The following is a 93,496-nucleotide window of genomic DNA, read 5'->3' as shown; positions in this document are numbered from 1 at the left end:
GCAGCGACTTGGCGCCCTGCTCCCCCATCACCCAGCCCCCGCCGCCCCGGCAGGCCCCTACACCAGCCCAGGCCCCCGCACCGGAATCGACGTGAACGTAGGCGCCGGCGCCGGATCCTGGAAGAAGTCGTTCCCCTTGTCGTCAACGACCACGAACGCCGGGAAGTCCTCGACCTCGATCTTCCACACCGCCTCCATCCCGAGCTCCTCGTACTCGACGACCTCGACCTTCTTGATGCAGTCCTGCGCGAGCCGCGCCGCGGGCCCGCCGATGGAACCGAGGTAGAAGCCGCCGTGGGTGCCACAGGCATCCGTGACCTGCTTGCTCCGGTTCCCCTTGGCGAGCATCACCTTGGACCCCCCCGCCGCCTGGAACTGCTCGACGTAGGAGTCCATGCGGCCGGCCGTGGTCGGCCCGAAGGAGCCGGACGCGTACCCCTCGGGCGTCTTCGCGGGCCCCGCGTAGTACACCGGGTGGTCCTTGAGGTACTGCGGCATCTCCTCACCCGCGTCCAGCCGCTCCTTGATCTTGGCGTGCGCGATGTCACGCGCCACGACCAGCGGCCCGGAGAGCGAGAGCCGGGTCTTGACCGGGTACTTGGTCAGCTCGGCGAGGATCGTGTCCATCGGCTGGTTGAGGTCGATCCGCACCACGTCGTCGTCGCCCGAGGAGAGGTGCTCGTCGGTGGTGTCGGGCAGGAACCGCGCCGGGTCGGTCTCCAGCTGCTCCAGGAAGACCCCCTCGGCGGTGATCTTCGCGACGGCCTGCCGGTCGGCCGAGCAGGAGACGGCGATGGCGACGGGGCAGGACGCGCCGTGCCGCGGCAGCCGCACGACCCGCACGTCGTGGCAGAAGTACTTGCCGCCGAACTGCGCGCCGATGCCGATCCTCTGCGTCAGCTCGAAGACCTTCTCCTCCAGTTCCTTGTCCCGGAACCCGTGGCCGAGCGGCGAGCCCTCGGCGGGGATCTCGTCGAGGTAGTGCGCGGAGGCGTACTTCGCTGTCTTCAGCGCGTACTCGGCGGAGGTGCCGCCGACGACGATCGCCAGGTGGTACGGCGGGCAGGCGGCCGTACCGAGCGAACGGATCTTCTCCTCCAGGAACTTCATCATGGAGGCCTCGTTCAGGACGGCCTTGGTCTCCTGGTAGAGGAACGACTTGTTGGCGGAGCCGCCGCCCTTGGCCATGAAGAGGAACTTGTAGGCGCCGCCGTCGGTGGCGTACAGCTCGATCTGCGCGGGCAGGTTGGAGCCGGTGTTCTTCTCCTCCCACATGGTGAGCGGAGCCATCTGCGAGTAGCGCAGGTTGAGGTTGAGGTACGCGTCGTAGATGCCCTGCGACAGGGCCGCCTCGTCGCCGCCCTCGGTGAGGACGTTCTGGCCGCGCTTGCCCATCACGATCGCCGTGCCGGTGTCCTGGCACATCGGCAGGACGCCCGCCGCCGCGATGTTCGCGTTCTTCAGCAGGTCCAGCGCGACGAACTTGTCGTTGCCGGACGCCTCCGGGTCGTCGATGATCCGGCGCAGCTGCGCCAGGTGCGCGGGGCGCAGGTAGTGCTGGATGTCGTGGACGGCCTCGGCGGCGAGCTTGCGCAGCGCCTCCGGCTCGACCTTGAGGAACGTGCGCCCGTCGGCCTCGAAGGTGGAGACACCCTCGGAGGTCACCAGCCGGTAGGGGGTGGTGTCCTCTCCCATGGGGAGCAGATCGGTGTACGCGAACTCAGGCATCGGTGCCATTCCTCACTCGACTGATGGCGACTGTCCTCCATTGGGCAGCGTCCACCAGCGTAGAACCTGCCGTCGGCGGCGGGCTTGTGAGGTAAGGCTCAGTTCGGACGGGGAAGGGCTATCGCGATCTATCGTGTTTGGGTACGCTGCTCTCGTGGACCTTGAGAAGCAGACCGCGCCCGCCGCCGACATGCGCGCCTCCGACGCCGACCGCGACCGGATCGCCGACATCCTGCGTGACGCGCTGGCCGAGGGCCGCCTCACGCCCGACGAGCACGGCGAGCGGGTCGAGGGCGTGCTGAACGCCAAGACGGTGGGCGAGCTGGAGGTCTTCATCAAGGACCTGCCCGCGGCGCACGGCCCCCGCACCGGGCCCGCGCACGCCTCCGTCCCGAACCGTCCCTCCGACGTCCTCGCCGACCCCGACGACCACGCCGTGGCGATCTTCAGCAGCGCCGTCCGCAGAGGCCGCCGGCGCGCCGGGCGCCGGATCCACGCGTACGCGGTCTTCGGCAGTGTCGAGATCGACCTCAGCGAGGCGATCTTCGAGTACCAGCAGGTCGTCATCAAGGCGTTCGCGGTCTTCGGCAGCGTCGAGGTGCGCGTCCCGGAGAACGTGTCGCTGCGCGGCGCCGGCGGCGGTGTCCTCGGCAGCTTCGAGGTGGACTCGCTGGACGCCGAGGACCCGGCGGCGCCGGTGGTCTACGTCGACGGGTGGGCCGTGCTGGGCAGCGTCGAGGGCAGGGCCCGGCGCGGCAAGCTGGTGGCGGACATCCTCGACCGGGTCCACAGCAAGGTCGACCGGAGTCTGCGCAAGCACCTGGGCCGCTGACGGTCGGCGGACACGGACCCGCGGCGCGGGCGCCCGTCCCGCCCCGGCGGCGCCCGGAGTGCGGGGGAGCGTGGGGGAGTCCGGCGGAGTCCAGCGGTTCGGAACCGACTGCATAGGCACGCGTACAGCGGGTAGACCTTGCGCATCGTCTCTCGCTCGCGAAGCCGTCGTCAGGAGTAGACCGTGCTGCAACCGCCGCATTCGTCCCTGCAGGTAGCCGCCGTTCCGGCCCAGCGGGTGCCAGTGCGAGACAGGGACCAAGAAGCCCCGTGGCACACCGAGGCGGTGTGCCGACGCGACGAGGCCGGCCTGTTCTTCGCCCCTTCCAAGGAGCCCACAGCGGCGCGGCTCTCCCGCGAGGAGGCGGCCAAGCGGGTCTGCGCGCGCTGTCCCGTCATGGTCGAGTGCCGGGAGCACGCCCTCCTCCAGCCCGAGCCGTACGGTGTCTGGGGCGGCCTGACGGCCGCCGAGCGCCGAGTCGTCCTGGCCCGCAGGCGGCGCCGGGACGTGGAGCTGAAGAAGGCGGCCGGGGCCGGCCGCATCGCGCAGGCCGGCTGACCCGCAGGACAGGGAAAAGGGCGCCCCCACCGCACCGGGGGCGCCCCACTCCTCTGCCGCGCCGCACCGCGGCCCCCGTGGCGGGGCGCTACTTGGCCCGGTCGAAGTCGATCGCGCTGTAGGCCCGAAGCTTGCTCAGCCGGTGCTCGGAGTCGATCCGCCGGACCGTACCCGACTTGGAGCGCATCACGATGGACTCGGTGAGTGCCGTCTCCGAGCGGTAGCGCACCCCGCGCAGCAGCTCGCCGTCGGTGATGCCGGTCGCGACGAAGAACACGTTCTCGCCGGTGACCAGGTCCTCGGTGGTCAGCACCCGGTCCAGGTCGTGCCCGGCGTCGACGGCCCTGGCCCGCTCCTCGTCGTCCTTCGGCCACAGCTTGCCCTGGATCGTGCCGCCGAGGCACTTCACGGCGCAGGCCGAGATGATCCCCTCCGGCGTGCCGCCGATGCCGAGCAGCAGGTCGACGCCGGTGCCCTCGCGCAGCGCGTAGATCGACCCGGCGACATCGCCGTCGGAGATCAGCTTGATGCGCGCGCCGGCGTCCCGGATCTCCTTGATGATGCCCTCGTGGCGGGGCCGGTCGAGGATGACGACGGTGACGTCCTCGGGCGTGACGCGCTTGGCCTTCGCGACGCGGCGGATGTTCACCGACACCGGCGCGTTGATGTCGACGAAGTCGGCCGCCTCGGGGCCGGTGACCAGCTTGTCCATGTAGAAGACGGCCGACGGGTCGAACATCGCCCCGCGCTCGGTGGCCGCGAGGACCGCGATCGCGTTGGGCATGCCCTTGGCGGTCAGCGTGGTGCCGTCGATCGGGTCGACCGCGATGTCCACCTCGGGGCCGGTGCCGTCGCCGACCCGCTCCCCGTTGAAGAGCATCGGCGCCTCGTCCTTCTCGCCCTCGCCGATGACGACGATGCCGTTCATCGACACGGTGGAGACGAGGGTCCGCATCGCGCGCACGGCGGCACCGTCGGCGCCGTTCTTGTCGCCGCGCCCGACCCAGCGGCCCGCGGCCATCGCGGCCGCCTCGGTGACCCGGACGAGCTCCAGGGCGAGGTTGCGGTCGGGAGCCTCGGAGGGGACATCGAGTTCGGACGGCAGTTGATGATTTTCGGTCATCGGAGCGCACCTTTCTGATACGACGACGGCCGGATGAGGGTGATGGCCCCGACTCTATCGCCAGGTCGACAAAATGAGCAGGGGGCCCCACGGATGAGCGGACCAGGGCACCTGCGACGATAGGGCGCGTGGCAGGTACGAACGCTAAGAAGCAGTCGGTCCGGAACATGGTCCTCTCCCTCGCGGTGACCATCCTCGCGGCGGGGGTCGTCTACCTCTTCATCCCGCACGACGACTCCGCTCCCGACGTCCCCCGGGTCGACTACCGGGTCGAGCTGCTCACGGCACGCCGCGCGGCCTCGTACCCCGTGGCCGCCCCCGAGGGGCTCGCCCAGGAGTGGAAGGCGACCTCGGTGCGGTTCCGGGGCGACCAGGCCGACCTGTGGCACCTCGGCTACCACGCTCCCGACGGGGAGTACGTCCAGGTGCAGCAGTCCGCTCAGGAGAAGACCAAGGTCTTCATCGACGAGGCCACCCAGGGCGCCAAGGAGACCAGGGCGACCCAGCGGATCGGCGACGAGACCTGGACCCGCTACACCGGCGGCCGCTACGACGCCCTGGTGCTCAAGGAGGACGGCGCCACGACCGTCGTCGCGGGCACGGGCTCGTTCGGGCAGCTCGCGCAGATGGCGGGCGCGCTCAGGACGCAGTGACGCGCGTTCGCGCGCACGCGGACATGACGAAGGCCCCCGGCTCGATCGCCGGGGGCCTTCGTCGTGCCCGGTGCTCAGACGGTGGTGATGACCTCGTCGTACGACAGGCGCGGGGAGCGCGGGAACCAGGCGTCGTCGCCCGGCTTGCCGATGTTGACGACCATCAGCGGGGTGTGGTCGTCGTCGAGGAACTCCTTGCGCAGGCCCTCGAAGTCCAGACCGGTCATCGGGCCGGCGGCCAGGCCGGCGGCGCGGACGCCGATGATGAAGTACGCGGCCTGGAGGGCGGCGTTCATCGCGGCGGAGCCCTCGCGGACCGGGCGCTCGCTGAAGAAGGCGTCCTTGGCCTGCGGGAAGTGCGGCAGCAGCTGCGGCAGCTCCTCGTGGAACTCGTTGTCCGCGGAGAGGATCGCGACCAGCGGGGCGGTGGCGGTCTTTGCCTGGTTGCCCTCGGCCATGTGCCGCACCAGGCGCTCGCGGGCCTCGGGGGAGCGGACCAGGGTGACGCGCAGCGGCGACTGGTTGAACGCGGTCGGGCCGAACTTGACCAGCTCGTAGATCGCCTGCACCTGCTCCTCGGTCACCGGCTCGTCGGTGAAGGTGTTCGCGGTGCGGGCCTCGCGGAACAGCAGGTCCTGGGCGGCGGGGTCAAGAACGAGAGACATACGTGAACCTTCTCGGGTGGAGCGTCGGATCCGGGGTGCCGGATCGGCTGACACCTTGACCATAGGCGATTGAAGTTCAATGTTCAACAAAAATCGGAGCATGGTGATCCCCTTCACAGGGTGAACCATGACCACCGTGCCGGACGCCGCTCACGCCCCCAGGGCGGGGAGGGCTACTCCCCGCCCTCCCCGCCCTGTGCGGACTCCTCCTCGGCCAGCGCCGCGTCCAGCCGGGCCCGCGCGCCGTCCAGCCAGCGCCGGCACACCTTCGCCAGCTCCTCCCCGCGCTCCCACAGCGCGAGGGACTCCTCCAGCGTCGTACCGCCGGCCTCCAGCCGCCGTACGACCTCGATCAGCTCGTCCCGCGCCTGCTCGTAGCCGAGCGACTCTTCCACCTTGCCGGTCATGACCTCACCCTAAGCATCGACTCTGACAGCGAACTCGCCCTCGGCGACCCGTGCCCGCAGCACCTCGTCACCGCTCACCTCGTCCGGATCGCGCACCACATGCCCGTCGGCCCGCTGGAGCACGGCGTAACCGCGCTTCAGGGTCGCCGCCGGGGACAGCGCCACCACGCGCGCGTGCGTGTGCGTCAGCTCCGAGTCGGCGCGGTCCAGGAGATGGCCGAGGGTGCGGCGGCCCCGCTCCAGCAGGGCGGCGACCTGATCGGCACGCTCGTCGATCATCCGGTGCGGATCCTGTATCGACGGCCGGGACAGGGCGTGCGCGAGCCCGCGCTCCTCCCGCTCGACGACGGCCCCGACACACCGCCGGGCCCGGTCGCGCAGCATCCGCACCCGCTCGTACTCCTCGCCCACGTCCGGCACGACCTTCTTGGCGGCGTCGGTGGGCGTGGAGGCGCGCAGGTCGGCGACATGGTCCAGCAGCGGGTTGTCCGGCTCGTGCCCGATCGCCGAGACCACCGGCGTACGGCACGCGGCGACCGTCCGCACCAGCTGCTCGTCGGAGAACGGCAGCAGGTCCTCCACGCTGCCGCCGCCGCGCGCCACGATGATCACGTCGACGTCGTCCATCGCGTCGAGCTCCTTCACCGCCTGCACCACCTGCGGCACGGCGTGCACGCCCTGCACGGGCACGTTGCGCACCTCGAAGCGGACGGCGGGCCAGCGGTGCCGGGCGTTCTCCAGCACGTCCCGCTCGGCGGCGGAGGCCCGGCCGCACACCAGCCCGACGAGCTGCGGCAGGAACGGCAGCGGCTTCTTGCGCTCCGCCGCGAACAGCCCCTCCGCGGCCAGCGCCTTCTTCAGCTGCTCCAGCCGCGCCAGCAGCTCGCCGACGCCCACCGGCTTGATCTCGGCGGCCCGCAGCGACAGCTGCCCGCGCGGCGCGTACCACTCCGGCTTCGCCAGCACGACGACCCGCGCGCCCTCGCCCACCACGTCCGAGACGGCGTCGAACACCTGCCGGTAGCAGGTCACGCTCACGGAGATGTCGTACGAGGGGTCCCGCAGCGTCAGGAACACCACCCCGGCGCCCGGCCGCCGCGAGAGCTGGGTGATCTGCCCCTCGACCCACACCGCCCCGAGCCGGTCGATCCACCCACCGATGAGCCGCGACACCTCACCGACGGGCAGCGGCGATTCCGCGGACGTGTTGAGCGCCATGCCGGTGAGCGTATCCGCAGCCACCGACATCGAACCGCGCCCCGGCCCGCGCCCTTCGCCCGCCGAACGCGGCCTTACGATGGGACGCATGACTGCTTCGCCTGGCCGCCGTGTCCTGCTCGCCGCCCCCCGGGGCTACTGCGCGGGCGTGGACCGCGCCGTGATCGCCGTCGAGAAAGCCCTCGAGCAGTACGGGGCTCCGATCTACGTCCGGCACGAGATCGTGCACAACAAGTACGTCGTGCAGACCCTGGAGAAGAAGGGCGCCATCTTCGTCGAACAGACCGAAGAGGTCCCGCCCGGCAACATCGTCATGTTCTCGGCACACGGCGTGGCCCCCGTCGTCCACGACGAGGCCGCGCGCGGACAGCTCGCCACCATCGACGCCACCTGCCCGCTCGTCACCAAGGTCCACAAGGAAGCCGTCCGCTTCGCCGACGAGGACTACGACATCCTGCTGATCGGCCACGAGGGCCACGAGGAGGTCATCGGCACCTCCGGCGAGGCCCCCGACCACATCCAGCTGGTCGACGGCCCCGAGGACGTCGCCAAGGTCGAGGTCCGCGACCCCTCCAAGGTCGTCTGGCTCTCCCAGACCACCCTCTCCGTCGACGAGACGATGGAGACCGTCGACGCCCTCCAGGCGAAGTTCCCGCAGCTCATCTCGCCGCCGAGCGACGACATCTGCTACGCCACGCAGAACCGCCAGCTCGCCGTGAAGCAGATGGGCGCCGAGGCCGAGCTGGTCATCGTGGTCGGCTCGCGCAACTCCTCCAACTCCAAGCGCCTGGTCGAGGTCGCCAAGCTGGCCGGCTCCCGCGAGGCGTACCTGGTCGACTTCGCCAGCGAGATCGACGAGGCCTGGCTGGAGGGCGTGACCACGGTCGGCGTCACCTCCGGCGCCTCCGTCCCCGAGGTCCTCGTCGAGGAGGTCCTCCAGTGGCTCACCGAGCGCGGCTACGGCGACGTCGAGCTGGTGAAGGCCGCCGAGGAGTCCATCGTCTTCTCGCTGCCCAAGGAGCTGCGCCGCGATCTGCGCGAGGAGGCCGCGGCCCTGATCGCGGAGCGTACGGGCGCCTCCCGGGAGTGACGGTGAGTCCACCGTCGTAACGTAGGGCCATGCAGATCTTCGGTGTGGACATCGGCGGCTCCGGCATCAAGGGCGCCCCTGTGGACCTGGACAGGGGCGACCTCGCCCAGGAGCGTCACAAGGTGCTGACCCCGCACCCGGCGACGCCCGACGCGGTGGCCGACGGCGTCAAGGAGGTCGTCGAGCACTTCGGCTGGACGGGTCCGGTCGGCCTGACCTTCCCCGGCGTGGTGACCGGCGGATCGACGATCCGTACGGCGGCCAACGTCGACAAGAGCTGGATCGACACCGACGCCCGGGCGCTGTTCGGCGAGCGCCTGGGCGGCCTGCCGGTCACCGTCGTCAACGACGCGGACGCGGCGGGCGTCGCCGAGGTCGCCTTCGGCGCCGGACGCGACCGCCCCGGCACGGTCATCCTGCTGACCTTCGGCACCGGCATCGGCAGCGCCCTCTTCGTCGACGGCGTCCTGGTCCCCAACACCGAGCTGGGCCACCTCGAGCTGCACGGCCACGACGCCGAGAAGCGGGCCTCCAGCAAGGCCCGCGAGGACGGCGAGCTGACGTGGGAGCACTGGGCGCACCGGGTGCAGAAGTACCTCGCCCACGTGGAGATGCTGTTCTCGCCGGAGCTGTTCGTCATCGGCGGCGGCGTCAGCCGCAAGGCCCACAAGTTCCTGCACTACATCGAGGGCGTCAAGGCGGAGATCGTCCCCGCGCAGCTCCAGAACAACGCGGGCATCGTCGGGGCGGCGATGCGCGCGGCGAAGTCCTAGGCTCCTCCGCTCAGGAGGCGGGGCGGCGTCGCGAGGCGACCCGGTGGGCCATCAGCCGCATCCGGCGCGCGGTGACCAGGACACCCGCGATCAGCGTTCCGCCGTACAGCCAGCCGGCCTCCGTGGCGAGGGCGGTGAACAGGCCCATCAGCCGGTCCCCGGTGCCGCCGCCCCCGCTGTCGGCGACCGGCACCAGCCCGACCGCGAAGGCGATCGGCACGATGATGACCGCGGTGACCAGGTCCGCCCTGCGCACCCACACCGCGGTCAGCGCGCACACCGGCAGGAACAGCACGCCGTACACCGTGAGCGAGGCCCCGAACAGCAGTGCGGTCAGGGAGCCGAGCGTCAGCATCAGGACCGTGCAGAACAACCCGACGCCGAGTCCGGTGAGACGGGGGTTGGGCAGCCGGCCGAGGGCGTGCGGCACCGGAGGCCCGGGCCGGCGGGCCGCGGCCGGCGCGGTGGCGGGTCTGCGCGGTGCGCCCTCGCGCGGAGGCTGGGGGCCGCGGGGCCGCACCGTCCGGGGCGGGGCGCCGTCCGTGCCCCGTCCGGCCGTCGCGCCGCCTGAGCGGGCCGCCTGCGGAGGCAGGGGCGAGCCGCCGCGTCGCGGTCGGTCCTGGGCTGGTCGCGTCCTGTGTTGCTCCACTGGACCAACTTAGGTCTGTTTATGTGCCGAATCGCCCTTCAGACACGCCGAGGGGACGACCTTGGCCAAGCGTTCGATACGCAGCCGGTGCCGGGCGGGTCACGCCGTAGACTGGTGGATCGGCCCCCTCAGCCCCCAGTCCTCTCCTCTCACGTACGGGAAACAACGTGTCGCTCACGATCGGAATCGTCGGTCTGCCCAACGTCGGCAAGTCGACCCTGTTCAACGCCCTGACCAAGAACGACGTGCTGGCGGCCAACTACCCGTTCGCCACGATCGAGCCGAACGTCGGGGTCGTCGGCGTCCCCGACGCGCGTCTGACGAAACTGGCCGAGATCTTCTCCTCCCAGCGGGTGCTCCCGGCGACCGTCGACTTCGTCGACATCGCGGGCATCGTGCGCGGCGCGAGCGAGGGCGAGGGCCTGGGCAACAAGTTCCTCGCGAACATCCGCGAGTCGGACGCGATCTGCCAGGTCATCCGCGCCTTCAAGGACGAGAACGTCGTCCACGTCGACGGCAAGGTCTCGCCCAAGGACGACATCGAGACGATCAACACCGAGCTGATCCTCGCCGACCTCCAGACCATCGAGAAGGTCCTGCCGCGCCTCCAGAAGGAGTCGCGCATCAAGAAGGACATCGCGCCGAAGGTGAAGGCCGTCGAGGAGGCCAAGGAGATCCTGGAGAAGGGCGACACCCTGTTCTCCGCGGGCATCGTCCAGGGCTCCGGCAACGAGGAGCTCCTGCACGACCTGCACCTGCTCACCACCAAGCCGTTCCTGTACGTCTTCAACGTCGACGAGGACGAGCTGGTCGACGACGACTTCAAGGCCGAGCAGCGCGCCCTGGTCGCCCCCGCCGAGGCGATCTTCCTCAACGCCAAGCTGGAGCAGGACCTCGCCGAGCTGGACGAGGAGGACGCCATGGAGCTCCTGGAGTCGGTCGGCGCCGAGGAGCCCGGCCTCGCCACCCTCGCCCGTGTCGGCTTCAACACCCTGGGCCTGCAGACCTACCTCACGGCCGGCCCCAAGGAATCCCGCGCCTGGACCATCAAGAAGGGCGCCACGGCCCCCGAGGCCGCCGGAGTCATCCACACCGACTTCCAGAAGGGCTTCATCAAGGCGGAGGTCATCTCCTTCTCCGACCTGGTGGAGACCGGCTCGGTCGCCGAGGCCCGCGCGAAGGGCAAGGCCCGCATGGAGGGCAAGGAGTACGTCATGCAGGACGGGGATGTGGTGGAGTTCCGCTTCAACGTGTGACCGGGTGACGTCGGAAAGGGCCGGGCTCTTGTGAGCCCGGCCCCTTCGTTCATCGTGCTGGATCCGTGCTGGATGCTCCGACCTGGCGTCAGCGGCGTTCAGGTGTCGTGGACCGTGGAGCGATGCCCGACCTGCACCGCACACACCACGAGTTCGCCGTTGTCGATCGTGTGGAGTACGCGATGGTTGCCCACCCGTAGGCGCCGACGGTCGGGTTGGGACATGAGGGCGGTGGTGTTGAAGCCCAGTGGATCGGTCTCCAGTTCGGTCAGCTTGGCCAGGATGCGGAGAGCCGTGTCGCGCGGGATTTCGCGGAGTTCGGCTTGAGCCTCGGGCCGGAAGACGGTGCGGTACTCACTCACTGCGCGCCAGCGTCTCCCTCATGATGTCCTCGATCGGGACGCCGGGCGCCGGGTTGGCCATGCGCTCGTCGATGATCCGGTTGATCTCGCGCTCTTCCCACTCCTGGTATTTGCGCAGCACATCGATGGAGACCACGGCGGCGACCTGCTTGCCGCGCCGGGTGATGACGGTGGGCACCTCGTCCCGCTCGGCTCGCTCCACGACCTCGGCCAGATGTGCCCGGACATCGCGGATGGACTCTATGGGCATGGGCTGCGTTATGCGCCCAAAGGTACCGAGTGTCTCATGTGTACACAATGGGAGGGCTGGGCGGGACTTCGGTGCGGTGGGCTAGTCCGAGGCCACCGCCGCTGCTCCTTCGTCCGTTTCCTTCTTCTCGTTCTCGATCTCCGCCGTGCGGCGGTCGATGGCCGGGGACAGGGCCAGGACGCCCAGGGGGGCCAGGACGCCGGCCACCGCGCAGAACCACCACACGTACTCGGGGCCCGCGTGGGCGTAGACGGCCGTGCCCGCGGTCAGGGCGACGAAGCGGGACGAGCCCCACAGCCACTGGAAGGCTCCCTGGTAGCGGCCCCGTGCGTGTTCCGGGGCGATGCTCTGGACCGTCGCCGAGTGGATGCCGCCGATGGCCGCCTCGCCGAGTGACCAGACCGCGACGGTGACGCCGTAGCTCCACATGCTGTCGGCGAAGCCGGTGAGGGCGACGCCGACCGCTATGAGGCCGGCCGCGAAGGTGTAGACGAGGAGCGGGCGGGCCTTGGCGAGGACGGTCGTGGCGAGCGGCTGGAGGACGACGACCAGGACCGCGTTGAGCGTGGCCATCACGCCGAGGACCTTCGGGGAGAGACCGTCGTCGCGGATCGCGAGCGGCAGGCCCGCCTCGGTCAGCGAGTAGATGGCGAGGGTGACGCCGAACAGCGGCAGCAGCGCCCGCATCAGAGGGTCGCGCAGCACCACGCCGTAGCCGCCGCCCTGGCCGGCCGGGGCCGGAGCGGACCGCTTGCCCGCCGGGAGCAGGCACACCGCGATGACGGCGAAGGCGAGGGAACTGCACGCGTCGACCAGGAAGAGCAGCCAGTACCCGTTCTCCGCGAGGAAGCCGCCGAGGATGCCGGCGCCCGCGCTGCCGATGTTGACGGCCCAGTAGACCAGCGAGAACGCGTTGCGGCGGCGTTCCGCGTCGACGGACTCGGCGAGGAGCGCGTTGGCGGACGGGCTGACCATCGTGCCGCAGACGCTGAGCACGGCCGCCGCCAGCGCGAGCGTCACCAGGTTCGGCGCGGCGTAGAGCAGACCGTGCGCCACGGCCGTGCCCAGCAGCCCGGTCACCATGGTCGAGCGGCGGCCCCAGCTGTCCGCGAGCACCCCGCTGAGCAGCGGCCCGACGAGCGTGCCGATGCCCAGACAGCCCAGCACGTAGGTGACTTGGGACGTACTGACGTCCCGTGAGCCCAGGTAATAAACTAGGAACGGCACCACCATGAAGCCCAGGCGGTTCACGATCACGCCGCCGAAGATGACCCAGGCGGTGCGGGGCAGACCCTTGTACGAGGAGAACATGGCCGCATGATGTGCGGTCCGGGTGGGCCCGACAAATGATTCAGTGGTGACTGAATGGTGGAGGGGATCCGCACTGGCGGAGATGGAGTTCTCGGCCAGCGACCTGGCGCGGATGAGGTTCGCGATCTCCCCCATGTGGGAGGTCGTGACGAGCTACCGCCTGCTGCGCTCCGCGCGCCCCGCGGCGGTCCACGTCCCCTGGGCCGAGCAGGTGCTCCCCCGGCTCGCCGCGGCCGAACTGGACCGCGGCTGGCTCGCGGCGCTGATCCCGCCGACCGGTTACCTCCCGGACTTCCTCAACCCCGCCCCAGCAGGCCACGCCCCTTCGCTGGGTGAGGAGTTGGACGCCGTACGGGGGGCCTCCGCGGATGTGGTGCGCCGGGATCTGGGCCATCTGGAGCGGCATGTGGGCGGGCCCTCCGCGCGGCGGCGGTCCCTGGAGTCCGATCCCGAGGAACGGCTGGCCGAACTCGCGGCGGAGATCGAGCGGTACTGGGAGCTGGCGCTCGCGCCGTACTGGCAGCGGATGCGCACGGTCCTGGACGCCGATGTCTTCCACCGGGCCCGGCAGGTCGCCGAGCACGGCGCGGAAGCACTCTTCAACGGGCTCCACGAAAAGGTCAGTTGGGACGACAACACGCTGCGCCTGGTGCGCCGGCCGGAGACCCTGAACCGGGCCACCAAGGGGGCGGGGCTGCTGCTCATCCCGTCGGTGTTCGCCGGACCGGGACTGCTGACCGTGGTCCGGGACGCCGAACCGCTCCAACTCGCCTACCCCGCACGGGGGGTGGGCGTGCTGTGGGAGCGGTCGGCGCCCTCGCGGTCCGACGCGGTCGCCGCCGTCCTCGGCCGCTCCCGCACCCTGCTGCTGACCGAGCTTCAGGCGCCCGCCTCCACGACCGAACTGGCCCGCCGCACCGGCATCTCACCCGCCGGGGTCTCCCAGTTCCTCACCGCGATGCGCGACGCGGGCCTGGTCAGCGCGCACCGGGTCGGCCGCTCGGTGCTGTACGCGCGGACCTCGGTCGCCGACGAACTGCTGGGTACGCGCCCGGGTTGAGCGGGCGTGGGCGCTTCCGCGTCCGTATGCGCCCGGGCCGACTCGGGCGTGCCCGGCTACTCCGGGCGGTACGGGCCCGGGCCGGCCGGGGCCGGAGGTGGGGCGGTACGCGCCCGGGCCGCCCCTGCCGCGACCGGTGCTCCCAGGTCGGCACGCGGGCTCACCCGTGCCGGGACCGGTGCGCCCAGGGTCGGCCCGCGCCCGGGCCGGCCGGCACCGGGAGCGAAGCCGTACCCGTCCGGGCGACCGGCCCTGGTACCGGCCCGGCGCTCCCGGATCACCCCGGGCGTACCACCACCTTGCCCGACACCTCGCCCCGTTCCACGCGGCTGAAGCCGTCCGGGACCAGGCGGTCCAGGGGGATCACGTCGTCGAGTGCCGTCGTGGCGATCTCCGGGTGTGCGTGGAGCAGGGCCAGTGCCTCGGGGAGGTCCTGGTCGCAGATGTGGACCTTGGAGGTGTCGAGGGTGATCTCCTCCAGGACCAGCCGTGTCAGGTCCAGCGGCGAGGGGTCGCGGTGGAGGCCGACCAGACGGACGTGCCCGCCCCGGCACACCGCGTCCATCGCCGTCGCCAGACCGGCCCTGGCGCCCGACGCCTCGATCACCACGTCCGCGCCGTGCCCGTCCGTGGCGGCCCGGATCGCGGCGGCGGCGTCCTGCCGCGAGGCGTCCACGAGCAGCCCGGCGCCGGCCCGCCGGCCCGTCTCCAGCCGGCCCGCCGTGATGTCGACGCCGATCGTCTCCACCCCCCGCGCCGCGCAGGCGGCCACCGCGAGCGCCCCGATGCTGCCCAGGCCGATCACCACGACCGTACGGCCCGGCTCGGGGTCGATGCCGCGTACCGCCCGCAGCGCCACCGCGAGCGGCTGCGCCATGATCGCGACGTCCGGGTCCAGGCCGCCCGTCGAACGGCTGATCCGTGCCGGGACGTTGACCCGCTCGGCGAGACCGCCGTCGACGTGCAGACCGAGCGTGAAGTAGCGGGCGCAGACGTTGGTCCGCCCCCGCACGCACCAGCGGCACTCCCCGCAGGAGACCCCGGAACCGGGGACGACCAGGTCCCCCGTCCGGAAGGCGTCGACACCGGGGCCGGTCGCGACCACCTCGCCGACCATCTCGTGCCCGATGACCAGCGGCCCCCGGTGGCCGCTGGCGAAGTGCGGCGCGGCCAGCGGGATGAGGTGCGGACCGGAGGCGAACTCCTCCACGTCCGTACCGCAGATGCCCGCCCGCACCACGGCTAGCTGGATCTCCCCGGGCCCGGGGGCCGGCGGGTCGGGCCACTCCTGGACCCGGATGTCGCGCCGGCCGTGGAATACGGCTGCTCTCATGACGGTGGTCTCCCTGGGACGGCGCGGCGGACGCGCCGCGCTGCGATGGGCGGGCGGGCGGTCGGGGTCTCGGGTCAGGCCGAGGAGGCCGGTGCCTCGTGCAGGAGCGCCCCGACGTGGGCGCCGTTGGCGACGTTCACCACCACGTCGCCGGCGGCGGACGGGATGGCCCGCACACTGCCGCCGATGAAGCCGTTGACGCCCGTGATGATCCCCCACACCGGACGGAACCGGTCCACCCCGCCGCCCGGGACGGGCACGGTCTCCTGTGCGGGCCGCACCCGGCGCTGCAGTACGTGCGGGCTCTCCAGCGCGGCCAGCACATGGGCCCGCCACGCCTCGGCGGTGAGGTCCTCCGCCCAGCCGAGGACGACGCCCTTGCCGCCGGAGAGGGAGGTCGGCTTGAGGACCAGGTCCTCCGCGTGCGTGAGGGCGTACTCGACGAGGTCGACGCGGTCGCCGTTCTCCAGCGTGACCTCCTCGCGGCGCACCCGGCGGGTCCAGGGCAGGATCCGGTCGAGGCTCTCCAGCACCTCGGGCGCGAACAGGTGGCGGTTGCCCTCCTCCGAGAGCAGCGACAGCGCCGCCTTGCTGGCGTAGGCGGAGGTGTCCAGCGGCGTGAAGATCTTGACCTCGCCGCGGCGGGCGGCGTCGAAGACCGGGCCGGTCAGGGCGGGGGCGTCGGGGGTGATCACGTCCCGGATGAGGAAGGTGCGCACGATGATGTCGACCGGCCGGTCCGCCAGCCACACCCTGCCGTCGCGCACATCGAGCTGACCGAGGTGGCAGGGGGTGGCGTCGAGGCCCAACTCGTTCCAGCGCTCGCACAGTTGCGTCATGTAGGGCAGCTCGTCGGAGAATGCCGTGGGCCATTCGGTGAGCGCGACGACCGGGTGGTCCCCGGCCGAGAACCCGGTCTCGGTGAGGATGTTGTGGACCTGCTCGCGCAGGGAGTCGACGAAGGTGAGCCCGTGCCGCTCGGCGAACTCGGCGAGGACCGGGACCTCCAGCAGTTCGCGGCAGACGTCGACGTTGTCCACACCGCCGATCGCGCTGCCGATGTTGAGTTCGAGGAGCTTGAAGCCGGTCCCGTCGCAGACCAGGTCGGCCCGGCTCTGCCGCGTCATCCGCTCGCCGCGGTTCTGCAGCACCGCCTCGACCTGCGGCTCGCTCAGTCCGACGGCGCGTGCGAAGGCGCCGAAGTCACCGCCGAACAGCTTCTCGGGGAGGCTGTCCAGCGCGGACAGCAGATGGTCGAGGTCGCCGGCGAGCCGGGCGAGCTCCTCGCCGCCGAGGAAGACCGGGCGGGCGAGCCACAGGCCCATCCCGTTCGGCTTGTCACTGTTGAGGATCTTGTTCTGCGGCAGGCCGCCGAGCAGCTCCTCACTCGACAGCCCCGCGGACTCCAGCTCCGCCAGGTATGCCTCGGTCAGGGTGACGCGGTCCATGTCTACTCTCCAGATCGTGGTGCGGGGGCGGGTGGCCCGCCGTCGTCGTGGCCCTGTGTCGGGCGCGGGGTCGGGGTCAGGCGGAGGCGGTGGGGGCCGGCTTGGCGGGCGCCGGCGCGGGGACGAAGGTGACCGCCTCGGCCGGCAGGCGCCGCTCCAGACGGACCATCAGCAGCGAGCCGAGCGCCGCCGTGGCCGCCACCAGCAGCCAGGGCAGCCGCCCGTCGACGGTGAGCAGCGCGGTGAACACCGTCGGGCCCAGGGCGTACGCCAGCGACCAGGACAGCTGGTAGGTGGCGAGGTAGCGGCCGCGCAGCTCCGGGGGCGCGGCGAACTGCGACAGCGCGCCGGAGGACGGGCTGTAGAGCATCTCGCCGACGGTCATCACCAGCACCGCGCCCAGCAGCCCGGCCAGGATCAGCGGCACGCTCTGCGGGCGTACGGTGCCGAGCGCGGCCTGCGCGAGGAAGGCGACGGCGAAGAGCGCGGCGCCGGCCGCCGCGGCCCGGGTCCGGGTGGTGAACCGGCGCCGGGCGAGGGCGGCGACGGGGACGCCGAGGGTCGCGCACACCACGGTGTTGAGGAGGAAGGCGCTGCCCAGGAGCCCTTCCGGCAGGTCCAGCCAGCCCGTCGCGTACAGCGGGAGCAGCGCGGTCAGCGCCGAGAAGCCCAGGGCGACGAGGAGGTTGGCGCAGACGAGGGTGAGGAAGGGCCGGTCCTTGGCGACGACCCGGTACCCGCCCCCACGGGCCCGCGGCGGCGCCGGCGCCCGGGGCGGCGCGGCCGGGGTGCGGGAGGCGAGGAAGCCCGCGGCGAGGAAGCTCGCGCCGTTGACCCAGGCGGTGACGGTGTAGCCGAAGTCGCCGGCGGTGGCGATGACCACCGAGGCGATCAGGGTGCCGGCTCCGAGGCCCGCGTTGCTCAGACTGCGGCTGAGCGCCTGGAGCCGGTCGCGGTCGGTGCCCTCGGCGAGTTCGGCGAGCCGGGCGTCCTGGGCGGGGCGGAAGGCACGGGTGCCCACCGAGGTGAGCAGTGCCACCACGACGAACAGCGGGAGCGTGTCGGCGAGCGGGAAGCAGGCGAAGCTGACGCCGCGCACCACGTACAGGGAGATCTGGGTGACCCGGGCGCCGAACCGGTCCACGACGATGCCCACCAGGGGGACGGCGGCGATGCCGACGAGCCCGGTGACGGTGAGGACCAGGCCGATCAACGGCAGCGGCAGGCCCGTCACATGGGCGAAGAACACCAGGCTGAACGGCACGTACATACCGGAGCCGACCGCGTCCACGGCGATTCCGGAGACCAGGGCACGTTCGCCCGGGAACCGGGGGCGGAGGAAGGACATACATCTCCCAAGAGCGAGCCGGGGCGCCGCCGGCTCGGTGAATAGGTGCGGGTCAGGCGGGCGGGACGGTGATGGCGGCCGGTGGGGTGGTGGCGGCCGTCGGCGGGGCGGTGGTGGCCGTCGACGGGACAGCCGTGCCGCCCGCCGGGACAGCAGCCGCGCCGCCCGCCGGGAAGGTCGTCGCCGCCGCCAGGAACGCGTCGTTGTCGGCCGGCAGGCCGAGGGTGACGCGGACACCGGCACCCGCCACGGCCCGTACCGAGACACCCGCGCCCGCGCAGTGCGCGCCGAACGCGGCGGCGCCCCCGCCCAGCGGCAGCCACAGGAAGTTGGCCTCGCTCGCCGTCACGGGGTGCCCGTGCGCGGTGAGCGCGGCGGCCACGCGAGCGCGTTCCGCCGTGATGACGTCCGTCCTCCTTCTCACCTCGTCCCCCGAGCGCAGGGCCGCGATCGCCGCCGCCTGGGCGACACCGCCCGCGCTGTAGGGCAGGTACGCCCTGCGCAGGACGCCGATGACCTCGCGGTGGCCGGCCGCGTAGCCGATGCGCAGTCCGGCGAGCCCGTACGCCTTGGAGAAGGTGCGCAGGACGACGAGCCGCGGCCGGCCGGCGAGCAGGGTCAGGCCGTCGGGGACGTCGGGGTCGCGGACGTACTCGTGGTACGCCTCGTCCAGGACGACCAGGCAGCCGGGCGGCACCCGGTCCAGGAACTCCTCCAGCTCGGCGCGCCCGACGACCGTACCGGTCGGGTTGTTGGGGTTGCAGACGAAAACCAGCCGGGTGCGGTCGGTGATCCGCTCCGCCATCGCCGCGAGGTCGTGCCGGCCCTCGCGCAGCGGCACCTCGACGGAGGTGGCCCCGGCGAGCCGGGTCAGCAGGCGGTACGCCTCGAAGGACGGCCACGCGTAGAGGATCTCGGTGCCCGGTTCGGCGACCGCGGTGAGCAGTTGCTGGGTGACGCCGACGGAACCGCAGCCGAGCGCGATGCCCTCCGGGTCGAGCCCGAACCGTTCGGCCAGCTCGGCGACGAGCGCCCGGCCGCCGTTGTCCGGGTAGCGGTTGACGCCCTGGACCGCCTCCCGCACCGCCTCGGTCACCGCGGGCAGCGGCCCGAACGGCGTCTCGTTGGCGGCGAGGGCGTAGGAGCGGCCGTCGGGGGAGCGGGCCGGCTCCTCGGGCCGGTAGCCGGTGAGCCCGTCAAGTGCCGTGCGGAACCCGGGGGGTTGGTGCGTCGTGGTCATGCGGGAGGTGTCCTCTCCAGGGTTCTCGGGCAATCGGGCGGTCAGACGGGGCGCAGGGCGTCGCGCAGCGCGGTCGCGGGGTCGGTGGCGGCGGGTACGTCGACCGCGCAGCCCTTGGCGAGGGCGCGGCGGGCCTGCACCAGGTCACGGGGGCGGTCCACCGCGAGCAGCGCGCACAGCCGGTCGCCGGCCAGCCACAGCACGGTCCAGGCCGGGTCCTCCGGCGAGCCGCGCAGCACCACCCGGTCGGCGTCCCGGTGGTCGCCCGCGTACTGCACGGTGCGGCCGAACTGGTCCGACCAGAAGTACGGGACCGGGTCGTGCCGGACGTCCTCGCCGAGCAGGGCGGCGGCGGCCTGCTCGCTCGCCTTCAGCGCGGTGTCCCAGTGCTCGACCACCAGGTGCCGCCGGTAGCGCGGCGACCACCACTCCGCGCAGTCGCCGAGCGCCACCACCTCGGGGCGCGCGGTCCGCAGGGACGCGTCGACGACGACGCCGCGCGCGATCTCCAGTCCGCAGCCGTCGAGCCAGCCGACGGCGGGGCGGGCGCCGACGCCCACGACCACCACGTCGGCGGCGAGGAACTCCCCGTCCGCCAGGCGCAGTCCACCGGTGTCGACCGAGGCGACGGCCGTCCCGCAGCGCAGGGTGACGCCGGCCGCCGCGTACCAGGGGGCGGTGAGGGCGCCGATCCCGGCGCCGACCGCGGCGGCGAGCGGGGCGGGGCCGGCCTCCACCACGGTGACCCGGCACCCCCGGGCGGCCGCGACGGTGGCCACCTCGGCGCCGATCCACCCGGCGCCGACCAGCGCCAGACGGGCGTCCGGGCGCAGCAGCGGGCGCAGCGCGCGTACGTCGTCCAGGGTGCGGACCAGGTGCTGCCGCCCCGTGCCGGGCAGCCGGACGGGTTCCGCGCCGGTGGCGAGGACCAGCCCGTCGAAGGCGAGGGAGCCCGAGGTGGTCTTCAGGACGCCGCCCGGCAGGCGCTCGTGCAGGTCGAGGGTCTCGGCGCGCTCGCCCAGGCGCAGGTCGACGCCGAGCGCCGTCCAGTCGGTGGGGAAGGCGGTGTCCTCCTCCGTACCGGCCAGCACCGCCTTGGTGAGCGGCGGGCGGTCGTACGGCGGATGGGGTTCGGCGGCGACGAGGGTGAGCGTGCCTCGGTGGCCGCGGGCGCGCAGGGCGGCGGCGGTGTGCGCGCCGGCCAGCCCGCCGCCGACGACGACGATGTTCTCCAGGGTCACGGTGACTGTTCTCCGTGGGTCGGTTGCAGGGGCCCGGCGCCGTCCCGTGGTGGGCGGCGCCGGGCCCTGAGCGGTCAGCCGAGGCCGAGGGCGGCGTGCATCGGACGGAGCTTGGCGCAGGTCTCGGCGTACTCGGCCTCGGGGTCGGAGCCGGCCACGAGCCCGCATCCGGCGTACAGCGCGGCCGAGGCGCCCTGGACCAGCGCGGACCGGATGGCCACCGCGAACTGTCCGTCGCCCGCGCCGTCGGTGAAGCCGACGCCGCCGGCGTACCAGCCGCGGTCGAAGCCCTCGTGGCGGGCGAGCCACTGAAGGGCCTCGGCCCGGGGGTGGCCGCCGAGCGCGGGGGTCGGGTGGAGGCGGGCCGCGAGGTCGAGGACTCCCTCCGCCGAGCCCTCGGGCAGCCTGCCCCGCACCGGGGTGGACAGATGCTGGACGTTGGCCAGTTTCAGCACCCGCGGTTCGGCGTCGGCCGTGACCCGGACGCAGGACTCGGCGAGCGCGTCGCTCAGCATCCGCACCACGACCTCGTGCTCGTGCCGGAGCTTCGCGCTGCCGGACAGTTCGCCCTCCAGTGCCCTGTCCTCCTCGGGGGTGGCCCCGCGGGGTGTGGTGCCGGCCAGGCCGAGCGCCTCGACCTCCCGGTCCTCGACCCGGACCAGGTACTCGGGGGTCGCGCCGAGGAACGTCGTGGCGCCGTGGCCGAGCGCGAACACGGTCGTGCCGGTGTACGTCTCCAGCAGCCGGCGGACCGCGGCGGGCACGTCGAACTCCCGGTCGGCGGTGACGTCCAGGCGCCGGGCGAGCACCACCTTCTCGAAGTCGCCCGCCCGCATCCGGTCGGTGGCGCTGCGCACGAGGGCCTTCCACTCCTCGGCGGCGGGCGTCTCGACGCTGGCGAGCGGGCGGAGCGCCGGGCGCGGTCCGCCGCTGTCCCGGGCGGCGAGGCAGCGCTCGGCCCGTAACGTCAGTGTCTTCGCCAGGAGTTCGGGATCGTCACTGCCGTCCACCAGGGCGTTGAGCCGCAGTTCCGCCGTGGCGGCCGGGCCCGTGGAGCCGTCCGGGGCCGACAGACGCAGCTGCATCAGGGGCACCCACAGCAGGGCCTCGGGCAGGGCGCCGGGGCCCGCGTCGGTGGGGCCGGCGAAGGCGAAACCGCCGACGGCGAGGGGCCCCTGCCCGGGGCCGCCGCCGGTGACCGTCTCGCGCACCAGCGCCGTCCAGGCCGAGCGGATCGCGGGGAGCCGGCCCGCCCCGGTGCCGCGCAGGTCGTGGGCGCTGCCGAAGGCGAGGACGGTCGTGCCGTCCCACCCCGACCGCCAGTAGAGCGACCGTCCGGTGCGGGTGCGGGCTCCCGCCCAGATCGCGAGCGGATCGGCCGGCTCGCAGGGCCGGGCCCAGCTCACCAGCGCGTGGCGGCCGGTGGCGCGGGCCCGCTCGACGCCGGCGCGGCAGACGTCCACCAGGTCGGTGTGCTCGGCCGTGGTGAGGGTGAACTCGGCGGGTGCCGCCGCGGTGTCGACGGTCATGCCTAGTACACCCCCTCGATGACGGTCCGGCCGCTGTCACCGGCGTGCACCTGGATGTCGGCGAGCCCGTCCTGCGGGTAGCGCTCGGTCGGCGCCACCCGGACGAGCGAGTCCCGCTCCAGCGTCCAGGGGACCAGCAGGTCGCGGGAGAGGAGGCTGATGCGGGCCTGCCCGCGCTCCCCGTGCGCCACTTCCTCGGTCGGCCGCTCGGGGTGGACGACCTTCACCCTGCTGTACGGGTGGAAGGGGACGAAGACGCACGGGTGGGCGTCGCCGCTCTCCCGGGGCCGCTGCGGGGCGATGCCCATCATGGTGTTGCCGTACAGCCCGACCACGGCCGCGTCGGGGAACAGTTCCTCCTCGAAGGCGCGCAGGGTCTCCGGGCTGACGCTGGTGCCGGCCCAGACGATGCCCCGCACCTTGCGCTGCACGAGGTCGAGGAGGGCGTCGTCGGCGCAGAGCGCCTCCAGCACCGGCGGGGTGGCGAAGAGCACCGAGACGGGCTGGGTGGCGAGGATGTCGCCGGCCTGCGCGAGGATGTGCCTGACGTAGCGTCCGGCCTCCTCGCCCCGGCCCTCGCGGACGCAGTTCTTGACCCAGCGCGGGTCGAAGTCGATGTAGTGGCAGAAGGTCGCGCGCAGTTGGGCGAGGAGTCCGACGGACCGGCCGACGATGTGCGGCCCGGTGGGGCCGATGTGCAGCCAGTGGCCCGCGCCGTGGCCCGGGACGCCGTGGTCGGCGAGGACCTCGCTGACCCAGTGGACGCCGTTGCGGCGGGAGCGGGACTCCACGATGCGCTTGGGCGATCCGGTCGTGCCGCCGCTGTCGAAGACCTGGAAGTCCCAGGGTTCGGCGGCGGTGCCGGCCGGTACGAGGTCGTCGACGGGGACGGCGCGCCACTCCTCGCTCACGTCGGGGAAGCGGTCGAGGTCGTCCCAGGTGCGGATGTCGGTGAGCGGGTCGAAGCCGAGGTCGCCGGCGCGCTTGAGCCAGAACGGGGATCCCGTCTCGGGCGAGAAGTGCCAGCGCATCGCGGCGGGCACGAACTCCTCCGGGGCGAGGTCCGCGGTGAACGGGTCGTGGGTGGGGCGAGACATGCTGGGGTCTCCAGTCGGGTGTCAGGCCGAGGCGAGGGAACCGGCGGGGTGGGCGGTCGGTGCGAGCCTGCGTCCCACGGCTTCCAGGAGCGGGCCCAACTGGTCCATCACGGTGGCGAACTGGGCTCCGTCGAGGGCCTGGGCGCCGTCGCAGAGCGCGGCCCGGGCGTCGTTGTGGACGTCGATGATGAGTCCGTCGGCCCCGGCGGCGGCCGCGGCCAGCGACATCGGGCCGACCAGGTGCGGCTTGCCCGTGCTGTGGCTCGGGTCGACGATCACCGGGAGGTGGGTGAGGCGCTTGGCCTCGGCGACCGCGCCGAGGTCCAGGGTGAACCGGGTGCTGCGGTCGTAGCTGCGGATACCGCGTTCGCACAGGACGACGTCGTCGTTGCCCATGTGCAGCAGGTACTCGGCGGCCAGCAGCCACTCCTCGACGGTGGCCGACATGCCCCGCTTGAGCAGGACCGGCCGGCCCGCCGCGCCGACCTCGCGCAGCAGCTCGAAGTTCTGCATGTTGCGCGCGCCGATCTGGAGCATGTCGCTCTCCTCGGCGACGCACTCGACGTCCTTCGGCGTGACGACCTCGGTGACCACCGGCAGTCCGGTGCGTCGTCGCTGCTCGGCGAGGAGCGCGAGCCCGGCGAGGCCGAGCCCCTGGAAGCTGTACGGGGAGGTGCGGGGCTTAAAGGCACCGCCGCGCAGCATGATCGCGCCCGCCGCCTGCACCAGGTCGACGATTCCGGTCATCTGTTCGGGGCTTTCCACCGCGCAGGGGCCGGCGATGACCACGAAGTCGTTTCCGCCGAAAACTGCTTGAACGTTTTGCCCGACCCTGACGCGGGTGTTCTCCTCGCGGAAGACGCGGCTGGTGAGCCGCTGGGACCCGGGCACCCGCAGCACCCCGGCGACATCCGGAAGATCACTGAGCTCGCTCGCCAGCTCCGGGGTGCCGGCGCTCTCCGAGACGAGTACCGCGGCCTTGTCGAGAACCGTTAAGAAGGCGTCGATTCCGTTTCTCGAAAGGGTATCGGCGACTATGTCGGCACTTTCTCGGGGTGCCGTCGAATCCATTATCACGATCACGGAATTGACCTTCCATGAGCTAATTGCAGGTTTCCCTTATTGAGCCGTCGGCGACAGTAGCCGAGCCGGTTGCCGCCCCGCAAGCAGGAATCCGACACGGAGCGAAGTGGAAGGATCAGGCAATCGAGACATGTAGCTCATCGAGGTATGAATGGGTATCCCTGCGCGTATACCGGCGTGAAGGTGTAAAGAGGGTGTCTCCTGGCAGACCAACCGCCCAAGTGGGGCGTATAGGTACAAAATTTTGCTGGAGTAGTAAAGGAAACGTAATAAGGTCGAGGAGATAGGTAAAAGCTAAACCAATATCGCACCTCAATGCGGGGGCCACGTTGCCGGAATTAAAGAATCCCCATTCCGTTGAACGTTCAGTCAATTTATCGCTCTGGAGTTTTCTGTCGGGCGTGCTACCTTCTCTCCGGTCCCGTCGTCCCGGCGGGATTAATTTCGCTCAGGTGACGGAGTGCGGTGTGGAGCTGATCGACATTAGTCAGGGCTGGTCCGAGGGCATGCCCTCGTACGACGCCGCGTGGTATCCGAAATTCCACATTCGGCGCGCCATGACGCCGGAGTCCGACCCCTCCGGGATCGGTAGGACCTTCTCGAATCTGGACATATTCCCGCACAACGGGACGCATGTGGAGTCGGGTTACCACTTCTTCGAGGACCGGGAGAAGATCGACGAGGTGCCGCTGAGCACCTTCGTCGGCCGCGCCGTCGTCGCCGACCTCTCCCACAAGCGCGATCTGGACCCGGTCACGGGCGAGGACCTGGAGAAGGCGGTGCGCGACGTGTGGCAGGAGGGGGACCGGCTGCTGATCCGCACCGACCACCCCGACCGCTACCTCGGCCGCGACGACTACTGGGACAAGCCGCCGTACCTCACCGTCTCGGCGGCCGAGTGGATGGCCGAGAACGGCACCGTGCTGGTCGGCATGGACTGCATCACCGAGCGGCCCGACGACCGCAGCGGCCAGGTGCACCGCGCCCTGCTCTCCGCCGGCATCCCGATCCTGGAGAACATCCAGAACCTCGGGCGCGTCACCAACCCCGTCGTCCAGCTGATGGCGCTGCCGATCAAGGTCGCCGACGTGGAGGCCGCGCCGGCCCGCGCCGTGGTCTTCGACGGCTGGCCGTTCTGACCCGACCGTAACTGCGGTGTCTGCCGGTCGTGTCGGTGCCGCCGTATCCGCGGCGCCCGTCGATCGCGCCGGTGCCGCTGCACCTGCGGCGCTTGCCGGTCGTGCTGGTTCCGCCGTATCCGCGGCGCCTGCCGGTCGTGTCGGTGTCGCTGTACCTGCGGCGCCCGTCGATCGCACCGGTTCCGCCGTATCCGCGGCGCCCGTCGATCGCGCCGCACTCTCCGCGTCCGCCGGTCCCGGCCCGACCGGGGCCGGCCGACGCGACACCGGACCGAGCCCGGCCTCAAGGAAGTTGATCGCGTGCTGTTACCCGTTCCCGCTCTGCGCGCCGGGGAGGAACGCACCTCCCGCGACACCCGCGTCCTGCGTGCTGTCACCGGCGAACCCCTGGCGACCGTGCACGAGGTCCCGCCCCTCGTGGCCCGGCTGACGGTCAAGACCATGCGGCGCTCACCCGAACCCGGGCCCGCCGAAACCCTCGCCGTCCTCGCCGAGGCCGGCCGGCTCTTCGCCAAGGCGACCCTCGGCGGCCAGAGCCCCGAGGAGTACTGCCGGCTCCAGGCGCTCGCCTCCGGCGTGCCCGTCACGGTGGCCCGCGGTGTGCTGGAACGCGTGGCCCGCGACGGGGAGTCGCTCGGCGAGGCGGTCCGGCGGCAGATACCGGCCGGCGCCGGAGCCACGGCACGCTGGGTACGCCGCGGCAGCGTCCTGTCGGTCGTCGCGCCGAGCAACCACCCCGGCACCCACGGCGCCTGGCTCCAGGCGCTCGCCATGGGCTACCGCGTCGCCGTACGCCCCGGCGGCCGTGACCCCTTCACCCCGCTGCGCCTGGTCCGCGCGCTGCTCGCGGCCGGCCTCCACCCCGACCGGATCGGCCTGCTCCCCGGCGGACACGCCACCGCCGACGCCCTCACCGAGGCGGGCGACCTCGCCCTCGTCTACGGCGGCGAGGACACCGTCGCCCGGCTGCGCGGCAACGACCGGGTGCTGGTGCGCGGGCCCGGACGGAGCAAGATCCTCGTCGACACCGAGGTCGACGACGCCGTCCTCGACCACCTCGTCGCCGAGATCGCGGGGGACGGGGGAGTGCGCTGCACCAACACGACCGCCGTCCTGACCACGGGCGACCACCGGCTGCTGGCCGAACGGCTCGCCGCCCGCCTGGCCGCGCTCCCCGCCCACCCGGTCACCGACTCCCGCGCGGTGCTGCCGGTGCGGCCCCGTTCCGAGGCCGAGGCGCTGCGCGCGGTCGCCGCCTCCGCCGCCGGTACGGCTCCCGACCTCGTCGCGGCGCACCTGCCGGACGGGCCGCTGACGCCCGTCGGCGGGGAGGCCGTCGCCCTGCACCCCGCCGTGTTCGCCCTCGACCGCCCCGACCACCCGGCGCTCGCGACCGAACTCCCCTTCCCCTGCGCGTGGGTGGCGCCCTGGCGCAGGTCCGACGGCATGGCACCGCTGGACGACTCGCTCGCCCTCGGCCTGCTCACCGAGGACGCCTCGCTCGTCGAGGAGGCACTCGCGCTGCCCGGGGTGCGGACCGTCGTCGAGGGCCCGGTCGACCGGTGGTGGCAGGACCCGTACCTGCCGCACGACGGCTACCTCGGCCAGTTCCTCAACGAGGCCCGCGGCCATGCGCGCGGGTGAGTGCCGAGCGCCTGCGGCCGGGTGGGTGCCGGGCGCCCGCTGCCGGGTGGGTGTCGAGCCTCCGTCCCTGAGCCGGCGCCGAGCCCCTGCTCAGGGGTGGGCCGCAGCGCCCGCTGTGAGCGAGGGCCCAGCGCCTGCCCTGAACCGGCGCCGGGCCTGCTCGTCAGCCCACGCCGGGCCTGCTCGTGAACCGGCGCCGGACCCGCTCGTAGGCGGACGCCGACCGCCCCGCCCCTTCCACCGTTCCACGCCATGACGTACCGAGGTGTCTGACATGTCTGCTGCCTGCCCCGACCTCCCCCTCGTCGTCCTCCCCGCGAACAACCTGGTCCGCGCGCTGTCCCGGCCGGCCGCGCCCGTCGAGGCGGCCCTGGACGAAGCGGTGACCGCCCTGGAGGGCCTGCACGGCGAACTGCTCAACCCGCGGGGCGCCCGCCCGGCGGAGATCCGCGCGGCCCTGGAGGGCGCCGTCACGGCCACGGACCGGCTCGCCGAGCTCGCCCAGGTGGCGCCGATGGACGCCGAGGCGCTCACCCCGATCGTCCCGAACCACGACTACTTCGGGGTCCGCACCGCCCCCGTGGACGACGCCCGCCTCGTCTCCGAGGTCACCGTCGTCCTCGCCCGCGCCCTGGCCGACCTGCGGATCGCGCGTCTGACGCTGAACCAGCAGGCCGCGGAGGTCCTCGCGGTGATCCAGGTGCTGCGCGGCCTCGCCCCGAGGGACGCGGAACGCGACCCCGCCTCCCCCTCGGCCCCCGCCGGCCCGGCGCCCGCCGTGCCCGCCGAGGACGAGCTGACGCGCTGGGTCATCACCCACCACTTCTACTTCGTGCTCAACCTCGCCGCCGCCGACGCGGTGACCCGCGCCCTCGCCCACAACAAGGAGGGCGAGACCGACGGCGCCCGGGACGCGCTGCGCGAGGCGGCCGTGTACGTCCGCGCCTTCACCGCCGCGATGATGCACTCCGGCGACATGTCCGCGCCCTGCTACGACGCCGAGGTCCGGCCCACCATGAGCCCGCCCGCCGTCCCCGCCGCGCTCACCGGACGCACCCAGCCGGAACACAAGGCGTTCCGCAAGGCCATGCGCACCCTGGCCAGGACCTGGACCGACTCCTTCGACAAGCTCGCCGCCAACGCCCCCGAGGTGGCGCTGGCCCGCGACGCGCTCCTCGAAGCCGACCTCCAGGACATCGAGCAGCACATCACCATCACCGCCACCCTGGTCGGCGACGACAGCTCGATCATCGCGGCCGACGACGCGGCGGGCAGCGCCATCGCCATGCTGCGCACCATGCGCCACTCCCGCGCGGGCGAGTACCGCCCGCTGATGCGCTTCGGCGACAACGTGACACTGCTCGACCGCTGACCGGCCCGGCACAAGCCGGCCTCCCCCACGGGGAACAGTCCCACGAGGACCGGACCCCACGAAGAACAGATCGGAGAGGTACGACAGATGGCTCCGCGTATTGGCCTGCTGGGCGGGCGCCCGAGCGTGCTGAGGTCCGCGGCCGAACTGGGCTGCGAGATCGTCCAGTTCGCCAAGGCCGGCATGTACGACCCGAAGGTCTCCGCCCGCTGGTGCGCCGAGGTGGTCGAGGTGGACCTGGGTGACCGGGAGGCGCTCCTGGCGGCCGGGCGCGCGCTGCACGCCCGGCTGCCCGTGGCACGGTTCTTCTCCCCGGCGGAACTCGGACTGGTCGCCGCGGCCACGCTCAACGAGGAGTTCGGGCTCGGCGGCAACTCCCTGCGCACGGTCACCCTGCTCAAGGACAAGGCCGCGATGCGCGCCCGGCTCGCCGAGGTGGGCCTCTCCCCGGTGCGGTTCCGGGTCGTGCGCGACGCGGCCGAACTGGCCGCGTTCCTCGACGAGATCGGCGGGCCCGGCATCGTCAAGCCCCTCGACTTCGGCGGCAGCCGCGACGTGCACAAGGTCGACGGCCCTCACCAGGCCGCCGGGACCTGGTCGTTGGTCGAGGCCGCCGGGCGCGCGCAGATGCTGGCGGAGGAGTTCCTCACCGGCCGCGAGGTGAGCGTGGAGGGCTTCTCCGCCGACGGCGCGCACACCGTCGTCGCCGTCACCGACAAACTCCTCGGCTCCGGCTTCGTGGAGACCGGTCACTCCGTCCCCGCGACCGTCGACGAGCCCACCCGCCAGGAGATCGCGGAGCTGACCGGACGGCTGCTGGACGCGGTCGGCCTGGTCGAGGGCCCCTCCCACACCGAGATCATGATCACGCCGGGCGGGCTGCGGATCATCGAGTCCCACAACCGGGCCGGCGGCGACAACATCCCCGAACTGGTCCGCCTCGCCTACGGAGTGGACCTGGTCCGGGCCGCGGTCGCGGTCCCCCTCGGACTCGAACCCTGGAAGGGCGAGGTGCCCGCCCCGCTCGGCGGCGCGGCCATCCGGTTCCTGTCCGCGGAGCCGGGCGTGGTGACCGAGGTCGACCTGCCCGCAGACGGCCTCGACGGCGTCACCCTCGGTGTGACGGCGCGGCCCGGCACGGTGATACCGCGGGTCACCTGGTCCGCCGAGCGGCTGTGCGGCGACGTGATCGCGGTGGGCCGGGACGCCGCCGAGGCCGTGGACCGCGCCGAGGCCGCGGCCGCCCGGGTGCGGATCCGGACCCGCCCCGCCGACTGAGACCCGCGTCCCGAGCCAAACCACCCGTGAGGAACCCATGAATGCTGCGAGCGCCCCGGTGGTCGTCATCGTCGACGCCTACGCCAGTGCACGCTGTCTCGCGCCGCTCTTCCGCCGCCGCGGCCACACCTGCGTGCACCTGCAGAGCACCCCGGACATCCCCGCGAACTACGCACGCGGCTACCGCCCCGAGGACTTCGACGCACACCTCGTCCACCGGGGTGACCTCGACGAGACGCTGCGGGAACTGACCGCGCACCGGCCCGTCGCCCTCGTCGCCGGCGTCGAACGCGCGGTGCTGCTCGCCGACGCCCTCGGCGAACGGCTCGGCCTGCCGTCGAACGGCACCGCGCTCAGCCCGGCCCGCCGCGACAAGTACCGCATGATCGAGACGGTCCGGGCGGCCGGCCTGCCCGCGGTCGAGCAGCTCCACACCGCCGACCGGGACGAACTGCTGCGCTGGTACGAGAAGGTGGACGGCGGGCGGGTCGTGCTGAAACCCGTCAGCAGCGCGGGCAGCGACGGCGTCTTCTACTGCTCCGGCGCCGAGGAGGTCGAGGCGGCCTTCCAGGCACTGCACGGCACCACGAGCGTGCTCGGCCAGTCGAACGACGCCGTCCTCGCGCAGGAGTACCTCGTCGGCCACGAGTACATCGTCAACACGGTCAGCCGGGACGGCGTCCACCGCGTCTGCGACATCTGGCGGATGCACACCCTCAGCGCCAACGGCGTCGCCGAACTGGCGGCCGGAGCCGAGCTGCTGACCCGGCGCGGACCGGAACAGGACAGCCTGGTCGAGCACACCTTCCGGGTGCTCGACGCCCTCGGCATCGCGCACGGGCCCGCGCACACCGAACTGAAACTCACCCCGAACGGCCCGCGGCTGGTCGAGACGGGCGCGCGGGTCTGCGGGGCCGACGTCCACGTACCGGTGACGGCCGCGCTCGGCACCAGCCAGCTCGACCTCACCGTCGACGCCTGCACCGACCCGGACGCCTTCCGCGCCGCGGCCGGCGAGGACTACCGGGTCGGCCGCCACGCCCGCATCGTCAACATGGTGGCCCCCCGCGGCGGCACCCTGAAGTCCTACCCCCGGCTCGCCGAACTGCGCGCCCTGGACAGCTTCCACGACGTACTGTTCCGCACCCACCCGGGCGACACCGTGCACCCGTCCACCGACGACTGGACCTTCCCGATGCGGGTCTACCTCCTGCACGAGATCGCCGCCACCGTCGCCCGCGACGCCCTGACCACCCGCTACCTCGACGGCGAAGGCTTCTACGAACTGGCCTGAGCCCGGGGCCCGGCCGGACCGCCCCCCTGGTGGTGCCCCAGCACGTGCAGCGCGCTGTGCGCCGCCGCCACGACCGTGCGGGTCTGATGACGGACCTGCGCGGCGACGGGGACCCGGCGCAGGTTCAGGGACCGCTCGAAATCCGTGCACCAGGTGGTGAAGAGCCCGTCGAGTTCGCGGTGGAGCGCCGGGGCGGAGCGGTCGTCCGACTCCTCCAGCAGTCGCAACAGCAGACCGGCGGCGCGCAGGGGCTGGCGGCGGGCCACCACGTCGAGGGCGCAGATCTGGGCCCTCGACAGCCGGTGCGGGTCGGTGGTGGGCTCCGCGGCCTGCCGGGCCAGGGGTTCCCAGGACTCGGCGACCAGGTCGTAGAGGTCCTCGGCCATCCACTCCAGCACCCGCCGCGGAGGGCTCTCCTCGGCCGGGGGCAGGAAACCGCGCGCCCTGTCGAGTACGGCGGTCACCTGTCGTCCTCCGTCGCGCACCAGGGCGGACAGGCCGTGCAGGGCGTTCGCGGCGTCCGGGTGCGGGGACGGGTCGTCGGCCAGGTCCGTCGCCCACATGGGCACTTCGATGATCGCGGTGGCGCCGCCGTACCGCACCGGCGCACACCAGGTGGACCGTTCGATGTCCTCCGAACCGGCCGCCAGACGGGCGGTGCTGTCCGCCGGGGGCAGGACGTGGATCGCGGGGCTGGGGTTGTCCCAGTACAGGGCGTCGTACGTGCCGTGCTGGAGCGGGATGCCCAGCTCGGCGGCTGATTCCCCGAAGGGAGTGGCCAGTCCGGGGAGGTCGCGGGTCAGCTGGATCCAGCTGCCGCCCGCGTCGACGCTGTGCAGCGAGCACTGGAGGAAGGGCCGCAGCTCGTCGATGACCCGCAACAGCGCCTGGCTCTCGGGGAGTCGACGCGAGACGATCGGCGCCCACTCCGGTTGCTCCGCCGCCACCGGGCGGAACGCCGCGCGGTAGTAGTCGGCCAAGGTCGGGGCGGCCGTGCCGGAGGTCGTCCGGGCGACGCCCTCGCTCAGCGCGGCGCCGTCCGGGTCGAGGCAGAGCAGGATGTCCCAGGTGGCGAACGCGGGGTCCGTCGCGTGGGAGGGGCCGTCGCCGCGGGCGACCAGTTCGGCCACCGCGAGCACCGTCGCGCCGCCGACCGGCTCGTCGGGGTGCGGCCGGCCGACCAGGAGGACATGGCGCGGCCCGTGTCCCACGGACAGCATCAGCAGCGGACGGCCCGCCCGGGACGTCCCGACCCGGCGCAGGCGGCCGGTCCCGGGGAACCGGTCCACCAGCCGCCGCGCCGACTCGGTCACCTCCGCGACCGTGGGGTAACGGTCCATCGGCCGTGTCCGGTCAGGAGCCGCCGTTGCCGCCGGAGTCCCCGGTGGTCTCCTTCTTGTCCAGCGGACGGATCTCGATCTTGTTCGGCATACCGTGTCCCTTCGGCGGGGGTGGGCGTGCGGTGATCGGTTGCGCTCTTGCCAGCGTTCGCTCTACGGGACACCGTTGTCAACGTGCTTTGTCGCTGGGTGGTTGGGACTGACGAGAACGGCTCGAAGGCGACGGTGCGGGTGATGCGGAGACCTCGGATCGGTGGCCATGGCCGACCTGACGGAGGCCGGGTACGTCGAGGACGCCGGCGCCGCACCGCCCGAGGAGCTGACCGAGCGGGAACGCGAGCGGTACGGCAGGAGCACGACCCTGCCGCGCCGGATGGATCTGCGGCCCGGAAAGAGTGCCTGGGAGCCCCGGCTGCGCCTGCGCCGACCCCGGGTCCTGCTGGTCGGTGTCGGCGGCACCGGCGGAGCCGCCGCGCGTGACCTCGTCGCCTCCGGGGTGGGGCGGCTGCACTGCGTCGACCCGGACGTCGTCGAACTGCCCAACCTCAACCGGCGTACCTTCCGCCGCGAACAGGACTTCGGCACCCCGAAGACCGATGCCGCGCCGGCCGCGCTGCGCGCCCTGAACTCCGACACGACCGTGACCGGGGAGCGCCGCGAGGTCCGTGGGCCCGGGGACCTGCTGGACCTCCTGACCGGCAGCGGAACCGTCGGTAATGGAGCGACCGGTACCGAACGACCGGCACGGGAGCACCCGGTGGCGGCCCCGCCCACGAGCTACTGCTGCTCGCCGCCGATCGGCCCGGCTCGATCCGCCGCCGGGCCGACCAGGTCTGTCTCGTCTTCGGCACCTCGTGGGCCCGGCGGGCAACGCCGACTCTGTCGCCGTTCTGGTCGTACCGGGCGGGATCAACGTGCTGTGGCTGGTCACCTGGCTGCGCAACCGCCGCTCACTGCGGTCCGGGAAGTGAGGCGCCGCGCCGGGACGCGCGGCCCGGGAGCGGCGGCCGGCGCGGGCCGTGACGGGCCGGGGCGACGGCCGGTCACTCCGCCGTCGCCTCCGCCGCCGTCGTCACCTCCGTCAGGTCCGCGAGCAGCTCGGAGGCGGTCACCGGGTCGAGGCCTGCGAAGCTGAGGCGGCCGCGGTCGCCGCTGCGCCAGTAGTCGTCCGGGGTGGTGTTCAGCGAGACGGCCTGGAAGGTCTGGTCGCCGAGCATGTCCACGGCGCCGACGGTGATCCCCGGGTCGAGGTCGACGACCAGATGGCGGCCCTCGTCGATACGCCGGTGGAACCAGCGCTCCACGCCCGCGTCCTGGGGCTTGCCGCGCTCCCAGCCGCGTCTGGTCAGACCGAGCAGCCTGCCGACCGGCACGACGGCGCCCTCGAACCGGGCCAGCCGGTGGCCGGCCGCCTCCTCGGCGGTCAGGGCGTGCACGGCCCGGCCCAGTTGCGGGAAGGGCTGCACGATCCCCTCGCCGGCGAACAGCTCGGACCACGCCTCCAACTCGCCGCCCAGGTCCAGCGGATGGGCGAGCCCGACGCCCGCCCCCTCCGGCAGCGCCAGCACCTCGCCCCCGACGTCGGCGAACGTACGGTCCGCCACCACCCGGAAGGCCGTCACCGTGCCGTCGCTCTCGCGCAGCCACACCAGCCGCCGCACCAGATGCCACAGCAGCGGATGCGCGACGAACAGCTCGCGGAACTCGGCGGCCGTCCAGGACCGCCGTGTCACCATCGCCGCCTCCAGCCGGCGCACCTGGTCCCCGGCGACGGCCCGGACGTCCTTCTTCAGCGCCGCGAACCGCTTGCGTTCCGCGGGGGCCAGCTCCGGGTCGTCCTTGGCCGCCGGGGGCGGCAGCGCCTTGCGCGGCCTGCCGTCGGCGTCCTGGACGAAGGGCCGCAGCTTTTCGTCGAACCCGACCCGGAACCGCCGGGTGCCGTAGTCGATGACGGTGCCGCCGTCCGCGTCCAGACCGCAGTCCGGGACGAGCCGGTCGCCCAGCTGCTCCGCGGTCAGCCCGAGCCCCTCGGCGACCTCGGCGATCTTCTCCTGGGCGCGCAGCTTCAGGGCCTTGAACGGCACCCGCTGGGCGAGGGTGTGCAGATGCAGCAGCGCCACGTCCGTACCGATCGACGCGAGCACGGCCAGCCCCTCCACCGCCCGGTGGTGGGCGCCCTCGCCGGGCCAGGCGCGCAGCACGGGAGTCAGTTGCCGCACGGTGTCGTCGTCGCCGAACCAGCCGAGCGCGTGCAGCGCCCAGCTCTCCTTCGGGGGCATGCCGGCGAGCAGCCACAGCTCGAACAGGCCCCAGGAGAACGCGGCCAGCGACTCGGCCGTGCAGGCCTCCGTCAGTACGTCGAGCCCGGGGTAGACGTCGCCCGGCTTGGACAGCGCGAGGACCGTCAGCGCGTGGTGCACCGCCTCGGCGGGCAGCGCCCCGCCCTCCTTGAGGACGAGCTGCGGCAGCAGCGCGGGCTCGGCCCAGGCGCCGACCGCCGGCAGCCGCGCCGGGAGGGCGCTCACCAGGGGATCGGCGGCCAGCGCCGCCGCGACGAGGTCCGCGGCCTGCGGACCTGACCCGGCGGCGGCCGCCCGTACCGCCTCGGCGCCGTGCGCCTCCGCGAGCAGCCGCAGCGCCCGCTCGGCACCCCGCCGGGCGTGCCCGGCCCTGCCCACCGCGTGCGGGACGAGATACGGGACGGTGGCCGTACCGTGCCGCCTCAGCCAGGCGCGGCCCGCCGCGTCCGCGGACTTCAGCCGGGCCAGCCAGTCGGCGACCAGACCGGCCAGTTCGACACTGAGGAACGGCATGACCAGCACGTTCAGGGTGGCGGGCTGCCGGGCGGCGCCGCTCAGCAGCAGCGGCAGCGCGTCCACCCCGAACCGGGCGGCGACCGGCTTCAGTGACGCCTCGCCGTCCCAGTAGTCCTCGGGGGCGCAGTGGGCGAGCAGCGGGCGGACCACGTCCTCGGGCGCGGTGACGAACAGCAGCGCCTCCCGGACGTCCGACAGCCGGCCGCCGCTCCGGAGGTGCGCGATCTCCTCCCGCCACTCGTGCCCGCCCCGCCAGGACGCGTACCAGGAGGTGACCGCGGACCAGGACTCCCGCTCCCCGGGCAGCCAGACGACCCGCGGTTCCGGCACGGCCGGCGGCTCGGCGGCGACCCGCGCCCGGACCGCCTCGCGCGGCCGCGTCCACGGCGGGCTGACCAGCAGCTCCGGCAGGGCGTCCGCCGGAGCCTCGGCCACCCGGTCCCGGAGGGCGAGCCGCGGCGCCACGAACTCGGCCACCTGAGCGGGCAGTTCGGGCAGGACCGCCGCCGTCAGCTCCGGGTGTGCCGCGATGTGCCCGACCAGCAGCCGCTCCACCGTCGAGGTGCTCCCCACCGAACCGGCCGCAGCCGCACCACCCGCCGACGCCCCGCCCGCCGCCGCACCACCTGCCGACGCACCGCCCGCCGCCGCGCCCATCAGCCGCAGCGCCCGCACCGGCCACCGCCGGGCCGCCTCCATCAGGGACGGCCGTACGTTCTTGTCGTCGGCGCGCTCCAGCAGGACCCGGAAGGCGTCGTCGGTCGGCAGCTCCACCAGGGCGCCGGCGAACGTGCGTACCCGGTCGGAGTCGTGGGCGGCCTCGATACCCCGCCGGAGCACGGGCGCGATGTCCGGGCCGACCCCCTCGGCGAGGGTGGCGACCAGGGACATCGACCAGTCGGCGTAGGCCAGCTCGAAGTCGGTGCCGAAGGGCACCAGTTGGGCGGGGGAGTGCAGCGAGCACAGCAGCATCGCCCGCAGGGTCGGGTCGAGCCGGTCCGCCTCCGCGCAGGTCTCGGCGACCCAGTCGCGCTCACCGGGGACGAGGTAGGAGACGACGACCCGACGGCGGGTGCTGGTGCGGCACTTCGACAGCATGGCGACGGTCCGGCGGTAGGTGTCCTCGTCGGCCACGGCGAGCAGGGCCCGCATCCGGTCGGCGAACGGCCGGGTCCAGTGGGCGTCCGTCGGAGCCGTAGCGGGGCGGAAGCCGATCCGGGCGTTCTCCCGCCGCGCGCCGTACTGCGTCCAGTGCGCCTCGACGTCGAAGTACTCCAGCACCGCCCGGGCGGCGAACACCGGGCCGTGCGCGCGGACCCAGGCGTCCACGAAGACGGCCTCGGGGAGCTGGTAGTGCAGGGTCATGGGGGTCAGGGCCGCCGCGCCGAGCGGGCTCGGACTTCCCTTCAGCTGGGCGCGGATCGCGTCCACGATCTCCGGTTCGCTCCGCGGCGCGGCGAGCATCTCCTCGATCCACTCCCGCTCCTCCCCGAGCCGCCCGGCGAGCAGGTCCCCGGCCTCGGCGTGCGGTTCGGGGACGGTCCGGCGCACGCCACCGCGCCGCGGCTGGACCAGACGCCGCCAGGCGACGGGCAGCACGAAGCCGTCCTCGTCGGGCCGGTCGACCCCCGCCCCGCCCGGCGCCCGGTCGGCCCCCGTGGCCGCCACCTCGTGATCACCGCCCGGTTCGTTGCGCACGGTGACCGCCGCCCCCGCGGCTTCCCCCTCCCCGCGCTCCGACGAACCGTCACCGGCGGACTCCCAGCGCTGCACAGGCACTCCCCTCCGCCCGGCCCCCCGGCCGGTGATCACTCGATCCACGTGGCTGCCACCGTAGCCGCCGCCACTGACAGTGACCGTCCGAAGGCCGCGGAGGCGGCGTTGTCAGTGGCCGCTGCCATGATCCGCACAGGCTCCGAGAGGCACGCCCGATGAACCTCGCCGCCCGGCTGATGAACGCGCTGACCGACCCCGACTCCACCTTCGACGACCCGTCGCCCGACGTCTCGATGATCGACGACGCGGAACTCGGGCTCCTGTGCGCCGAGTTGGAGGCGGTGACCCGGTGGACGGGCGCGGCGGCCCGGGCCCGCGCCGTCATCGAACGGGCGACCGAGTCACGGCAGCCGCGCTACACGCCCGAGGCGTGCCGCCGCATGTTCGAAGCGCTCCTCGTACGGACCGGGTCGGGCACCGCCGCCGACCTCACCCTGGGCCTGACCGCCGTCGAGCAGTGCACGGGCCCCCTGCCCGACCTGGCCGAACCCGTCCGCGCCCTGGTCGGGTCGCGGCTCGCGGAGGACAAGGTGCGCCAGCCGTACGCGCTGCTCGCCCTCGCCCGGCTCGGCGGCGAGGAGACACTGCGCGCCGCCGAGGACCGTCTCGCCCGGGACGCGGGCCCCGTCGTCGCGGACGAGACGGCGGTGGTCGCGGCCCTGCCCCTGGCGGAACAGATGCCGCTCGCCGCCATCGACCGCGACTCCGCGTTCGGCACCCCGCCGCCCCCGGACGCCTGGCGCAGATCGGCCGGCAACTCCGCCTACGTCGCCTTCGCCCGGCGCGCCCTGGAAGCCGCGGCGGCCCGCACCGACGCCATCCGGTCGGGCGAGATCCCCTACCGCGCGGACAAGGCGTTCACCGACCGGGAGGTCCTCGCCGTCGGGCAGGCCGCCCGCGTGGCCCTGCTGCGCGACGAGCCCTGGCTCCCCGAGCTGTTCGACCGGCTGCTCCCCGGCGTCGCCCTCGCCCCCACCGAGGCCAGGACGCTCCCCTCGCAGGCGATGCTCTACGAACTGATGCGCGCCGCCCAGGACTTCCCCACCCCCGAGCTGATCACCACGGTCCGCACCGTGCGCGGCAGGGTCCGGCACGCGGGCGTGCCCAAGCAGCTGGACAAGATGCTCAAGAAGGCGGAGGCGGCCCTCGCCGAGCGCACCGACGTGGCACTCCGGCTGCCCCGGCTGGACTTCGCCGACGACGGCGTCCTGCGCAGGCCCGCCGGCGAGTACACCGCGGTCGTCACGGTCACCGAGAGCGCCACTCTGACCTGGGAGAAGGACGGCCGCCCGCTGCGCGGGACCCCGGCGCCGGTCCGCCGCGACCGTCCCGCGCTGCTGAAGGAGATGCGCGAGCTGGTCAAACGGGTGGACGCGCAGCTCCTCACGCTCGCCCGCGCGCTGGAGGGCTCGTTCACCGTGGACTCCGCGCACCCGTACGGCTGGTGGCGGCGCGAGCTGGCCGGGCACCCGCTGGCCCGGGCCGTGGTGGCCCGGCTGTTCTGGGAGATCGAGGTGGCTCCCGGCGACTGGCGCGCCGTACTGCCCGCGACGGCGGACGCACTGCCCGACGCGCCCGACGACGCGGCCGTACGGCTCTGGCACCCCCTGCGGTCCGACGCCGACACCGTGCGCGGCCGGCGGGACCTGGTGACCGAGGCGGGACTGCGGCAGCCGTTCAAGCAGGCGTTCCGGGAGACCTACCGGCCGACCCCGGCCGAGGAGGAGACCCGCGTCCACTCCAACCGGTTCGCGGCGCACATCGTCCACTACCGGCGCCTGTTCGCGCTGTTCCGCGCGCGTGGCTGGTCCAGCCGCCGGCTCGGACCGTGGGACGACGGGGACGGCGACGCGGCCGACCGGGTGCTGGCGGCGGGGGAGTGGCGGATCCGCTTCCACCACCACTGGTCCGACCGGTCGGGCGAGGACGAACTCGCGGTGACCGACCAGGTGCGGTTCGACCGCCGCACGGACGACGCCGACCGGGCGTACGGCGGCCGTGCGAACACCGGCCGGGCGTACGGCGGCCGGGCCGGGGACGGCTGGCGCGAGGTGCCGCTCGCCGAGGTGCCCGAGCTGGTGTTCAGCGAGGCGATGCGGGACGTGGACCTGTTCGTCGGCGTCACCTCCATCGCCACCGACCCCGACTGGGCCGACGGCGGCCGTGAGCGCGCCTACTGGGAGCGGGCCTCCTTCGGCGAGCTGACCCCGACCGCCGAGGCGCGCCGCGAGGTCCTGGAGCGGATCGTGCCCCGCCTGGGGATCGCCGACCGCTGCTCGCTGGACGGCCGTTTCCTGGTGGTCCGCGGCGACCTGCGCACGTACCGCATCCATCTCGGCTCGGCCAACGTCCTGATGGACCCGGACGGCGCCTACCTGTGCATCGTCCCGGCCGCCCGCGGGAGCCGGGGCGGAGGCCGCGGGGCGTTCCTTCCCTTCGAGGACGAGCGGCTCTCCCTGATCCTCAGCAAGGCGCTCCTGCTCGCCGCCGACACGGAGATCGCCGACGAGACCATCAGCCGCCAGATAGGCCGCGGTTGACGCCGCCTCGCACCCGGCGCTCCCCGCCCCCGCCGAGCGGCAGCCGAGTGGCGCGCCGGAAGTGATGACGCGTCATGTCGGCTGTATGGCACGTGTGTTACGTCCGTGCAGGACCCTTGTGGAATTCCTGTGGAAGCCTCAATCTTTCGGCGGGTGCACAGAGTCCGCACAGCACAGTTGACATGATCACGCCCATTCTGGGCGGGCTCGGGCATGCCCGCACCACCCCCCACCAGCGCACCACCGATTGAGGAGGATCCCTCAGATGGCAGTGACGCGTTCCACCCGGCGAAGACTGGCCGCGATCGGCCTGACCGCCTCCGCGGTACTCACCGCGGGCCTCGTCTCCGCTCTCCCCGCCGGCGCCTCCCCGACCGCCGGAGAGGGTCGTGTCCAGTACGCCGGCGCGGCGAACGCCGTGGCCGAGAGCTACATCGTGACCCTCAAGCCGGAGGCGGCCCGCGCCGGTTCCGCCGAGGGCCGGGCACTCGCCCAGAAGTACGGGGCCGACATCGAGCGCACGTACAAGAAGGCGCTCAACGGCTACGCGGTCGAGGCCTCCGCGGCCGAGGCGAAGAGGTTCGCCGCCGACCCGGCCGTCGCCTCGGTCGTGCAGAACCGCACCTTCAGCATCACCGGCACGCAGCCCAGCCCGCCCTCCTGGGGCCTGGACCGCATCGACCAGCGCGCCCTCCCGCTCAACAGCTCCTACACCTACCCCGACTCGGCGGGGCAGGGCGTGACCGCGTACGTCATCGACACCGGCGTGCGCATCACCCACAGCGACTTCGGCGGCCGCGCCTCCTACGGCTACGACGCCGTCGACAACGACAACACCGCCCAGGACGGCCACGGACACGGCACGCACGTCGCCGGAACCGTCGCCGGCAGCGCGTACGGCGTCGCCAAGCAGGCCCGGATCGTCGGTGTGCGGGTGCTGAACAACTCGGGTTCCGGGACCACCGCGCAGGTCGTCGCCGGTATCGACTGGGTCGCCCGGAACGCGGTCAAGCCGGCCGTCGCCAACATGTCCCTCGGCGGCGGCGCCGACACCGCGATCGACACCGCGGTCCGCAACGCCATAGCCTCCGGCGTCACCTTCGCCGTCGCGGCGGGCAACGAGTCCACCAACGCCTCCACCAGGTCCCCCGCCCGGGTCACGGAGGCGATCACCGTCGGCGCCACCACCTCGACGGACGCCAGGGCCAGCTACTCCAACTACGGCACCGTCCTGGACCTGTTCGCGCCGGGCTCGTCCATCACCTCGGCGTGGAACACCAGCGACTCCGCCACCAACACCATCTCCGGCACCTCGATGGCGACCCCGCACGTGGCCGGCGCGGCGGCGCTCTACCTGGCCGCCAACCCGACGGCCACCCCCGCGCAGGTCTCCACGGCGCTGACGACCGCGGCCACCCCCAACGTCGTCACCGGCCCCGGCACGGGCTCGCCCAACCTGCTGCTCCACGTCGGCGGCGGCACCACCACCCCGCCCGGACCGCGCTTCGAGAACACCGGCGACTACACGATCAGCGACAACGCCACCGTCGAGTCCCCGGTGACCGTCTCCGGCGTGAGCGGCAACGCCCCCTCGGCGCTCGCGGTGCAGGTCAACATCGTCCACACCTACATCGGTGACCTCCAGGTCCAGCTGATCGCCCCCGACGGCTCGGCGTACACGCTCAAGGCGTACGGCACCGGCGGCAGCTCGGACAACATCAACACCACGTACTCGGTGAACGCCTCCTCCGAGGCCGCCAACGGGACGTGGAAGCTCAGGGTCAGCGACAACGCGAACCTGGACACCGGACGGATCGACGCCTGGGCGCTGCAGTTCTGACGCCCTGACGCCGGCCTCCCACGGTCAGCCGTACGCGTACTCGCCCTCGTCGAGGGGTCTGGGTCAGCCACCCAGCCCGCGGCGGGGGCGAGCCGCGTTTCCGGCAGAGCGGAAACCGCGTTCCGTCCCCGGCCGCGCCCCGCATACCATGCGTGCGTTCCTTCGTACGTCAGTTCCCGTGCGCGGGTTCCCGTAGGTCAGTTCCCGCCGCCCGAACCAGGAGCACGGTAGTCGTGTCCATACCCCCGCCCCCCGGGCCCCACCAGCCGCACGGGCCCCAGGAGCCCCCGGGGCCGTACGGACCGTACCCGACGGGCCCCGCCCCGGTGCCGGGCCCGTACGCGCCCTACCCGTACCACCCCTTCGGCCCGTACGGCGTGCCCGCGCCGGTGAACGGCCTCGCCATCGCCGCGCTGGTCCTCGGCATCCTCTGCTTCCTGCCGGCCGTGGGCCTGGTCCTCGGGCTGGTCGCGCTGGCCCAGATCCGCAGGCGGGGCGAGCGCGGCAGGGGGATGGCGATCGCCGGGGCGGTGGTGTCCGGCGTCGGGCTCGTCCTGTGGACGGTGGTGCTGTCCACCGGCGTCGTCTCGGACGTCGCGGACGCCTTCGAGGAGGCGGCGAGGGGCGAGGGCACCGCCTACGCGCTCGCCAAGGGCGACTGCTTCGACTCCCCGGCCGACTCCCTGGAGGGCGTCACCTACGACGTGACGGAGGTGCCCTGCGCCGGGCGCCACGACGGCGAGGTCTTCGCCGTGGTCGAGCTGCCCGGCGGACGCTTCCCCGGCGACGACTCGGTGACCCGGACCGCCGAGGACAAGTGCTACGTCCTGGAGACCGAGTACGCCATGGACTACTGGGCCGTCCCCGAGGACGTGGGCGTCTACTACCTCGTGCCGTCCCGCGACAGCTGGGCCTTCGGCGACCGCGAGATCACCTGCCTGTACGGCAGCCTCGACGACAAGGGCACCCTCACCGGCTCCCTGCGCAGCGACCGCACCACCCTCGACGACGACCAGGTCGCCCTGCTGGAGGCGCTCAACGCCGTCGACGACGTGCTCTTCGAGGAGCCGGAGGACTATCCCGAGGACGACCTGCCCGTCAACACGGACTGGGCCAAGGACGTCGAGGCCGTGCTCGCCGAGCAGATCGAGGCGCTGGAGGGGCGCGACTGGCAGGGCGGGTCCGGCAAGGCCGTCACCGCCCTGGCCGAGGACATGGAGGACGCCCGCTCGCACTGGGCGAAGGCCGCCGCCACGGACGACGTGGACACCTTCTACGAGCACTACGACGCCGGCTACGACTACGTCGACGGCTCCACGACGGTCACCGCCCGCAAGGCTCTGGGCCTCGCCACCACGGTGCCGTCCTACGAAGGGGAGTACGAGGAGGGCGGGGAACTCGATGTGTGATCGCCGCGAGAACGGGGAGAAAGTGCCTGCGTAGGGCCCGCCGCAACCACAAGTCATCACATCGAGTGATTCTCTGGCCTTTGCTTGCATGGCACAACCCACGGTTGCCACGCTGTTGCTGTCTGTACAACCTGATGGGAGCGGCCAGTGACATTCGGTGAGCAGCCGGCGTACCTGCGCGTCGCGGGTGATCTCCGCAAGAAGATCGTCGACGGTTCACTGCCACCGCACACCCGGCTCCCCTCACAGGCCCGGATCCGCGAGGAGTACGGCGTCTCGGACACCGTCGCCCTGGAGGCGCGCAAGGTGCTGATGGCCGAGGGGCTCGTCGAGGGCCGCTCGGGATCGGGCACCTATGTGCGCGAGCGCCCGGTGCCGCGCCGCATCGCCCGCTCAGGGTTCCGCCCGACCGGCGGGGCCACGCCCTTCCGGCAGGAGCAGACCGACGGCGAGTCGCGCGGCACCTGGGAGTCCAGCAGCTCGCAGACGGAGGCGGTGGTGTCGGTCGCCGAGCGGCTCGGCATCAAGCCCGGCGACCGGGTCATGTGCACCAGATACCTCTTCCGCGAGGCCGGCGAGGCGATGATGCTCTCCACCTCCTGGGAGCCCCTCTCCGTCACCGGCCGCACCCCCGTGATGCTGCCCGAGGAGGGCCCGCTCGGCGGCATGGGCGTCGTCGAGCGCATGCGCGCCATCGACCTCGTCGTGGACAACGTCACCGAGGAGGTCGGCGCCCGCCCCGGCCTCGCCGAGGAGCTCCACGCCCTGGGCGGTGTGCCCGGCCATGTCGTCCTCGTCATCCAGCGCACCTACTACGCCTCCGGGCGCCCCGTGGAGACCGCCGACGTGGTCGTCCCGGCCGACCGCTACCGGGTCTCCTACCACCTCCCCGTGAAGTAGCGCACAACTCCGGGCCGGTTGCCCCCGGCGCCGACTCAACCGGAGTCCCGCCGACCGGGGTTGGAATCTGGTCGTTCTCGCAGGTCGTCCCCGATGCGTCCGGCACGCCGCTGACCGGACGCATCGGCCTGCCCGGACGGCGCGTTCGCTGCCGTGCGCCCCCTGTGCCCTGGCCGGTTGCGTACCTCTTTGTGAAAAGCCGTATTCGCTGCGTAAAGGTTGGGCGTAGGCTCGGGCATATGCGGATTGCGGTTTCCTTATCGGACGGGGCACGGCACAGGCCGCGAGCGACGCGAGACGGGGGTCCCCCCGGCCGAAGGCTGGGGGCGGGACTCGGGCGGCCTCGGGCGGGAAGGAGCGATGGGGCGTGATGAACGACGGCACGATCACTCTTCCCTGGCTCGTCATACGACAGGACGACAACGGCAATCGCTACCGCGTGGGCCGGTACGCGACCCGGGCGGAGGCCCAGAAGATCGCCGACAGCCTCGACTCCCGCGGGCACAAGCAGCTCTACTGGGTCGAGCGGATCGTCCAGGGCGGCACCGAGACCGCCAACTGAGCCGCCCCGGGCTTCCCGTAGGCTCCGGCGCATGAGCGAACCGATCGTGGTGGTGGGGGCCGCCCTGCTCGACGGCGGCCGCCTCCTCGCCGCGCGCCGCAGCGCGCCCCCCGAACTGGCCGGCCGCTGGGAGCTGCCCGGCGGCAAGGTCGAACCGGGCGAGACCCCCGAGGCGGCCCTGGTCCGCGAACTGCGCGAGGAACTCGGCGTGGAGACCGAGGCCGTCGAGCGCGTCCCGGGGGAGTGGCCGCTGCGCTCCCCGTACGCCCTGCGCGTCTGGACCGCCCGCCTCCTTCCGGACTCCCCGGCCCCCGAGCCGCTCCAGGACCACGACGAGCTGCGCTGGCTGACCCCGGACCGGCTGTGGGACGTGCCCTGGCTGGAGCAGGACGTTCCGGCGGTCCGCGAGGTGGCGGCCCGCCTGAAGTGACACCCGCCCGAAAGCGGGCCCGCCCCGGGTGAGGGCGCGCGGAGCGTCACGCCGTGTGCGCCGTTCACGCCACTGTGCGCCCGCCCGGCGATACAGGCCCCTGAATATCGGGTATGTGCCCATTAACCCCACGAAACCGGACATCGGTGGGTCTGCTGCCGGGAAGTGATCGGTGTGTTCGACACCGAAGGCGACTGTGTCGAGTGGACCTTCTCCGCCGAACCCGGTGCCGTCCGTGCCGCCCGGACCGCCGTCCGCGGCCGGCTGCGCGACTGGGAGCTGGACGCTCTCGCCGACATCGCGGCACTCCTGGTCAGTGAACTCGTCACCAACGCCCTGCGGCACGCCACCGGCCCCATCGGCGTCCGGCTGGTCCGCCCGGCCCGGCCCGGCGACGTACTGCTGGTGGAGGTGTCCGACCCGCTCCCGGACCTGCCGCGCGAACGCGTCGCCCGGCCCGAGGACGAGAGCGGCCGCGGACTGCAACTGGTGGCCCACTCCTCGCGCCGTTGGGGTACCCGTCCCGGAGAGGCCGGCAAGACCGTCTGGTTCGAGCTCGCCGTGCCCTGAGAACCGCCCGCCCGCGCTGTACGTCCGCGGTGACCCTGTCGAGCGGCTGGTTCAGGCCACTGGCAGTTGTCGAAGAGCGTGATTCGACAGCGTGTCGGCTGGTTAGAAGACTGGAAGTGTTTCCACGGTCCGGTCCAGAAACGATCGGGAACGTGCTGTGATCGTGAACACCGTGTTGTGCGGCGCCGTAGTGCTGGATACTGCGGGCAGCCGCCTTTCGGTGACCGGTGCCGGACGCGGTGAGCTGGAGGGGACGGTTCGCGTGAGCGAGATACCAGCGAAGGCCACGGAGTCCGAGGACCCGTCGGACGGCGCGAGGGCGGAGTCCGCGGCGGCCACCGCGGCCGATGCGACGCGCGCCCACGGCGACCGCGGGGTGCCGCTCGCCGACGCCATGTGGCAGAGCAGTCCGCCCGGCTCCATGTACGACTACATCCGCGTCGCGTCCTTCTCCATCGGCCCCGACGGCCTCGTGGACCAGTGGAGCCTCCGTGCCGAGCAGCTCTTCGGCATCCCGGCCGACCGCGCCGTCGGCATGGACCCCATCGCGGCGTTCATCGACCCCGACCGGCGCGAACAGGGCCACCGCAAGATGGCCGAGATCCTCGACGGCCGGGAGTGGACCGGCGTCGTCCCCTTCCGCAAGCCGGAACCCGGTGCCGATCCCGGAGCCCTGGGGGAGGAGGCCCTCGCCGAGGTCTACGTCATGCCGACGCGGACCGAGGAGGGCGAGAAGGCCGCCGTCTGCATCGTCGTCGACGTGCGCACCCTGCGCCGGATCGAGACCGACCTCGCCGCCTCGCAGGCCATTTTCGGTCAATCTCCGTTCGGGTTCCTGCTGATCGACAGCGATCTGCGGGTCCGCCGCGCCAACCAGCGGTTCGCCTCGCTGTTCGGCGGCAGCCCCGACGACCACCGTGGCAAGGGCGTCCACGACTACCTGCCCAGGCCGGAGGCGGAGCGGGTGACGGCCACCCTGCGCCGGGTCCTGGAGACCGGCGAGTCCATCACCGACATGCACGTCACCGGTTTCCTGCCCGACTCCGACGAGCGCCGGCACTGGTCGATCAACCTCTACCGGGTGCACAGCGGCTCCGGCCGCCCCATCGGCATCGCCTGGCTCGGAACCGACATCACCGCCCGCCGGGCCGCCGCCCGCGAGGCGGCCGCCGCACGGCGCAACCTCGCCCTGCTCAACGAGGCGGGCGCCCGGATAGGCAACTCCCTCGACCTGGAGACCACCGCCCGCGAACTGCTCGACGTCGTCGTCCCCGGCTTCTGCGACCTCGCCACCGTCGACCTCTACCAGGGCCTGCTGGCCGGCGACGAGACCCCGCCCGGGCTCGCCGACGGCAGCGCGGAACTGCGCCGGGTCGCCTACGCCAGCGCGGTCTCCGACGCCCCCTTCCTCGGCGGCGCCGCGTCCGTCGGGGTCGGCGCGGTCCACCACTACCCCTTCAACTCCCCCTGCGCGGACGCCCTGCGCACCGCGCGGCCGCGCTTCGTGCCCGCCGAGGAGGGCGGTCTCGTCCAGTCCACACTGGCCGTGCCGATGGTCGCCCACGACACGGTCGTGGGACTCGCGCAGTTCTCGCGCACCAAGGGCAGCGAGCCCTTCGGGGACCGCGACCGCGACCTCGCCGTCGAGCTGGCCGCCCGCGCGGCCGTCTGTATCGACAACGCCCGGTTGTACCGGCGCGAGCACGAACGGGCGTTGATACTCCAGCGCTCCCTGCTGCCCCCCGGCGACCCGGTCGCCTCCGGCCTGGACATCGCCTGCCGCTACCTGCCCGGCAACGCCTCCCCGGACCGGCCGAGCGAGGTCGGCGGGGACTGGTTCGACGTCATCGAACTGCCCGGTCACCGCACCGCGTTGGTGGTCGGCGACGTGATGGGACGCGGCCTGCGGGCCGCCGTGGCGATGGGCGAACTCCGTTCGGCCGTACGCACCCTGGCCCTGCTCGACCTCGAACCGGCGGAAGTGCTCAGCGCGCTGGACGAGATCGCCCGCGGCCTCGGCGCCCCGGGCGGCGTCCAGCAGGCGACCCGGGCGGCCCGCCGCCCGCGCGAGGCCGACCTGTCCGAGGTCTACCTGGCCACCTGCGTGTACGCGGTCTACGACTCGGTGACCCGCCGCTGCACCTTCGCCAACGCCGGCCATCTGCCGCCCGTCCTGGTCGAACCCGGCGAGGACGCGCTGATGCTCGACGTGCCGCCCGGGATGCCGCTCGGCGTCGGCGGCGAACCCTTCGAGGAGGTGGAGGTCGAACTCCCCGAGGGCGCCCTGCTCGCGCTCTACACGGATGGACTGGTCGAAAGCCGCGACCACCCCCTGGACGAGGGCCTCCAGGCGTTCGTCGGGGCGCTGACCGATCCCGGCCGCCCGCTGGAGGACGTCTGCGACCACGTCCTCAACACCCTCGACACCCACCACGGCGAGGACGACATCGCGCTGCTCATGGCCCGCGTCCAGGGCCTGCCCGCCGGGTCCGTCGGCGACTGGACGCTGCCGCGCGAGCCGCGCAGTGTGGGCCGCGCCCGCGAGCACGCCCGCCGCCGGCTCCTCGACTGGGACCTGGAGCCCCTGGTCGACACCACCGAACTCCTGGTCAGCGAGCTGGTCACCAACGCCCTGCGGTACGGCGAGGGAGACATCCGCCTCCGCCTGCTGCTCGACCGCACCCTGGTCTGCGAGGTCTGGGACGCGGGCCTCGTACAGCCCCGCCGCCGCCGGGCGCGGGACACCGACGAGGGCGGCCGGGGCCTGCAACTCGTCGGCCTGCTCAGCGCGGCCTGGGGCTCACGCCGTACACCGCGCGGCAAGACGGTCTGGTTCGAGCTGCCCCTCCCGGACGGCGAGACCGGCCTCACCGACCCGGCGGAAGCCCTCCTGAGCCTCTTCTGACCGAAGGACCCGCCCGAGCTCCGACCGAAGGACCCGCCCGACCGAAGGACCCGCCCGAGCGGCAGGCCCGCCACCGCCCGGGCCGACGCGGCCCGCCCGCGCCGCCCGCCCGTGCCACCCGGCCCCCGGTCACTGCCGGCGGGCCCAGGTGCGGGGGCCGCCGTAGGAGGCGACCCCGGCGGGCTCGGCGGCCCCCGCGGGCTCGGCGGGCGTACGGGTGTCCTGGGCCGCCAGTTCCCGGGCCCGGCGGGCCAGCGCGTCGGCGGTGAGCAGATCGGTCAGGCCGGGCCCGGCGGCCAGCAGGCGCCGCGCCTCGGCGAGCCGGGTGCGGGGCGCAGCCCCCACCGTGCCCCGGTGCGTGGCGATGTGATCGTCCGCGGCGGCCACGGACGCATGGGCCACGAGGGAAGCGGCGGTAGTCAGCACCCCGGCCCGGCCGTCCGCGACCGGTGCGACACCGCGCACGATCCGCCGCAGCGCCTCCAGCGGGTCGTACGGCCCCCCGCTCACCTCCTCGCGCACCCCGGCCAGGGCCTCGTCGGCATGCCCGATCCGGGCGTCCGGCGCCTTCCCCGGGCCGCCGGCCGCCCGCGCCCCGGCGATCTCCGCCTCGGCGCCGGTCAGGGCCGCCGCCACCAGCGCGTCCGCCGCCGCCAGCTCCCCGGCCAGCCGCTCGACGGCACCGACGAACACCGCGGCCCGGGCGACGGCCCCCTCGGCGGTGCGCAACTGCCGTACCGCCTCCGCGGTCTCGCCGCGGTCGGCCGCCTGCCGGGCCTCGTTGAGCCGGGACGTGGTGAACATCAGCCGGTCCATGGCCTGTTCGGGATACCCGGCCACCCCCGCGGTGCTCGCCGGCCCGTACCGCCCGGTCAGCTCCACCAGCAGGGCGTCCGCGCCCGCCGTGCGCGCGGCGAGGTCCCGGAACCGGCCCTCGGCGACCGCGACGGCCCGCGTCAGGTCCGCTTCGAGGCCGCGCAGTTGGTCGAACCCCGCCGCCTCCGCGTCCAGCCGCCGGCCCGCCTCCTCGCACCGCCCGACGATCCCGGCCAGCGCGTGCCGCCGTCCCGCCTCGTCCTGCGGCAGCCCGTCGTCGTACCGCTGCCGCATCCGGAAGGCGGAGGCCAGCTCGGACCGCGCCTCCCGCAGGGCCCGCGCGGCGGGGGCCGCGGCCCCCGGTCCGGACAGCTCCTCGGCGAAGGACAGCTCCTCGCCGCTGGTGCGCACCCAGTCGTCCGCGGCGACGAGCAGGCCGCGGGCCCGTCCGTCGAGATCGGTCCCGGCGGGCCCGGCCGCCGGCCCGGCCGGGCCGCCCGGCGTGGTGCGGGTGCGGGCCCTGCGGCTGCGGCGCAGGTACACGTACCCGGCGACGGTGACCGCGGCCACCGCCACGACCAGCGGAAGCACCAGGTCCGCGGCGTCCGACCCGGCCGGCTCCTCCTGGGCGGCGGCACTGGCCACGGGCCGGTCGGGCGCGACCGCGACCGGGGCGTCCGTCCCGGACGTCATTCCCGGCAGCACCAGCCACACGACGGCGATCACCACACCCACCACGGCCTGCGCCGCCAGCACGGATATGTGCCCGGCGGCCCGCCGGGGCCGACCCCGGATCAAGGATGACGTCACATTTCGGAGCGTATGAGCAGGAAACCGAGGGCGCGACCGGGGTCGCGCCGTCGGAGGGGCGTCCGGGCCGTGGAGCAGGCCGGCCCGGGCGAGGCGGACGCGCCCGGCCGGGCGCGGTGGACGGCCCATGGCCCAGACGTCATGTGGGCTTCAACTCCGCGCACCCTCACGTTTGTTGTGGGTGGGCTGTGCGCGACCTACGGTCCCGGGATGCGAACGTCCAAGACCCGCAAGGCCGCCCGGCGCGCCCTGAGCCCGATCGTGTCGCTGATCGACCAGCGCATCGAGCGCGAGGTCCGCCGGCATGTGGAGATCGCCTCGAAGGACTCGCTCCAGAAGGAGCTGAGAACGCTGCGCAACCGCCAGCGCCCCCTGGAGCTGTTCTTCGACGGCACCGGCCGCGGCGCGTCCCGGCTGCCCTCGGCGCCCCACCTCGACCGCACGATCTCGGAGCTGGTCGAGGTGACCGGCGCCGACCGCGAGGACGCCGAGCGCACCGTGGCACAGGCGTTCCGGCTGCTCATCGCGCTGGAGGCGCTCGGCGTGGGCCGGATCGCCGGCGGCACGATGAGCATCGTCGGCAAGCTCTCCGCCGTCCCCCTGCTCGATCCGCCCGGGGAGGAGATCCTGGAGATCGGCACCCTGTACGGGATGTTCGGCGCCGCCCTCATCCGGATGATGCAGCGCGCCGGACGCGAGCCGAACCTGACCATCGTCGACCCGCTCGCCGGGACCCAGCTCCAGCCCGGCGCCACCATGGGCGGCGACGCCACCGGCACCCCCGTCGACCTCGCGGCCGTACGCGTCAACCTGAGCCTCGCCGGAGCGGCCGGCGAGGCCACCCGCATCCAGCAGGGCTTCTCCGAGGACCCCGAGGTACGGGCCCTGGTCGCCGACCGCGCCTACGCGGTGGTCGTCGTGGACGGCGACCACTCCGCCGCCGGAGTCGCCGCCGACCTGGAGTGGGCGGAGCGGATCGTGGCGCCGGGCGGGATCGTCGTCCTCGACGACTTCGGGCACCCCAAGTGGCCCGGGATCAAGGAGGCCTTCGAGAAGCACATGACCACCCGGACCCGGTTCGGGTTCCTGGGTCAGGTCGCCCACTCGGGCTACCTGCGAGCCGCCCCGGCCTGAGCCGGGCCTCAGCCCCGGCCTGAGCCGGGCCTCAGCCCCGGCCCGACCCGCCCCGCCTCCTCACCCCGACCCCGACCGCCTGCGGATCTTCGACCCCAGCCACACCAGCGGGTCGTACTTGCGGTCCACGGCCCGCTCCTTCAGCGGGATCAGCGCGTTGTCCGTGATCTTGATGCCCTCGGGGCAGACCTCCGTACAGCACTTGGTGATGTTGCAGTAGCCGAGACCGTGTTCGTCCTGGGCCGTGCCCTTGCGGTCCAGGCCGGACTCGGCGGCCGCGTCCAGCGGATGCATGTCCAGCTCCGCCACCCGCATCAGGAACCGCGGACCGGCGAAGGCCCGCTTGTTCTCCTCGTGGTCGCGGACCACGTGGCAGGTGTCCTGGCACAGGAAGCACTCGATGCACTTGCGGAACTCCTGCGAGCGGTCCACGTCCTCCTGCATCATCCGGTACTCGCCCGGGGCCAGCCCCTCGGGCGGCACGAAGGCCGGGACCTCGCGCGCCTTGGTGTAGTTGAAGCCGACGTCGGTCACCAGGTCCCGGATGACGGGGAAGGCCCGCAGCGGGGTGATCGTGATGGTCTCCTCGCGGTCGAACACCGACATCCGCGTCATGCACATCAGCCGCGGCCTGCCGTTGATCTCCGCCGAGCACGAACCGCACTTGCCCGCCTTGCAGTTCCAGCGGACGGCCAGATCGGGGGCCTGGGTGGCCTGGAGCCGGTGGACGATGTCGAGGACGACCTCCCCGTCGTTCACCTCGACCGCGAAGTCCTCCAGACCGCCGCCCCCGACATCACCCCGCCACACCTTGAAGCGGGCCTCGTAGCTGCTCACTCGTACAGCTCCTCTTCGGCGAGGTACTTCACCAGCTCCTCCTTGTCGAACAGGGCGAGCAGGTCGGGGCGGATGGGGTCGGTGTGCTCCCGGGTCAGGTCGATCCGGTCGCGTTCCGGGTCGGCCGCCGCCGAGACGGCGGTGTGATCGGCCAGCCGGCACAGCAGATTGACGTTGCGCCAGGAGCGTTCCATCGTCGGGCGGTCCTCCCGGGTGTGGCCGCCGCGCGACTCGGTGCGCTCCAGGGCGGCCCGCGCCACGCACTCGCTGACCAGCAGCATGTTGCGCAGGTCCAGCGAGAGGTGCCAGCCGGGGTTGAACTGCCGGTGCCCCTCCACCCCGGCCCGGCCGGCCCGTACCCGCAGCTCGGCCAGCTTCTCCAGGGCGTGCTCCATCTCGCCCTCCCGGCGGATGATGCCGACCAGGTCGTTCATGGTCTGCTGGAGCTCCTGGTGCAGGGTGTACGGGTTCTCCGGCGCGGTCCCGTCGGTGCTCTGGGCGGAGAAGGGGCGCAGCGCCTCGGCGGCCGCGGTGTCGACCTCGGCGTCGTCCACCGCGGGGCGTTCGAAGGCGAGGGCCGCCGTGTACTCGGCCGCGTGCCAGCCCGCCCGGCGTCCGAACACCAGCAGGTCGGAGAGGGAGTTGCCGCCGAGCCGGTTGGAGCCGTGCATGCCGCCGGCGACCTCCCCGGCCGCGAACAGCCCCGGCACCCCGCGGGCCGCGGCGGTGTCGGAGTCGACGGCGATCCCGCCCATCACGTAGTGACAGGTCGGCCCGACCTCCATCGCCTCCGCGGTGATGTCGACGTCCGCCAGCTCCTTGAACTGGTGGTACATCGACGGCAGCCGGCGTTTGATCACCTCGGCGGGCATCCGGGTCGAGACGTCCAGGAAGACCCCGCCGTGCGGGGAGCCGCGGCCCGCCTTCACCTCGGAGTTGATGGCGCGGGCCACCTCGTCGCGGGGGAGCAGCTCGGGCGGACGCCGGTTGTTGTCCGGGTCCTCGTACCAGCGGTCGCCCTCCTCCTCGGACTCGGCGTACTTCTCCTTGAAGACGTCCGGGACGTAGTCGAACATGAACCGCTTGCCCTCGGAGTTCCTGAGCACCCCGCCGTCGCCGCGCACCGACTCGGTGACGAGGATGCCCTTCACCGAGGGCGGCCAGACCATGCCCGTCGGGTGGAACTGCACGAACTCCATGTTGAGCAGGGGAGCGCCCGCGAGCAGCGCCAGCGCGTGGCCGTCGCCGGTGTACTCCCAGGAGTTCGACGTCACCTTGAAGGACTTGCCGATGCCCCCGGTGGCGATCACCACGGCCGGCGCCTCCAGGACGAAGAAGCGCCCCGTCTCCCGGTCGTAGGCGAAGGCGCCCGAGACGCGGGGGCCGTCCTTGAGGACCCGGGTGACGGTGCACTCCTGAAAGACCTTGAGCCGGGACTCGTGGTCGCCGGTCTCCTTGAAGTCCTGCTGCTGGAGGGCGACGATCTTCTGCTGGAGGGTGCGGATCAGTTCGAGGCCGGTGCGGTCGCCGACATGGGCGAGCCGCGGGTACTCGTGGCCGCCGAAGTTGCGCTGGGAGATCCGCCCGTCCTTCGTGCGGTCGAACAGGGCGCCCCAGGTCTCCAGTTCCCACACCCGCTGCGGGGCCTCCTGCGCGTGCAGTTCGGCCATCCGCCACTGGTTGAGGAACTTGCCGCCGCGCATGGTGTCGCGGAAGTGCACCTGCCAGCTGTCGTGTTCGTTGGCGTTGGCCATCGCGGCCGCGATCCCGCCCTCGGCCATCACCGTGTGCGCCTTGCCGAACAGCGACTTGCAGATCACCGCCGTACGGGCGCCGCGTTCGCGTGCCTCGACGGCGGCGCGCAGGCCCGCGCCGCCCGCGCCGATCACGACGACGTCCCACTCCTGCCGGTCCACCACGGACATCAGAACAACCTCGGATCGTCGAAGGCACCGGACGCGACGAGATACACGTAGAAGTCGGCGAGCGCGACGCTCACCAACGACGACCAGGCGAGCAGCATGTGACGGGCGTTGAGCTTCCCCACCCACTGCCACATCCGGTAGCGGACGGGGTGCTTGGAGAAGTGCTTGAGCTTGCCGCCGACGATGTGCCGGCAGGAGTGGCAGGAGATCGTGTACGCCCAGATCAGCACGATGTTGACGAGGAACACCAGGGTGCCCAGGCCCATGTGGCCCCACTCGTAGTGCTCGTCGCGGAAGGTCAGGACGGTGTCGTACGTCAGGATCCCGGCGACCGGGATCGCGGCGTAGAAGAAGTACCGGTGGATGTTCTGCAGGATCAGCGGGAAGCGGGTCTCGCCGGTGTACTTCGCGTGCGGCTCGGCCACCGCGCAGGCGGGCGGGGAGGCCCAGAAGCCGCGGTAGTAGGCCTTGCGGTAGTAGTAGCAGGTCAGCCGGAAGCCGAGCGGGAAGATCAGGATCAGGATGGCGGGCGACAGGCCCCACCAGCTCCCGAAGATCTCCCAGTTGGGGCCGCCCTTCATCGGCTCGCAGTTCTCCGCCAGACAGGGGGAGTAGAACGGCGAGACGTAGGGCGCCGCGTAGTAGTCGGCGTTGGAGAAGGCGCGCCACGTCGAGTAGACGATGAACGCGAACAGACCGGCCGCGGTGGCGGCGGGCGCCAGCCACCAGCGGTCGGTCCGCAGATGAGGGGCGGCGATCGCGGCGCGCGAGCGGGTGTGCACGCCGCGGGGCGGATGGGAGTCCGTGTCAGGGGGTTCCGTACCAGTGGCCAAGGTGTGACTCCGGTCGGTTCGGATTCAGGGGGCTCGCCGGTCCCTGGCGCCCAGACCCTCGTCGTCCGTGTCGATCCACAGAGAGTCGTCGTAGGGGGTGTCGGGGATGGTGACGAGGTCGGGGGGCTGGGGTGCCACCGAGGGCGCGGAGGCCGCGGCACGCAGCAGTGCCACGCTCTCGCGCAGGTGATCGCAGTCGGTGCGGACGCGGCGGATGTCCAGACCGCCACTGCCCATCTGCTGTTCCAGACGGCTCACCGACCGGTTCAGGTCGTCGAGACACCGCTGGACTGACATCAGGTCGTCGTACACGGACATGACGTGACCTCACTTCCGTCGGCCGTACGGCCGTGGGCGGCAACGCTCATGCGCCTGCGAGTGTTGCGCGTCACACCAGTCGCTGTGAAGGGATGTGCACCGATTGGCCGAGGCGCGTGGGTGCGTTCCGTCGTGCGTTGCGCCGCCCGAGTGGGCTTCAGGGTGTGCCACGCCGTGTCGCGGCCCGTTGCCGAACCCTTTCCTCTTCAGTGGCCGCATAGATGTGATCAGCTCCATATACCACCAAAAGTGATCGTAACCCCCGCGGCTCCCGGAGGTAAGCAGATGTCCCACGACGGTCCAGGACCCCGCGCGGTGATGCGCTCGGTCGCCTTTCTGACCGCGGGCGCGCTCGCGGTGCCCGCGCTGGCCGGCTGCGCCGCCGAGGACCCGGCGGGCAAGCCCCTCGCGGGTCAGGACATCGCTCCCGCCGCCCGTTCCCTGGTCGCCGACGGCGGCACCCTGCGCTGGGCCGTGGACGCGGTCCCGGACACCCTGAACACCTTCCAGGCGGACGCCGACGCCACCTCCGCCCGGGTCGCCCAGGCCGTCCTGCCGTCGATGTACCGCCTCGACGGGTCCGGCCGGCCGGAGATCAACGCCGACTTCCTGGAGTCGGCGAAGGTCGTCGAGACCGAGCCCCGCCAGGTCGTGCTGTACAAGCTGAACCAGCAGGCGGTCTGGAGCGACGGCCGCGAGATCGGCGCCGCCGACTTCGCCGCCCAGTGGCGGGCCCTGTCGGGCAAGGACTCCGCGTACTGGACGGCGCGCAACGCCGGGTACGAGCGGATCGAGCGGATCGAACGCGGGGCCAACGACCTGGAGGTCAAGGTCACCTTCGCCCGGACTTACGCCGACTGGCGCTCGCTGTTCTCGCCGCTGTACCCCAAGGACGTGATGGGGACCCCGGACTCGTTCAACGACTCCGCCCGCCGCAAGCTCAAGGTCACCGCCGGCCCCTTCGCCGTACGCAAGGTCGACCGCAAGGTCGACCGCAAGGACGACGAGATCGTCCTCACCCGCAACCCGCGCTGGTGGGGCAGCCCCGCCAAGCTGGACAAGATCGTGCTGCGCGCCGTGGAACGCGACCGGCGGGTCGAGGAACTGGCCGCCGGGAACCTGGACCTCGCCGAGGTCGACCCGCAGGCGGTGAGCCGGATCAGGTTCGCCGCCCGGGGCAGCGCCTCGCCCACGGCGGACGCGGACTCCAAGCGGCGTGCCGCGGTCACCGAGGAGAACTCCGGGCGGGCGGCGCTGAAGGGCTTCGAGGTCCGTCGCTCGCTGGAGCCCGCCTACACCCAGCTCGCCCTCAACGGCGCCGACGGCCCCCTCGCCGACGAGCGGGTCCGCCGGGCGGTGGCGCGGGCGCTGGACCGCAAGGAGCTGGCCAGGGTCGTCCTCAAGCCCCTCGGACTGCCCGTCGAACCCGTCGGCAGCCATCTCGCGCTCTCCGGCCAGGCCGCCTACGCCGACGGCAGCGGCGCCCTGGGCGGCCAGGACACCGCGGAGGCGCAGGCCCTGCTCTCGGACGCCGGCTGGGTCCGCGGCGGCAAGGTGAAGGAACAGGGCGAGAAGGCCGCGGGGGCGGAGGACGAGGACACGAAGAAGGGGGACAAGGCCGGGAAGAAGGGCGCCGAGGGCTCCGAGAACTCCAAGGGGACCGAGGACTCCAAGGACTCCGGCGCGGACGACGACGGGACGTACATCGTCGGCGAGGACGGCAAGGCCCCCGCGGAGGCGGACCGGGAGAAGAAGGCGCACGAGCTGCGGCAGGGCGGCGTGCCGGGCGCCTACGCCCCGAAGGGCACCGCCGCTCCGGCCGGCGCCGCGGCCGGGTCGCTGGCCAAGGACGGCAAGCCGCTGACCCTGCGCTTCGTGGTCCCCTCGGGCCCGGGCTCGAACTCCCTGCGGACGGTCGCCGAGCGGATCCGGCGCATGCTGGACCGGGTCGGCATCCGCACCGAGCTGGCCAAGGTCTCCGACGAGAGCTACTTCAAGGACCACGTCGCCTCCGGCGAGTACGACCTGGCGCTCTACTCCTGGCCGGCCTCCGCCTTCCCCGCCACCGACGCCCGCCCGATCTACGCCAAGCCGGTGCCGGCGGCCGACGGATCCCTGAACGTCGAGCAGAACTACACCCGCGTGGGCACGGACCAGGTGGACCAGCTCTTCGACCAGGCCGTCTCCACGCTGAACGAGAGCGAGACCAAGAAGCTGATGCGCAAGGCGGACGCGCGCATCTGGGCCGCGGCCGGCTCCATCCCCCTCTACCAGCGGCCCCAGCTGACGGCCGCCCGCAAGAGCCTGGCCAACGCGGGCGCCTTCGGCTTCCGGACCCCGGTCTACGAGGACATGGGCTTCCTGAAGAAGGGTGCGCGTCCCGCCGCGGGGTCGTCGAAGAAGTAAAAGCCCAGGTCAGGCGCTGTTCCTCGGGCTGTGTCCGGTCGGCCGGACACAGCCCGGCGCGCTGCCGCACGAGAGGCCCCGTACCATGGGGTGAGGCCGTGGCGCGTCAAGCCCGGCAGGGCCCGCGTCACACGGACGTACGCGCAGGCCACCCTCACACTCCGGGAGAACGCCTCACTATGGCCACGCGCCACGACATCCGCAACGTCGCCATCGTCGCCCACGTCGACCACGGCAAGACGACCATCGTCGACGGAATGCTGAAGCAGGCCGGTGCCTTCGCCGCCCATCAGCTCGACTCGGTCGACGACCGCATGATGGACTCGAACGACCTGGAGCGTGAGAAGGGCATCACGATCCTCGCCAAGAACACGGCGGTCAAGTACCACCCGAAGGACGGCGGGGACCCGATCACGATCAACATCATCGACACCCCCGGCCACGCCGACTTCGGCGGCGAGGTCGAGCGCGGTCTGTCGATGGTCGACGGTGTCGTGCTGCTCGTCGACGCCTCCGAGGGCCCGCTGCCGCAGACCCGCTTCGTGCTGCGCAAGGCGCTCCAGCAGCGGCTCCCCGTCATCCTGTGCATCAACAAGACGGACCGCCCGGACTCCCGGATCGACGAGGTCGTCAACGAGACCTACGACCTGTTCCTGGACCTCGACGCGGACGAGGAGCAGATCGAGTTCCCGATCGTCTACGCCTGCGGCCGTGACGGCATCGCCTCGCTGACCAAGCCCGAGAACGGCACGGTCCCCGCGGACTCCAACAGCCTGGAGCCGTTCTTCTCCACGATCCTGGAGCACATCCCGGCCCCGACCTTCGACGAGGCCGCCCCGCTCCAGGCGCACGTCACCAACCTGGACGCCGACAACTTCCTCGGCCGTATCGCGCTGCTCCGGGTCGAGCAGGGCGAGCTGCGCAAGGGCCAGACGGTCGCGTGGATCAAGCGGGACGGTTCGATCAGCAACGTCCGCATCACCGAGCTGATGATGACCGAGGCGCTCACCCGCAAGCCGGCCGAGGTGGCCGGCCCCGGTGACATCTGCGCCGTCGCGGGCATCCCGGACATCATGATCGGCGAGACCCTCGCCGACACCGAGAACCCGGTCGCGCTGCCGCTGATCACGGTCGACGAGCCGGCCATCTCCATGGTCATCGGCACCAACACCTCCCCGCTGGTCGGCCGCGGCGGCACCGGCAAGGGCGCCGACGCCAAGTCGGCCGTCAAGGACCGCAAGGTCACCGCCCGCCAGGTCAAGGACCGCCTGGACCGAGAGCTGATCGGTAACGTCAGCCTCCGGGTCCTGGACACCGAGCGCCCGGACGCCTGGGAGGTGCAGGGCCGCGGTGAGCTGGCGCTGGCCATCCTGGTCGAGCAGATGCGCCGCGAGGGCTTCGAGCTGACCATCGGCAAGCCCCAAGTCGTCACCAAGGAGGTCGACGGCAAGACCCACGAGCCCGTCGAGCGCATGACCATCGACGTGCCGGAGGAGCACATGGGCGCCGTCACGCAGCTCATGGGCGTCCGCAAGGGCCGGATGGACAACATGTCCAACCACGGCTCGGGCTGGGTCCGCATGGAGTTCGTGGTGCCCTCCCGCGGTCTGATCGGATTCCGGACGGAGTTCCTCACGCAGACCCGCGGCACGGGCATCGGCCACTCCATCCACGAGGGCTTCGAGCCCTGGTTCGGCCCGCTCCAGACCCGTAACAACGGCTCCCTGGTCGCCGACCGCGCCGGTGCCGTCACCGCGTTCGCGATGACGAACCTCCAGGAGCGCGGCGTGCTGTTCACGGACCCCGGCACCGAGGTGTACGAGGGCATGATCGTCGGTGAGAACTCCCGCTCCGACGACATGGACGTGAACATCACCAAGGAGAAGAAGCTCACGAACATGCGGTCCTCCTCGGCCGACTCGTTCGAGGCGATCGTCCCGCCGCGCAAGCTCTCCCTGGAGCAGTCGCTGGAGTTCTGCCGCGACGACGAGTGCGTCGAGGTGACCCCCGAGGCCGTTCGCATTCGCAAGGTCAACCTGGACCAGCGCGAGCGCGCCCGCGCCGCGAGCCGCGCCAAGCACGGCTGACGAAGCCCTCACGGCCCGGTCTCCCCGCTCGAACGGGAGGCCGGGTCCGTCGGCATGTCCGGCGCCTTGAACGGCCTCGTACGGGCCACCACGGCCCGGCGCCCTCCCCGGTCAGGGGGAGGGCGCCGGGCCGTCGTGTCAGGGGGGTGTCCGAGGGGCGGCGGACGTGTCCGTACGCGGCGTTTGTGGTGGTGTGCCGCGACTCTCGGAGGTCCTGTTCGGATATCGGTGTATTGCCGATCAAGTTTCGGACATGTAAACGAAATTTAAGACCTAAATGTCCAAATTGCCGGTTAGTCTCCGCACCTGTCAAGCGCGCGCAGGTGTCAATCTTTGCAATTTTTGTTCAAAATATCGACGGTAGGGAGATCCCTATGTCTTCCGCTCTTGACGCGCGTTGACCCGTTTGGCGAAAGTTCCCCCAAACCACAGAACCTGCCGGTATCTGTGCTGCGCTCAACTCTCCAACCCCCCGGGGGAAGAACACACATGACCAGTCCGACGAAGGCCGAGGGCTCCGGGTCCGCGGTCGCCTTGGACCCAGAACTCGAAGCGACCTCCGAGGTCGCCGAGAAGCCAAAGAAGCTTGAGGGTCGCTCTCCCGGGCAGTTGATGTGGCAGCGCTTCAAGCGTGACCGTACAGGGATGTTCTGCGCCGGCGTAGTCATTTTCTTCTTCGTCGTCTCGCTGTGCGCGCCGCTGCTCACCGCGATCAGCGGCACCGACCCGTACACCCTGTACGGCCAGGACCCGACGTACGCGGACAAGCCGGTCCTGGACGACTTCGGCCTCCCGCTCGGCTACTTCGGTGGCCTCTCCGCCGACCACTGGTTCGGCGTGGAGCCGCAGTACGGCCGTGACCTGTTCGCCATGCTGATGTACGGCATGCGGACCTCGCTGTTCATGGCGCTGGGCGTCTCGGTCCTGCTGACGGTCACGGGCGTGATCATCGGTCTGGTCGGCGGCTACTTCGGCGGCCGCACGGACTACTGGCTGGGCCGGGTCACGGACTTCTTCCTGTCCTTCCCCTCGCAGCTGTTCTTCATCGCCTTCATGCCCGTGGTGACCTCGTTCTTCGTGGACCCGCGGGAGGAGACGCCCACGTACTTCCGGGCGGTGGCGATCCTGATCGTGCTGTGGGTTCTCGGCTGGATGGGCATGTCCCGTCTGGTCCGCTCCGTGGTACTGGCGCTGCGCGAGCGCGAGTTCATCGAGGCCGCCAAGGTCTCCGGGGCGTCGCCCGGCCGGATCATCCGCAAGGAGGTCCTGCCGAACATCGTCACCCCGGTGCTGGTGCAGTTCACGTACCAGCTGCCCAGCACCATCCTGACCATCGCGTTCCTCTCGTTCGCGGGTGTCGGCTTCGTCGAGCCCACCCCGGACTGGGGGCGTCTGTTCGCCGCCGGCGCGCAGTACACCCAGCAGGACCCCGCGTTCATCTTCTTCCCGGGTGTGCTGCTCGTCATCTTCATCCTGTGCTTCAACCTCCTCGGAGACTCGGTACGGGATGCCTTCGACCCCAAGTCCGGGCGCTGAGCCGTCCGTTGGTGGGGGGTGACTGCCGCCCCCAGTCGGCCTACCAGCCGCGTCAGGCAGTACACACGGATAACAACCGACAGGTAGGTGCTTACACCGCTATGAAGTCGTTCACCTCGCGCAGAGCGCGCGCCATCATGGTCGCCATCGCGGCCGGCTCCCTCGCGCTCACCGGCTGCTCCGAGAACACCGGTAGCACCGGTGGGGACAAGGGCGAGAGCCAGGAGAAGGCCAAGGAGCAGTCGCAGGGCGTCGCCTACCTGGACGAGAAGGCCTCGGCCGGTCCGGCCGCGGAGGTCACCGGGGCGAAGCCGGGCGGCACCGTCACGGTCTACCAGGAGTCGGCCCTGTCCCACATGGACCCGGGTCAGATCTACGTCTCGGACGCGGGTCAGTTCGCCAACCTGGTCTTCCGCGGTCTGACCAACTTCCAGGAGGACGGCAAGGGCGGCGTCTCGGTCGTGGGTGACCTCGCGACCGACTCCGGCAAGGCGTCCGACGACAACAAGACCTGGACGTTCACGCTCAAGGACGGCATCAAGGACCAGAACGGCAAGGAGATCACCTCCGCCGACGTCCGCCACTCCGTCGAGCGCCTGTACGCCGAGTTCATCTTCGACGGCCCGACCTTCCTGCAGACCTGGCTGAGCGGCCCGGACTACCGCAAGGCCCTGCCCGACGGCGGCTTCGGCAAGAAGCACCTGCCGGACTCGGTCCTGGAGACCCCGGACGACAAGACGATCGTCTTCCACTTCGACACCCCGCGTCCGGACCTTCCGATGACGCTGGCCATGCCGGGCTACTCCGTCGTGCCGGAGGAGTCCGACACGAAGGAGAAGTACGACACCGCCCCGGTCGCCACCGGTCCTTACAAGATCGCGGAGTTCAAGGCGGGCAAGACCCTCAAGCTCGTCAAGAACGAGAACTGGGACGCCAAGACCGACCCGGTCCGTCACCAGTACCTCGACGGCTTCAACTTCGAGTTCGGCATCACCGAGTCGACCCAGACCAAGCGTCTGATCTCCGACCAGGGCGAGGCCAAGAACGCCATCCAGTTCACGGGCGGCGTCGACGCCACCCAGATCCAGGACGTCATCAGCGACCCGGCCGTCAACAAGCGCACGATCAAGGGCTACCAGCCCTACGTCATGACGCTGACGTTCAACCTGGACCGCGTCAAGAACAAGGCCGTCCGTGACGCCATCACCTACGCGGTGAACTCCAAGTCGCTCATCGCCGGTGAGGGTGGCGCCTACGGTGGCGACGTCGCCCCGAACCTGTTCGCCCCGACCCTGCCGGGCTACGACGCCAAGTACGACCCCTACGGCCGTCTGAAGACGCCGGCGGGCAACATCGAGAAGGCCAAGGAGCTCCTCAAGGACGTCCCGGCGTCCGAGAAGAAGGTCGTCTTCGCCTACGCCAACTCCGAGGCCGGCCAGAAGCGCAAGGTCGCCATCGAGGACGCGCTCGGCAAGGTCGGCATCGACGTCGTCTCCAAGGAGATCGACGCCGCGAGCTACTACGAGCAGATCGGCAAGCTCGACAACCCGTACGACATCTACATCAGCGGCTGGGGCCAGGACTGGCCGTCCCCGTCCACGGTCGTCACCCCGGTCTACGACGGTGACCAGGTCGCCGACGGTTCGCCGAACTACTCGCACATCAACGACCCGAAGGTCCAGGAGCTGATCAAGAAGGCTCTGGGCGAGCAGCCGGAGCAGGCCTCCAAGACGTGGGAAGAGGCCCACAAGTACATCCTCGAAGAGGTCAACCCGGGTGCGCCGCTGTGGTACACCAAGCAGTTCCAGCTCTACGGCTCGAACATCGGCGGTGCCCGCTACAGCACTGAGTCGAGCTACCTCGACGTGACCCAGCTGTTCCTGAAGTCGTAACTCTCTACGGCTGTTCGCGGGGGCGCGCACCAGGCGGAGCGCGCCCCCGCAGTTCCGTGAACCCGTCCACCGTCTCCGCAGAGAGCAGCCCCCCGCCATGCTTCAGTTCATCATCCGGCGCTCGGTCGGTGCCGTCGTCACCTTGTTCCTGATCGGCGCCGCCACCTTCTTCCTCTTCGTCGCCGCGCCGTCCGACTACGCCTCACTGGCCTGTGGCAAGGACTGCTCGCCCGCGAGACTCGAGGACATCCGGCACGCCCTCGGTCTGGACCTGCCGCTCGCCCAGCAGTTCTGGGACTTCATGGTCGGCGTCGTGGCCGGCCGCGACTTCCCGGAGGGGAACTGCCCGGCTCCGTGCCTGGGCCGGTCCTTCTACTACGGCGACAACGTCACCTCCATCATCATGGACCGCTTCCCGCTGACCCTCTCCCTGACGGTCGGCGCCCTGGTGGTCTTCCTGGTCATCGGCATCGGCGCGGGCATGCTCGCCGCCTACCGGCGCGGTACCGCGGTGGACAAGGCCGCGACCGGCGTCTCGATGGTGCTCAGCTCGTTCCAGATCTACTTCCTCGGCCCGATCGTGCTGCTGATCCTCGTGTACAACACGGGCTGGATGGAGTTCCCCAAGTACGTGCCGATCACCGAGGACCCGCTCGGCTGGTTCGTCGGCCTGTCCATCCCCATGGCGGTCATGGCCACGATCTTCACCGCGCAGTACACGCGTATGGCGCGCTCCTCGATGATCGAGCAGCTCGCCGAGGAGCACGTGCGGACCGCCCGGGCCAAGGGCATGGGCAAGAAGTACGTCTTCTTCCGCTACGCCTGGCGCGGCTCGCTGATCCCGATCGTGACGATTCTCGGCATCGACATCAGCGCCCTGCTCGGCGGCGGTGTCGTCACCGAACTCACCTTCTCCCTCCAGGGAATCGGCCGCCTCGCCGTGGACGGAGCGGTCACGAAGGACCTCCCCCTGACGATGGGCGTCATGCTGGTCGGGGCGTTCTTCATCCTGCTGCTGAACATCCTCGTCGACATCGCGTACGCCTGGATCGACCCGCGCGTCCGACTCTCCTAAGGAAGAACGAACCACCGTGACCACACTGACCAAGACCGAGGACGCCCCGGCCCCGACCGGGCCCGAGAGCTTCCTCTCGGTCCGTGACCTGCGGGTGCAGTTCTCCACCGAGGACGGCATCGTCAAGGCGGTCGACGGACTCTCCTTCGATGTCGAGCGCGGCAAGACCCTGGGCATCGTGGGCGAGTCGGGTTCCGGCAAGTCCGTCACGAACCTGACCATCCTGGGCCTGCACAACCCGCGGACCACCACCGTCGACGGCGAGATCGTCCTCGACGGCCAGGAACTCGTCACCGCCAAGGAAAAGGAGCTGGAGAAGCTCCGCGGCAACAAGATGGCGATGATCTTCCAGGACCCGCTGACGGCGCTGTCGCCGTACTACACGGTGGGACGGCAGCTCGCCGAGCCGTACATGAAGCACATGGGCGCCTCCAAGAAGGAGGCCAGGGACCGGGCGATCCAGATGCTGGAGAAGGTCGGCATCCCGCAGCCCAAGGTGCGCTTCGACGACTACCCGCACCAGTTCTCCGGCGGTATGCGCCAGCGCGCGATGATCGCCATGGCGCTGATGTGCGACCCGGACCTGCTGATCGCCGACGAGCCGACCACCGCGCTCGACGTGACCGTGCAGGCGCAGATCCTGGACCTGCTCAAGGACCTCCAGCAGGAGTTCGGCTCCGCGATCATCTTCATCACCCACGACCTCGGCGTCATCGCCAACATGGCCGACGACCTGCTGGTGATGTACGCCGGCCGGGCCGTGGAGCGCGGTTCGGTCAAGGAGGTGCTCCGCACCCCGACCCACCCCTACACCTGGGGACTGCTCAGCTCCATGCCGCGCCTCGACAGCGAGATCGGCCAGGAGCTGACCCCGATCCCGGGCAGCCCGCCGTCGCTGCTGAACCCGCCGACCGGCTGCCCCTTCCACCCGCGCTGCGCCTTCCGTGACAAGGTGTCCGGCGGCCTGTGCACCCAGTCCCGGCCACCGCTGGCCGAGGGCCGCGCCGCCGCCTGCCACCTCACGGCGGACCAGAAGCAGACCATCTTCATCGACGAGATCCAGCCCCGGCTGCGCTAGGGAGAACCGAGATCATGAGCGAGAACCTCACCCTCCCCGCACAGCAGGGCTCCACCCGTTCCTCCACGGAGCCGCTCCTGGAGGTCAAGGGTCTGACCAAGCACTTCCCGATCTACGGCGGCTTCCCGATCAAACGCAAGGTCGGGGCCGTCCAGGCCGTCGACGGCGTCGACCTGAGCGTCGCCGTCGGCGAGAGCCTGGGCCTGGTCGGCGAGTCGGGCTGCGGCAAGTCCACCACCGGCCGGCTGATCACCCGGCTGCTGGAGCCGACCGCGGGACAGATCACGTACGCCGGTCAGGACATCACCCGCGCCAGCCGCAGGCAGCTCGCGCCGGTGCGGTCCGAGATCCAGATGATCTTCCAGGACCCGTACTCGTCGCTGAACCCGCGCCAGACCGTCGGCTCCATCATCAAGTCGCCGATGGAGGTCAACGGGATCGACCCCAAGGGCGGCCGCGAGAACCGCGTCCGGGAGCTGCTGGAACTGGTCGGACTCAACCCCGAGCACTACAACCGCTTCCCGCACGAGTTCTCCGGCGGTCAGCGCCAGCGCATCGGTGTCGCCCGGGCGCTCGCGCTGAACCCCAAGCTGATCGTCGCCGACGAGCCGGTCTCGGCGCTGGACGTGTCGATCCAGGCGCAGGTCGTCAACCTGCTCCGCAAGGTCCAGGACGAGCTGGGCATCGCCTTCGTCTTCATCGCCCACGACCTCGCGATCGTGCGGCACTTCTCGCAGCGCGTCGCCGTCATGTACCTCGGCAAGGTGGTCGAGGTCGGTGACCGGGAATCCATCTACAACCGGCCCCGTCACCCCTACACCCACGCCCTGCTCTCCGCGGTGCCCGAGGTGCAGATCGACGACGAGACGGAGCAGCGCGAGCGCATCCGGCTCTACGGCGACGTGCCCTCCCCGATCCACCCGCCGTCCGGCTGCCGGTTCCGTACCCGCTGCTGGAAGGCGCAGGACAAGTGCGCGACGGAGGAGCCCCCGCTCGTCCAGATCTCCGGCAACGCCGGTGGTCACCTGACCGCGTGCCACTTCCCGGAGGACCCGACCACCGAGGCCCGTGACGAGGACGTCGTCATGGACCCGGCGCTCAGGGCGCTGGAGGCCAACCAGGACTGACACGCAACACCCGCACCGAGGGCCTGTCCGTCGGAGCAGGTCGGTACCCGTCAGGGACCGATCCGCTCCGAGGGGCAGGCCCTTCGCGTGCGCCGACGCCGGGCACCGGCCTCCCTCGTGCCCGCGCGTCCGTGATGCCTCCGCGCGCCGGGCGGGCGCGTCCGCAGGGGTGACCGGTTACCCCGAAGGACGGCAAGCGCGTGCGCTTTATGTCATATGAGCCGATATTTGCCGGTAATGACGCAGCGCACAGGCGCTGGGGACACGGCGGAAGCACAGCGCAGTCATGAGGAGGCACTCCATGCGTGGAGCCACGCACGCCAAATGGGCCGCTTGCGCGGCGGCGGTAGCGCTCGCGGCGACGGCCTGCGGCGGCGGCGACGACGGGGACAGCGGGGGCGACACCAGTGCCGTGCTCAGCTCCTCCTGGGGCGACCCGCAGAACCCGCTGGAGCCCGCCAACACCAACGAGGTGCAGGGCGGCAAGGTCCTGGACATGATCTTCCGGAGCCTGAAGCGGTACGACCCGGAGACCGGCGAGGCCCAGGACATGCTCGCCGAGTCCATCGAGACGACCGACTCGCAGAACTTCACCGTCAAGATCAAGGACTGGAACTTCAGCAACGGCGAGAAGGTCACCGCCAACTCGTTCGTCGACGCCTGGAACTACGGCGCCAGCCTGAAGAACAACCAGAAGAACGCGTACTTCTTCGGCTACATCGAGGGCTACGACAAGGTCCACCCCGAGGACGGCAGCAAGCAGAGCGCCGACACCCTCTCCGGACTGAAGGTCGTCGACGACAAGACCTTCACCGTCAAGCTCAACCAGAAGTTCTCGACCTTCCCCGAGACCCTCGGCTACCCCGCCTACGCCCCGCTGCCGCAGGCGTTCTTCGACGACCACGACGCCTGGCTCAGCAAGCCGGTCGGCAACGGCCCGTACACCATCGACTCCTACGCCAAGGGCTCGCAGATGTCCCTGCGCGCCTGGGACGACTACCCCGGCGACGACAAGGCGCAGAACGGCGGTGTCGACCTCAAGGTCTACACCGACAACAACACCGCCTACACCGACCTGCTGGCCGGCAACCTCGACCTGGTCGACGACGTGCCCGCCGCGCAGCTCCAGAACGTCCAGGCCGACCTCGGCGACCGCTATCTGAACACCCCGGCCGGCATCATCCAGACGCTCGCGTTCCCGTTCTACGACGACAACTGGGACAAGGCCGGCATGGAGAAGGTCCGCACCGGGCTCTCCCGCGCCATCGACCGCGACCAGATCACCGAGACGATCTTCCAGAAGACCCGCACCCCCGCCACCGACTGGACCTCCCCGGTGCTCGGCGAGGACGGCGGCTTCGAGGAGGGCTTCTGCGGCGACGCCTGCGAGTACGACGCCGCGGCGGCCAAGAAGCTCATCGAGGAGGGCGGCGGCCTCCCCGGCGGCCAGGTCAAGATCACGTACAACGCGGACACCGGCTCGCACAAGGAGTGGGTGGACGCCGTCTGCAACTCCATCAACAACGCCCTCGACAACGAGAAGGCGTGCGTCGGCAACCCGGTCGGCACCTTCGCCGACTTCCGCAGCCAGATCACCGACCTGAAGATGAGCGGCCCCTTCCGCGCGGGCTGGCAGATGGACTACCCGCTCATCCAGAACTTCCTCCAGCCGCTCTACTACACCAACGCCTCCTCCAACGACGGCAAGTGGTCCAACCAGGACTTCGACGACCTCGTCGACCAGGCCAACGCCGAGACCGACACCGCCAAGGCCGTCGACCTCTTCAAGCAGGCCGAGGCCGTCGTCCGCGACAACATGGCCGCCATCCCGCTCTGGTACCAGAACGGCAGCGCCGGATACTCCGAGCGCCTGTCCAACGTCAAGCTCAACCCGTTCAGCGTCCCGGTCTACAACGAGATCAAGGTCGGCTGAGCGCCCATGGGACGGTACGTCGTCCGGCGCCTGCTCCAGATGATCCCGGTCTTCATCGGGGCGACCCTGCTGATCTTCCTCATGGTCAACGTGATGGGCGATCCCATCGCGGGACTCTGCGGCGACCGGCAGTGCGACCCGGCGACGGCCGCCCAGCTGGAGAAGGAGTTCGGCCTCGACAAGCCGGTGTGGCAGCAGTACCTGACCTACATGGGGAACGTCTTCACCGGTGACTTCGGCACCGCCTTCAACGGGCAGCCGGTCACCGAGCTGATGGCCTCGGCGTTCCCGGTGACCATCCGGCTGACGATCGTGGCGATCCTCTTCGAGATCGTCATCGGCATCACCCTGGGCGTGATCACCGGCCTCAAGCGCGGCCGGCCCGTCGACACCGGGGTGCTGCTGGTCACCCTCGTGGTGATCTCGGTGCCCACCTTCGTCACCGGCCTCATCCTTCAGCTCCTGCTCGGCGTGGAGTGGGGCTGGATCAAACCGTCGGTCTCCACGGACGCGACCTTCGGCGAGCTGATCGTGCCGGGCCTCGTCCTCGCCTCGGTCTCGCTGGCCTACGTCACCCGCCTCACCCGCACCTCCATCGCGGAGAACAAACGGGCCGACTACGTCCGCACGGCCGTCGCCAAGGGGCTGCCCCGGCGCCGGGTGATCACCCGGCACCTGCTGCGCAACTCGCTGATCCCCGTCGTCACCTTCATCGGCACCGACATCGGCGCCCTCATGGGCGGCGCCATCGTCACCGAGCGGATCTTCAACATCCACGGCGTCGGCTACCAGCTCTACCAGGGCATCCTGCGCCAGAACACCCAGACCGTGGTCGGCTTCGTGACCGTCCTGGTGCTGGTCTTCCTGATCGCCAACCTGCTCGTCGACCTCCTCTACGCCGTACTCGACCCGAGGATCCGCTATGCCTGAGCAGCCCTACGACGACGGAGCGATCGCCCCGACGGGGGCGGGCGGCGGAATGGACCTCGCGATGTCCGAGGGCGAGACGCTGGAGAAGACCCCGGGCGGCCCGGAGGGCACCGGACCGCAGGAGAAGCCCCGCTCCCTGTGGTCCGACGCCTGGCGCGACCTGCGCCGCAACCCGGTCTTCATCATCGCCGGGCTGGTCATCCTCTTCCTGGTCTTCATCTCCCTGTGGCCGGGCGCCATCACCTGGATGAGCCCCCTCAAGTGCGACCTCGCCAAGGCCCAGCAGGGCTCCCAGCCCGGCCACCCCTTCGGCTTCAACGGCCAGGGCTGCGACGTCTACACCCGGACCGTCTACGGCGCCCGCACCTCCGTCGCCGTCGGCGTCTGCGCCACGCTCGGGGTCGCGATCCTCGGCGGCGTGCTCGGCGGGCTCGCCGGGTTCTTCGGCGCCGGATGGGACTCGGTGCTCTCCCGGGTCACCGACATCTTCTTCGCGATCCCCGTCGTCCTCGGCGGACTCGTCCTGCTGTCGGTGGTCACCAGCAACAGCATCTGGCCGGTCATCGGGTTCATGGTGCTGCTGGGCTGGCCGCAGATCTCCCGCATCGCCCGCGGCTCGGTCATCACCGTCAAACAGAACGACTACGTGCAGGCCGCCCGCGCGCTCGGCGCCTCCAACTCCCGGATGCTGCTCAAGCACATCACGCCCAACGCCGTCGCCCCGGTGATCGTGGTGGCGACCATCGCGCTCGGCACGTACATCTCGCTGGAGGCGACCCTGTCCTACCTGGGCGTCGGGCTGAAACCGCCCAGCGTCTCCTGGGGCATCGACATCTCGGCCGCCTCCCCCTACGTCCGCAACGCGCCGCACGCCCTGCTGTGGCCCTCGGGCGCCCTCGCGGTCACCGTCCTGGCCTTCATCATGCTCGGCGACGCGGTCCGCGACGCCCTCGACCCGAAGCTGAGGTGACGTCAGCCATGACGTGGAGAGCGCCCGCGCCGCCCGGCGCACCCGCAGCCCGCCCGGCGGCCGCCCCCGGTGGGGATCGCCGCCCGGGCGGCCGGACCCCCGGCATCCCATCCGCGCACGCCGTCCGCGAGGACCCCGTCCGCGACGCCCTCGACCCGAAGCTGAGGTGAGACGTGCTCCTCGAAGTGCGTGATCTGCACGTGGAGTTCCGGACCAGGGACGGGGTCGCCAAGGCGGTCAACGGCGTCGACTACGCGGTCGACGCGGGGGAGACCCTCGCCGTGCTCGGCGAGTCCGGCTCCGGCAAGTCGGTCACCGCGCAGGCGATCATGGGCATCCTCGACATGCCGCCGGGCCGCGTCACCTCGGGCGAGATCCTCTTCCAGGGCAAGGACCTGCTGAAGCTCAAGGAGGAGGAGCGCCGGAAGATCCGCGGCGCCGGCATGGCGATGATCTTCCAGGACGCGCTGTCCTCCCTCAACCCCGTGCTGAGCGTGGGCGACCAGCTCGGCGAGATGTTCACCGTGCACCGGGGCATGTCCAGGAAGGACGCCCGCGCCAAGGCCGTCGAGCTGATGGACCACGTCCGCATCCCCGCCGCCAAGGAACGCGTCAAGCAGTACCCGCACCAGTTCTCCGGCGGTATGCGCCAGCGCATCATGATCGCGATGGCGCTCGCCCTGGAACCCGCCCTGATCATCGCCGACGAGCCGACCACCGCCCTCGACGTCACCGTCCAGGCCCAGGTCATGGACCTGCTCGCCGAGCTCCAGCGCGAGTACCACATGGGCCTGATCCTCATCACCCACGACCTCGGCGTCGTCGCGGACGTCGCCGACCGGATCGCCGTGATGTACGCGGGCCGCATCGTGGAGACGGCGCCCGTGCACGACATCTACAAGGCGCCCGCCCACCCCTACACCCGCGGCCTGCTCGACTCCATCCCGCGCCTGGACCAGAAGGGCCAGGAGCTCTACGCCATCAAGGGCCTGCCGCCGAACCTGATGCGCATCCCGCCCGGCTGCGCCTTCCACCCGCGCTGCCCCATGGCGCAGGACGTGTGCCGCACCGACGAACCGCCCCTGTACGAGGTGACCGAGTCGGACCAGGACCGGGGCAGCGCCTGCCACTTCTGGAGGGAGTGCCTCCATGGCTGAGCCCATCCTGGAGGTCAGCGGGCTGGTCAAGCACTACCCGCTCACCACCGGCATCCTCTTCAAGAAGCAGGTCGGCGCCGTGAAGGCCGTCGACGGCGTCGACTTCCGGCTGGACCGGGGCGAGACCCTCGGCATCGTCGGCGAGTCCGGCTGCGGCAAGTCCACGGTCGCGAAGATGTTGGTCAACCTGGAGCGGCCGACGGCCGGCTCGATCCTCTACAAGGGCGAGGACGTCAGCAAACTGTCCGGCAAGGCCCTCAGATCGGTGCGCCGCAACATCCAGATGGTCTTCCAGGACCCCTACACCTCCCTCAACCCCCGGATGACGGTGGGCGACATCATCGGGGAGCCCTACGACATCCACCCCGACGTGGCCCCCAAGGGCGAGAGGCGCCGCCGGGTCCAGGAACTGCTGGACGTCGTCGGTCTCAACCCCGAGTACATCAACCGCTATCCGCACCAGTTCTCCGGCGGCCAGCGCCAGCGCATCGGCATCGCCCGCGGGCTGGCGCTGCGCCCGGAGATCATCGTCGCCGACGAACCGGTCTCCGCGCTGGACGTCTCGGTGCAGGCCCAGGTCATCAACCTGCTGGACCGGCTCCAGAAGGACTTCGAGCTCTCCTACATCTTCATCGCCCACGACCTGTCGATCGTCCGGCACATCTCCGACCGGGTCGGGGTCATGTACCTGGGCCGGATCGTGGAGACCGGCCGGGACGCCGAGATCTACGACCACCCCACGCACCCCTACACCCAGGCCCTGCTCTCCGCGGTGCCCGTCCCCGACCCGGAGGCCCGCGAGCACCGCGAGCGGATCATCCTCGCCGGCGACGTGCCCTCCCCGACGAACATCCCCTCCGGCTGCCGCTTCCGCACCCGCTGCTGGAAGGCCCAGCAGCGCTGCGCCGACGAGGTCCCGCTGCTCGCCGTACCGACCCTCTTCCGTGCCGTCGAGGGCCCCGCCGCGCACGACTCGGCCTGCCACTTCGCCGAGGAGAAGCAGGTCGTGCCCCCCGAGGAGCCACCGCCGCCACAGCCGCCCGAGGACCCCGACGAGCCACCGACCGTGCGGTAACAAGGAGGCAACTCCCTTGACGCGCCTCCGATATACGGACGCGCCACGCTGAACAACGTACGGCCGTGCGGGTGCCGTAAACGGACCGGGGTGCGCCATGTCACCCCGGTCCGTTGCCGTTACCCGATCCCCAGGGAGCGCCTGAGAAAGTCCACCTGGAGCAGCAGCAGGTTCTCCGCGACCTGTTCCTGGGGCGTCATATGGGTCACCCCGCTCAGCGGGAGGACCTCGTGCGGGCGGCCCGCTGAGAGCAGGGCCGAGGACAGCCGCAGGGAGTGCGCGACGACCACGTTGTCGTCGGCGAGGCCGTGCACGATCATCAGCGGGCGGTGCGGCTCGGCCGGGGACGACAGCCCCTCGTCGGTCACCAGCGAACTGCGCGCGTACACCTCGGGCCGCTCGGCCGGGTCGCCCAGGTACCGCTCCGTGTAGTGGGTGTCGTACAGCCGCCAGTCCGTGACCGGGGCGCCCGCGATGCCGGCGTGGAAGACGTCCGGCCGGCGCAGCACCGCCAGAGCCGCCAGCCAGCCGCCGTACGACCAGCCGCGGACGGCGACCCGGGAGAGGTCGAGCGGGTGGCTCCCGGCGAGGTCCTGGAGGGCGTCGACCTGGTCGTCGAGGCTGACCGTCAGATCGTGGTGGATCTCCTTCTCCCACTCCGGCGAGCGCCCCGGAGTGCCCCGGCCGTCCGCGACGATCACCGCGAACCCCTGGTCGGCGAACCACTGCGAGGTGAGCATCGCGTTGTGCGCGGCCACCACCCGGGGCCCGTGCGGGCCGCCATAGGGGTCCATCAGGACCGGCAGGGAGGTGTCACCGCGGTAGTCCGATGGCATAAGCACGGCGCACGGTACGCGCCGTGCGCCCCCCTGGGTGAGCGTCACGCGCGGGGACAGACCAGGATTTTCCGCGTACGAGGGGATGGTCGCCGTCTGCTTCCCGTCCCGGTACACCCGCACCCGCGACCCCGGCCGGTCCAGCGACGAGGACACCATTACGGTCACGCCCCCGGCGCGCACCGCCGTGTGCACGCCGGGCTCCTGCGAGACGCGCTCCACCCCGAGTTCGTTCACCCGGTACACGTGCACCTCGCCGATCTCCGGGGCCGTCGCCGCCGCCCCCGCGGACGCGGAGACCAGCACGTCGTCGTCGGACACGTCCAGCACCGCCCGCACATGCAACTGCGCTCCCGTCAGCGGCCGTTCACCCACCGCGAGCACCCGGGCGCCGCCCTCGTCGACGATCCGCACCAGCCGCCCGGAAGGGCTCCAGCAGGGCACCCCGGGGAAAAGTTCCAGCCAAATTGGATCTTCGTCCGCGTGCACCATCCGGGTCGTCCCCGACTCCGGGTCCACGGCCAGGAAGAGCTGACTGCGCTGGTCGCGCGCCTGTACGAGCAGCAGCGGGGCGCCAGCCGCTGACCAGTGCACATGCGCCAGATACGGGTAGCGGGCGCGGTCCCACATCACCTCCGTGCGCTCCCCGTCCAACCCCACCACGAAGAGCCGTACGTCCGCGTTGGCGGTGCCCGCCGCCGGGTAGCCCACCCGCTGCGGCTCGCGCTCGGGGTGGGCCGGATCGGAGATCCACCACCGGCGCACCGGTGTGTCATCCACCCGCGCCACCAGCAGCCGGTCCGACTCCGGACCCCACCAAAAACCCCGTGAGCGGCCCATCTCCTCGGCCGCGATGAACTCGGCCAGACCGTAGGAGATCTGCGCCGACTCCTCCCCGGCGAGCGTGCGTTCCGCCTCCCCGTCGACGTCCACGACATGCAGGGCGCCCTGGGCGACGTAGGCGACCCGGCGGCCGTCGGGGGAGGGGCGGGGGTCGATCACCGGTCCGCGGGAGGGGAGTTCACGCGCGGTGCCGGCCCGTAGCTCGGCCAGGAAAAGCCGCCCCGACAAGGCGAAAGACGCCAACTCCAGGGCCGCGTCGGTGGCGTAGCCGACGATGCCGGCCCCGCCCTCACGGCTGCGTTCGCGCCGGGCGCGCTCCTGCGCGGAGAGCTGTTCCGTCGAACCGCCCAGCAGGGCCCGCGGATCGGCGGCCACGCGCTCCCGGCCGCTGTCGGTGTCGAGCACCCACAGGGCGTTCGCCCGGTCCGTACCGGACGCGGAGCGCAGGAACGCGACCCGCGAACCGTCGGGCGCCACCCCGAACGCGCGCGGCGCGCCGAGGGTGAACCGCTGGGTACGGGCGTGCCGTCGGGGGAAGGAGTCGGACCTCGTCGTCATGGACCGACCATATTGGCCATGCGCCCCCTTGTGCGGCCGTGCGCCGACCGATGCGCGCGTACGGATAGTTATGATCGCTAGCGCATAGTGGGTATGAACCTGCTGGCTGCTGGATGGATTTATCTGCCCCCTCGGTTCCATGCGGACCGACCCCCGCGTCCCTGGGTTCTTTGGAGGTGAGCCGCCGTGGCACTCTCGATTTCGGCGGTGGTGCTGCTGGCGATCATCGTCTTCTTGTTGATCAAGAAGTCGGGACTGAAAGGCGGTCACGCGGTCGTCTGCATCCTGCTCGGCTTCTACCTCGCATCGTCGACCCTGTCGCCGACGATCAGCGACCTGACCACGAGCGTGGCCAGCATGATCGGCAGCATCAAGTTCTGATCCCATCGGGGCCTCCCCCTTAGGGTGGCCCCATGACGGAACTGCCCTCCCGGCGTCTGCTGCTGGTGCACGCGCACCCGGACGACGAGTCGATCAACAACGGCGCGACCATGGCCGCGTACGCCGCAGAGGGCGCCCGGGTGACCCTGGTCACCTGCACGCTCGGGGAGCGCGGCGAGGTCATCCCGCCCGCTCTCGCCCATCTGTCCGGCGCCGCCCTCGGCGGACACCGGCTGGGCGAGCTGACGGCGGCCATGCGCGAGCTGGGCGTCGACGACTTCCGTCTGCTCGGCGGCGCGGGCCGCTACTGCGACTCCGGGATGATGGGCCTGCCCGACAACGACGACCCCGACTGCTTCTGGCAGGCCGACGTCGACGAGGCGGCCGGCCTCCTCCTGGACGTGATCCGCGAGGTCCGTCCCCAGGTCCTGATCACCTACGACGACAACGGCGGCTACGGCCACCCGGACCACATCCAGGCCCACCGGGTCGCGATGCGCGCCGTGGAGCTGGCCGCCGAGGCCGGCGTGCCGATCGCCAAGGTCTACTGGAACCGGGTCCCGCGCACCGCGGGGGAGCAGGCGTTCGCCCGGCTGAGGGACGCCCTGCCGTCCCTGCCCTTCACCCGGGCGGCCGAGCTGGACGACGTCCCCGGGGTGGTCGCCGACGAGCGGATCACCACCGTCGTCGACGGCACCGCGCACAGCGCCGCCAAGACCGCCGCGATGGCCGCCCACGCCACCCAGATCACGGTCGGCGGCGAGTACTTCGTCCTCTCCAACGAACTCGCCCAGCCCGTCCTGACCACCGAGTACTACGAGTTGGTGCGCGGCGAAGCGGCCGGAACACCCGAGAAGGACCTGTTCGCCGGAATCGCCGGACCGGGTGAGGCGTGATGAAGAACGAACCGACCCCCCTGCTCGCCCAGCCCCTCGCGCTGCCCTCCCTGGGCCGGGCCGCCCTGTACGTCGGCCTGTTCGTGCTCGGCGCGGTCGTCGGAGCCGCGGGCGCGCTCGTCCAGAGCGCCTGGTTCCCGCTCGGGCTGCTGCTGGCGCTCGCCGGCGAGGTCGGCCTCTGCTTCGGCGGGGCGCTGGCCGCCCGCGGCCGGGCCGGGGCCGTCGCGCCCGCCGCCGGCTGGATGCTCGCCGTCATCCTGCTGACCACCAGCCGCCCGGAGGGCGACTTCGTCTTCGCCTCGGACGGCGGCTCCTACATCTTCCTGCTCGGCGGTATGGCCGCCGCTGTGATGTGCGCCACCCTCGCGCCCACGCGGCAACCGGACGGCGGTCAGGTCCGACTTGGCAAGTGACGTACCACTTCTCCGCTCCGCGCACATGGGAGTCCGGTGCGGGTTTCCCCGACGGTCGTGGGATACGCGCCAGAAGTGGCCAGTATGGTGGTGCGCGCCGCCGAGCCTCCCCCGGCCTCGAAGCACCTCAGCCGGGGGGACCCCTACTCGCGTGAAGGTCGAAAAGGGCGGCGGAGCCAACCGGGAGAACCTGCCTTGAGTCGTGAAACTGACAGTCCGTCCTCCGGGCCCAACGGGCGCGGCGGAGCCGCCTACCCCTCGGGCACGCCGCCTTACGGGACGCCCGCGGTTCCCGACGGCGGTCCGGACGCGGGCCGTTCGGCCGCGCAGCCGGAGGAGCGCAAGACCGAGACCACACTGACGACCCGGATCCGGATCAACATCCCGGGCTCGCGGCCCATTCCGCCGGTCGTCGTGCGCAAGCCCGTCGCGGACGCCACCGCCGAGCCCGCGGGCGGCACCACGGCCTCGCAGGCCGCGCCGTCGGCGCCGGGTGCCGTCGCGCCCGCGCCCGCCCCCGAGCCGCCCGCCGAGCCCGCGGCCCCGGCCGAGGAGAAGCGCAGCGACTGGTTCGCGCCCCGCAAGTCCGGTGCCCCCAAGCCCACTCCGGCCGCAGGCCAGGGCAACGGGGCCGGTGCGCCCGGCGGTTCCGCCGGCCCGGCCGCGCCGCCCTCCGCCGCGCGTCCCGCCCAGGGCCCGGCGCCCTCGGCCCCGAGGCCCGGCGGTGTCGGCGGCGGCATGAACACGCAGGGCGGCCCCCGCCCCGGCGGCAACGGCGGCACCGGCGGCTCGGGACTCCCGGGCGCGACCGGCGGGCCCGTGGCGCCCGGGCACGGCGGCGGCACCGGCTCCTTCGACGTCACCGAGGCGCTGGCCGCCGGTCCGCTGGGCAACGGCTCCCGCCCCGCCGAGGAGCCGCGCCGCGACGACCTGCCGTACTTCTCCGGCAATGGCGGGCAGAACGGCTACGCCGGCCCGGGCGCGCCCGGCGGCCCGAACGGCGGCCCCGCGGGCCCCGGCGGCCCCGGCGCCTTCAACGGCCCGGGCGGCCATCAGGGCCCCGCGGGCCCGACGACCGGTCCGGTGACCGGGGCCGGCCCGATGGTCCCGCCGGCCGGCGGCCCGGCGACGGGCGGCATGCACGTCCCCGGCGGCGGCCTCAGCGACGACACCGCCGTCCTCACCCCGCAGCTGCCCGCCCCCGAACCGGGCACCCCGGGCTACGGCAACCCCGGCGACAACGTCTCCGGGCACACCGTCACCAGCGGTATCCCCGTCGTGCCGCCCGGCGCCCAGGGCACCCCCTTCGGGGCCGGCGCCCACCCCGACGGACCGCTGCCGCACACGCCCCCGAAGCTGCCCGAGCCGGTCTCCCGGCCCACGGCCCCCGCGCCGAAGAAGAAGGGTCGCGGCAAGCTGGGCCTGCTCACCAGCGGAGTGATCGTCCTGGCCGGCGGTCTGTACGGCGCCGGCCTGCTGATGAACCACTCCGACGTGCCCAAGGGCACCACCGTGCTCGGCGTCGACATTGGCGGCGGCACCCGGGACGACGCGGTCCAGAAGCTCGACGACGCCTTCGAGGACCGGGTCAACCAGGCCCTGAAGCTGTCGGTCGGCGGCAAGACCGTCCAGCTCAAGCCGGACCAGTCGGGCCTCCAGTTCGACGCCACCACCACGGTCAGCGACGCCGCCCGCAGCGACTACAACCCGGTCTCCGTGATCGGCTCGCTCTTCGGTCAGCAGCGCGTCGTCGAGCCCGTCATGCCGGTCGACGAGGAGAAGCTCCAGGCGGCCCTGGAGAACGCCGCCGGCGGCTCCGGCTCCGGCGCCGACGGCACGATCAGGTTCACCTCCGGCAAGGCCGTCGCCGTGTACGGGAAGGCCGGCGAGGGCATCGACGTCGCCAAGTCGACCGACGCGGTGGTCCAGGCGTACCGCAGCCAGGTGGAGACCGGCGCCGCCACGGCCGTCGAGGTCGCCACCACGACCCGGCAGCCGACGATCTCCAACGCCGAGGTCGACCGGGAGATGAAGGAGTTCGCCACGCCCGCCATGTCGGGCAACGTCATCGTGCGGACGGACGCCACCCGCTTCATCGAGTTCAGCCCGGAGAACTCCCTGTGGAAGTTCCTCAAGGTGAAGGCCGTGGACGGCAAGCTCGTCGACAGCCCGGACCTCAAGGCGCTCGAGCAGCTCTACGGCAGCACCTTCGACGGCGTGACGATCACCCGGGGCACCGGCGAGAAGACCGCCGTCACCCCGCAGGACGTCTACGGCGCCCTGCGCCAGGCGCTGCTGAGCAAGACCGACCGGGACGTCACCATCGAGACGAACCCGAGCTGACCGCCCGGGGCGCCCGGAGCGATCCGGGTGCCCCGCTCAGTTCAGCATCGCCCGCGCCGAGTGGGCCTGTTGCCGTACCCGGCCCGCCGCCGGGGCGTCGACCGGCTCCACCACCTCGGCGTACGCCTCCAGCTCCGCCGCGCCCTTGACGAAGTCACCTCGCTGGACCAGCAGTTGGGCCCGCTCATAGCGCAGCCGGGCCGGGTGCGAGGGCAGCAGCAGGGCGAGGTCGACGGCCCACAGCCCCACGTCCGAGCGCTCGGGGCGGGCCGCCGCCCACGCGCGGATGTTGTTCAGGATCCGCGAGACGACCTCCAGCGGCGTCGCGGGCACCAGCATCGACGGCTCCAGCGCGGCGCCCGTCGCGCCCGCCACCAGCAGTTCGGCGTCGGTCCCCGTCAGCGCCCGGCCGCCGTTGAACGGATCGGCGAGCACCTGCTCGTCCGGGTCCCCGAAGCCCACCACGAAGTGCCCCGGCAGGGCCACGCCGTACACCGGCGCCCCGGCCCGGCGCGCCACCTCCGTCCACACCACCGACAGCAGGATCGGCAGCCCCCGCCGACGCCGCAGCACCTCGTGCAGCAGCGAGGACTCCAGCCGCTGGTAGTCGCCCGGCGCGCCGTGGAAGCCGAGCCGTTCGCCGAGGAGCTCCCGCAGCGCGGCGGCCCAGGCGCGCGGACCACCGGGCCGGTACGGCAGCAGGCCCGCCAGCCGGTCCAGCTCCATCTGCGCGCCGTCGATGCCCGCCTCGTCCAGGGCGCCGTCCGCCACGGCACCCACCAGCAGGCACAGCGCCGACAGATCGGGCCGCTCGCAGCGGGCCTCCTCGGCGAACCGGCGACGCAGTTCGAGCGAACGTTCGGGTGATGGGGGGTTGGGGGAACGCATAGCAGGCTCGTGCCCTCTCACGGCGATCGGTTACCGGTCCGAGCCGGAGTTCCCCGGCTCGCGGTAGTGGTGGTAGGCGTGGTGCGCCGAGAAGCCGCTCCCGGCGTACAGCGCCCGCGCCCCCGCGTTGTCGCTCTCCACCTGCAGCCAGCCCGCCGACGCCCCCTCCTCGAGAGCCCGCCCGGCCAGCGCGGCCATCACGGCGGAGGCCAGCCCCCGCCGCCGCATCGCCGGATCGACCTCGACCGCGGCGAACCCCGCCCACCGGCCGTCGACCACGCACCGCCCGATCGCGGCGGGCGCGCCGTCCGCGCCCGGCACCGTCGCGAACCACACCGAGGGCCCGCCGCCCAGCACCGCCAGGGCCGCCTCGCTCAGCCCCTTGCGCCGGTAGCGGCCCAGCCACGCCTCGTCCGCCGTCCGGGACAGCAGCACCCCGGCCGGCTCCTCCCGGTCCGCGAGCGGCGCCAGCGCCCCGGTCCACAGCTCCGCGGAGACCTCACGCGCCCAGCCCCGCCGCTCCAGCTCCGCGCAGAGCAGCTCCTGCGTGCCCTCGGCGCCGGTCGCGGTCTGCACATAGGCGGGCAGACCGCGCTCGCCGTACCAGCGGCGCACGGCGGACAGGGCCTCGTCGAGCGGCAGGCCGGGGTCGCCCAGCGGGAGCACGGAGTTGGCCCGCCGGGTGAAGCCGGCGGCGGCCCGCAGCTCCCAGTCGCCGAGCCGCTCGCTCTCGACCGGCGGCCAGGCGCGCGCGGAGACGCGCGCGAGCTCCGCGTAGGAGGCGGCGGGCCCCCGGCGCCGGGCCGGGGCGCTCGGCACGACCTTGCCCGCGACCAGCGACGATTCCGCGATACGGACGGTCTCGCCGCTCTTCCGTGTGATCAGCAGCACACCGTCGTCCCATGATGCGAGAACACCCACCGTGTCGGTGAACTTCTCACCCCCGCGCGCCGGATCGTCCAGACGTCGCACCGAGACCCGTTTGCCCACGTCAGCAGCGGTGATACGGACCTCAAGGCGCCCCGTCGCAGAGATTTCCACAGGTCAGTTCACCCCTCCTGTTCGGATCATGCCCAAGAACGGAGATACTAGGGGCGGGCATCGACGACGCCGCGCTCCCGCGCGCCAGGCGGCGGAGCCTGTGGAGGCCCGCCAGCGCCCTATCGAGGAGGAACGACAGCGTGACCTACGTCATCGCGCAGCCTTGTGTCGACGTCAAGGACAAGGCGTGCATCGAGGAGTGCCCGGTCGACTGCATCTACGAGGGCTCCCGGTCCTTGTACATCCACCCGGACGAATGCGTCGACTGTGGTGCCTGTGAGCCGGTCTGCCCGGTCGAGGCGATCTTCTACGAGGACGACACTCCGGAGGAGTGGAAGGACTACTACAAGGCGAACGTCGAGTTCTTCGACGAGCTCGGCTCTCCCGGCGGCGCCAGCAAGCTCGGCCTGATCGAGCGGGACCACCCCTTCGTCGCCGCGCTGCCGCCGCAGAACGGCTGAGCGCGGCCCGCATCACCGCGCCGCCTCGGTCCCGTACGGCCTGATCGCCCTCGATCGCCCGCGGGACCGGGGCGTTCGCCGTACGGACGAGAAAGTGAGCCAGATCCCCGTGTCCGCAGTCACCGACCGTCTCCCCGCCTTCCCCTGGGACAAGCTGACGCCCTACAAGGCGACGGCCTCGGCCCATCCGGGCGGCATCGTCGACCTGTCGGTCGGCACACCGGTCGACCCGGTGCCCGAGCCGATCCAGAAGGCGCTGATCGCGGCGGCCGACTCGCCGGGCTATCCGACGGTGTGGGGCACCCCGGAGCTGCGGGACGCGCTCACCGGCTGGGTGGAGCGCCGCCTCGGCGCCCGCGGGGTGACGCACCGGCACGTCCTGCCGATCGTCGGCTCCAAGGAACTCGTCGCCTGGCTCCCCACCCAGCTGGGCCTCGGCCCCGGCGACCGGGTGGCGTACCCGCGCCTGGCCTACCCGACCTACGAGGTCGGCGCCCGGCTGGCCCGCGCCGGGTACGAGGTCTACGACGACCCCACCGACCTGGACCCCGAGGGCCTGAAGCTCCTCTGGCTGAACTCCCCGTCGAACCCCACGGGCCGGGTGCTGTCCCAGGAGGAGCTGACGAGGATCGTCGCCTGGGCCCGGTCCCACGGCGTCCTGGTCTTCTCCGACGAGTGCTATCTGGAGCTGGGCTGGGAGGCCGACCCGGTCTCGGTGCTGCACCCGGACGTCAACGGCGGCTCCTACGAGGGCATCGTGGCCGTCCACTCGCTCTCCAAGCGCTCCAACCTGGCCGGCTACCGCGCGGCCTTCCTGGCCGGCGACCCGGACGTCCTCGCCCCGCTGCTGGAGATCCGCAAGCACGGCGGCATGATGACCTCGGCGCCGACCCAGGCCGCCGTCGTCGCGGCCCTCGGCGACGACGAGCACGTCAGGGTCCAGCGCGAGCGCTACGCGGCCCGGCGTGACGCCCTGCGGGCCGCCCTGACCGGCCACGGCTTCCGCATCGAGCACAGCGAGGCCAGCCTCTACCTCTGGGCCACCCGCGGCGAGTCCTGCTGGGAGACGGTGGCGCACCTGGCCGGGCTCGGCATCCTGGTGGCCCCCGGCGACTTCTACGGCGAGGCGGGCGCGAACCATGTCCGCGTGGCCTTCACCGCCACGGACGAGCGGGTCCGCGAGGCCGTGCAGCGGCTGTCCTGACACCCCGGCACGCCGAAGGGGCCCGGGGTACGCCCCCGGGCCCCTTCGCCGTACGCGGTGCGAGCGGTCAGCCGCCCAGCGGCAGGCTCTGGACCGGGAGGGAGTCCGCCGAGGGCAGGCCGCCCTGGGTGAGGGACTCCGTGGGCAGCCCGCCCTTGGTCGCGGTGGACGCGGTGTCGCCCAGGATGTCCCCGGCGGCCCCGGCCGCCTCACCCGCGGTCTTCTGCGCGGCCGGCGTGGCCTTCTTGACCGCCTTGCCGCTGGTCTTGCCCGCGGCCGGCACCGACGTGCCGACCGCCTTGCCGCCGGCCTCGCCGGCCAGCCCGGTGACGTTCCGCGCCGCGCCGTCGACGGTGTTGCCCATGTTCGCCCCGTCCAGGGCGGTCAGACCGCCGAGGCCGGGGGTGGCCGGCAGTGCCGGGGCCGCGCTCGCGGAGCCGGCCGCACCTACCCCGGCGGCCGCTCCCGCAGCGACGAGCAGCGCGGCACGGGCGATACGGCGGGTCAGGGGGAGGGTCATGTTGCTCCTTCGACAGGTCTGTCCGGTGAGATCCGTTCCGTCCGCGGCCGGAGTCGATCTTTGGCCTCGGACGCAGTGACTACCGCTCCAGCTCGGCGAAGGTTGCGGCGGAGTAACGTAAAGAGTTGGTAATGCGTCGCATTATCTGCTGTGGATAAAAACGGGCAAAGAGGCCCCGTCGGAAGAGGGCGCGGAATCCTTACAGCCCTTGGTTCCCAAGGGCTCGACGACCATCGGCGCCCCCCTTGGTACACGGCTCACGGCGTGTCGGGCGCCGCCGCCCCCGCCAACCCGGGCGGGGGACCGCCCGCACTAGTGCGCGGTCACGATCCGGACCGGCCCGGCGCCCTTCTCGGCCCCCGCGGCGCCCCCGGTCTCCGGCGCCCGCCACCGGCTGCCGGTGTTCCCGGCCTTCCACTCCAGCCCGGCGTACGAGACCCGCTCGATGCGCAGCGCCGATGCGTTGGCGACGGCCCAGTGCGCGAGCTGCCAGCCGCGCCCCGCCGCGTCCGTTTTCTCGGACCCCTCGGTCACCGGCAGGGTGAGCGTGCGCCCGTCGCCGTCGGCGCCGTTACCGGGGGAGGCGGTGGACCCGGACTCCTCGTCGACGACCGCGGCGGCCGGCTCCAGCACGTCCCGCCCGAAGTCCCGCGCCAGCGCGTCCCGCACCGGCGCCGTCCCGGTCACCGGGACCGTGCCCGGGCGGCCCTCGCAGGTAAGCGTCGCCGCCGAGCGGCCGGTCAGGGCGGCGGCCAGCAGCGCCGCGTCCGGCTCGTGCTTGGCGTACGCGTCGGGGAAGCCGCTGCGCTGCACCTTCTGCGCGGCCACGGTGAGCGGCAGCCCGGTGTAGTCGGGCACCTTGACCAGGTGGTCGTAGAAGGCCCCCGCCGCGTAGGCCGGGTCCATGATCTCCCGCTCGGTGCCCCAGCCCATCGAGGGCCGCTGCTGGAACAGGCCCAGCGAATCCCGGTCCCCGTGCTCGATGTTGCGCAGCGCCGACTCCTGCAGCGCGGTCGCCAGCGCTATGGTCACCGCCCGCTCGGGCAGTTCGCGTCCGGTGCCGACCGCGGTGATCGTCGCCGCGTTCACCGCCTGCTCGGGCGTGAACTCGTAGCTCCTGCCGTCGTCGTCGGCCGAGACGACCTTGCAGCCGGGCGCCCCCGCGCCCCCGGTGACGTACTGCACGACGAGATAGCCCGCGACGGCGAGCAGGACCACGAAGGCCGCCCCGAAACGGAAGAGGCGGCCACGGCGTCTGGGAGTGGTGGACGGCTCTGGCACGCGTACAAGGTACTGGAGAGTAGAGCCGCGGCCGAGGCTGGTGCGAAAACTGTGCGAACGCCCAGGGGGCTAGGGTCGAGCCCATGCCAGACACCCCGCTTGACCTCACGCTGGACGCAGCCCGCCTGACCGCGGCACTCGTCGACTTCCCGTCCGAGAGCGGAACGGAGAAGCCGCTCGCCGACGCGATCGAGTCCGCCCTGCGCGCCCTGCCGCACCTGAGAGTCGACCGGTACGGCAACAACGTCGTGGCCCGCACCGGCCTCGGCCGCGCCGAGCGCGTGATCCTGGCCGGCCACATCGACACCGTGCCGATCGCGGACAACGTCCCCTCCCGGCTCGACGACGACGGCGTCCTGTGGGGCTGCGGCACCTGCGACATGAAGTCCGGAGTGGCGGTACAGCTGCGCATCGCCGCGACCGTCCCCGCCCCCAACCGCGACCTCACCTTCGTCTTCTACGACAACGAGGAGGTCGCCGCACACCTCAACGGTCTGCGGCATGTGGCCGAGGCGCACCCCGACTGGCTCGCGGGCGACTTCGCGGTCCTGCTGGAGCCCTCCGACGGCCAGGTCGAGGGCGGCTGCCAGGGCACCCTGCGCGTACTGCTGAGGACCGAGGGCGAGCGGGCCCACTCGGCGCGCGGCTGGATGGGCTCCAACGCGATCCACGCCGCCGCCCCCATTCTGGCCCGCCTGGCCGCCTACGAACCGCGGTGGCCGGTCATCGACGGCCTGGAGTACCGGGAGGGCCTGAACGCGGTCGGCATCTCGGGCGGCGTGGCCGGCAACGTCATCCCCGACGAGTGCGTGGTGACCGTCAACTTCCGCTACGCCCCCGACCGCACCGAGGAGGAGGCGCTCGCCCACGTCCACGAGGTGTTCGCGGACTGCGGCGTGGCGGAGTTCGTGGTGGACGACCACAGCCCCGGCGCCCTGCCGGGCCTGAGCCACCCGGCGGCCGCGGCCTTCATCGACGCGGTCGGCGGCACCCCGATGCCCAAGTACGGCTGGACGGACGTCTCCCGCTTCTCCGCACTCGGCGTCCCGGCCGTCAACTACGGCCCCGGCAACCCGCACCTGGCGCACAAGCGGGACGAGCGGGTCGACACGGCGAAGATCCTCGCGGGCGAGGAACGCCTGCGTGCGTGGCTGACCGCCTGAGCACCCACGGAATGCGGGGACGCCGGACATGCCGATGTCCCCCTTCCGTAACCCGCGTAGATCTACGCTGAGGTGGAACAACCGCAAGCGGAGGGAGCGCACATGGCTACCGGGAACCCCGAGGGCAGGAAGCAGCCACCGGAGGAGCAGCGCCTGGGACCCGTACTCCGACGGCGGGACCAGGTCACGGCGAGTACGACGGACCAGCGCCTGCTGGACGCCGGAGGCCCCTCGGACTGGGTCCACACCGACCCCTGGCGCGTCCTGCGCATCCAGTCGGAGTTCATCGAGGGCTTCGGCACCCTCGCCGAGCTCCCGCCCGCGATCAGCGTCTTCGGCTCGGCCCGTACCCCGGCCAACTCCCCGGAGTACGAGGCCGGGGTGCGGCTGGGGCGGGGCCTGGTGGAGGCGGGCTTCGCCGTCATCACCGGCGGCGGTCCCGGAGCCATGGAGGCGGCCAACAAGGGCGCCTGCGAGGCGAAGGGCATCTCGGTCGGCCTCGGTATCGAGCTCCCCTTCGAGCAGGGGCTCAACCCCTACGTCGACATCGGCCTGAACTTCCGGTACTTCTTCGTCCGGAAGATGATGTTCGTCAAGTACGCCCAGGGCTTCGTGGTCCTGCCCGGCGGCCTGGGCACCCTCGACGAACTCTTCGAGGCCCTCACCCTGGTCCAGACCCAGAAGGTCACCCGCTTCCCCATCGTGCTGTTCGGCACGGAGTACTGGGGCGGCCTGATCGACTGGCTGCGCAACACCCTGGTGGCCCAGGGCAAGGCCTCCGAGAAGGACCTGCTGCTCTTCCACGTCACGGACGACGTCGACGAGGCGGTGGCCCTGGTCTCCAAGGAGGCGGGCCGCTGACGCACCGGCCCGGACGCGGGGCGGCCCGCCCCGCGTCCACCACCTTTTCCGACAGGCTTCAGGCCAGCCCGCGCCGCGCCACGGCCGGCGGGCGGTGGCCCGCGATCGACGCCACCATGTCCACCACCTGGCGGGTCTCGGCGACCTCGTGCACCCGGTACACCTGCGCGCCCAGCCACGCCGAGACGGCCGTCGTGGCCAGCGTGCCCACGACACGCTCCTTCACCGGCCGGTCCAGCGTCTCGCCGACGAAGTCCTTGTTGGACAGCGACACCAGCACCGGCCAGCCGGTCGCCACCATCTCCTGAAGCCGCCGGGTCGCCTCCAGACTGTGCCGGGTGTTCTTCCCGAAGTCATGACCGGGATCGATCATCACCGACTCCCGGGGCACCCCCAGCGCCACGGCCCGCTCGGCCAGCCCCACGGTCACCCGCAGGATGTCCGCCATGACGTCGTCGTACGTCACCCGGTGCGGCCGTGTACGGGGCTCCGCGCCCCCGGCGTGCGTGCACACCAGCCCCACCCGGTACCGGGCGGCCACCTCCGCCAGCCGCGGGTCGACCCCGCCCCAGGCGTCGTTGAGGACATCCGCGCCGGCCTCGCAGACCGCCTCGCCGACCTCGGCCCGCCAGGTGTCCACGCTGATCACGACGTCCGGGAACCGCCGCCGCACCTCGGCCACGAAACCCACCGTGCGCCGCGCCTCCTCGGCCGCCGACACCTCTTCCCCGGGGCCCGCCTTCACGCCCCCGATGTCGATGATGGCGGCGCCCTCCGCCACGGCCCGCTCCACGCGCGCGAGGGCGGGTTCGTCGTGGAACGTCGCCCCCTGGTCGTAGAAGGAGTCCGGGGTCCGGTTCACGATCGCCATGATCACCGGCTCGTGCGTGTCGAACTCACGCCTGCCCAGCCTGAGCATCCCCTGTGAACCTCTCCCGTACGTACTGATCATCGGCCGCCTGCGACCCTAACCGCCGGACTCGCATGGCACGATCGGACCCTGACACACTCGACCGCACACTTGCACCGACCGTGGGGACCTCAGCGATGGTTATGTTCTTGTTCCTGGTCGTCGCGCTCGCCGTCGTGGTCGCCTCGGTGACCCTCGCGGTGGTGGGCGGCGGCGAGGGCGGCGGCCCGCTGCCGGAGGTCATGCCCGAGCGCCTCCACGACCCGCTCCCGCTCGACCGTCCGGTGGACCGCGAGGACATCGACAGCCTCCGCTTCCCCCTCGCCGCCCGCGGCTACCGCATGTCGGACGTCGACGACGCGCTCAGCCGCCTCGGCGCCGAACTCGCCGAGCGGGACGCCCGCATCGCCGACCTGGAGTCCGCCCTGGCCGGCGCGCGCGCCGGGTCCCCCGTCGCCCTGGACAAGCCCGAGCAGGAGGACCGGTGACCGACGGCTCCGCCCAGGCCGGCCCGGACGGCGTACGGCGCTGCCCCTGGGCGCTGTCCACGCCGGACTACGTCACCTACCACGACGAGGAGTGGGGGCGCCCGGTTCACGGGGACGACGCCCTCTTCGAGCGGCTGTCCCTGGAGGCCTTCCAGTCCGGGCTCTCCTGGATCACCATCCTGCGCCGCCGCCCCGGCTTCCGCGCGGCGTTCGCCGGGTTCCGGATCGAGAAGGTCGCCGCCTTCACCGACGAGGACCGCGACCGCCTCCTCGCCGACGAGGGCATCATCCGCAACCGGGCCAAGATCGACGCCACGCTCGCCAACGCGCGCGTGCTGGCCGGCTGGGCGGCCGGCGACCTGGACGAGCTGATCTGGTCCCACGCCCCGGAACCCGGCCCGGTCCCCAGGACCCTCGCGGACGTCCCCGCGATCACCCCGGGCTCCACGGCGCTGTCCAAGGCCCTCAAGGCGCGGGGCCTGAGATTCGTCGGGCCCACGACCGCCTACGCCCTGATGCAGGCGTGCGGCCTGGTCGACGACCACCTCACGGACTGCGCCGCCAGGAACCGGCCGTAGGCCCGAGGCCGGAGACGTCCTAGCGGCCCAGGTACTTCGGCTTCTCCTTGGCGACGAAGGCGCGCACCGCGATCGCGTGGTCCTCCGAGGCCCCCGCGAGGGTCTGCAGCTCGTCCTCCTTCTCCAGGGTCTCCGCGAGCGAGTGGGAGGACCCGAAGGCGACCGCCTCCTTGATCGCCGCGAAGGCCACCGTCGGCCCCTCGGCCAGCGCGCGGGCCACCCGCTCGGCCTCCTCGCGCAGCGACGCGGCGGGCACCACCCGGCTCGCGATCCCCAGCTCGTAGGCCTCCTGCGCCTTGATGCTGCGCGGGAAGAGCAGCAGGTCGGCGGCGCGCCCGGGGCCCACCACGCGCGGCAGGGTCCAGGAGATCCCGGAGTCGGCGGTCAGCGCCACCCCCGCGAACGAGGTGTTGAAGGCGGCGGTGTCGGCCACCACCCGGTAGTCCGCGGCGAGCGCGAAGCCGAAACCGGCCCCCGCGGCGACGCCGTTCACCCCGGCGACCACCGGCTTGGCCATCTCCGTGAGCGCCCGGGCGATCGGGTTGTAGTGCTCGCGCACCGTGCTCATCACCTGACCGGACCCCTCGGCCAGCAGTCCGATGTGCTCCTTGAGGTCCTGGCCCACGCAGAACGCCCGGTCACCGGCGGCGGTCAGCAGCACGGCCCGCACCGAGGAGTCCGCACCCGCCGAGGTCACGGCCTCCCGCAGGGCGACCTTGGTCTCGATGTTCAGCGCGTTCATCGCCTCGGGGCGGTTCAGCGTGATCGTCGCGAGCCCGTCGCTCACCTCGTAGAGCACGGTGTCGGCCATGGTGTGTGTCCCCTCCGGAGTCGCGGCTGATGTCTCAGGACAGCATGGCGGAGATCGCCGAGCGCGCAGGTGTGACCTGCGTCAAAGAAATCGGAGCCGTTTCCGTTCGGCGGATCCGCGTGCGGCGGCGCAGTATCGCAGTCACATCGCCGAATTGAGTGGTTTTGCTCGCGCGCGTTGCCCAAGCGATGCCTACCGATGTTGGTCATCGGGTCCTGGGATGCGGGATAATGGCTGGGAAGCAATGTGTTCGATGCCGGTGTCGCGTGTCCTTCGGGGACCGCGCATGCCCTCCATGGGGCCGTCGGCTTTGACGATGAGCTGGTTTCAGGAAGGGGAACGAGCATGGCGGCCATGAAGCCGCGGACGGGCGATGGCCCGCTCGAGGTGACCAAGGAGGGGCGGGGCATCGTCATGCGCGTTCCGCTCGAAGGCGGCGGTCGGCTCGTCGTCGAGCTGACCCCTGACGAGGCCGACGCGCTCGGCGACGCCCTCAAGAAGGTCGTCGGCTGACGCGGAAGCGACCGTACCCTTTCAGCTGCCCCGGCCCCCGGTGAGGTGCCGGGGTCGCTGCTTTTCCGGGACCGGCCGCACCTTGTCTTCCCGGGCCGCCCGTACGGCAGCTGACGGGGCGGCCGCCCGTTCGGCAGGGGTCCGTCAGCGCTTGACGGCGCAGAGCAGCCCGTCGCCCACCGGCAGCAGCGAGGGCACCAGGTCCTGGCTCTCCCGCACCGCGCGCAGCAGCTCCCGCAGCCGCACGACCTCCGTCGGCTGCGGCCCCGAGTCGACCGTACGGCCGTGCGCGAAGACGCCCTCGAAGACCACCAGGCCACCCGGACGCAGCAGGCGCAACGATTCAGCGAGGTAGTCGAGGAACTCCAGCCGGTCGCCGTCGCAGAAGACGAGGTCGTAGCCGGCGTCCGCGAGCCGGGGCAGTACGTCCAGCGCGCGGCCCGGAATGAAGCGGGCCCGGTTGCTGGCGAAACCGGAGGCCCGGAAGGCGTGCCGGGCGAACTGCTGGTGCTCCGGCTCGGGGTCGACGGTGGTCAGGACGCCGTCCGGGCGCATGCCGTGCAGCAGATGGATCCCGGAGACGCCGGTCCCGGTGCCGATCTCCGCGACCGCTTTCGCGTCCACGGTGGCGGCGAGCAACCGCAGCGCAGCGCCCGTGCCGGGCGACACCGAGCGCAGCCCTGCCTCGCGGGCCCGGTCACGGGCCCAGCGCAGCGCCTCGTCCTCGGCGACATAGGCGTCGGCGAACGCCCAGCTCGTCTGCCGGTTGGCGGTAATGACCCTCTCCTGTCCCCGTGGTTGCCTGGGCGTGACTGTATCCGCTGCCGCTGGGAACCTGCTGATGGGACCGGGCGTTTAGAGGGGTGGGAGACGACAGGGGGGACACGGTTGGATCACGACGGCGGGCCGGGGGGGCGAGCACATGCTGACGCAGTCGCATGAGCCGTATCAGCCCAGATCAAATTCTCGTAAAACCGCTTATCCGGAGCTAACGGGCGAGGTGGCTATGGTAGGGGCTCCGCTGGACACCACCAGAGCCGACAGGGGAGGTGCGGCCGCGCCTGCGGATCGGGGAGGAGTGCTCCGGCGCTTTCTCGGATCGGCGGGGAGGCCGAAATCCGTGAACGACACCGCTGCTGACCACGCCGACGACTACGCCCAGACCGCGACCTTCTCCACCGACGCGGACGGGCAGGCGTGGACTCCGCCCACGTGGGAGGAGATCGTCAGCACGCACAGCGGCCGCGTCTACCGCCTCGCGTACCGCCTCACCGGCAACCAGCACGACGCCGAGGACCTCACCCAGGAGGTCTTCGTCCGCGTCTTCCGCTCGCTGTCCACGTACACGCCGGGCACCTTCGAGGGCTGGCTGCACCGCATCACCACCAACCTCTTCCTGGACATGGTCCGGCGCAAGCAGCGCATCCGCTTCGACGCCCTCGGCGAGGACGCGGCCGAGCGCCTGCCCAGTCGTGAGCCGTCCCCGCAGCAGGTCTTCAACGACGCGCACTTCGACGCCGACGTCCAGCAGGCCCTCGACACCCTCGCGCCCGAGTTCCGCGCCGCCGTCGTCCTGTGCGACATCGAGGGGCTCTCCTACGAGGAGATCGCCGCGACCCTCGGCGTCAAGCTCGGCACCGTGCGCTCCCGCATCCACCGCGGCCGCTCACAGCTGCGCAAGGCCCTGGCGCACCGGTCCCCGCAGGCCCGGGCCGAGCGCCGGTCCTTCGTGCCGTCGGTGCCCGCGCTGGGGGGAGGAGGTGCGACCGCGTGACTGGAACCCGACCCGAACCGGGCGAGCGCCGTCTCGCCGAGCAGCACCTTGGGGACCGTCTCTCCGCCCTGGTGGACGGAGAACTCGGTCATGACACGCGCGAGCGGGTCCTCGCCCACCTGGCCACCTGCGCCAAGTGCAAGGCGGAGGCCGACGCCCAGCGCCGACTGAAGAACGTGTTCGCGGAGGCGGCCCCGCCGTCCCCCTCGGAGAGCTTCCTGGCCCGCCTCCAGGGCCTGCCGGGCGGCGACCCGGGCAGCGGCGGCTCCCCGCTCGGCGGCACCTTCGGCGGACTCTCCGACCAGCCCGCCGGCGGCGCCTTCGGCATGCGCCGGGGCGAACGCTTCGAGTTCGGCTACGTCCCCGCCCGCCCGCACACCTCCGCGCTCACCGGCACCCCGGCCGGCGGCTTCCGGGTGCACCCCGTCGGGCGCCCCGACACCGACCGGCCGTCCTCCCGGGGGCTGCGGTTCGCCTTCGCCGCCGCCGGAGCGGTCTCCCTCGCGGCGATAGCACTCGGCGGTGTCACCACCGGCGCGGTGACCGAGACGGACACCCGCGGCTCGGGGTCCGGCAGCAATGTCACCCCGGCCCGCAGCCAGGGCAGCGGCGCCGCCACCAACCCCGACGGACAGCGCCGCCGGGGCGTCGGGCCACTGCTGGTCCACGGCCAGGGCCAGCGGGCCCTCGGTGACTCCCAGGCCGCCCCGACCTCGGTGTCCGCACCGCTGCTGCCGGGCGTGCCCGCCTCGGGCACCGGCACGGGCTCCTCGGTCACCCCGGTCGCGTCCACCACGTCCCCGCTGATACGCCCGCTCAGCACCGCCCCACCGCTCACCCTGACCACCTGGCACACCGCTCCGGAGGTCGTGACCCCGGGTCTGCTCGCCGCGCCCGTCCCCACCACGACCGTCTCCCCGTCCGCCTCCTCATCCGGCACCAGCCGCTGACCCGGCCTCTGCGCGGCGGCCCGCGAACCTGATTGAATCCAGGGTGGGCCGCGCCCACGGCAGTCGCCGGGCGCGGAGGCGGAGTTCGATGAGCCGCGGCCACCGCCGACGTGCCGTGCCGCGGCCGGCTGTGGGGAGAGCATGGACGAGGGGAAGCCCGCGAAGGCGAAATGGTGGAGCCGTCCTCGGCTCCAGGGGCCTTCGAGCCAGGCGGACGGCGCGACCGGAACGCCGCCCGCTCCGACCCCGGTCGCGAACGCCGACGGCGACTTCGAACTGGAGCGGCCCACGGCCGCTGCCTCCACCTCCACCGAGGGCGACTACGAACTTCGGCGACCTGAGCCGGCGGTGCCCGAGGAGCCGTCGGCGGTGACCGAGACGTCCGCCGAGGCCGAGCGGGCGTCTTCGGCCGGTTCCGACAGCGGGGGCGCGATACCGGTCGACGGCTTCGCCGCCCCGGAGACGGCCGGATCCGCGGGGCGCGTCGAGGGTTCCGGGGAGCCGACGGCTGCCGCGACGGACGGCTCCGCGGTGGTGCCGGACCCGTCCGAGGCGCCTACGGCGCACGCGCCCGCCGAGGAGCGCCCCCGGCCCCTGCACGACCCCGACCCCTACAGCACCCCGCCCTACGGCGAGCCCGGCCCCTGGGCACCCGCCCCTCCGGTACAGCACCCGGCGGCGACCCCGGCCCACGGCACCACCGTGCCGCCGGCGACCCCGGCGCCCGTACCGGGCCAGGCACCGGCGCCCGTACCGGGCCGGCCCCTCACGCCCGCCCACCCCGGCCAGGCGGCCGCCCACGGCAGCCCGCCGCCCGCTCCGGCCCACGGCACCCCGCCACCCGGCAACCCCTTCCCGGCACCGGCACCGGCCGGGGCGCCCGCACCGGCGGGGGCCCCCGCACCCGCAGCCCCCGCACCCCTTCAGCCCTCCGCCTCCAACCCCTGGCAGCACTACGACCCCTGGGCCCCCAACCCCGTGGGCGAGTCGCTCCAGCAGACCGGCGTCGCGGTGGCCACCAAGGCGCAGCGGCGCCGCAAGGGCCGGCGCCGGCTGCTGACCCTGGCCCTGCTGCTGGCCCTGGTCTCCGGAGGCATCGGAGGCGTCGTAGGGACGTATCTGGAGCGCAACGGCGGCCTGGAGCAGGTCACACTGCCGCAGGCCGGCGCCGAGCCCACCGGGCGGGCGCCGGACAGCGTGGCGGGGATCGCGGCGCGGGCGCTGCCCAGCGTGGTGACGCTGCATGTCTCCGGTTCCGAGGAACAGGGCACCGGCACCGGCTTCGTGCTCGACGACCGCGGCCACATCCTCACCAACAACCACGTCGTGGAGCCCGCCGGATCCGACGGCGAGATCTCCGTGACCTTCCACAGCGGCGACACCGCCAAGGCCACCGTGGTCGGCCGGGACAGCGGCTACGACCTCGCCGTGGTCAAGGTGAAGGGCGTCAACGGGCTGACCCCGCTGACCCTCGGCAACTCCGACAACGTCCAGGTCGGCGACCCCGTCGTCGCCATCGGCGCCCCCTTCGACCTGGCGGGCACCGTCACCTCCGGCATCATCAGCGCCAAGGAGCGGCCCATCACGGCCGGCGGCGAGGGCGGCGACGCCAGCGACGTGTCCTACGTCGACGCCCTGCAGACCGACGCCCCGATCAACCCCGGCAACTCCGGCGGCCCGCTGCTGGACGCCAGGGCCCGGGTGGTCGGCATCAACTCCGCGATCCGCTCGGCGGACAGCGGCTCGGAGCTCGACGGCGGGCAGGCGGGGTCCAT

80 protein-coding genes (1 of these 80 cut by a window edge) are annotated in these 93,496 nt (G+C 72.2%); 48 read left to right on the top strand and 32 right to left on the bottom strand.

Features of this window, described 5'->3' with window-relative positions; translation table 11 throughout:
• Window positions 1-57 precede the first annotated feature (57 nt).
• The gene (locus ABT296_RS05715; protein ID WP_351923551.1) at window positions 58-1,728 is read right to left on the bottom strand and encodes a fumarate hydratase; all 1,671 of its coding nucleotides are present in this window, start codon (window positions 1,726-1,728) and stop codon (window positions 58-60) included.
• Window positions 1,729-1,882: 154 nt separating this feature from the next.
• On the opposite strand from ABT296_RS05715, the gene ABT296_RS05710 reads away from it, so the two are divergent.
• The gene (locus tag ABT296_RS05710) at window positions 1,883-2,560 is read left to right on the top strand and encodes a DUF1707 SHOCT-like domain-containing protein (protein ID WP_351923549.1); all 678 of its coding nucleotides are present in this window, start codon (window positions 1,883-1,885) and stop codon (window positions 2,558-2,560) included.
• A 183-nt stretch (window positions 2,561-2,743) separates the two neighbouring features.
• Complete coding sequence (locus tag ABT296_RS05705) at window positions 2,744-3,118, top strand: WhiB family transcriptional regulator (RefSeq protein ID WP_351923547.1); 375 nt, start codon at window positions 2,744-2,746, stop codon at window positions 3,116-3,118.
• Between the two features lie 88 nt (window positions 3,119-3,206).
• On the opposite strand, the gene glpX is transcribed toward ABT296_RS05705, so the two are convergent.
• Window positions 3,207-4,241 (bottom strand): class II fructose-bisphosphatase, encoded by a 1,035-nt coding sequence (gene glpX, locus ABT296_RS05700; RefSeq protein ID WP_351923545.1) that lies wholly within the window; start codon window positions 4,239-4,241, stop codon window positions 3,207-3,209.
• 128 nt (window positions 4,242-4,369) lie between these two features.
• Here glpX and ABT296_RS05695 point away from each other — a divergent pair, with 128 nt between their 5' ends.
• Entirely contained in the window at window positions 4,370-4,894 is a 525-nt protein-coding gene (locus tag ABT296_RS05695) for a DUF4245 domain-containing protein (RefSeq protein WP_351923543.1), read from the top strand.
• A 74-nt stretch (window positions 4,895-4,968) separates the two neighbouring features.
• Here ABT296_RS05695 and ABT296_RS05690 read toward each other — a convergent pair whose 3' ends face one another.
• The 3 genes from ABT296_RS05690 to xseA form a co-directional block, all read right to left on the bottom strand.
• Entirely contained in the window at window positions 4,969-5,559 is a 591-nt protein-coding gene (locus tag ABT296_RS05690; RefSeq protein WP_351923541.1) for a malonic semialdehyde reductase, read from the bottom strand.
• 173 nt (window positions 5,560-5,732) lie between these two features.
• Window positions 5,733-5,966 carry an exodeoxyribonuclease VII small subunit gene (locus tag ABT296_RS05685; RefSeq protein WP_351923539.1) on the bottom strand — a complete coding sequence of 78 codons (234 nt, stop codon included), beginning with the start codon at window positions 5,964-5,966 and terminating at the stop codon, window positions 5,733-5,735.
• A 9-nt stretch (window positions 5,967-5,975) separates the two neighbouring features.
• A complete protein-coding gene (gene xseA, locus ABT296_RS05680; protein WP_351923537.1) occupies window positions 5,976-7,184 on the bottom strand; it encodes an exodeoxyribonuclease VII large subunit in 1,209 nt (402 codons plus the stop codon).
• A gap of 79 nt (window positions 7,185-7,263) precedes the next feature.
• Between xseA and ABT296_RS05675 the strand changes: the two genes are divergently transcribed.
• Both ABT296_RS05675 and ppgK read left to right on the top strand, forming a co-directional pair.
• Window positions 7,264-8,274, top strand: a complete 1,011-nt coding sequence (locus tag ABT296_RS05675; RefSeq protein ID WP_351923535.1) for a 4-hydroxy-3-methylbut-2-enyl diphosphate reductase — start codon at window positions 7,264-7,266, stop codon at window positions 8,272-8,274.
• Between the two features lie 29 nt (window positions 8,275-8,303).
• Window positions 8,304-9,047, top strand: a complete 744-nt coding sequence (gene ppgK / locus ABT296_RS05670) for a polyphosphate--glucose phosphotransferase (RefSeq protein ID WP_351923533.1) — start codon at window positions 8,304-8,306, stop codon at window positions 9,045-9,047.
• A gap of 10 nt (window positions 9,048-9,057) precedes the next feature.
• On the opposite strand, the gene ABT296_RS05665 is transcribed toward ppgK, so the two are convergent.
• A complete protein-coding gene (locus ABT296_RS05665; protein ID WP_502977182.1) occupies window positions 9,058-9,477 on the bottom strand; it encodes a DUF6542 domain-containing protein in 420 nt (139 codons plus the stop codon).
• Window positions 9,478-9,863: 386 nt separating this feature from the next.
• On the opposite strand from ABT296_RS05665, the gene ychF reads away from it, so the two are divergent.
• Window positions 9,864-10,952 carry a redox-regulated ATPase YchF gene (gene ychF / locus ABT296_RS05660; RefSeq protein WP_351923529.1) on the top strand — a complete coding sequence of 363 codons (1,089 nt, stop codon included), beginning with the start codon at window positions 9,864-9,866 and terminating at the stop codon, window positions 10,950-10,952.
• 98 nt (window positions 10,953-11,050) lie between these two features.
• Here the strand turns inward: ychF and ABT296_RS05655 are convergent, their stop codons facing one another.
• From ABT296_RS05655 to ABT296_RS05645, 3 genes are all read right to left on the bottom strand, one after another.
• Window positions 11,051-11,314 carry a type II toxin-antitoxin system RelE family toxin gene (locus ABT296_RS05655; RefSeq protein ID WP_351923527.1) on the bottom strand — a complete coding sequence of 88 codons (264 nt, stop codon included), beginning with the start codon at window positions 11,312-11,314 and terminating at the stop codon, window positions 11,051-11,053.
• The gene (locus tag ABT296_RS05650) at window positions 11,307-11,576 is read right to left on the bottom strand and encodes a type II toxin-antitoxin system Phd/YefM family antitoxin (protein WP_351923583.1); all 270 of its coding nucleotides are present in this window, start codon (window positions 11,574-11,576) and stop codon (window positions 11,307-11,309) included. Before ABT296_RS05650 ends, ABT296_RS05655 begins: the two co-directional genes overlap by 8 nt.
• A gap of 69 nt (window positions 11,577-11,645) precedes the next feature.
• Window positions 11,646-12,875, bottom strand: a complete 1,230-nt coding sequence (locus ABT296_RS05645; RefSeq protein WP_351923525.1) for an MDR family MFS transporter — start codon at window positions 12,873-12,875, stop codon at window positions 11,646-11,648.
• Between the two features lie 82 nt (window positions 12,876-12,957).
• Between ABT296_RS05645 and ABT296_RS05640 the strand changes: the two genes are divergently transcribed.
• Window positions 12,958-13,935: an ArsR/SmtB family transcription factor gene (locus ABT296_RS05640; RefSeq protein ID WP_351923581.1), complete on the top strand. Its 978-nt coding sequence runs from the start codon at window positions 12,958-12,960 to the stop codon at window positions 13,933-13,935.
• Between the two features lie 277 nt (window positions 13,936-14,212).
• On the opposite strand, the gene ABT296_RS05635 is transcribed toward ABT296_RS05640, so the two are convergent.
• The 8 genes from ABT296_RS05635 to aroF form a co-directional block, all read right to left on the bottom strand.
• A complete protein-coding gene (locus ABT296_RS05635) occupies window positions 14,213-15,268 on the bottom strand; it encodes a zinc-dependent alcohol dehydrogenase (protein WP_351923523.1) in 1,056 nt (351 codons plus the stop codon).
• A 74-nt stretch (window positions 15,269-15,342) separates the two neighbouring features.
• Window positions 15,343-16,716, bottom strand: coding sequence for a hypothetical protein (locus tag ABT296_RS05630; RefSeq protein WP_351923521.1), 1,374 nt, complete (start codon window positions 16,714-16,716; stop codon window positions 15,343-15,345).
• Between the two features lie 76 nt (window positions 16,717-16,792).
• Window positions 16,793-18,064, bottom strand: coding sequence for an MFS transporter (locus ABT296_RS05625; protein ID WP_351923519.1), 1,272 nt, complete (start codon window positions 18,062-18,064; stop codon window positions 16,793-16,795).
• 52 nt (window positions 18,065-18,116) lie between these two features.
• The gene (gene hisC, locus ABT296_RS05620) at window positions 18,117-19,304 is read right to left on the bottom strand and encodes a histidinol-phosphate transaminase (protein ID WP_351923517.1); all 1,188 of its coding nucleotides are present in this window, start codon (window positions 19,302-19,304) and stop codon (window positions 18,117-18,119) included.
• Between the two features lie 41 nt (window positions 19,305-19,345).
• Window positions 19,346-20,545, bottom strand: a complete 1,200-nt coding sequence (locus ABT296_RS05615; RefSeq protein WP_351923515.1) for an NAD(P)/FAD-dependent oxidoreductase — start codon at window positions 20,543-20,545, stop codon at window positions 19,346-19,348.
• 74 nt (window positions 20,546-20,619) lie between these two features.
• Complete coding sequence (locus ABT296_RS05610; protein WP_351923513.1) at window positions 20,620-22,074, bottom strand: isochorismate synthase; 1,455 nt, start codon at window positions 22,072-22,074, stop codon at window positions 20,620-20,622.
• A 2-nt stretch (window positions 22,075-22,076) separates the two neighbouring features.
• Complete coding sequence (locus ABT296_RS05605; protein WP_351923511.1) at window positions 22,077-23,171, bottom strand: acyl-CoA synthetase family protein; 1,095 nt, start codon at window positions 23,169-23,171, stop codon at window positions 22,077-22,079.
• A gap of 21 nt (window positions 23,172-23,192) precedes the next feature.
• Window positions 23,193-24,254, bottom strand: coding sequence for a 3-deoxy-7-phosphoheptulonate synthase (gene aroF / locus ABT296_RS05600; protein WP_351923510.1), 1,062 nt, complete (start codon window positions 24,252-24,254; stop codon window positions 23,193-23,195).
• Between the two features lie 467 nt (window positions 24,255-24,721).
• Here aroF and ABT296_RS05595 point away from each other — a divergent pair, with 467 nt between their 5' ends.
• From ABT296_RS05595 to ABT296_RS05575, 5 genes are all read left to right on the top strand, one after another.
• Window positions 24,722-25,393: a cyclase family protein gene (locus tag ABT296_RS05595; protein WP_351923509.1), complete on the top strand. Its 672-nt coding sequence runs from the start codon at window positions 24,722-24,724 to the stop codon at window positions 25,391-25,393.
• A 300-nt stretch (window positions 25,394-25,693) separates the two neighbouring features.
• Window positions 25,694-27,037, top strand: coding sequence for an aldehyde dehydrogenase family protein (locus ABT296_RS05590; RefSeq protein WP_351923508.1), 1,344 nt, complete (start codon window positions 25,694-25,696; stop codon window positions 27,035-27,037).
• A 274-nt stretch (window positions 27,038-27,311) separates the two neighbouring features.
• Window positions 27,312-28,409, top strand: coding sequence for a 3-methyl-L-tyrosine peroxygenase-related protein (locus tag ABT296_RS05585; protein ID WP_351923506.1), 1,098 nt, complete (start codon window positions 27,312-27,314; stop codon window positions 28,407-28,409).
• A gap of 87 nt (window positions 28,410-28,496) precedes the next feature.
• Window positions 28,497-29,687: an ATP-grasp domain-containing protein gene (locus ABT296_RS05580; protein ID WP_351923504.1), complete on the top strand. Its 1,191-nt coding sequence runs from the start codon at window positions 28,497-28,499 to the stop codon at window positions 29,685-29,687.
• Between the two features lie 37 nt (window positions 29,688-29,724).
• Window positions 29,725-30,981: an ATP-grasp domain-containing protein gene (locus ABT296_RS05575; RefSeq protein WP_351923502.1), complete on the top strand. Its 1,257-nt coding sequence runs from the start codon at window positions 29,725-29,727 to the stop codon at window positions 30,979-30,981.
• On the opposite strand, the gene ABT296_RS05570 is transcribed toward ABT296_RS05575, so the two are convergent.
• Window positions 30,966-32,321, bottom strand: a complete 1,356-nt coding sequence (locus tag ABT296_RS05570; protein ID WP_351923500.1) for a M14 family zinc carboxypeptidase — start codon at window positions 32,319-32,321, stop codon at window positions 30,966-30,968. The genes ABT296_RS05575 and ABT296_RS05570 overlap by 16 nt on opposite strands.
• A gap of 259 nt (window positions 32,322-32,580) precedes the next feature.
• On the opposite strand from ABT296_RS05570, the gene ABT296_RS05565 reads away from it, so the two are divergent.
• Complete coding sequence (locus tag ABT296_RS05565; RefSeq protein WP_351923498.1) at window positions 32,581-33,456, top strand: ThiF family adenylyltransferase; 876 nt, start codon at window positions 32,581-32,583, stop codon at window positions 33,454-33,456.
• On the opposite strand, the gene ABT296_RS05560 is transcribed toward ABT296_RS05565, so the two are convergent.
• Window positions 33,365-36,910, bottom strand: coding sequence for a DUF4132 domain-containing protein (locus ABT296_RS05560; protein ID WP_351923496.1), 3,546 nt, complete (start codon window positions 36,908-36,910; stop codon window positions 33,365-33,367). The two genes, ABT296_RS05565 and ABT296_RS05560, sit on opposite strands and share 92 nt — an antisense overlap.
• 158 nt (window positions 36,911-37,068) lie before the next feature.
• On the opposite strand from ABT296_RS05560, the gene ABT296_RS05555 reads away from it, so the two are divergent.
• From ABT296_RS05555 to ABT296_RS05520, 8 genes are all read left to right on the top strand, one after another.
• Complete coding sequence (locus tag ABT296_RS05555) at window positions 37,069-39,453, top strand: DUF4132 domain-containing protein (RefSeq protein ID WP_351923494.1); 2,385 nt, start codon at window positions 37,069-37,071, stop codon at window positions 39,451-39,453.
• A 265-nt stretch (window positions 39,454-39,718) separates the two neighbouring features.
• Window positions 39,719-41,293, top strand: a complete 1,575-nt coding sequence (locus ABT296_RS05550) for a S8 family peptidase (RefSeq protein ID WP_351923492.1) — start codon at window positions 39,719-39,721, stop codon at window positions 41,291-41,293.
• Window positions 41,294-41,526: 233 nt separating this feature from the next.
• Window positions 41,527-42,702, top strand: a complete 1,176-nt coding sequence (locus ABT296_RS05545) for a DUF4190 domain-containing protein (RefSeq protein ID WP_351923490.1) — start codon at window positions 41,527-41,529, stop codon at window positions 42,700-42,702.
• 147 nt (window positions 42,703-42,849) lie between these two features.
• Window positions 42,850-43,602 carry a GntR family transcriptional regulator gene (locus ABT296_RS05540; RefSeq protein WP_351923488.1) on the top strand — a complete coding sequence of 251 codons (753 nt, stop codon included), beginning with the start codon at window positions 42,850-42,852 and terminating at the stop codon, window positions 43,600-43,602.
• Window positions 43,603-43,972: 370 nt separating this feature from the next.
• Window positions 43,973-44,164 (top strand): SPOR domain-containing protein, encoded by a 192-nt coding sequence (locus ABT296_RS05535; RefSeq protein WP_351923486.1) that lies wholly within the window; start codon window positions 43,973-43,975, stop codon window positions 44,162-44,164.
• Window positions 44,165-44,195: 31 nt separating this feature from the next.
• Window positions 44,196-44,594 carry a (deoxy)nucleoside triphosphate pyrophosphohydrolase gene (locus ABT296_RS05530; protein ID WP_351923484.1) on the top strand — a complete coding sequence of 133 codons (399 nt, stop codon included), beginning with the start codon at window positions 44,196-44,198 and terminating at the stop codon, window positions 44,592-44,594.
• A 174-nt stretch (window positions 44,595-44,768) separates the two neighbouring features.
• Window positions 44,769-45,164, top strand: coding sequence for an ATP-binding protein (locus ABT296_RS05525; protein WP_351923482.1), 396 nt, complete (start codon window positions 44,769-44,771; stop codon window positions 45,162-45,164).
• Between the two features lie 262 nt (window positions 45,165-45,426).
• Window positions 45,427-48,069 carry a SpoIIE family protein phosphatase gene (locus ABT296_RS05520; protein ID WP_351923480.1) on the top strand — a complete coding sequence of 881 codons (2,643 nt, stop codon included), beginning with the start codon at window positions 45,427-45,429 and terminating at the stop codon, window positions 48,067-48,069.
• Between the two features lie 129 nt (window positions 48,070-48,198).
• Here the strand turns inward: ABT296_RS05520 and ABT296_RS05515 are convergent, their stop codons facing one another.
• A complete protein-coding gene (locus ABT296_RS05515) occupies window positions 48,199-49,695 on the bottom strand; it encodes a hypothetical protein (RefSeq protein WP_351923478.1) in 1,497 nt (498 codons plus the stop codon).
• A gap of 210 nt (window positions 49,696-49,905) precedes the next feature.
• Here ABT296_RS05515 and ABT296_RS05510 point away from each other — a divergent pair, with 210 nt between their 5' ends.
• On the top strand, window positions 49,906-50,829 hold the full coding sequence (locus tag ABT296_RS05510) for a class I SAM-dependent methyltransferase (protein WP_351923476.1): 924 nt from the start codon (window positions 49,906-49,908) through the stop codon (window positions 50,827-50,829).
• Between the two features lie 60 nt (window positions 50,830-50,889).
• Here the strand turns inward: ABT296_RS05510 and ABT296_RS05505 are convergent, their stop codons facing one another.
• The 4 genes from ABT296_RS05505 to ABT296_RS05490 are packed head-to-tail and all read right to left on the bottom strand — an operon-like array spanning window position 50,890 to window position 54,742.
• Complete coding sequence (locus ABT296_RS05505) at window positions 50,890-51,666, bottom strand: succinate dehydrogenase/fumarate reductase iron-sulfur subunit (protein ID WP_351923474.1); 777 nt, start codon at window positions 51,664-51,666, stop codon at window positions 50,890-50,892.
• Window positions 51,663-53,591: a fumarate reductase/succinate dehydrogenase flavoprotein subunit gene (locus ABT296_RS05500; protein ID WP_351923472.1), complete on the bottom strand. Its 1,929-nt coding sequence runs from the start codon at window positions 53,589-53,591 to the stop codon at window positions 51,663-51,665. The genes ABT296_RS05505 and ABT296_RS05500 overlap by 4 nt, the downstream gene beginning before the upstream one ends.
• Window positions 53,591-54,424 (bottom strand): succinate dehydrogenase subunit SdhC, encoded by an 834-nt coding sequence (sdhC, locus tag ABT296_RS05495; RefSeq protein ID WP_351923470.1) that lies wholly within the window; start codon window positions 54,422-54,424, stop codon window positions 53,591-53,593. Before sdhC ends, ABT296_RS05500 begins: the two co-directional genes overlap by 1 nt.
• Before the next feature lie 24 nt (window positions 54,425-54,448).
• Window positions 54,449-54,742: an Rv0250c family protein gene (locus tag ABT296_RS05490; protein WP_351923468.1), complete on the bottom strand. Its 294-nt coding sequence runs from the start codon at window positions 54,740-54,742 to the stop codon at window positions 54,449-54,451.
• A gap of 285 nt (window positions 54,743-55,027) precedes the next feature.
• On the opposite strand from ABT296_RS05490, the gene ABT296_RS05485 reads away from it, so the two are divergent.
• From ABT296_RS05485 to ABT296_RS05430, 12 genes are all read left to right on the top strand, one after another.
• Window positions 55,028-57,148, top strand: coding sequence for an ABC transporter family substrate-binding protein (locus tag ABT296_RS05485; RefSeq protein WP_351923466.1), 2,121 nt, complete (start codon window positions 55,028-55,030; stop codon window positions 57,146-57,148).
• Between the two features lie 179 nt (window positions 57,149-57,327).
• Window positions 57,328-59,235 carry a translational GTPase TypA gene (typA, locus tag ABT296_RS05480; RefSeq protein ID WP_351923464.1) on the top strand — a complete coding sequence of 636 codons (1,908 nt, stop codon included), beginning with the start codon at window positions 57,328-57,330 and terminating at the stop codon, window positions 59,233-59,235.
• Between the two features lie 489 nt (window positions 59,236-59,724).
• Complete coding sequence (locus ABT296_RS05475) at window positions 59,725-60,771, top strand: ABC transporter permease (protein WP_351923462.1); 1,047 nt, start codon at window positions 59,725-59,727, stop codon at window positions 60,769-60,771.
• A 101-nt stretch (window positions 60,772-60,872) separates the two neighbouring features.
• Complete coding sequence (locus tag ABT296_RS05470; RefSeq protein WP_351923460.1) at window positions 60,873-62,663, top strand: ABC transporter substrate-binding protein; 1,791 nt, start codon at window positions 60,873-60,875, stop codon at window positions 62,661-62,663.
• 97 nt (window positions 62,664-62,760) lie between these two features.
• A complete protein-coding gene (locus ABT296_RS05465; RefSeq protein ID WP_351923458.1) occupies window positions 62,761-63,738 on the top strand; it encodes an ABC transporter permease in 978 nt (325 codons plus the stop codon).
• Between the two features lie 16 nt (window positions 63,739-63,754).
• Window positions 63,755-64,816: an ABC transporter ATP-binding protein gene (locus ABT296_RS05460; RefSeq protein ID WP_351923456.1), complete on the top strand. Its 1,062-nt coding sequence runs from the start codon at window positions 63,755-63,757 to the stop codon at window positions 64,814-64,816.
• Window positions 64,817-64,830: 14 nt separating this feature from the next.
• A complete protein-coding gene (locus ABT296_RS05455) occupies window positions 64,831-65,943 on the top strand; it encodes an ABC transporter ATP-binding protein (protein ID WP_351923454.1) in 1,113 nt (370 codons plus the stop codon).
• Window positions 65,944-66,244: 301 nt separating this feature from the next.
• Window positions 66,245-67,876: a peptide ABC transporter substrate-binding protein gene (locus ABT296_RS05450; protein WP_351923452.1), complete on the top strand. Its 1,632-nt coding sequence runs from the start codon at window positions 66,245-66,247 to the stop codon at window positions 67,874-67,876.
• 6 nt (window positions 67,877-67,882) lie between these two features.
• Window positions 67,883-68,806 carry an ABC transporter permease gene (locus tag ABT296_RS05445; RefSeq protein WP_351923450.1) on the top strand — a complete coding sequence of 308 codons (924 nt, stop codon included), beginning with the start codon at window positions 67,883-67,885 and terminating at the stop codon, window positions 68,804-68,806.
• A complete protein-coding gene (locus ABT296_RS05440) occupies window positions 68,799-69,776 on the top strand; it encodes an ABC transporter permease (RefSeq protein WP_351923448.1) in 978 nt (325 codons plus the stop codon). Before ABT296_RS05445 ends, ABT296_RS05440 begins: the two co-directional genes overlap by 8 nt.
• A gap of 173 nt (window positions 69,777-69,949) precedes the next feature.
• Window positions 69,950-70,933, top strand: coding sequence for an ABC transporter ATP-binding protein (locus ABT296_RS05435; RefSeq protein ID WP_351923446.1), 984 nt, complete (start codon window positions 69,950-69,952; stop codon window positions 70,931-70,933).
• Window positions 70,926-72,008 (top strand): ABC transporter ATP-binding protein, encoded by a 1,083-nt coding sequence (locus ABT296_RS05430; protein WP_351923444.1) that lies wholly within the window; start codon window positions 70,926-70,928, stop codon window positions 72,006-72,008. Before ABT296_RS05435 ends, ABT296_RS05430 begins: the two co-directional genes overlap by 8 nt.
• A gap of 119 nt (window positions 72,009-72,127) precedes the next feature.
• Here ABT296_RS05430 and ABT296_RS05425 read toward each other — a convergent pair whose 3' ends face one another.
• Window positions 72,128-74,245 carry a prolyl oligopeptidase family serine peptidase gene (locus ABT296_RS05425; RefSeq protein ID WP_351923442.1) on the bottom strand — a complete coding sequence of 706 codons (2,118 nt, stop codon included), beginning with the start codon at window positions 74,243-74,245 and terminating at the stop codon, window positions 72,128-72,130.
• Window positions 74,246-74,431: 186 nt separating this feature from the next.
• Between ABT296_RS05425 and ABT296_RS05420 the strand changes: the two genes are divergently transcribed.
• The 4 genes from ABT296_RS05420 (at window position 74,432) to ABT296_RS05405 (ending at window position 78,278) form a co-directional block, all read left to right on the top strand.
• A complete protein-coding gene (locus ABT296_RS05420; RefSeq protein WP_351923440.1) occupies window positions 74,432-74,626 on the top strand; it encodes a hypothetical protein in 195 nt (64 codons plus the stop codon).
• Between the two features lie 32 nt (window positions 74,627-74,658).
• Window positions 74,659-75,522 (top strand): N-acetyl-1-D-myo-inositol-2-amino-2-deoxy-alpha-D-glucopyranoside deacetylase, encoded by an 864-nt coding sequence (gene mshB / locus ABT296_RS05415; protein WP_351923436.1) that lies wholly within the window; start codon window positions 74,659-74,661, stop codon window positions 75,520-75,522.
• Window positions 75,522-75,935, top strand: a complete 414-nt coding sequence (locus ABT296_RS05410; protein WP_351923434.1) for a DUF6113 family protein — start codon at window positions 75,522-75,524, stop codon at window positions 75,933-75,935. Before mshB ends, ABT296_RS05410 begins: the two co-directional genes overlap by 1 nt.
• Window positions 75,936-76,130: 195 nt before the next feature.
• Window positions 76,131-78,278 carry a hypothetical protein gene (locus tag ABT296_RS05405; RefSeq protein WP_351923432.1) on the top strand — a complete coding sequence of 716 codons (2,148 nt, stop codon included), beginning with the start codon at window positions 76,131-76,133 and terminating at the stop codon, window positions 78,276-78,278.
• 36 nt (window positions 78,279-78,314) lie between these two features.
• Here the strand turns inward: ABT296_RS05405 and ABT296_RS05400 are convergent, their stop codons facing one another.
• Window positions 78,315-79,166 (bottom strand): SirB1 family protein, encoded by an 852-nt coding sequence (locus ABT296_RS05400; protein ID WP_351923430.1) that lies wholly within the window; start codon window positions 79,164-79,166, stop codon window positions 78,315-78,317.
• A 30-nt stretch (window positions 79,167-79,196) separates the two neighbouring features.
• Window positions 79,197-80,207 (bottom strand): GNAT family N-acetyltransferase, encoded by a 1,011-nt coding sequence (locus ABT296_RS05395; protein WP_351923428.1) that lies wholly within the window; start codon window positions 80,205-80,207, stop codon window positions 79,197-79,199.
• Between the two features lie 140 nt (window positions 80,208-80,347).
• Between ABT296_RS05395 and fdxA the strand changes: the two genes are divergently transcribed.
• The gene (gene fdxA / locus ABT296_RS05390; RefSeq protein WP_114622457.1) at window positions 80,348-80,668 is read left to right on the top strand and encodes a ferredoxin; all 321 of its coding nucleotides are present in this window, start codon (window positions 80,348-80,350) and stop codon (window positions 80,666-80,668) included.
• Window positions 80,669-80,777: 109 nt separating this feature from the next.
• Window positions 80,778-81,872, top strand: coding sequence for a bifunctional succinyldiaminopimelate transaminase/glutamate-prephenate aminotransferase (locus tag ABT296_RS05385; RefSeq protein WP_351923426.1), 1,095 nt, complete (start codon window positions 80,778-80,780; stop codon window positions 81,870-81,872).
• 67 nt (window positions 81,873-81,939) lie between these two features.
• Here ABT296_RS05385 and ABT296_RS05380 read toward each other — a convergent pair whose 3' ends face one another.
• Together ABT296_RS05380 and ABT296_RS05375 are read right to left on the bottom strand one after the other, a co-directional pair.
• A complete protein-coding gene (locus ABT296_RS05380; protein ID WP_351923424.1) occupies window positions 81,940-82,392 on the bottom strand; it encodes an ATP-binding protein in 453 nt (150 codons plus the stop codon).
• A gap of 312 nt (window positions 82,393-82,704) precedes the next feature.
• Window positions 82,705-83,673, bottom strand: coding sequence for a VldE C-terminal domain-containing protein (locus ABT296_RS05375; RefSeq protein ID WP_351923422.1), 969 nt, complete (start codon window positions 83,671-83,673; stop codon window positions 82,705-82,707).
• Window positions 83,674-83,756: 83 nt separating this feature from the next.
• On the opposite strand from ABT296_RS05375, the gene dapE reads away from it, so the two are divergent.
• The gene (dapE, locus tag ABT296_RS05370; RefSeq protein ID WP_351923420.1) at window positions 83,757-84,836 is read left to right on the top strand and encodes a succinyl-diaminopimelate desuccinylase; all 1,080 of its coding nucleotides are present in this window, start codon (window positions 83,757-83,759) and stop codon (window positions 84,834-84,836) included.
• 102 nt (window positions 84,837-84,938) lie between these two features.
• Window positions 84,939-85,697, top strand: a complete 759-nt coding sequence (locus ABT296_RS05365; RefSeq protein WP_351923418.1) for an LOG family protein — start codon at window positions 84,939-84,941, stop codon at window positions 85,695-85,697.
• Window positions 85,698-85,755: 58 nt separating this feature from the next.
• Here the strand turns inward: ABT296_RS05365 and folP are convergent, their stop codons facing one another.
• Window positions 85,756-86,616, bottom strand: coding sequence for a dihydropteroate synthase (gene folP / locus ABT296_RS05360; protein WP_351923416.1), 861 nt, complete (start codon window positions 86,614-86,616; stop codon window positions 85,756-85,758).
• Window positions 86,617-86,750: 134 nt separating this feature from the next.
• On the opposite strand from folP, the gene ABT296_RS05355 reads away from it, so the two are divergent.
• Both ABT296_RS05355 and ABT296_RS05350 read left to right on the top strand, forming a co-directional pair.
• Window positions 86,751-87,095 carry a DivIVA domain-containing protein gene (locus ABT296_RS05355; RefSeq protein ID WP_351923579.1) on the top strand — a complete coding sequence of 115 codons (345 nt, stop codon included), beginning with the start codon at window positions 86,751-86,753 and terminating at the stop codon, window positions 87,093-87,095.
• A complete protein-coding gene (locus ABT296_RS05350) occupies window positions 87,092-87,673 on the top strand; it encodes a DNA-3-methyladenine glycosylase I (protein WP_351923414.1) in 582 nt (193 codons plus the stop codon). The genes ABT296_RS05355 and ABT296_RS05350 overlap by 4 nt, the downstream gene beginning before the upstream one ends.
• 19 nt (window positions 87,674-87,692) lie before the next feature.
• On the opposite strand, the gene chcB is transcribed toward ABT296_RS05350, so the two are convergent.
• Complete coding sequence (gene chcB, locus ABT296_RS05345; RefSeq protein WP_351923412.1) at window positions 87,693-88,484, bottom strand: 2-cyclohexenylcarbonyl CoA isomerase; 792 nt, start codon at window positions 88,482-88,484, stop codon at window positions 87,693-87,695.
• 345 nt (window positions 88,485-88,829) lie between these two features.
• Between chcB and ABT296_RS05340 the strand changes: the two genes are divergently transcribed.
• Window positions 88,830-88,997: a DUF3117 domain-containing protein gene (locus ABT296_RS05340; protein WP_003966491.1), complete on the top strand. Its 168-nt coding sequence runs from the start codon at window positions 88,830-88,832 to the stop codon at window positions 88,995-88,997.
• A gap of 144 nt (window positions 88,998-89,141) precedes the next feature.
• Here the strand turns inward: ABT296_RS05340 and ABT296_RS05335 are convergent, their stop codons facing one another.
• Window positions 89,142-89,840 carry an O-methyltransferase gene (locus ABT296_RS05335; protein ID WP_351923577.1) on the bottom strand — a complete coding sequence of 233 codons (699 nt, stop codon included), beginning with the start codon at window positions 89,838-89,840 and terminating at the stop codon, window positions 89,142-89,144.
• A 163-nt stretch (window positions 89,841-90,003) separates the two neighbouring features.
• On the opposite strand from ABT296_RS05335, the gene sigE reads away from it, so the two are divergent.
• The 3 genes from sigE to ABT296_RS05320 form a co-directional block, all read left to right on the top strand.
• On the top strand, window positions 90,004-90,771 hold the full coding sequence (gene sigE, locus ABT296_RS05330; RefSeq protein WP_351923410.1) for an RNA polymerase sigma factor SigE: 768 nt from the start codon (window positions 90,004-90,006) through the stop codon (window positions 90,769-90,771).
• Window positions 90,768-91,721 (top strand): anti-sigma factor family protein, encoded by a 954-nt coding sequence (locus ABT296_RS05325; RefSeq protein WP_351923408.1) that lies wholly within the window; start codon window positions 90,768-90,770, stop codon window positions 91,719-91,721. Before sigE ends, ABT296_RS05325 begins: the two co-directional genes overlap by 4 nt.
• Before the next feature lie 141 nt (window positions 91,722-91,862).
• Window positions 91,863-93,496: the 5' portion of a trypsin-like peptidase domain-containing protein gene (locus tag ABT296_RS05320; protein WP_351923406.1), read on the top strand. 370 nt of this gene lie beyond the right edge of the window; only the first 1,634 of its 2,004 coding nucleotides appear in the window; it begins with the start codon at window positions 91,863-91,865; its stop codon lies off the right edge, out of view.

Source organism: Streptomyces sp. NPDC000983 (genome assembly GCF_040299205.1).
In the GTDB taxonomy this organism is placed as follows: Bacteria; Actinomycetota; Actinomycetes; order Streptomycetales; family Streptomycetaceae; genus Streptomyces.
This window is presented reverse-complemented; position numbering and strand designations above follow the sequence as displayed.

Bases quoted from the DNA above. Each gene is read 5' to 3' on its own strand.
- ABT296_RS05715 (WP_351923551.1), bottom strand. From the start codon at position 1,728: ATGCCTGAGTTCGCGTACACCGATCTGCTCCCCATGGGAGAGGACACC.
- ABT296_RS05565 (WP_351923498.1), top strand. From the start codon at position 32,581: ATGGCCGACCTGACGGAGGCCGGGTACGTCGAGGACGCCGGCGCCGCA.
- ABT296_RS05475 (WP_351923462.1), top strand. From the start codon at position 59,725: ATGACCAGTCCGACGAAGGCCGAGGGCTCCGGGTCCGCGGTCGCCTTG.
- ABT296_RS05410 (WP_351923434.1), top strand. From the start codon at position 75,522: ATGAAGAACGAACCGACCCCCCTGCTCGCCCAGCCCCTCGCGCTGCCC.
- ABT296_RS05465 (WP_351923458.1), top strand. From the start codon at position 62,761: ATGCTTCAGTTCATCATCCGGCGCTCGGTCGGTGCCGTCGTCACCTTG.
- ABT296_RS05550 (WP_351923492.1), top strand. From the start codon at position 39,719: ATGGCAGTGACGCGTTCCACCCGGCGAAGACTGGCCGCGATCGGCCTG.
- sigE (WP_351923410.1), top strand. From the start codon at position 90,004: ATGGTAGGGGCTCCGCTGGACACCACCAGAGCCGACAGGGGAGGTGCG.
- ABT296_RS05380 (WP_351923424.1), bottom strand. From the start codon at position 82,392: ATGACCCTCCCCCTGACCCGCCGTATCGCCCGTGCCGCGCTGCTCGTC.
- ABT296_RS05690 (WP_351923541.1), bottom strand. From the start codon at position 5,559: ATGTCTCTCGTTCTTGACCCCGCCGCCCAGGACCTGCTGTTCCGCGAG.
- ABT296_RS05570 (WP_351923500.1), bottom strand. From the start codon at position 32,321: ATGGACCGTTACCCCACGGTCGCGGAGGTGACCGAGTCGGCGCGGCGG.
- ABT296_RS05645 (WP_351923525.1), bottom strand. From the start codon at position 12,875: ATGTTCTCCTCGTACAAGGGTCTGCCCCGCACCGCCTGGGTCATCTTC.
- chcB (WP_351923412.1), bottom strand. From the start codon at position 88,484: ATGGCCGACACCGTGCTCTACGAGGTGAGCGACGGGCTCGCGACGATC.
- ABT296_RS05635 (WP_351923523.1), bottom strand. From the start codon at position 15,268: ATGAGAGCAGCCGTATTCCACGGCCGGCGCGACATCCGGGTCCAGGAG.
- ABT296_RS05365 (WP_351923418.1), top strand. From the start codon at position 84,939: ATGGCTACCGGGAACCCCGAGGGCAGGAAGCAGCCACCGGAGGAGCAG.
- ppgK (WP_351923533.1), top strand. From the start codon at position 8,304: ATGCAGATCTTCGGTGTGGACATCGGCGGCTCCGGCATCAAGGGCGCC.
- ABT296_RS05580 (WP_351923504.1), top strand. From the start codon at position 28,497: ATGGCTCCGCGTATTGGCCTGCTGGGCGGGCGCCCGAGCGTGCTGAGG.
- dapE (WP_351923420.1), top strand. From the start codon at position 83,757: ATGCCAGACACCCCGCTTGACCTCACGCTGGACGCAGCCCGCCTGACC.
- ABT296_RS05630 (WP_351923521.1), bottom strand. From the start codon at position 16,716: ATGGACCGCGTCACCCTGACCGAGGCATACCTGGCGGAGCTGGAGTCC.
- ABT296_RS05445 (WP_351923450.1), top strand. From the start codon at position 67,883: ATGGGACGGTACGTCGTCCGGCGCCTGCTCCAGATGATCCCGGTCTTC.
- typA (WP_351923464.1), top strand. From the start codon at position 57,328: ATGGCCACGCGCCACGACATCCGCAACGTCGCCATCGTCGCCCACGTC.
- ABT296_RS05575 (WP_351923502.1), top strand. From the start codon at position 29,725: ATGAATGCTGCGAGCGCCCCGGTGGTCGTCATCGTCGACGCCTACGCC.
- ABT296_RS05510 (WP_351923476.1), top strand. From the start codon at position 49,906: ATGCGAACGTCCAAGACCCGCAAGGCCGCCCGGCGCGCCCTGAGCCCG.
- ABT296_RS05440 (WP_351923448.1), top strand. From the start codon at position 68,799: ATGCCTGAGCAGCCCTACGACGACGGAGCGATCGCCCCGACGGGGGCG.
- ABT296_RS05485 (WP_351923466.1), top strand. From the start codon at position 55,028: ATGTCCCACGACGGTCCAGGACCCCGCGCGGTGATGCGCTCGGTCGCC.
- ABT296_RS05585 (WP_351923506.1), top strand. From the start codon at position 27,312: ATGTCTGCTGCCTGCCCCGACCTCCCCCTCGTCGTCCTCCCCGCGAAC.
- ABT296_RS05685 (WP_351923539.1), bottom strand. From the start codon at position 5,966: ATGACCGGCAAGGTGGAAGAGTCGCTCGGCTACGAGCAGGCGCGGGAC.
- ABT296_RS05605 (WP_351923511.1), bottom strand. From the start codon at position 23,171: ATGTCTCGCCCCACCCACGACCCGTTCACCGCGGACCTCGCCCCGGAG.
- ABT296_RS05430 (WP_351923444.1), top strand. From the start codon at position 70,926: ATGGCTGAGCCCATCCTGGAGGTCAGCGGGCTGGTCAAGCACTACCCG.
- ABT296_RS05675 (WP_351923535.1), top strand. From the start codon at position 7,264: ATGGGACGCATGACTGCTTCGCCTGGCCGCCGTGTCCTGCTCGCCGCC.
- ABT296_RS05450 (WP_351923452.1), top strand. From the start codon at position 66,245: ATGCGTGGAGCCACGCACGCCAAATGGGCCGCTTGCGCGGCGGCGGTA.
- mshB (WP_351923436.1), top strand. From the start codon at position 74,659: ATGACGGAACTGCCCTCCCGGCGTCTGCTGCTGGTGCACGCGCACCCG.
- ABT296_RS05530 (WP_351923484.1), top strand. From the start codon at position 44,196: ATGAGCGAACCGATCGTGGTGGTGGGGGCCGCCCTGCTCGACGGCGGC.
- xseA (WP_351923537.1), bottom strand. From the start codon at position 7,184: ATGGCGCTCAACACGTCCGCGGAATCGCCGCTGCCCGTCGGTGAGGTG.
- ABT296_RS05355 (WP_351923579.1), top strand. From the start codon at position 86,751: ATGTTCTTGTTCCTGGTCGTCGCGCTCGCCGTCGTGGTCGCCTCGGTG.
- ABT296_RS05535 (WP_351923486.1), top strand. From the start codon at position 43,973: ATGAACGACGGCACGATCACTCTTCCCTGGCTCGTCATACGACAGGAC.
- ABT296_RS05500 (WP_351923472.1), bottom strand. From the start codon at position 53,591: ATGTCCGTGGTGGACCGGCAGGAGTGGGACGTCGTCGTGATCGGCGCG.
- ABT296_RS05425 (WP_351923442.1), bottom strand. From the start codon at position 74,245: ATGACGACGAGGTCCGACTCCTTCCCCCGACGGCACGCCCGTACCCAG.
- glpX (WP_351923545.1), bottom strand. From the start codon at position 4,241: ATGACCGAAAATCATCAACTGCCGTCCGAACTCGATGTCCCCTCCGAG.
- ABT296_RS05340 (WP_003966491.1), top strand. From the start codon at position 88,830: ATGGCGGCCATGAAGCCGCGGACGGGCGATGGCCCGCTCGAGGTGACC.
- folP (WP_351923416.1), bottom strand. From the start codon at position 86,616: ATGCTCAGGCTGGGCAGGCGTGAGTTCGACACGCACGAGCCGGTGATC.
- ABT296_RS05400 (WP_351923430.1), bottom strand. From the start codon at position 79,166: ATGCGTTCCCCCAACCCCCCATCACCCGAACGTTCGCTCGAACTGCGT.
- ABT296_RS05555 (WP_351923494.1), top strand. From the start codon at position 37,069: ATGAACCTCGCCGCCCGGCTGATGAACGCGCTGACCGACCCCGACTCC.
- ABT296_RS05610 (WP_351923513.1), bottom strand. From the start codon at position 22,074: ATGACCGTCGACACCGCGGCGGCACCCGCCGAGTTCACCCTCACCACG.
- ABT296_RS05640 (WP_351923581.1), top strand. From the start codon at position 12,958: ATGGAGTTCTCGGCCAGCGACCTGGCGCGGATGAGGTTCGCGATCTCC.
- ABT296_RS05470 (WP_351923460.1), top strand. From the start codon at position 60,873: ATGAAGTCGTTCACCTCGCGCAGAGCGCGCGCCATCATGGTCGCCATC.
- ABT296_RS05625 (WP_351923519.1), bottom strand. From the start codon at position 18,064: ATGTCCTTCCTCCGCCCCCGGTTCCCGGGCGAACGTGCCCTGGTCTCC.
- ABT296_RS05490 (WP_351923468.1), bottom strand. From the start codon at position 54,742: ATGTCCGTGTACGACGACCTGATGTCAGTCCAGCGGTGTCTCGACGAC.
- hisC (WP_351923517.1), bottom strand. From the start codon at position 19,304: ATGACCACGACGCACCAACCCCCCGGGTTCCGCACGGCACTTGACGGG.
- ABT296_RS05455 (WP_351923454.1), top strand. From the start codon at position 64,831: ATGAGCGAGAACCTCACCCTCCCCGCACAGCAGGGCTCCACCCGTTCC.